This is a genomic window from Dactylosporangium salmoneum (genome assembly GCF_039532525.1).
GTDB lineage: Bacteria > Actinomycetota > Actinomycetes > Mycobacteriales > Micromonosporaceae > Dactylosporangium > Dactylosporangium salmoneum.
Window position 1 is genome coordinate 1 of the sequence record NZ_BAAARV010000123.1, and the last position, 105,305, is coordinate 105,305.

Genomic DNA, 105,305 nt, shown 5'->3' on the forward strand with positions numbered 1-105,305 from the left:
AGGAGCCGGCGGCGCGCGGCCGGCCCGGGTCAGGAGCCGGCGGCGCGCGGCCGGCCCGGGTCAGGAGCCGGCGGCGCGCGGCCGGCCCGGGTCAGGAGCCGGCGGCGCGCGGTACTACAGACTCTCGGGCGCCGGGCTGGCCCGGCCGTCGCCCGGCTGCTGTCGGCGCATGTCGGAGTGGGTGGTGCTGGCCAGCCAGACGGCGCCCACCATGACGAGTACCGCGAGCACCTCGATCGTGAGCCGCGGCCCGGTGGTGGAAATCTGCTCGTGGAACGCGGTGATCCCGATCGCGACGCCCACGGCGGGGTCCATGACGGTGATCGCGGTGAGCGGCATGGCGATCCGCGAGGTCTGGAACGCGTCCTGGTTGAGGACCACGGCGCCGAGACCGACGACGACGAGGGCATAGGTCTGCCAGCGGGTGAAGATCCCGATCGGCTCCCTCGACAGCTGCGCGGTCAACGCCTTGAGCAGCGAGGCGGCGACGCCGTACAGCAGGCCGCTGGCGATGCCCAGCAGCACGGCCCGGGCCGCGCCGGCGGCCCACCAGCCGCCGATCAGGCACGCCGCGAGCACCGGGCCGGCCCAGAGGGCGACGCCCAACCAGCCGTCCGTCGTCGGTTCGTCCACGCCGGCGCGGGGCTGGGCGGCGAGCAGGAACGCGGCCAGGCCGGCCCCGCCGAGCACCACCACGAGATAGTCCCGCGCGTGGCTGCGCCGCCGGTTGAGCGCGACCGACAGCGGTATGGCCAGGAACTGGCCGGTGATCAGCATCGGCTCGACGAGGATGAGCGGCCCGTAGCTCAGGGCCACGGCCTGCAGCCCGGTGCCGAGGCCCTCGGGCAGCCAGGCCAGCAGCCATTTCGGCCGCCGCACCAGGCGCAGCAGCAGCCGCGGATCGAGCGGCTGCGCCTGCTTCTCCTGCTTGGCCTCGCTCTGCTCCAGCGCCGCGCCGACGCCGAACGCGGCCGCCGCGCCCAGCGCCGCCACGACCGCGATCGCGTCGATCTCGCCCGGCGCCGTCACCGGTGACCGACGAGGGCGCCGAGGGCGAGGTCGGCGATGCCGGCGGCGGGGTCCGCGGCGAACAGCGCCAGCCCGGCGTCGCGGGCCCGGCGGCCCCCGTCGCCGCCGACGAGGCCGGCGAGCGCCGGCCCGAGCTGGTCCCGGCCGCGGACCAGCGTGGTCACCCCGGCCTGGGCCATGGTGGCCGCGCTCGCCTTGCCGTGGCCGGGCAGCGGCCGGTAGGTGAGCACGGGCAGCCCGCAGGCCATGGCCTCCAGGGCGGTGAGTCCGCCCCCGTTCTCCACGAGCACGTCGACGGCCCGCAGCAACCCGGGCATGTCGTCCACCCAGCCGAAGACGGGTCCGGTCCGGGCCCGCAGCATCCGGCGCCGCAGCGCCGCGTTGCGGCCGCAGACCGTGACCGGCACCGCGGCGCCCGTGGCGGCGACGTCGGCCGCCGTCGCGGCCACCTCGCCGACCCCCCACGCGCCGGCGACGATCAGCGCGAGCGGGGCGTCCGGCGGCAGCCCGAAGCGCCGGCGGGCCAGCGCCTTCTCCGACGCCGACGCCGGGCCGCACCGGGCGGAGACCAGCCGGCCGGCCACGCGCACGTCGGCCGCCCCGTAGGCGAGCGCCTGGGCGCGGCTGATCTCGTGCGCCGCGTAGTGGACGTCCACGCCGGGGGAGACCCAGATCGGGTGCACCGCGAAGTCGGTCAGGTAGGTGATCACCGGAGCGTCGACGTGGCCGTCGCGGCGCAGGGGGCCGAGCAGCTGGCTGGCGATCGGGTACGTCGACACGATCGCGTGGACGTCGGCGGGCAGCGCACGGCGCAGCCGCGACCGCACGGGACGCAGCAGGGCGCGCGTGATCGGTGCGGCGCCGCGGAACCGGCAGGCGATCGCGAACAGGCCGTCGTAGATCCACGGCAGCCGCAGCAGCATGCCGCGGTACGTGCCGCGCAGCAGCCGCCCGAGCCGGCCCGGGAACACGTCGGTGACGTCCAGGCAGTCGACCTGGAAGTCCCGATCGCGCAGCCGCGCCGCCAGCTCGCGGGTCGTGCCGTCGTGCCCGGCGCCGACGCTGGCCGAGATCACCACGACGCGGCGGCGCGCGTCGGCGCGGACGGGGTCAGACTCGGTGATGGACATGCCGGGCGCTCTACCGCGAAGCGTGGTGTTTCTAACCCGGCGGACGCCCGAACCTGGGGGAAGGGGCAATCCGATGCGGATCGCGGACCGGGTGGCGCTGGTCACCGGCGCCTCGTCGGGCATCGGCCGGGCCGTGGCGCTGCGACTGGCCGGCGCGGGCGCGCGGCTGGTCCTGCACGGCCGGGACCAGCAACGGCTGGCGGACCTGGCCGAGCGCACCGGCGGTGTCGCGGTGACGGGCGACCTGGCCCGGCCGGAGGAGGCGAGCCGGCTGGCCGAGGAGGCGACCCGGCTCTGCGGCGGCGTGGACATCCTCGTCAACAACGCCGGCGTGGGCTGGGCCGGGGCCTTCGCCGGGATGGCGCCCGCCGACATCGAGCGGCTGGTCGCGGTCAACCTGGTCGCGCCGATGCGGCTCACCCGGGCGCTGCTGCCGGCGATGTGCGCCCGGCGCGACGGTTACGTCATGTTCGTGACGTCGATCGCGGGGCGCACGGGCGTGGCCGGCGAGGCGGTGTACGCGGCGACCAAGGCCGGCCTCGACACCTTCGCCGAGAGCCTCCGGCTGGAGACGCGCGGCTCGGGCGTCGGGGTCGGCGTGTTCGTGCCGGGGGTCGTGGAGACCGAGTTCTTCCAGCACCGGGGGCGGCCCTACGAGCGGCGCAGCCCCCGGCCGCTGCCCGTGGACCGGGTCGCGGACCTGCTCGTGCGGACCGTCGCGGCCGGCGGGGCGGAGCGGTACTCGCCCGGCTGGCTGCGGCTGCCGGTCGCGGTCCGCGGTGCGGCCCCCGGGCTGTACCGATGGCTCGCCGGCCGGTTCGGCTGAAACTCCTCGGAAGCTATCCCTTCCGCAGTGCCCGCAGCGACTCCTGCAGCGACGACATTGTCGCCAGCACCGCCGTGGGCTCGTAGCCGCAGTGGGCCATGCAGTTGGCGCACCGCGGGTCGCGGCCCCGGCCGTAGCGCTGCCAGTCCGTGGTCTCCACCAGCTCCCGGTAGGTGCGGGTATACCCGTCGGCCATCAGGTAGCAGGGGCGTTGCCAGCCGAACAGCGAGTACGACGGCACGGCCCACGCCGTGCAGGGGAAGTCGACCTGCCCCTCGAGGAAGTCGAGGAACAGCGGCGAGTGGCTGAGGCGCCAGCGTTGCCGCCGGCCGTCGGCGAACGCCTTGCGGAACAGCTCGCGGGTCTGCTCGACGCCCAGGAAGTGCTCCTGATCCGGCGCCTTCTCGTAGGCGTACGCCGGGGAGATCATCATCTCGTCGACCTTCAGCTCGTCGTTGAGATGGTCGAGGACGTCGATGACGGTCTGCGGCGTGTCGGTGTTGAAGAACGTCGTGTTGGTCGTGACCCGGAAGCCGCGCCGCTGCGCCTCGCGCACGGCGGCCACGGCCTCGTCGAACACGCCCTCCTTGCACACCGAGGCGTCGTGCCGCTCGCGGAGACCGTCGATGTGGACGGTGAACGAGAAGTACCGCGAAGGCCGGAACTTGTCGATCTTCTTCGGCAGCAGGACGGCGTTGGTGCACAGGAACACGTACTTCTTGCGCTTGACGAGCTCAGCGGTGAGGACGTCGATCTGCGGGTGCATGAGCGGCTCGCCGCCGGCGATGGAGACCATCGGCGCGCCGCACTCGTCGATCGCGGCGAGTGCCTGCTCGACGGGCATGCGTCGCTTGAGGACGTCGGCCGGGTGCTCGATCTTGCCGCAGCCGGCGCACTTGAGGTTGCAGGCGAACAGCGGCTCCAGCTCGACCAGCAGGGGAAACTTCTCACGGCGGCGTAGCTTCTGGCCCGCCAGATACCGGCCGATACGCAGGCGTTGGCGCAAAGGGATGCTCATTGCCGTACCTCCTTGGGCAGCGTGAAGCGGACGTCTTCGTGCACGGCGGTGTGCTCGCGGACCGTCCGGGCGCCGAGACCGGACAGCGCGCCGACGACCTCGTCGACGAGCACCGGGGGTGCCGAGGCGCCGGCGGACACGCCGACGGTGCGGGCGCCGGCGAGCCACCGCAGGTCGATGCCGCCCGCGCCGTCGACCAGGTACGCGGGCGTCCCGGCGCGCTCGGCGACCTCGACCAGGCGGAGGGAGTTCGACGAGTTGGCGGAGCCGACGACGATCATCGCGTCACACTCGCGCGCGACCTCGGACACCGCGCTCTGCCGGTTCGTCGTGGCGTAGCAGATGTCGTCGGACGGCGGGGCGACGAGGTCGGGAAACCGGCTTCGCAGCACCGCGACGATGTCGGTGAGGTCGTCGACCGCGAGGGTCGTCTGGACCAGGTACGACACCCGGAGCGGATCGTCGACCTGCACCTGCTCGGCGTCCCGGACGTCCTGGACGAGGCGGATCCGGTCGGGCGCCTCGCCGATGACCCCGTCGGTCTCCTCGTGGCCGGCGTGCCCGATGAGCAGGATGGTGTGGTCGTGGTCGGCGAACCGGCGGGCCTCGCTGTGGACCTTGGTGACGAGCGGGCAGGTGGCGTCGATCGTGGCCAGCTGCCGCGTGTCGGCGGACGACCGTACCGCGGGCGACACGCCGTGCGCCGAGAACACGGTCACCGCTCCGGGCGGGATCTCCTCGACGTCGTCGACGAAGATCGCGCCCCGCCGCGACAGGTCGGCGACCACGTGCGTGTTGTGCACGATCTGCTTGCGGACGTACACCGGCGGCCCGTGCAGCTCGAGGGCGCGCTCCACGACGAGGATGGCGCGCTCCACCCCGGCGCAGAAGGAGCGGGGCGCGGCGAGCACGACCCGGCGGACCGTGGTGGCGGCCGCCCACTCCTCCAGCCCGGCGGCGACGGCCGGCAGCGCCGCCAGCGCCGTGCGCAGCTGCCCGAGGGTGCTCGGCTGGACCAGCGCGCCGGTGTCGGCGACGACCCGCACGCAGGCGAGGGGGCGCTCGGCGTGCCCGGCGAGCAGCCAGGCCGACTCCAGGTCCACGGCCAGCGCGCCGGTGGCGGCCAGGCGTTCGCGCGCCGCGCCGCGGACCAGTCGCTCGGCGCTGACCACCGGGCCGGTCCGGACGGTGAGCCCCTGGCGGCGCAGCGCGTCGGCGAGCATCGCGGCCGCGGGGAGGACGATCGTGGCGGGGCGGGGATCGCCGGCCCCGGGGGCGGCGCGGACCTCGGTGGCCACGACGACGTCGCCGGGCCTGAGCGTCTCGTCGAGCCCGCCGCCGACCCCGGCCACGGCGAGGGCCCCGGCGCCGCCCACGCCGGGCAGGCCGGCGGCGCGCTCGGAACGGCGGCGGCCGGCGCCGGTGTGCAGCACGGTGCCGGCCGGGCCAGGCCCGGCACGGCGCAGCGCCGCCGCCTCCATGCGCATCGGTGCGCAGAGCACCCAGTCGCCAGTTGTGCGCTGCCGGGCCGGTGCACTCATCGATCCTCCTGTGCGGTGTCTCGCAGGATGCGGCCGAGGGCGCTGATCGGGAACACGAGCCGGTACAGGTGGTAGTTGATGTAGAAGTCGCCCGGGAAGCCGGTGCCGGTGTACTGCGGCTCGTCCCACGTGCCGTCGGGGCGCTGGGTGCCGACCAGCCAGGCCAGCGCCCGGCGGGCCGCCGGCGAGTGGTGCTCACCGGCGGCGTGCAGCGCCAGCAGGGCCCAGGCCGTCTGCGACGCGGTCGACGCCCCTCGCCCGCGCAGCGCCGCGTCGCGGTACGAGCGCATGTCCTCGCCCCAGCCGCCGTCGCCGTTCTGGTGGCGCAGCAGCCAGTCCACGGCCCGCCGGACGGCCCGGTGCTGCGGCCGGATCCCGGCGGCGGTCAGGGCGGGCACGACGCAGCCGGTGCCGTACACGTGGTTGGCGCCCCACCGGCCGAACCACGATCCGTCCGGCTCCTGCGCCCGGATCAGCCATCGCACGCCCCGGCGGGTGGCCGCGAAGCCCGTCAGCCCCTGGGCGCACAGCGCCTCCACGATGTGGGCGGTGACGTCGGCGCTGGGCGGGTCGGTGACCTCGCCGAAGTCGCAGAACGGCAGTTCGGCCACGAGCGCGCGGTCGTTGTCGGCGTCGAAGGCGCCCCAGCCACCGTCGCGGGACTGCATGCCGACCAGCCAGCGGGTGGCCCGGTGCACCGACGGATGGTGGCGCAGCGGGGTCCGCCGCAGCGCCAGGATCACCTCGGCGGTGTCGTCGGTGTCCGGGTAGCCATCGTTGTCGAACTCGAACGCCCAGCCGCCCGGCGGGACGTTGCGGCGGCGGACGGCCCAGTCGCCGCTGGTCGTGATCTCCTCCTCGACCAGCCAGTCGCCGGCGCGCACGAGCGCGGGATCGTCGGCCGGCCGCCCGGCGTCGGCCAGCGCCGTGACCGCGAGCGCGGTGTCCCACACCGGCGACTGGCATGCCTCCAGCCGGCGCACCGTCCCGCCCGGCGTCTGCTCGCGCACGGTGAAGCGTTCCAGCCCCTCGAGCCCGGCCCGCAGTACCGGATGCGTCAGCGGATACCCGAGCAGGTGCAGGGCCATGAGCGAGTACACCCACGGCGGCTGGATGCCGCCCCAGGAACCGTCGGCCTCCTGCCGGGCCACGATCCACTCGGCGGCCCGGCGCAGCGCATGGCGGCGCAGCGAGCGGCCGGCGACGCGCTCGTAGCCGCGCGCGGCCCGGTCGAGCTGGTGCAGCCAGCCGGCCCGGCGGGTCAGCGGCGGCGGTGGCGGTGGCCGCCGGCCCGTGCGCAGCTCCGGCAGCGAGAACCCCAGCGACCGGACGGGCCGCGTCGCCCGCACGATCGACAGCGGCACGATGGTCTGCCTGGCCCAGCAGCCGAAGTCGTACACGTTGAACGGCATCCACGCGGGCAGCAGGACGAGCTCGGGCGGGATGGCGGGCAGCAGCCGCCAGGGCCATTCGCCGAACAGCGCCAGCCAGATGCGGGTGAAGACCCGGCTGTGTTCGACGCCGCCGTGCTCACGCACGAAGGCGGCGGCCGCCGCCATGTGCGGTGCGTCGGCCGGGTCGCCGGCCAGCCGCAGCGCCGCGTACGCCTCGATGGTGGTGGACAGGTCGCCCGGGCCGCCGTGGTACGTCGCCCAGGCGCCGTCGTCGAGCTGCCGCGAACGGATCCAGCGGGCGGTCTGCGCGGTCAGCTGCTCGTCGCTGATCCCGAGGAACCGGCGCAGCAGCAGGTCCTCGGCCTCCATCGTCACGTTGGTCTCGAGCTCGCCCTTCCACCAGCCGGCCGGGTCCTGCAGGCCGAGCAGGTGGGTGGTCGCCCGGTCCAGGCCGGCCCGGGCCTGCTCGATGAGCCCGTCGCCGGCCGCCGGCCGCTCCAGTACCCGTGTCATCAGTGCTTGCGCCCCGTCACGAGGCGGGCGAGGTCCACGAGGTCGCCGTGCACGTCCCCGGGCAGCTCGAGCGCGGCGAGCTCGTCGAGGGCGTGCGCCAGATGACGATCGGCCTCGCGCTGGACCCAGTCCCGCGACCCGGCCTCCTCCAGGAGCCGCCTGGCGGTCATGAGCTCGGCCTCCGGCAGCCCGTCGGACGCGTACAGCGCGCGGAAGGCGTCGCCGGCCCGGGTGCCCGAGGCGAGCGCGTGCACGATCGGCACCGACTTCTTGCCGGCCCGCAGGTCGGACCCCACCGGCTTGCCGGTGCGCGCGGGCTCGCCCCAGATGCCGAGCTGGTCGTCGACGAGCTGGAAGCTCATCCCGAGATGGGTGCCGAAGCGGGACAGGCCCTCGGTCAGCGCCGCCGGGGCGCCGCACAGCAGCGCCCCCAGCGCGCAGGCGCACGACATCAGCGCCGCGGTCTTGTCGGCCGTCATGGCGAGGCACTCGTCGAGGCTGACGTCGTCGCGGCGCTCGAACTCCAGGTCGGCGGCCTGCCCGGCGATCAACCGGTGCACGTCCGCGTCCAGCCGCTGGGCCGCGACGGCGCCGCCCGGCCGGTCGTCACCGGCGAGCGCGTCGTGGGCCATGATCATCAGGGCGTCGCCGGCGAGGATCGCGGCGGCGGTACCGAAGACCACCCACGCGGTCGGGCGGTGCCGCCGCGTCGTGTCCTGGTCCATGATGTCGTCGTGCAGCAGTGAGAAGTTGTGGGCGAGCTCGACCGCGGCCGCGGCGTCGACGCCGCGCTCGGGCCGCTGTCCCGCGGCGCGGGCCGACAGCAGGGCCAGGGCCGGGCGGATGCCCTTGCCGACGGCGGCGGTCGGCGCGCCGTCGGCGTCGCAGTAGCCCAGGTGGTAGGCGGTGACGCGCTGGTTGCGTGGATCCAGGCGGCCGATCAGCTCTCGCATCCGGGGCTCGACGAGAACGGACACCTGATCGAGGCAGGCGACGGGTGCGATGGTCAACGGGTGCCCTCCAAATGTCGGTCTGCTGACACGAGGTGGGCGAGCACGACGTCGGCTGCGCGGTGACCGCTGCGCACCGCGCCTTCCATCGTGTCCGGCCATCCCGTGTCGGTCCATGCGCCGGCCAGCACGAGGCCGGGCAGGCGGGTCGCCGCGCCGGGCCGCAGCGCGCGGGTTCCGGGAGCCTGGCGGAAGGTGGCATGCGGCTCGCGGGTGACGAACGCCTCCAGCAGCCGCGCCGAGCGCGCCGCGGGGCAGAGCCGGGCGATCGCGGCGGAGTGGGTGGCGGCCAGCCGCCCGGCCGGGGCCGCGATCTCGTCGTCGGCGGCGGAGACCGAGACCACCAGGTACTGCCCGTCGGACATCGACGCCGGCGTGCGATCGAAGATCCACTGTGCCGGGGAGTCGACCGCCGCGGCGAACGGCAGGCCGATGACGGGCCGGTCGTAGCACAGGTGGACGTTCACGATCGGGGCGCTGCCCAGCCGGTGCCACTCATCCCGGCCGGCCGACGCCGAGTCCGGCACCAGCCGCGCGGCGGCGGCGTGCGGCACGGCCAGCACGACCGCGTCGGCGCTGAGCTCGTCCCGGGCCGCGCGGGCGCCGGCGTCCCCGATGGCGATCCGGAAGCCGGCGGCGTCCGGCCGGATCCGCTCGGCCCTGCTCCCGGTCGCCACGCGCACGCCGAGCCGGTTCAACAGCCGGTGCGCGGGACGGCCGTGCAGGTCGCGCAGCGGTGCGGTCGGACGCCCGATGTCGCCGGCGTCGGCCCGGTCCAGCAGTCCGGTCCGGAACACCCGCGCGGCGAGCGCCAGCGACGCGTGCTCCGCGGGGGTGTTGAGCGCGGCGATGGTGATCAGGTCCCACAACCGGTGCACCGCCCGGGGACCCTGGCCGCGGTCCGCGAGCCACTCGCCGAAGGTGCGCCCGTCGTTGCGCGGGTCGTCCGGATCCACCGTGCGCAGCGCGCCGGCCGCGACGATCGCGCGCAGCCGCTCGCCGGCGCCGAGCAGGGAGTACCCGGCCAGGGCCGGGAGCAGGTGCGCCGGTGCGGGCAGCCAGCGCGTGCGGGCCAGCACGTGCGGCGCCCGCCCGGGGGACAGGACCGGCACGCGGAAGTGCGGTTGCATCTGCGTCAGGGCGGCGCTGCCGAGGCGGTCGAGGAGGGCGCGGTAGCGCTCGTAGCAGCGCAGGAACACGTGCTGCCCGGTGTCCACGACGAGGCCGTCGCGGTCGAAGGAGTACGTCGCCCCGCCGAGCTCGCTGCGCCGCTCGAGCAGTGTCACCCCGATCCCGGCATCGGCGAGCCGGACGGCCGCGGTGATGCCCGCGAGCCCGCCACCGACGACACATACGTCCGTCATACCGTCCGCCTGACGAGCGCTCGGACCGCGACCGCGGCCTTCGCCCGGGCCGGCAGCCGCAGCCGCGTCCGGGCGACGACCAGCGGATCGTGCACGATCCGGGCCAGCAGCCGGTGGTAGATGCCGGCCATGGCGGCGGTGCAGGCGGCGCTGCGTGCGTCCAGCATCGGCAGCAGTTGCAGGCCCCTCTCGTACCACTGCTCGGCCCGCTCGGCCTCGAAGCGCACGAGCGCGGCGAGGCGGTCGGGCGGGTCGGCGAAGCCGTCGCCGTCGAGCTCCAGGGTGCAGCCGAACCGGTCGAGGTCGTCCTTGGGCAGGTACAGCCGGCCGTTCTCGCGGTCCTCCCGCAGGTCGCGCAGGATGTTGGTCAGCTGCAGCGCGATGCCCAGCGCGTCGGCCAGCTCGGTGGCCCGCCCCGGGGTGCCGGTGCCGAACACGCCCAGCGACAGGCGCCCGATGGAGCCGGCCACGCAGCGGCAGTACCACAGGAGGTCGTCGAACGCGGCGTAGGTGGTGCCGCGGACGTCGGCGGCGCAGCCCTCGAGCAGGTCGTCGAAGGCCTCCAGCGGGATGGGCAGCCGCCGCGCCGCGTCGTGCAGGGCCAGCAGCACCGGGTCGCCGGCGGTGGTGCCCGGCCGGCGGTGCAGCGCCGCGCTGACCTGGTCGAGCCGGGCCAGCTTCTCGTCCGGCGGCAGGTCGCCGTCGCCGATGTCGTCGATGCGGCGGGCGGTGGCGTACACCGCGGACAGGGCGCGCCGCTGGTGCTTCGGCAGCAGGCGGATGCCGTAGGAGAAGTTGCGCGCCTCCCGCCGGGTGATCTTCTCGCACCGCCGGTATGCCGCGTCGACGGCCGTGGCCGGGTTCACCCGATGCTCCTGACCATCACGGCCAGCCAGGACGCCGCGATGTCGAGCCGGCGGGGGCGTGGCGGCCCGGGCAGCGGGTCGTATCCGCTGCGCCGCAGCGCCCGCAGCGTCGCGTACCCGCCGGCGAGGTACCCGGCGACGGCGACCCGCGCCCAGCCGCGCAGCGTCGCGACCAGCGGCGACCCGGCGTCCAGCAACGTCTTCGCGCGCCCCGCCTCGAACCGCACGAGGCCGCGCAGCGCGTCGCTCGCCGTGGCCGCGGCCAGGTCGGCCTCGCGCACGCCGAACCGGTCGAGGTCGGCCCCGGGCAGGTAGACCCGGCCGCGCCGGTGGTCCTCGGCGAGGTCCTGGAGATGCTCGACGACCTGCAGCGCGGTGCAGATGCGGTCAGACAGGCCGACCCGGAGCGGGTCGGCCTGGCCGAACACGTGCAGGACGAGCTCGCCGACGGGATTCGCCGACAGCGAGCAGTACCCCACCAGGTCCTCGAAGGTGGCGTACCGGCTGACGGCCTGGTCGACGCGGTTCGCCTCGATCAGGCGCAGCAGTGGCCCGACGGGCAGCTCGCACGCGACCACCGTGGGGGCGAGCTCGCTCAGCACCGGGTGCGTCACCCGCCGCCCGTTGTAGAGCCGGCGAACCTCCGCCTCGAACGCGTCCAGCGTCGCCGTCCGCTCGGCCGCGGTCAGGCCCAGGGCCGGCTCGTCGCCCAGGTCGTCGACGAAGCGGGCGTAGCGGTACAGCGCATACAGGTGCCGGCGGGTGATGCCGGGAAGGATGCGAAGCGCCACCGGGAAGTTCTCGGCAGCGGCACGCGCTCGCAGCGGCCCGCGCGCACTGGGCGGTGCCGCCGGCGCTGTTGTCACATTGCTCATGTCAGGCGCCCACCCCGTTGCCCAGGGTGGCGTGCGACGCCGCGAAAAGGTCCATGCCGGGCATTGCGGCGCGCTACCCGCAATCAGGGCTCGTAACCCCTGCGCCGCGCGGACTACCCCGGCCGCTACGGCAGGTGGTGGCTCATCCGGGCGAAGCGCAGCCCCTGCCGCTCGCACTCGCCGGCGATCGCCGTCAGCGCGCCGAGGGCGCAGCGCCAGGAGCCGGGGGTCGCCGCGTGGTCGCTGTCGTGCAGCAGGAGGGTGGCGCCGCTGCGGATGCCGCCGGTCCTCAGGTGGGAGAGCACGGTCTCGGTGGTGGCGCCGGCCTCCCAGTCGCGGCCCCAGGCGCTCCAGAGCACCGGGCGCAGGCCGAGCCGGACGCCCGCGGAGAGGCTCGCGGCGCAGAGGATGCCGTACGGCGGGCGGAACCAGACCGGCGGCACCCCGCAGGTGCGCAGGATCAGGTCGGCCGTCCGGGCCAGATCGTCGTAGACCCGGCCCGGCGTCATCCGCAGGTGATCGCGGTGGGTCCAGCCGTGCACGCCGATCTCGTGCCCATCCTCGTGGATTCGGCGCAGCAGGCCGGGCGCCTTCGACGCCAGGCTGCCGAGCACGAAGAACGTGGCCGGGATGCGAAGCTCCGCCAGCGAGCCGAGGAAGGCCGGCGTGGACCGGGGATCCGGGCCGTCGTCCAGGGTGAGCGCGACGCTGCCCGGGCGCCCGACGCCGCTGAGTGCCGGCAGACGCCGGCGCACCTGGGGCAGCGCCGTCACCGCGGGGCCGGCGTGCAGCGCCGCGACGGCCGCGCACGCGCCGATCGCCAGAAGTCGTTTCCTCACGCCGGTGCGCCCCCCGCCTTACCCGCCACTGGCCGAGATCGGGCGCCCCTACCCGCTGCCGAAGCGGTGAAACCGGGCTGGCACGCTATGACTATCGTCGATGGAGCGATCGTCTATCGTGGAGGTCGGCCGCGGTACGGCGATGCTCACGTGCGATCCGGTCATAGTTCCGACCGGACGGTATTTATCGCCGGTCAACCGGCGAGAGAGGGGCACTCGATGGCCCGTACGACGTCCGCGCAGCCGGAGTCGAGCCGGCGGCGACAGCGCTGGGCGGACGGGTACGACCCGGAGAACACCCGTAGCTCGCTGATCGCCAGCGCGCTGGAGCTCTTCGAGCGCCGGGGCTTCGACCGCACGTCGGTGCAGGAGATCGCCGAGCGGGCGCGGCTCACCAAGGGCGCCTTCTACCACCACTTCGAGAGCAAGGACGACCTGCTGCGCCACATCCAGGAGGAGTACCTGGACGCCCAGCTCGCCGCGATCCAGCGCATCGAGGCCGGCAGCGACGACCCGAAGGTCCGCATGGCCGAGCTCATCCGGGTCGGCCTGACCAGCGTGGCCGAGTACCGGGCGCACGTGACCATCTTCTACCAGGAGCGGCGGTACCTGACCGGCGCGCTCTTCGCCGAGGTGACCCGCAAGCACGACCTGGTCGAGGCCGCCTTCGCCGCGATAGTGGCCGACGGTGTCACGCGCGGGGCGTTCCGGCCGGACGTCGACGCCCGGATCGCCATGCTCGGCGTGGTCGGCATGTGCGCGTGGGCGTACCAGTGGCTCAACCTCAGTGGCCCGCTGAGCGTGGACGAGGTGGCCCGGCAGTTCGGCGCGATGGTCCTGGAGGGCCTTGAGGCACCGGCCGCCCGCTGACCCGCGAAAGAGCGCACCTCGCAACGGGGTGTGCCCTTTGCCGCATGATGTGGGCGTGGACGAATCGGAGCGGGAATGGCTCGAGGTGCGGGCGTATCTGCAGGAGCATCGGTTCCGGCTCGGGGTGGAGGCGGCCGAAGAGTTCGGCGGGCATCTCAAGGTGTTCGGCACGCCGCTGGTCGCGCGGGCCGAATGGGTGCCCGCCTGGCCCGTGCCGCTGCAGGACGTACAACTGCGGCTCATTGACGGGCGGCGAAGTGTGCCGACGAGCCGGGAGCTCGGGGCGGTGCTTCCCGCGGGCGACGAGAACTACAGCGACGCCTTCGGGCGGCTGGCGGCGCCGCGGGTGTTCCAGAACCGCTCGACATACCGGCTGGTCGACGTCGAGAAGGGCGCCTGTCTGCTCACGTTCTGCGACGGGTCGTACTTCGACAGCCTCGACGCCGGCGAGGCGAGCGGCCACGCGTTCGCGGCCGAGCGGCTCGGGCGGGACGCGGGCGGAATCCGCCGGGCGGTCGGTGACCCGTGCGACCCGCAACGGCGCGGGATGAACCTGGCGGTCAGCGCGCTCACCGTGCGGTACGACCCGGAACACGACTCGGCCGAGTTCTTTCTGCACTGGCGGGACCCGGCCAAGGTCGGGCACGCGGGCGGGCTCTATCAGGTCGTGCCGTCCGGCGTGTTCCAGGCCTCCGGGGACGGGGCGTGGAACCGCGCGGCCGACTTCTCGCTGGTGCGATTCCTGGCCCGGGAGTACGCCGAGGAGCTCGGCGGCCGGGACGAGGAGTACGACAACGCCGAGCAGGGCATCGACTACGACGCGTGGCCGTTCGCGCGGGACTTCGCGGCCGCGCTGGACGGCGGGGGCGCGCGGGCCTGGTGCCTTGGCATCGGGGTCGACCCGCTGACCTTCGCCACCGACCTGCTCGCCGTCGTGGTGTTCGACGCGGCGGTCTTCGACGGGCTCTTCGGGCGGGTCGTCGCCGACAACGACGAGGGGCGGGTGCTGGCCGGGCGGCCGTTCACCGAGGCCGAGGTGCGCCGGTTCGTCGAGGGCGAGCCCATGCAGGCGGCCGGGGCGGCCATCCTCGCCGGCGCCTGGCGGCACAGAGAGGTACTCCTTCCGCACCTACCGTGACGCGGGCCGGTTCGGGTGCAATTTCGGCTTCGGCCTTGACGCATTCCGTTATCGGCATACGATTGGAGCATGGCACGGGCGGCAACTACCTCGGATGCGTTCAACGCGGTGGCCGAGCCCCGGCGGCGGGAGATCCTCGACCTCCTGGCCCAGGGCGAGCGGCCGGTCGGCGACCTCGTGCGGATGCTCGGCCTCGCGCAGCCGCAGGTCTCCAAGCACCTGCGCGTGCTGCGCGAGGTGGACCTCGTGCGGGCGCGCGACGACGGCCGCCAGCGGGTGTACCGGCTGAATCCGGCCCCGCTGAAGGGCATCCACGACTGGGTGGCCGGCTACGAGCGGCTGTGGAACGCGCGCTTCGACCTCATGGACTCGGTGCTGGACGAACTGATGGAAGGGGAGAATGACAATGACGACGACGACTAAGGGGACCGCGAAGGTCACGCTTCCCGAGGACACCCAGATCCTCGTGACCCGGGAGTTCAACGCGCCCAAGGCGCTGGTCTGGCGGGCCTACACCACCCCGGAGCTGGTCAAGCGCTGGTGGGCCGGCGACAGGGGGGACGTCGTCAGCGCCGAGATCGACCTTCGGGTCGGCGGCGCGTGGCGGTACGTCATGATCGGCGGCGGTGGCTTCGAGGTGGCCTTCCGGGGCGAGTACCACGAGATCTCCGCCCCGGACCGGCTGGTCAACACCGAGATCTTCGAGGGGCTGCCGGACCCGGACGACCACCCGAGCCTGGTCACGGTCACGCTGAGCGAGCAGGACGGGCGCACCCACATGCGCATGCTGTGCGAGTACCGTAGCCAGGCCGACCGCGACGCCGTCGTGGAGTCGGGCATGGAGGGCGGCCTGCAGGAGTCGCTCGATCACCTCGAGGAAGTGGCTTGCACACTCGATATGTGACGTGGGACGAGGCCGTCGAGATCTTCCGGCGGCGGGGGCTGGCGGAGGAGACCTACCGCAACCTCTACCAGGAGGAGTACATCCTCCACCCCGGCCCGGCCAGGGTCGACGGCCCATTCCCGCTGAACTTCCACGAGGACGCGCACCCGTGGAACGCCGACACGCCCGAGGCCGCGACGGGGTACATCGTCGACGGCGACCTCGCGATCGAGGGCAACCTCTACGACGAGGACGATGGGGCGGCCGCGCTGGTCGTGCTCGGCACCCTGAAGGCCCGCGACGTCTTCCTGACCTGCGACACGAAGCTCATCGTCCTCGGCGACGTCGAGGTGGGCCTCTTCGCCGGGGAGATGACCGACAAGCTCGTCATGCTGCACGGCGACCTGCGCACCGTGGTGACCGCGCTCGACGCCGAGTTCGAGCCGGACCTCGTCGCCGGCAGGCACTCCGGGCGGTTGATCGCGCCGTCGTACGCCGGCCTCGACGTCGAGGACGCCACCGCCGGCCGCCCACTGTCCGACCTGCTGGTCGACGAGGTCATCTCGGGAGACGGCGTCGACTTCGACGCGCTACGCGAGCGGGTGCCGGCGGGCGAGCCGGTCATCCGCCCCGGGCTCGTCGCCGGCGACGGGCGTCAGAGTCCCTCGTCGGAGTCGTAGCAGGGGGTGGACACGTTGACGTGCAGCGCGTCGGTGCCGTCCTCCGTGACCGTGACCGTGACGCGGTCAGGGGCGACGACGTTCAGCGCGCCGCGGTCGGAGGCGTCGGTGGACGGGGGCTCGACGGCGTACTGCGCCTGCGTGTAGTGCTCGCGCAGCTTCTGCAGCACCGCGGCCTGCTGATCGGCCGTCACCGGGACGTCACCGCCCGTGGATGCGGCGAACGTGTGCGGCGTGTCGCACCGCAGCAGGTTGTCGGCGGCCGGCGCGCCCAGGGTGCCGCCCATGGTGGTGACGGCCTCGTCGCGGTACTTCGCGGCGAGTTTCTGCGCGTCGGCGTGCGTCATCTTCTTGACCGGGCCCGCGCTGGACGGGGCCGCGGGTGGCTCGGCGTCGCCGTGCCCGCAGCCGCTCAGCACGGCGGCGGCCAGGAGCAGGCACAACATCCGCCTCACTACGCCTCCCCAGGGACGTCGGCTGGAACATGATGCGCCGCCGGGTGATCGGCGGCAACAACCATGAGATGACGTGTTGGCTGGTTTTGCGTGTCGGCCGAGGCGGGCCGGCACGGGAATCGCGATGCGGCCGGGGTCAGGAGCGCACCGGGGCGGCGCGGAAGGACAGCGACTTGCTGTCCGCGGGGACGGCCGTCGCCTTGCGCAGGCGCAGCTCGGCCTCGAAGGACTCGTCGTCCAGGCTGCGCTTGGCCGCGGCGGCCATGTCGGCGGCGTTGGCGGTCTGGCGCTCGACCTCCGACGCCTCCTGGTAGGCCTGGAACTTGCGGTCACGGATCACCCACCGCAGGTGCAGCTCCTGGGCGAAGGGGTGCGCCGCCGGGTCCCAGCCGTTGCGGTGCATCAGGGCGTCGGCCAGGTGGGTGGCCGAGATCTCGCCGCGGTCGTGTGCGGCGTTGGCGATGCGGACCAGGTGGCGGCGGCGGATGTCCGGGTCGTCCTCTGTCAGCGGGAAGGCGTTGGCCCGGCGCAGGCGGTGGACGGCCTGCTCGGCCTCCTCGTACGCCCGCCACGCCGCCTCCTGCGTGCGCTGGGCGGCCTCCCACTCGCCGCGCCGGCGGTCGGCCATGACCGTCGCGCGCTCGGCGGCGACGGCGAGCTCCGCGCCGTACCGCTGAAGCTCCTGAATCTCCTTGGCGCTGCGCTCCACCTTGGCCTGCCGCTCGCGGACGGCCTCGGGGTCGCGCACGGCCTTGCGCAGGCGGCTCCACCAGGACGGGCCGCCGGAGCCACGGCGGGAGAACACGGTCAGGACCAGGAACGTGACGATGACGGCGGCCAGCAGGGCCAGCCAGATCGCCAGGGCTTGCTGCATGCCGTCGGAGAAGTTCTGCATGGGAGGGGCACCTCGGGGGGACGAGATCGGTCAGGGTGGGATTCGTCTCACACCAGGAGTGCCGGTGGGGCGCGGCCCGGAGTAGCGCCGACGTCACGGCCCGTGAGCGGGGCGGGGGTCGGGTGGGCGACGACGGCGGTGGGGATCTCCGCGGCCGCCGGCTCGTCCTCCACAGTGGACGCGGGCGCCGAAGTGGCCAGGGATATGGCGATCGGCGGCCGGGGGTCATCCACAGTGGACGGCAGAGCGGGGCTGAAGCCGGCGGCGAGGATCAGGGCGCAGATCGACAGCGCCAGCCGCCTCACCCCACGCCGCAGCATCACCACTCAAACATGCCCGGTCCCGCCGAAGGTCGCAACCTGTGCGATCCGGGGTATCTTCTTTCGCCGTGGATCTGACCGTCATCCTCGGGCCGATGAAGAGCGGCAAGTCGCTCGAGCTCGTGAGCCTGTTGTCGCCGTTGCAGTACACGAACGCGCGGCACCGCGTGTTCCAGAGCGCGCGGCACGTGCGCGACGCCGGGGTGGTCTCGCGCAGCGGGGCGGCGCTGGCCACCGTCAAGGCCACCTCGCTGGCGACGGCGCTGGACGAGGAGCTCGACGTCGTCGGGATCGACGAGGTGCACATGTTCGCGCTGACCGACATGGTCGTCGTGCGGCGGCTGCTGGAGCGCGGCACCCGGGTGGTGGCCGCCGGGATCGACCTCGATCACCGCGGGGAGCTGTTCGCGCCGGTGCGGGCGCTGCTGGAGCTGGGGCCGGCGAGCGTGACCTACCGCCGCGCGGTGTGCGACCGGTGCCGTTCCTTCTCCGCCGTGTACACCCAGGTGCTGGAGCACGGCGTGCCGATGATCAGGGAGCTGGCGCCGTCGACCGCCCTGCCGGACGACGGGACGTACACGTACGAGGCCCGCTGCCGCACCTGCGTCGTGCTGCCGTCGTCCGCCGCCCGTCAGGCCGCCGCGGACTCGAGCGCGAACTGAGGGTTGGCGACCGGGCGGCCGAAGTGGTAGCCCTGCGCGTAGCGGTACCCCAGGCGGTAGAGCTCCCGGGCCTGCTCGGCGGTCTCGACGCCCTCGGCGATCGCGTCCAGGTTGAGCCCGTCGCTCACGTTGATCAGCGCGGTCGCGATCACCGCGTGCCGGCCCGCCATCGTGACGTTGTCGACGAAGGACTTGTCGACCTTCAGGATGTCGACCGGGCACGTCTGCAGCAGGCCCAGCGACGAGTGGCCGGTGCCGAAGTCGTCCAGCGCGATGCGCACGCCGAGGCGGTGCACGGCGTCGAGGGCCTCGATCGCCCGGCCGCCGCCGAAGACGGCCGTCTCGGTGACCTCGATGGCGAGGCGGTCCGCGGGCAGCCCCGTGGCCGCCAGTACCGCCGCGACCACCTCGGCGAAGTCGGGCTCGGCCAGCTGCCGGGCCGAGACGTTCACGCTGACCTTGCCGGGCGCGGCGCTACCGAGGGTGGCCATCCAGGTGGCCGCCTGTGAGCACGCCTCCAGCAGGATCCAGGCACCGAGCTCGACGATCTGCCCGTTGCGCTCGGCGACCGGGATGAAGTCGGCCGGGCTCATGAAGCCCAGCTCCGGGTGGTGCCAGCGGATCAGCGCCTCGACCCCGGCGATCTCGCCGTGCGGCAGGGCCACGATCGGCTGGTACACCAGCTGGAACTGCCCCTGGTCCAGCGCCTCGCGCAGCTGCGCGCCGAGCCGGGCGTGCTCGGAGGCGCGCTGGTCGAACTCGTCGCGGAAGCGCTCGCGGCGCGACTGGCTCTCCTTCGCGGCGTACATGGCCACGTCGGCCCGCCGCAGCAGCTCGAACGGGTCCCGCGTGCCGGCCGCGTCGGCCACCCCGATGCCGGCCTGGACCAGCAGGTGGTGCTCGCCGGCGTAGACCGGCTGCTCGAGGGCGGCGGCCAGCTCGGTCACCAGCGCGTCGGCCGCGTCCTGGCTCGTGTCCGGCATCAGTACGGCGAACTCGTCCCCGCCCAGCCGGGCCACCACGTCGCCGGGGCGCAGCACGCCGGTGAGCCGCCGGCCGACCGCGGCCAGCAGCTGGTCGCCGACGGCGTGCCCGAGCCCGTCGTTGATGCGCTTGAAGTCGTCGAGGTCGATGAAGGCGACCTGCGGGTGGCCGCCGCGGTCCAGCTCGTCGCGGATGAGCTCCTCGAGCAGCCGCCGGTTGGGCAGGCCGGTGAGGTCGTCGAGCATGGCCAGCTCGCTGAGCTGCCAGGACTGCGACTGCACCTTGCGCACCAGCCCGGCCATGCGCACCACGACCAGCAGGAACAGGGCCACGGCGACCACGCCGATGGCGAGCCAGTTCATGTGGTTCACCCCGGCCAGGCCCTGGCCCAGCAGCAGTACCGGGGCGATCAGGGAGCTGATCGCCAGTACCGTCAGGCGCGCCCCGGACAAGGTGGTCTCCGGCGCGTCGACCGGCTCGGTCAGCGCAGCCATCGACCGGTGCAGCGCCGCCGCGCCGACGGCGACATGGAACGACAGCCATCCGAACTGCACAACCCGCGCCGGTACCTCGTCGTAGCTGGACAGCACCGAGAAGCTCAGGTCGGTGGCGAACAGCAGCCCCATGCCGGCGACGAGCAGCCAGTAGCTCTTCGTGCGGGCCGCCCGCCCGGTCAGCAGCCGGGCCAGCAGCACCAGCAGCACGACGTCGGCGAACGGATACGCGAGTGAGAACACGCGGTGCGGCAACGACACGTTCTCGGCGTCGGCGATGGGGCGCATCACGAAGACCCAGAACAGCAGCCCGCCGCCGGAGGCGGTGATGCACGCGTCGATCACGCCGGCCCGGTCCCGCCCCTGCGCGCGCAGCAGCAGCCACATGCCGGCCACCAGTGGCGGGTACGCCCCCAGGTAGAAGGCGTCGGCCGGGGAAGGGAAGGGCACGGTGCCGGTGTGGTGCATGGAGACGCCGTACGAGGCGTCGCCGAGCACCCAGACGCCGAGGCCGGTGGCGAACCAGTACCACATCCGCCTGCTCGGCGGCCGGTTGCGCCGAACGCCGAGGAGCACCATGATCACGGCCCCGAGCCCGACCGACTCGTACGCGCCGTTGGCGAGGGCGGAGTTCTGGGGCAGCAGCGGGTACGCGACGGCCACGAGACCGCCGACGAGTAACCAGACGAGCCAGAGGCGCCTGGTCAGCCACTCTCCCACGGGTGGGTTATCGGCAGCCCCCGTGCCGCTCTTGAGGGCTTTTATACCCCCAGGGGGTTTCTGGTCAGACCAGTATGCTTGTCGGTATGACGAGTCCGACGCCGCGCGGGTACACCGCGACCAAGGACCAGCTGCAGAGCCGCCTGCGCCGCATCGAGGGCCAGGTCCGCGGCGTGGAAAAGATGGTCGAGGACGACCGGTACTGCATCGACGTGCTGACCCAGATCAGCGCGATCCAGGCGGCGCTGGACAAGGTCGCGCTGGGCCTGCTCGACGACCACGCCCGCCACTGCATGCACCACGGCGCCGAAGAGGGCAAGGGCGAGGAGATGGCGACGGAGATGATGGCCGCGGTCGGCCGCCTGCTGCGCCGTGGTTGAGTACGACTTCGTCCGCCAGACGGACGGCTTCACCTGCGGCCCCACGGTGGCGCTGGTGGCCTCGGCGGCGATGGACCCCGCGTACGGCGCGACCGTGACCGACGCTTCCGCCGAGCAGCACCGGATCCACGCCGCGGCCAACCGGCTGTGGCCGCGCAAGCTGGGCACGACGCCGTGGGGCGTGGCCGCGGTGATCTCCGCGCACACGGCGCCGCTGGGCGTGCGCTACGGCTGGCGCCCCTTCCGGGGCGACCTGCGCGCGGCGCTGGCCGCGGTGGAGTGCGACTGGCCGGTGGCGATGCTCATCGGCGAGGGGATTCCGCGGCACTGGGTCCTCATCGTGGGGCACTCGGACGGGGTGCTGCAGTGCTTCAATCCGGCGCGGGGCTCGGTCGCGAGCGTGCCGGTGTCCGACGTGGTGCACCGGCGGCTGGAGCCGCTGGGCTTCCCGCGGGCCTTCGCCCTGGTCCTTCCGACCCGCACCGTTCGGGCCTGAAGTTGTTCGACTGCCTGTAACGTGAGCGTAACACTTCGTTATCGGGGGCGGTCATGGGCATCGAGCTGTCGATCGTTGCGGGGCTGTGTTACGCGTCGTCCAGCGTCAACGCCACGGGCGTGGACCGGCACGCGACGAGTCCTGAGGAGGTAGAGCTCTTCGGGCTCGGCGGCGACGCGCTCGCCGAGGCCGTCGCCGCCTGCCTCGGCCGGGCGCCCGACCGGGTCCAGCTCGACGGGCTGCTGCACGGCACGCACGGCTGGACGCCCGTGGCCACCACGATCCGCGTGGCCAGCGCCTCGGTGACGGGGGTCGGGTCGGAGCCGGTGGCGCGGCCGATCGGCGAGGGCGCCACGATGACCGCCACGACCGCGCATCTGTGGTCGCCGATCGGCGGGATGGTGGCGGCGGAGGCGTTGCGGTACGACATCGAGGCCCCCGACGGCCAGCGGCTCACCTATGAGCACCACTGGGGCGCCGACACCGTCGAGTCGGCCACCGTGCCGCTGGCGGGGGCGGCCCCCGGCGACGAGCTGCTCGCGCTGCGCATGGATCTCGGCGTGCGCGTGGTGTACGACGCGTACCTCAGCGGCGACGTCGCGGTCGTCTTCCGCGACGGCCACGAGGGACACCGGGTGTGGGGGGTCGACATCGGCACGATCATGGCGGCCGGCGCGCTGCCCAACGGGCGGAACTTCGCGGAGAACCTCAGCGTGCGGTACCTCGCCGGGGCCAGGGTCGTGCACGCCGGGCCGGGCGGCACGCTCAGCACCGTCGGCGGGCCGGGCATCCGCGCGGGCGAGGACCTGGCACTGGTCAACGCCTGACAAGCGCTAGGGTCTGCAGGCGTGGCCCATCTGATCTCCGTCAACGCCGGCACACCGGCCCCCACCGAGCACTCGGACGTGCCGTACACCGGCATCGACAAGCGCCCGATCGACGGCCCCGTCTCGATCACCGTGCCCGGCCCGAAGGGGACCGAGCCGACCGGCGTGGCCGGGGACCGGATCTGCGACACCCGCCACCACGGCGGCCCCGACCAGGCCGTGTACGCCTACGCCCGCGAGGACCTCGACAGGTGGGCCGGCGAGCTCGGCCGGGACCTGCCCGGCGGCGTCTTCGGCGAGAACCTGACCACGTCCGGGCTCGACGTCACCGGCGCCCGGATCGGCGAGCGCTGGCTGATCGGCGAGCGGACCGTGCTCGAGGTCTGCGCGCCCCGGATCCCGTGCCGGACGTTCGCCGGCTGGCTGGGGGAGCGCGGCTGGATCAAGCGGTTCACCGAGGTGGCCGTGCCCGGGGCCTACCTGCGCGTGATCGAGCCGGGCGAGGTGTGCGCCGGCGACGGGATCCGCCAGGTGTACGTCCCGGAGCACACGGTCACCATCGGCCTGACGTTCCGCGCGCTCACCACCGAGCCCGGCCTGCTGCCCCGGCTGCTGGAGGCCGGCGAGGCGCTGCCGGCCCACACCCGTGAGAAGGTGCTACACCGTCTGCAGTGAGCGCTTGGACAGGCCCATGAAGTACCCCTCGATGACGGACCGCACCGGGGCGTCGGGCCGGTCGGCGGCGCCCAGGGTGACGAACAGCGGCGTGTAGTGCTCGACCGTCGGGTGGGCGAACGGCATGCCGGGGGCCTGGCTGGCGTAGCGGCTCAGCATGTCGACGTCGCCGCGGGCCAGGGCGTCGGCCGCCCACGCGTCGAAGTCCGCGGACCAGCCGGGCGGGCTCCCCGCGCCGGTCCAGTGCGACCGGGTCAGGAACGGCAGGCCGTGGGTCATGAAGCCGGAGCCGATGACGAGCACGCCCTCCTCGCGCAGCGGGCGCAGCCGGCGGCCGAGCTCCAGCAGGCGGTCCGGGTCGTGGGTGGGCAGGCTCAGCTGCAGCACGGGGACGTCCCCGAGCGGGTACATCACCATCAGCGGCACCCACGCGCCGTGGTCGAGCCCGCGGCTGCGGTGCTCGTGCAGCGGCTCGGAGTCGGGCATCGCGGCGGCGACCCGCTGTGCGAGCGCGGTGGCGTCCGGCGTCTCGTACTGCAGCGTGTAGAACACCGGCTTGAAGCCGCCGAAGTCGTACACCAGGGGCGTCCCCGCCGCCGTGGCCGACACGCTGAGCGGCGCCGACTCCCAGTGCGCGCTCACGATGAGGATGGCCTTCGGCTTGGGCAGGTCCAGCGACCAGTCCAGCAGCTGGCGCATCCAGGCGGCATCCTCCAGCAGGGGCGGGGCGCCGTGGCTGATGTACAGGCTGGGCAGCGGCCCGTCCTCGGGCGTCCAGGCCCGCTGGTCGCGGCTGGCGGGCACCGCGACGGAGAGGTGCTGCTCGAGAAGGGGTAGTGCGCTCATGTCCACCAGGCTAGCGCGTTAGTTGAGCGCTCAACAAGAGGTGGTGACGTGCCCGACAGGAGGGCATAAAACCTGAAACCGATAAGTCGGGCGCTGGCGCGCCGCGACTTATCGGACTTATACCTCGCCGGGAGAAATGTCAGAAAAGTCGTGGCACGAAGTGCCCAACTTTTCGTAAAACGGGCCTTATCGGACGGGCTTTGTCGAACGGGCTTCGTATGGCCGGCCGGCTTCGTGTAGCGAGCTTCGTATGGCCGGCTTCGTGTAGCAGGCTCCGTGCACCGGGCTTCGTATGGCCGGTTTCGTAGGGCCGGTTTTCGTGCAGCGGGCTTCATGCAGCCGGCTTCGTGAAACGGGCTTCCTGAAACGGGTTCGTGAAAGGGGCAAGGGGTGGTGCTCGGAAGTCAGCTGGTGGCGAGGTCCGCGGCGCGGTACAGGGCCTCGGCGACGGCTCGGGTCTCCTCGGCGCCGTAGACGAGCAGGAGCTCGCGGTCCGGGCCGCCGTGCCGGTCGGTGGTGGTCGCGCGCTCCACGACGACGCGCGTGGTGGTGAGCTGGTCGTCGACGGAGATGTCCATGTCGGCCACGCCGATGTCCACCTGACGGACGAAGAGTTCTTCCATGAGCAACAGCGTGGCGCCGGCCGTGGCCCAGCTACGCCGCCCCGCGCGGGTTATTCGGCCTCAGAAGTGGGCGCGGACCGAGGTGGTGACCAGGAGCTTGGCCTCCTGGATATGGGCCTTCTCCTCGGCGGTGACGTTCGGATCGGCGAGGCGGCGGTGGGCGGCCGCCTCCAGCTGGGACAGCGGGTTGTCCCGCGTGCAGCTCAGCAGCGTGGCGAGGAACGGCTCGGCCCGGTCGGCGAAGCGGCCGGGGAGGACCGCGACGGCCGCGATGATCAGCGCGGTCATCGCCACGTCGAGCTCGGGCGGGCCCTCGGTGCTGTTGCGCCAGTCGATGACCACGGGCCCGCCCTCGGTCATCACCACGTTCTCGGGGTGCAGGTCCAGGTGCAGGATGCGGGTGCCGGGGTCGGTGGCCGCGCGGACCCGGACCTTGTGCAGCCGCTCCAGCAGGTCGGCCAGGACGGTGGCGCCGGAGTGCAGGTCGAGCGTGCCCTTGCCGAGCGCCTCCAGCATGGTCGGGCCCTCGAGGCGCTCCATGACCAGATCGGCGCCGTCGGCCTTGTAGACGCGCGGGACCGGGTAGCCGTGGTCGGAGACATACCGCATCATCGCCGCCTCGGCGGTGACGTCGCCGCCGCGCCGGTAGCGCCGCAGAACTCGCCGCTCATCGAGCGCGTAGACATCCGCGTCGCGGCCGCTGGCGAGAAGTGCGGTCATGCCGCGACTCTACGTCCTGAGACCCGATCGTTCAGCCCTTGGGGCGACAGGCATCCACAATCGTCACACGGTTGTCAAGAAGCCGCCGCAGTTGTCAAAGCCAACCGTTCTCGTCGGCCAGGCGGACGGCCTCGGCCCGGGTGCGGGCGCCGGTCTTGCCGATCGCCGCCGACAGGTGGTTGCGCACGGTGCCCTCGGACAGGCCGAGCTGGCCGGCCACGTCGGCCACCGTGCCGCCCTCCCGCGCGGCCCGCAGGACGTCGGCCTCCCGCGGTGTGAGCGGGCTGTCGCCGCTGGCAAGGGTCTCCGCGGCCAGGGTCGGGTCCACCACCCGCAGGCCGGCGGCGATCCGGCGCACGGCGTCGGCCAGCTGGCGGGCCGGGGTGTCCTTGACCACGAAGCCCGAGGCCCCCGCGGCCATCGCCCGGCGCAGGTACCCGGGCCGGCCGAACGTCGTCACCATGAGCACCTTGCACGAGGGCAGGGCCCGGCGCAGCTCGGCGGCGGCCGCGATGCCGTCCTGGCCGGGCATCTCGACGTCGAGCAGCGCCACGTCGGGACGATGCTCCCGGGCGGCCGCGACCACCTCGTCCCCGCGGCCGACCTCGGCCACGACGGTGAGGTCGGGCTCGAGGTCGAGCAGCGCGGCGAGCGCGCCGCGCACGAGCGCCTGATCGTCGGCGATCAGCAGTCGGATGGACACCCCAGCATGGTGTCACGCCGGCCGCGCCCTTCGGAGAGGGCGATCATCAAGACAGGCCGGGAGGCCTGTGAGTGAGATGCATCACTGCGCCAGGTCGGTGATTGTCTGCACGGAGGCGTTGACGACGGCGGCCGCGAAGGCGTAGTCGAGCGTGCCGACGGTGTCGCCCGCCCAGTGGTAGTTCGGGTTGCGGTAGTCGGCGGTGTCGGTGACCAGCAGCGAGCGGCGGCCGGTGGTCCAGTACGGCACGTGGTCGCTGCGCATCGCCACCTCCCGGGCGAAGTCCGGCAGCACCAGGGGCAGGGCCGGCACCGTGACGCGCCTGGCGAACGCCTCCAGCAGCCCCTGGGAGGCCTGGTCGGCGACCAGCGCGATGAAGTCGCCGCGCTCCGGCGGCTCGAGAAGACCGGCCAGCTCCTCGGGGAAGCGCTGCTCCGGCGCGGTGTACCCGATCATCTCGAAGATGATCGACTCGGTGTCGGGCGTGATGTGGGCCATGTGCGCGGTGCTGCCGTCGAAGTTCTCCTCCTCGCCGCCGAAGAGGCAGAACCGGATCGTTCGGGCCGGCAGGTCGGCGTCGCGCAGCGCGCGGGCGGCCTCCAGCACGCCGGCCACGCCGCTCGCGTTGTCGTCGGCGCCGGGGCTGGTCGCGACCGTGTCCCAGTGCGCGCACAGCTCGACGGCGTCGTCGGAGGTGCCGCCCTGGATCTCGGCGACCAGGTTGACCTGGTGCAGCTCGCTGCCGTAGCGCTCGACGCGGACCGCGAGGCCCAGGCCGCCGAGCTGTTCGCTGATGTACGTCAGGGAAGCCGGCACCCCGGGGGTGTCCTCGTACCGCGGCCCGTGCGCGGTCAGCGCCTCGACGTGGGCGCGCAGCCGTTGCGGCGAGATCGTGATCACGGCCACAGGTTAGGGCAATCCTGGAAAGAGGACAGCCCCCGAGGTTCCCGCGCGGATTGCGCGTGGGCCGGTTGGACTAAACCGGAAAGCCTCGGGGGCTGGGTAGCTGTCTCGTATTCGCCGGCCGCCATCCGGGCGAACCGCACGAAGTGCGAGTCCAGAGGACGGCGACTAGCGGACAGTCACCTCACGAGTCCCATTGCTACACAACTTTGGACCACCTCCTTTCCCGTGTACGCCCAACGTAGCCAGCCGCACGGATCATCGGCAACGCCTTTTCGGGAGCAGCCTGGGAGTAGCCGGGCTCGGTGGTGCAGTTGGCTAGGCTCCGTGTCCGACCCGTCCGCGACACACCGTTGGAGGCCCTGATGAGGGACGTCGAGATCAGGGGCGACATGATCCGCCTCGGCCAGTTCCTGAAGCTCGCCGACGTGCTGGAGTCCGGCGGCGAGAGCAAGGAGCTCATCGGCGAGGGCGAGGTCACCGTCAACGGCGAGGTCGACACCCGCCGCGGCCGTCAGCTGCACCGGGGCGACGTCGTCGAGGTGCTCGGGCAGAGCCTGCGGGTCGCCTGAAGATCGGGTACTCAGCAACTTCACAGCCCTGTCTTGGCCTGTGCCCAGGTCGGCGGCCCATGCTCTAGATGTGACCGGCGCCGGAAGCCGGAAGCCTCCCTGGATGGTCCACCGGCGCACGGTCACGCCAACGTCACTCATGACGTCGCCGGGCTGGGGTGGTCAGCTGAGGGCGACGCTGATGCGGTCGAGGTCGGGGCACCACCTGCCGGGGGTGTTCCCGGCCTCGACTGTGTTACGGCCCGCCTGCAGCTGCATCGTGACCGTCACGGTCGCCACGGTGCCCGAGCCCCCGCTGGCCGGGAACGTCACCGACAGCCATTGCCAGCCGACCCCGAGGTAGCACTGCCGCTGCTCCGTCGACAGGTACGCGACCGTCACCTTGTACTCGCCGCGCCTGGCCACGTCGACCCCGGCGAACTGCAGCGCGTGCCCGTTGCCGACGCCGGTCACCACCCGCCCGCCGGACGCGCCGGGGACGTCGCGCACGCTCATCTGGCCGGACCGCCCGTTCCCGGGGGCCTCCGCCTCGATGATCAAGACCCCGGATTTGGTACCGGTGGTGCCCGTCGAGGGCGAAACCGCGCCGCCAGGGGTCGGGGAGTCGCTCGACCGCGACGGCGACGCCGAGGCGCTCGCGGGCCGTGCGCTGCTGGGCTTGGCGCTCGGCGAGGCCGAGCCCGGCGGTGAGGCGGCCGGACTGCCTTGCGCAGGCGTCGCGGACGGCCCGGGGACCACGGGTCCCTCGGCGTACTCGGCGTGGCCATTGTCCCGGCTGGGGAGCGCCCGCAGGGCGAGCGCGACGGCGGCGACGACGAGGAGCACCGCGATGAACACGATCCGTGGCTGCACATGGGTGCCGGCCCGCCGCCGTCCGGTGTAGTCGGCGGGGCCGTCGATCATGCACCGGAACCTACAACCAATCCAGGCCGCTCGAACAATCCCACTCTCTGGGCGTTTCGCTCGGGCTTACCGGATAAATCCAGGCACTCCGTGCCCGGATTTATCCGACTTATCATCATCTATCGGGGCGACTGTCGGCTTTTGTTCTTGGCTTTTTGCCACAGCGAAGCTGGCAGGGAGGCCCGCCAGGGCCGACCGGTCTCTGACGGGAGCAACGGACCCCTGGTTGCACGGACCGGAGCCCTCGGCTTATGGGGTCAGCACGACCTTGCCGCGCACTCTGCCCGCATCGAGCAGGCGGTGTGCGTCGGCCGCCTCGGCCAGCGGCAGCTCCCGGTGCAGCGAGACCCGCAGCAGTCCGCGATCGGCCAGGTCGGCCAGCCAGCGCAGGTCGGCCGCGGACGGCTCCGGCGCCACGTACCGCCCGCCGGCCGCCGCGATGGCCGGGTTGACCGCCGACACGGCCCGCGCGGGGTCCCGCACCTGCCGCAGCGCCGCCGCGGTCGCCTCCCCGCCGAGCATGTCGACGGCCACGTCGACGGGCTCGTCCTGCTCGATCGGCTCGGCGCCGAGCTCCTTCAGGAAGTCGTGATCGGCCGGGTCCGCGGTGCCCAGCACCCGCTCGGCCCCCAGCGCCCGGGCGATCTGCACCGCGAAGTGCCCGGGGCCGCCCGCCGCGCCGTGGATCAGCACGACGTCGCCCTCGCCGGTGCCGGCCGCCCGCAGCGCCTGCAGCGCGGTGACCGCGGCCTGGGGCAGCGCGGCGGCCTCGACGAACGTGAGGCCGGCCGGCTTGAGGGCGGCGGCGCACTCGGCGACCGCCACCCGTTCTGCGTACGCGCCTTCGGCGTGCGCGTACACCTCGTCGCCGACGACGAACCCGGTCACCTCCTCGCCGCGCCCGACCACCACGCCGGCCAGGTCGCGGCCGGGGACGGGATCGACGGTCAGGTCGGTCCGCTCGACCCCCGCCGCGCGCACCTCCACGAGGAGCTGGTCGGCGGCGGGGCGCGGGTCGGGCACGTCCTGCAAGGACAGGGCGCCGGCGTCGTGTCCGGTCAGCGTGATGGCCTTCACGCCTTCCATGTCTAGCGGTTGCGGCCCCCCGTGCAGGCCGATACCGCGAGGTCGGGTGGGTGAGATCCGCTCAGGCGCTCTGCCTTCTCACCAGCGTCGTCGGCAGCACCGGGGTCTCGTCCCACGTCTCGCCCGACATCTGCGCCAGCAGCTGGCGGGCCGCGGCCGCGCCGATCTCCTCGACCGGCTGCTTGATCGTGGTGAGCGGCGGCTGGGTGAACGCGGCCAGCGGCAGGTCGTCGAAGCCGACCAGCGCGACGTCCTCGGGCACCCGGCGGCCCGACTGGCGCAGCGCGTGCAGGGCGCCGACGGCCATGAGGTCGGACGCGCAGAAGACCGCGTCGAGGTTCGGCCGGTGATCCAGAAGCCTGGTCATCGCGTGTACCCCGGCGGGGCGGGTGAAGTCGCCGTAGGCGATCGGCCCGGGGTCCAGGCCGGCCCGCTCGAGGCCCTCCCGGAACCCCGCCAGCCGGTCCACGCCGGCCGACACGTCCGGCGGGCCGGCGATCGTGACGATGCGGCGGCGGCCGGTGCGGGCCAGGTACTCGACGGCCTGGCGGGCGCCGCCGCGGTTGTCGGCGTCGACGTAGGCCAGGGAGCTGCCCTGCAGCGGCCGGCCGATCAGCGTCACGGGGACGCCCAGGGCCGGGAGCGTGACGACGAGGGGGTGGCTGCTGCGGCAGTAGATCAGCAGCACGCCGTCGATGTGGCCACTGCTGAGGTACCGCTGCAGCGAGGCCGGGCGCTCGCCCGCGGCCAGCAGCATCGGCATGTCGCGCTCGGCGAACGCGGCACTGGCGCCGGCCAGCACACGGGAGTAGAAGGGGTCGGCGAAGAGGCGTGCGTTCGGCTCGCACACCACGGCGGCGACCGATCGGGGGCGGCGGTCCACGGCGCGGGCGGCGCGCTGGCGGACGTAACCGAGGCGGTCGACGGCGTCGCGGACCTGCTGGCGGGCGGTCGGCGAGACGCGCGCGGAGCCGTTGAGCACGCGGGAGGCGGTGGCGGAGGATACGCCCGCGAGCGCGGCGACGTGGGCGAGCGTGGGGTGTTCGGCGGTGTCGCGCATGGGGTCGTGCGCGGGGTCCTGCGTTGCTTCTGGAGCGGCGGTAATCGACATCGCGACCTCCTCGGATAGCAAGTCGTCGATTTTGGGAGCGCTTCCATATCGGAGCGTCATACACCGTTTCTGCGGTGTCAACACGAGATTGCCGCAAGGTTTCGCCACCGGGCTTTGGTCTGTAAATTTCAGCGCCCACCTCGACGCGGCGACCTCGGGTCTCTAGCCTGCTGGAGCAGATAGATCCCTCTCGTAACCCCCTACTGGGAGGCAGTCATGCGCGACTGGATCGCCGCCGTCGTCGCCGCGCTCGGGGTCCTGCTGGTCCTCGCCGGCGGTGCACTCATCTTCTGGCAGGCCCTCGGGGAGGCCCGCCCCCTCAAGCCGGCGCTGCCGACGCCGGAGCCCGACTACACCCCCGACTACGCGTCGGACGCGCCCGCCCCGCAGCCGGCCTCAGTGCCCGTGACCAGCAGGTTGTTCGGTGCGGTGAAAAACCCGACTTCGGCCGATCGGCTGATCTTCTGGGGGATCATCTTGTTGGTGCTGTCGGCCATCGCGGCCGGCGCGATCAGCTTCGACCTCGGGGCCAAGGGCGGTAGCTGAACCCCAGCGATTTCGGCTCGGGTGGGAGGACTATCCTGCCTGCGGGGTGACGTGTTGATCGCACGGCGCCTCGCGGAGCTGGCTCGCCCAGCTGGTTCAACAGCCTCAGGAGGCCTTTCGTGACCACCGTCGCACCGAAGCCGATCGTCACCAGGCCTTGGCCGGTGCACAAGCCGGTCAAGGGCTCGGCGTTCGCTCGGCTGCTGCGCACCACGGACGCGAAGCAGATCGGCCTGATGTACCTCGTCACGTCGTTCGTGTTCTTCATGATCGGCGGGTTCATGGCGCTGCTCATGCGGGCCGAGCTGGCCCGGCCGGGCCTGCAGTTCCTCTCGCCTGAGCAGTACAACCAGCTGTTCACCATGCACGGCACGATCATGCTGCTGTTCTTCGCGACGCCGATCGTGTTCGCCTTCGCGAACTACATCACGCCGCTGCAGATCGGCGCGCCCGACGTGTCGTTCCCCCGCCTCAACGCGTTCGCCTACTGGCTGTACGCGTTCGGTGGGTCGGTCACGCTGATCGGCTTCCTCACGCCGGGTGGCGCGGCGGACTTCGGCTGGTTCGCCTACGCCCCGCTCAACAGCATCATCAACTCGCCCGGCGTCGGCGCCGACCTCTGGATCGTGGGCCTGGTCCTCTCCGGCCTCGGCACCATCCTCGGCGCGGTCAACATGATCACCACCGTGCTGACCCTGCGCGCGCCCGGCATGACGATGTTCCGGATGCCGATGTTCACCTGGAACATCCTGGTGACCAGCGTCCTGGTGATCATGGTCTTCCCGATCCTGGCCGCCGCGCTGCTGGCGCTGGAGGCCGACCGCCGCCTGGGTGCGCACGTCTACGACGCCGAGACCGGCGGTGCGATGCTCTGGCAGCACCTGTTCTGGTTCTTCGGCCACCCCGAGGTGTACATCGTGGCGCTGCCGTTCTTCGGCATCATCACCGAGGTCATCCCGGTCTTCAGCCGCAAGCCGGTCTTCGGCTACAAGGGCCTCGTCGGCGCGACGATCTCGATCGGTGCCCTGTCGATGAGCGTGTGGGCGCACCACATGTTCGCCACCGGCCAGGTCCTCATGCCGTTCTTCTCGTTCCTGAGCTTCGTCATCGCCGTGCCGACCGGCATGAAGTTCTTCAACTGGATCGGCACCATGTGGCGGGGCCAGATCACCTTCGAGACACCGATGCTGTTCGCGATCGGCTTCCTGGTGACCTTCCTCTTCGGTGGTCTCTCCGGCGTACTGCTGGCCAGCCCGCCGATCGACTTCCACGTCTCCGACACGTACTTCGTGGTCGCCCACTTCCACTACGTGCTCTTCGGCACGATCGTGTTCGCCGTCTACGCGGGCGTGTACTTCTGGTTCCCGAAGATGACCGGCCGCATGCTCGACGAGCGCCTGGGCAAGATCCACTTCTGGCTCACCACGATCGGCTTCCACACCACGTTCCTGGTCCAGCACTGGCTCGGCACGCAGGGCATGCCCCGCCGGTACGCCGACTACCTGGCCACGGACGGCTTCACCACGCTGAACACGATCTCGACCATCGGCGCGTTCATCACCGGCGTGTCGACGGTGCCCTTCCTGTACAACGTCTGGAAGTCGTACAAGACCGGCCGCGTGGTCGAGGTCAACGACCCGTGGGGCCACGGCATGTCGCTGGAGTGGGCCACGTCCTGCCCGCCCCCGCTGCGCAACTTCGACAGCATGCCGCGCATCCGCTCGGAGCGCCCGGCCTTCGACGCCAAGTTCCCGGCCCACGCCCCCGGCCACTCGCTGGAGGCCCCGCCCCCGGGTGGCGCCCGGCCCCGGACCCACGAGGCCGACGGTGGCGCCTCGTATCAGGACCACGTGATCGAGGACTAACCGCAAAGGCAGCCCTGAACGCCCTCGGAGCCGGCAAGGCTCCGGGGGCGTTCGTCTTTGATCCGGCCGCCCTCAAATCGCGCCAGCGGCCGCTGTGAGCCGCTTCTCACCCCTCCGCGGGGCCGTCGGGCAGCCGGCGCCGGCGCCCGATGTGGGTCCGCCTTCCGCCCTCCCGTCGCTGCGTGTGAGCGGCGGGCACTGGGTCCTGGCGCGGGCGGCTACTAAAGACGCGCCTTGTGGGATGCGGCGGGCAGTGTGCCCCCGGCGCCGGTGGCCGTTTGGCCCGTCTTCCATCGCTGCGTGGGGAGCGGTGGTCCGTGAGCCTGGGTGCCGACGGCTGCTGCGGGCGGCCTTTGTGGGAATGGCGGGCAGTGGCCGCTGTGGGCGCCTTCCAGCTCGCACGTGGGGACGCGCTATCCCTCCCGTGGGGATGCGGCGGGCCCGAGCCTCGACCTCGTCGCTCGCCGTGGAAGCGCCTTCCGCCCCTACGTCGGATCTCTGTGGGAGGGCGGCGGGGCGGCCGCTCCGTTCGTACCCGAACGGGTGACGCGACGGGCGCCGCGGCAGGTCATGAAATTTCCGATAAATCCGGGCACGAGTCACCCGATCGGGGACGGCGGCGCGGGTGACGCTGCGTAGATGCACGACGAATGGAGCGCCACCGCCGGGGTGTGTGCGGGGCGCTCCATTCCGTTGTCGTCAAGAGGTCCGGCCGAAGCCGGGGAGAGAACTACTGAAGGTGACCGGTCAGGCGGGCTGGGTCACGCCGCGCTCACGCGGCGAGGGCAGCCGTCCGGACACGGTGCCGGGCGGGATCGGCACGCCGAGGATGTCGCTCACGCCCACCACGGCGAAGAGGCGCGCGATGAACGGGTTAGGTCGGCGAATGTCGAGCTTGACGCCCATGCTGTGGCAGATGCGCTTGGCAACGACGAGGGTGCCGATGCCGGTGGAGTCGAGGAACGTGACCCCCGCGAGGTCGATGACGAGGAGGTCGATGCTTCCGTCGAGCACTGAGCTCACTGATGTGCGGAGCTCCTGAGCGGTCTCATAGTCGATTTCGCCACTCAGCGTCAGCACTGACTCCCGCTGATCCGAAGGGCGAGTCTCGATCGACAACTTCACGTGACCCTCCTGGTGCTGAGCCGTCCACCATGGACGACCCTTCGAGGTCCCGCAAGCGTAGCGAAGTCTAGCCAATTTCGCCACGCTCCGTGTAGGTGCTCCTTACGTAGTGACGTGAGAAGCCCTCACGTTGGTTTGCGGAACCGCTTGCCGGGATGACGGTACACGTCGGTTGTTACACGGCAAGTCCAGCCACGTGCCATCCGCCGGACGGTCAACTCCCCGCCACGACCGGTTCACCGACCAGGGTCACGCCGGCGTCGCGCAGCTCTACCAGGGCGGATTCGGTTGTGGCGGCCTGGACGCCGGCCGTCAGGTGCAGCAGCACGGTTGTAACAAAGCCCTCACGCACCGCATCGAGGGCGGTGGCGCGCACGCAGTGGTCGGTCGCGATGCCCACCACGTCGACGTCGGTCACGCCCCGCTCGCGCAGCCAGGCGGTCAGGCCCTCGCCGCCGGCCGAGCCCTCGAAGCCGGAGTAGGCGCCGCTGTACGACCCCTTCTCGAACACCGCCTCGACCTTGGACGTGTCCAGCGCCGGGTGGAAGCCCATGCCCTCGGTGCCGACCACGCAGTGCGCGGGCCAGGTGCTGACGTAGTCCGGGTGCTCGGCGAAGTGCGCGCCGGGATCGATGTGGTGATCCTGGGTGGCCACGACGTGGTCCCACGGCCCGGCGGCGAGCGCGCCGGTGATGGCCGCGGCGACCTTGGCCCCACCGGCGACCGCGAGCGACCCGCCCTCGCAGAAGTCGTTCTGCACGTCGACCACGATCAACGCCCGCGTCATGCCGAGCCTCCCGTAACGATCACCGGAACCGCCGGGTCGCCGGCGGAGAGCTTGAGCCCCTCCCAGGGGATGGAGATGAGGCACTGTCGCAGGTGCTCGCGCGACTCGGCAAGCGTCGGCAGGTCGGCCACCCGCTCGCCGCCGCGCAGGAGCGGCCGCTGCAGGGCCCGGTCGTGCGGCTTGGCCTCCGGCGTGCCGAGTGAGACGACGATCTCCTCGGTGGCGGTGCCGGTCGGCTTGTGCCGCCGCACCGCCGTCTTGCGCCCGCCCACCGTGCCCTTGTTCTCCGAGCGCTTCACCACCGGCCGGCCGTCGACCTCGACGAGCTTGTACACCAGGCCGGCCGTCGGCGCCCCCGAGCCCACGACCACCGCGGTGCCGGCCCCGTAGACGTCGACCGGCTCGGCGGCCAGGGCGGCGATCGCGTACTCGTCCAGGTCGCCCGAGACCACGATCTGGGTGTCGGTCGCGCCGAGGGAGTCCAGCAGCGCTCGCGACTCCGAGGCGAGCACCGAGAGGTCGCCGGAGTCGATGCGCACGGCCCGCAGGTCGGCGCCGGCCACCGCGATCGCGTTGCGGATGCCCTGCGCGATGTCGTAGGTGTCGACCAGCAGGGTGGTCTGCTTACCCAGGGTCGCCACCTGGGAGGCGAACGCCGCCTGCTCCGAGTCGTGCAGCAGCGTGAAGGCGTGGGCGGCGGTGCCGGTGGTCGGGATGCCGTAGCGCCGGCCGGCCTCGAGGTTGGACGTGAACGCGAAGCCGGCCAGGTATGCCGCCCGGGCCGCGGCGACCGCGGACTCCTCCTGGGTGCGCCGCGAGCCCATCTCGATCACGGCGCGCCCGCGGGCGGCGGTGACCATCCGGGCCGCGGCGGCCGCGATCGCGCTGTCGTGGTTGAGCACGGACAGGATCAGCGTCTCCAGGACCACGCACTCGGCGAACGTGCCGCTGACGGTCAGGATGGGGGAGCCGGGGAAGAACAGTTCGCCCTCGGCGTAGCCCTCGACCTCGCCGCTGAAGCGGTACTTCGCGAGCCACGCCGCCGTCGCCTCGTCCACGATGCCGCGGGAGGAGAGGAACTCGATCTCCTCCGGGCCGAAGCGGAACGACTCGATGAGGTCGATGAGCCGCCCGGTGCCGGCCACGACGCCGTAGCGGCGCCCGGTCGGCAGGCGGCGCGCGAACACCTCGAAGACGCAGCGCCGGTCAGCCGTGCCGTCGCGAAGGGCGGCGGACAGCATCGTCAGCTCGTAGTGGTCGGTCAGCAGCGCGCTACTCGTCACGGCTCCAACATATTCCACCCGTAATAGGACCCCGGTCACTCCTCCGGCGGCAGTGATCGCAGGGCGGCCGCGAGCTCCGCCCGGCCGGTCACGCCCAGCTTGGCGTACACCCGCATGAGGTGGTTGTCGACCGTACGGGAGGAGAGGTACAGCTGGTCGGCGATCTCCTTCGACGGCACCCCGGCCGCGGCCAGCCGCGCGATCTGCCGCTCCCGGCCGGTGAGCATCGGCTGCGGCACCACCAGGGCCGGCGTCACCGCGTTGGGGCACTCCGCGCGCAGCTCGGCCAGCCGCTGGGCGGCCCGCGGCGTCTGGGGCGAGCGGATGCCGCGCAGCAGCGTGACCGCGCCGGCGGCGGCCTCGGCGGCGTAGAGGTACAGCTCCAGCTCGGCCAGCTCCTCGGCCACCGCGAGCAGCGCGCCGCCGTCCTCCTCGGCCATCGCCCGCACGTGCCAGGCCATGGCCGGGGCGAGCCGGCCCTCCACCGTCGGCGCGACGGCCGCGATCCGCTCGTTCACCTCGGCGGCGAAGCCGAGCCGGCCGAGGTCGTAGAGCGCGAACATCTCGTGCGCGGCGAACCCGTCGCTACGGTTGCGGGCGGCCAGCAGGCGCAGCACCTCGGCCGCGGTGGCGATGTCCCCGGAGGCGACGGCGACCCAGGCCCGGGCCTCCTCCAGCCACGGATAGAGCACCTCCATGGAGCGGTAGTGCGCCTCCTCGGCCAGGGCGAAGGCCGTGGTCGCGGAGGCCGCGTCGCCCTGCAGGGCGGCGATGTGCGCCCGCTCGGCGTGGGCGAGGGCCACGAAGATCCGGCCCGTGGCGAGCATGGCGCTGGCCTGGCTGGCCGCCCGGCCGGCCTCGGACAGGTGCCCGCGCATCCGGGCCGCCTGGGCCCGCACGATCTGCAGGTAGCCGGAGCCGAGCAGGAAGTTGCCGGCGTCGGCCATGCCGGCGAACTCGGTGGCCACGATCGCGTCGACCGCGGCGAGGTCCGCGGCCAGGATCATGGCCGTGCCGCGGGCCAGTTCGATGCCCAGCTGGATGTACGGCACCTCAGCCCGCCACTGCGCGGCGTCTGCGTCGAGCAGGGCCATCGCCTTGACCGTCTGCACCGGCGTGCCCCGCATCGCCTGCAGGTGGCCCATGATGCTGCGGGCCAGGGCGCGCGGCCCGGGCGCGCTGGCCGGGCTGTCCAGCACCGTGCGGGCCAGGGTGAGTGCCTGGCCGTAGTCGCCGCGGTGCAGCCGCATGGTCGACTCGACCGACAGCGTGAGCGAGCGCTCCCGCAGGTCGGCGATCTTGTGCGCCTCGCGGTTCATCTCGTCGGCGGTGGAGGAGTCGCCCAGGCCCCACTGCGAGGTGATGTGCCGGATGGCCAGCCACCGGCTGCGCTGGGCCTCGTCGGTGATCTGGCCCTCGTTCTGGTCCAGGATCAGCGCGCCCTCGTCGGGGCAGGCGGCGAACATCAGGATGGTGGCCAGGGTCTCGGCGGCGTCGAACCCGCCGCCGGCCGCGACGGCGGCCTTGCCCAGCCGCATCGCCAGCGCCATGTCGTAGGTGGCGAAGGCCAGCCGGCAGGCGTTGAGCAGCAGGACCGGGTCGCGGGCGGTGTCGCTGTCCAGCCGCCAGACGGCGACGCGCAGCAGGTCGTCGCGGCGGCGGGCCCCGCTCTCTTCGACCAGCGTGGCCAGGTCGGCCAGTAGGCGCCGGAACCGGGTGACCGGGCAGCGGCGGCGCACGACCTCGCCGTACAGCGGATGCGCCAGCCGGACCGTGGTGCGCCGGTCCTCGACGACCACCCGCACCAGCTGCCGCTCCTCGGCGATCTCGACCGTGGCCAGGTCGGTCGCCTTGACCAGCAGCGGCAGGCCGATCGGCTCGCCGAACGCGACCAGCTCCAGCACCGCACGCTCCTGCGGGGTGAGCTTGCCGATGCGCGCGTCGACGACCTCGGTGAGCGTCGGGGCCAGGTCGACCTTGCCGGTCCAGCGCTGCATGCCGTAGCTCTCGATGATCTCGCCGGCCGAGTGCGCGGCGATCACCAGCTCGCGCAGCAGCAGGGCGTTGCCCTGGGAGAGCTGCTGCAGGCGGTCCACCGAGGCCGAGTCGACCGGGCCGCCGAGCACCTGCTGCAGCAGGTCGGAGGTCTCCTGCTGGGTGAGCGGGCCGAGCTCGATCCGCTCGACCAGGTCGTCCTTCCACAGCGCGGAGATCGGGTCGTGCACCGACTCGCCGGTACGCACCGTGCCGATCACGGTGGCGTTCTCGGAGCGGGCCACGTAGTACACCAGCGCGGCCGACAGCGGGTCGAGCAGGTGAGCGTCGTCGATCGCCACGACGATCGGGCGGCCGGCCGCCTGCCGGTGCAGCGCATCGACGGCCCAGCGCAGCAGCCCCGCCGGGGAGCCGCCGGCCGGCTGGTCGGGCGGGAGCACCTGGGCGAGCCCGCCGAGCGGGAGGCCGGCCGTGGCGGCGTTGGCGGTCGCCGTCCAAACCGCAAGTCTGTCCTGGTCAAGGGCTTGGACGCCCTCGCGCAGCAATCGGCTCTTGCCGATGCCGGGCGGGCCGCCGAGAATCAAACCGCGACCGGTGGCACCGGAGGCGGCCTCGGCTAGGCGGACCAGTTCTGCGTTTCTGCCGACAGAACTCCAGGGGGGCACCGTCGCAGCATATCGATAGGTCGATTACTGCGCGTACCCGCCGAAGCACCAACTTGAGTAGTGCGTTCGGTTCCAGTTGAGTACCAGCAACCCTGCTGTTGTAAGTGTCCGTTCACGTAGCGTTCCGATGCCCCATCCTGCGCGGCCCTGAGCTGCGCGCGGACGGATCTTCCCGGGCGAAGGCACACAACGCCGACGGTGCACAAGGAGGTCGCACATGGGCTTCGGGGTCATGCAGGCGCCGCTGATCGACCTGTCAATCATGTCGATGCCGAGCCAGACGGCTCGCACTAGCGGGAGTCCCGTGTCCATGCCGGTCCGCGGCAGCCGGAGCCACCGGCCGCCGATCGCCCCGTCCCAGCCGTCCCACCGCCGTCACGCCGTCGTCGCGGGCACCTCCGGCGCGGGGAAGACCGCGCTGGTCAATGCGCTGATCCGACGTACCGACGAGGCCCATGCCGACGCGGGGGACGCCTGGCTGGTGTTCCGCCCCGGCGAGCGCCCGGACGCCTGGGCCTTCGTGCCCGGGCACCGCGAGGCGCGGCCGTTCCCGGACCTGAGCTCGGTGAAGGGCCCGATCCGGCCGGCCCGCCGGATCGAGATCACCCATCCCTCGCCCCTGCTCGATCGGCTCGCCTTGATCGACACGCCCGGCGGCGGGTGTGCGGACGCGGCCACCGCCGAGATCGTGCTCGCCGCCGCCGCCGGCGGCCTGGGTCTGGTCTTCGTCATCGACGCCGCCGCCCCGCTCGGCCGGGCCGAGCTGGACCTGCTGGGCGCCGCGGCCGCCCGGGTGGACCGGATCGCCTTCGTGCTCACCCGCATCGACCAGCACGACGAGTGGATCGAGATGCTCGCGACCAACCGCGCGCTGCTCGCCTCGCGGGGCCCGCGGCTGGCCACCGCGCCCTGGTTCCCGATGTCGCTGGAGCCGGACGGCGTCTTCGGCGTCGCCGAACTGCGCCACGAGCTGGAGACCTGGGCCCAGGAGCACGCCTCGGCCGGCGAGCCCGCCGGTGCCCGGTCCGGTGCGGTGACCGCGGCCACCGTGTCCGAGGCCGGCGACGCCTGGGAGGCGCAGCTCGACCGCGAGATCCAGGCCCGCCGGCTGGCCGCCGTGGAGCGCGTCTCGATCGACCTGGCCACCATCCACGTGCGCTGCGTGCAGGAGCTCGGCTCCGGCAAGGGCTGCCCCGAGCTGCCCCGCGTGCTCGACCGGGAGCTGCACGCGTTGTCCCTGCGCAGCAGCCGCCAGCTGCGCGCCGACACCCGCGAGGTGATCGGCGCCGTCTTCGGCGCGCTGCTGGACACCCCGCCCGACGAGGCCGTGCTGGCCCGGGTGGCCACGGCCGCCCGCCGGGTGGTCGACGGCCAGAGCGACGACGACCAGCAGCGCGACCGCGCGCTGCTGGTCACCACCACCTCCGGCGTGGCCGCGCTGACCGGAGCCGGCGCGCTCGACAGCCTCTCCGCGATCGGAGGGGACGGCGACGACGCCGAGCAGGTGGTCTCCCCGGTCGGCATCGGGCTCAACGCCGGGTCCTACGCCATGTGGCAGCCCAAGCACGCGCCGGGTGGGCCGCCGAAGATGCCGGACAAGAAGGACTGCCGGCGCTGGCTCCAGCACGCCCTGCGCGAAGTCGAGGTCGAGCTCGGTCATGAGCTCGGCGCGCGCTACGCGGAGCTGCGCCAAGCGCTGGCCATCGTCGCGGGGGATGCGGTCGACCATGGCGTGCTGCTCGCTTGATGGCACCATGTTGGTATGGCGGCGCCGCAGGTCCTACCGATCGAAGAGACCCACGTCGAGGTTGACGAGGTGCCCCAGACCGACCGTCCGTGGGTGACTGTGGTCTGGAACGATCCCGTCAACCTCATGAGCTACGTGACGTGGGTCCTGCAGAAGCTGTTCGGGTACAACAAGGAAAAGGCCGAACGTCTCATGCTCGACGTGCATCACAAGGGCAAGGCGATCGTCACCAGCGGGGTCCGCGAGCGGATGGAGTACGACGCGTCCCGGCTGCAGGCGCATGGCCTCTGGGCGACGGTGGAGCAATCGTGAACATGTTCGTGCGCGCCGGCAGGGTGTGCGTGGCCCGGTTCGGTCCGGGCGAGGCGGCGGTCCTCAACGAGGTCATGCTCGAGGTGATCACGCTGCTGTCGGAGGGCTTCGACCGCACCGACCCGGTCATCGAGCGGCTGTTTCCCGACGTGTACCGGGACGACGCCGCCCTGTCCGCGGAGCTGCGCCGCTACACCGAGGATGACCTGCGCTCGGCCAAGCTGGAGCAGGCCGCCATGCTGCTCGACGGCCTGCCCGTCGAGGGCGGCGAGGTGGCGCTCGACGAGGAGCAGGCCGAGGCCTGGCTGAGGGCCCTGACCGACGTGCGGCTCACCCTCGGGCTGCGGCTCGGCATCGTCGACGACGACGTCGACATCGAGACGGAGCTCGACGAGGCGATCATGAAGGACCCGACGTCGGCCCGGGTCGGGCAGCTCTCCGTGTACCAGTACCTGACCTATCTCCAGGAGTCGCTCGTCGGCGCCCTCATGGGGTGATGGCGTGAGGGCGGTCACGGGCGGAGCTCGCTCGGGTTTCGGTAGGCTGTCTGTCGTGCTGACCATCGACGCCGTGATCCTCGACGCGATCGTCGCGCACGCGCGGCGGGACCACCCGGACGAGGCGTGCGGGATCGTCGCGGGCCCGGCGGGCTCGGACCGGCCGGACCGGCACGTGCCGATGGAGAACGCCGCCCGGTCCATGACGTTCTACGAGTTCGACTCCAAGGAGCAGCTGCGGCTGTGGCGGGAGATGGACGACGCCGACGAGGAGCCGGTCGTGGTCTACCACTCGCACACCGCGACCGAGGCCTACCCGTCCCGCACGGACGTCTCCTTCGCCGGCGAGCCGAACGCCCACTACCTGCTGGTCTCCACCCGCGATCCCGAGGTGACCGAGGTCCGCTCGTTCCGCATCGTGGACGGGGTCATCACCGAGGAGCCGGTTCAGGTAGTGAATGCAGTCGTGGATCCGAATGCCGTCCAGAAGTACCTCTTCGGGCAGAGCCCGGCGACCGTCGACTACGAGTGTCAGACCGGCAGCTGATAAGCGCCGTCCGTCATCCGTCCGTCCGTCGTTTTCCGAGGTCTTTGAGGAGTAATCATGGCTATCGAGGTTCGCATCCCCACCATCCTGCGCAGCTACACCGGCGGCGCCAAGACCGTCGAGGGCTCCGGCGACACCATCGCCGACCTGCTGGCCGACCTGGACTCGCGCCACGCGGGGCTGAAGGACCGCCTCATCACGGGCGAGGGTGGCCTGCACCGCTTCGTCAACGTGTACATCAACGACGAGGACGTCCGCTTCCTCGGCGCGCTCGACGCGAAGCTCAGCGACGGTGACTCGGTGACGATCCTGCCCGCCGTCGCGGGCGGCGCGTTCGCGTTCGCCGCCGCTCACGCCCTCCGGGGCTGACCGCGTGGCGCGCTACGAGTCCCTGCTCGACGCGTGCGGAAACACGCCGCTGATCGGTCTGCCCCGGCTCTCGCCGAGCGCCGACGTGCGGCTGTGGGCCAAGCTCGAGGATCGCAACCCGACGGGAAGCGTCAAGGACCGCGTGGCGCTGTGGATGGTGAAGGCGGCCGAGGAGTCCGGCCGCCTCCGCCCGGGCGACACGATCATCGAGCCGACCAGCGGCAACACCGGTATCGCGCTGGCGATGGTGGCGAAGCTGCGGGGCTACCGGCTGGTCTGCGTCATGCCGGAGAACGTCTCCGCCGAGCGCACGTCCATCCTGCGCATGTACGGCGCGGAGATCATCTTCTCGCCGGCCGCCGGCGGCTCCAACCGGGCCGTGGCGGTGGCCAAGGAGATCGCGGCCGAGCACCCCGACTGGGTGATGCTGTACCAGTACGGCAACGAGGCCAACGCCCGGGCCCACTACGAGACGACCGGCCCGGAGATCCTGCGCGACCTGCCGGGTATTACGCACTTCGTGGCGGGCCTGGGCACCACGGGCACGCTCATGGGCGTGGGGCGCTACCTGCGCGAGAAGGTCGAGGACATCGAGGTCATCGCCGCCGAGCCGCGCTACGGCGAGCTCGTCTACGGCCTGCGCAACCTCGACGAGGGCTACGTGCCGGAGCTGTACGACGCGACGGTGCTCACCCGGCGCTTCTCGGTCGGCACGCGCGACTCGGTGCTGCGGACCCGGCAGCTGGTCGAGGTCGAGGGGATGTTCGTCGGCTTCTCGACCGGGGCCGTGCTGCACGCGGCCCTGGCGGTGGCGCACCAGGCACTCAAGGCCGGCAAGCGGGCCGACGTGGTGTTCCTGGTGGCGGACGGGGGATGGAAGTACCTCTCGACCGGCGCGTACGGCGGGACCTTGGCCGAGGCGGAGAGCGCCCTCGAGGGCCAGCTCTGGGCCTAGCGGCGGCGCGGAACGGGCGCGCGGCTCGGGGATGTCCGACATGTCGGGCACTCCGTGCCGCGACATGTCGCATTTATACCCCGACGGGCGTCCCGGTGGCCTTGTCCGACATGTCGGGCGCTGGCGCGCCACGACATGTCGGATTTATGCCCTGACGGGCGACTCGCCAGAGAGAATCCCCTGTCGGGGTATAAATCGGATAAGTCGTGGCGCGCCAGCGCCCGACTTATCCGGGCTGATCTTGGCGTGGGAGTCGTCGCGGGTCTGGCACGGCGGCGCTGGCAGGGAGGCCCCCCAGGGGCCGACCGGTTCGCCCAGTCTGGCTCGATGCGGCTTCGCGCTGATCGACCCAGACCAGGCGCTGACGGGAGCGACGGTGCCCTGGTTGCGCGGGCCGGAGTCCCAAAAGGCCTTCAGAGGCCCGTCACGATCCAACCGATCAGCAGGCTCACGGAGGCGACACCCAGCAGCGCGAACGGCAGGCGCCGGCGGTGAACGCTCGCGAACGCCCCGATCGTGCACGCCAGCCCCAGCAGGCCGATGGTGACGACGGTGGGGGCGTACCAGCCGCGGTACTCCGCCACGAGGCCCACGAACGCCCGCAGGGCCACCGCCATGCCCCCGAGGCCCAGCGCGGCCGCCCAGGCGCAGACGGCGGCGATCTGGCGGTTGGCGGGGCGGGGGTCGGCCTCGGTCGGCAATCGGAACGCGTCCGGCAGTTGGCGGCGGAGTTGCTTGACGCGCTGGGAAACGTCGACCGACACGGTGCCTCCTGAAGAACCTGGCTCACTGGGTGCAACGAGCGGGGTAGCTGAGCGTGACGCAACCGTGTCACCTTGGCGACATCTGGCGTCCGATCATTCAGCCTGGGCTGCCAGTCCGGCGTAGGCTGCGCAGCGTGACGGCCCATGCCGTGCCCTACAACGGCCGGCCTGGCGATTGGATCTATCCTCACCTGACCGGTGCGATCCACAGATTCGGACGAAGACGGGAGTCGGCGGGTTGAGGGCAGCACAATGAGGCTTACGGTTCTCGGCTGCGCCGGCAGCTTCCCGGGCCCGGAAGCGCCCTGCTCCGCCTATCTGGTCGAGGCGGACGGCTTCCGTCTGCTGGTCGACTTCGGCCCCGGCTCCATGTCGAGCCTGCAGCGCTACGGCGGGCTGTACTCGATCGACGCCATCCTGCTGTCGCACCTGCACTGCGACCACATGCTCGACGCCTGCTCGTACATCGTGGCCCGGCACTACGGCCCGGCCGGCAAGTATCCGCCGCTGCCCGTCTACGCCCCGGTCGCCGCGCCCGAGCGGATCGCCTCGGCCTACGGCGGGGAGAACGAGCCGCTCTCGCTGGCCGACGTCTACACCTTCTACGCCCTGCAGCCCGGCAGCTTCCCGATCGGGCCCTTCCAGGTCACCGTCGATCGGGTCAACCACCCCATCGAGACGTACGGCGTCCGGATCGAGCACGGCGGCAAGGTCCTCACCTACTCCGCCGACACCGCTCCCTGCGAGGCGCTGATCCGGCTGGCCCAGGGCGCCGACGCGTTTTTGTGTGAGGCAAGTTACCTCGACGGCGTCGACAACCCGCCCGACTTGCATCTCACGGGCAGGGAGGCCGCCGAGCACGCGACCAAGGCGGGCGTGGGACGGCTGCTGCTCACGCACCTGGTGCCGGCGTGGGGGAGCGAGGCATTGACGCTGGAGGCGGCCTCGGGAGCGTTCGCCGGGCCGATCGATGTCGTCCGACCAGGCGCTCGGTACGACATTTAGGAACCCGTTTGCCGTTTGGCCAACATATCGTGGCCGCATGCATGGACACCCCCCTCATGGTCATGGCATGCGGATCGCGATCGTCACCGAATCGTTCCCGCCCGATGTGAACGGTGTGGCCCACTCCGTCGTCCGGGTCGCCGAACATCTCGTCGCGCGTGGCCACGAGCCGCTCGTGATCGCGCCTCAGCCGTCGTCCGGGGCGCGATCGGTCACCGGCTCGTTCCCGTACCAGATCATCCGGGTTCCGTCAGTGGCGACGCCCGGGTACGGGAGCTTCCGGCTTGGCCTGCCCAGCCCTCGGCTGGCCGCCGCGCTGAAGGCCCATCGCACCGACCTCGTCCACCTGGCCAGTCCGTTCGTGCTCGGCGCGCGCGGCATGACCGTGGCCTCGTCGCTCGGGCTGCCCACCGTGGCGGTCTACCAGACGGACGTCCCGTCCTACGCCCGCCTCTACTACAAGTCGAACCTCGGCGAGTCGGCCGCCTGGCGCTGGCTGCGGCGCATCCACAACGCCGCCGACCGGACCCTGGCCCCCTCCACCGCGGCCGCCACGGCGCTGCACAGCCACGGCATCGAGCGCGTCTGGCTCTGGCGCCGGGGCGTCGACGCGGCCCGGTTCGACCCGGGCCACCGCTCGGCCGCCCTGCGCCGCGCGGTCGCCGCCGACGGGCAGGTCATCGTCGGGTACGTCGGCCGCCTCGCCGTCGAGAAGCGGGTCGACCTGCTTGCCTCGGTCAGCCGCATCCCCGGCGTCCGGGTGGTCGTCGTCGGCGACGGGCCGGCCCGCGCGAACCTCGAGCGGGCGATGCCGGAGGCGGTGTTCCTCGGCGAGCGGCGCGGCGCCCAGCTGGCCCGGATCTTCGCCAGCCTCGACCTCTTCGTGCACACCGGCCCGTTCGAGACCTTCGGCCAGACCATCCAGGAGGCCCTCGCCAGCGGCGTGCCGGTGGTCGCCCCCGCCCAGGGCGGCCCGCTCGACCTGGTCGACGACGGCCGGACCGGGCTGCTCGTGCCGCCGTGCGACGCCGCCGCGCTCGTCGACGCGGTCGCCTCGCTGGTCAACGACCGGGAGCGGCGCCAGGCCATGGGCGTCGCGGCCCGGGTCGCCGTCGCCTCGCGCACCTGGGCGGCGGTCGGGGACGAGCTGATCAAGCACTACGTGGACGTGCACTCGGGGGGCGTGGCCACCCGGTCCGTACCGATCCCGGCATGACCTCACGGATCGTGCGGCTGGCGAACTTCGTCATGCCGCGCTCCGGGGGGCTGCGAACGGCGCTCCAAGCCCTCGGCGAGGGGTACCTCGCCGCGGGCCATGAGCCGATCCTCATCGTCCCGGGGTCCGTCTACTCCGACGAGGCGACCGGGCAGGGCCGGGTGATCACGATCCCCGGGACGGTCGTGCCCGGCACCGGCGGGTACCGCGTCCTGCTGGCCCGCCGCCGCCTCATGAAGCTGCTCGAGCGCCTCGAGCCCGACCGGCTGGAGGTGTCCGACCGGTTCACGCTGCGCTGGACCGGCCGCTGGGCCCGCGAGCGCGGCATTCCGGCGGTCATGGTGTCCCACGAGAGCCTCGCCGGGCTGCTCACCTTCGCCGGCCCGCTCGGCAACCCGTGGGCCGACCTGCTCAACTCCCGCAGCTTCCGCTCGTACGACCGGATCGTGTGCACCACCAGCTGGGCCGCCGCCGAGTTCCGCCGCATCGGGGCCGAGAACATCAGCCAGGTGCCGCTCGGGGTCGATCTCGAGCTGTTCAACCCGTCGCGGTACGACGACTCCCTGCGTGCCCGCTACGCCGAGCCCGGCCAGGTCCTGATCGTGCACTGCGGCCGTCTGTCGTCGGAGAAGCGCCCCGAGCGCTCCGTCGAGGCCCTCGTCGCCCTGCGCAAGCGGGGCATCGACGCGGTGCTCGTGATCGTCGGCGACGGCCCGCTCCGCGCCCGGCTGCAGGAGCAGGCGCACGGCCACCCGATCCGCTTCATGGAGTTCGTGGCGGAGCGCACCGCCGTCGCATCGTTGCTCGCCACCGCGGACGTCGTCATCGCACCCGGCCCGATCGAGACCTTCGGGCTGGCCGCGCTGGAGGCGCTCGCCTGCGGCACGCCCGTCGTCGTGGACGCGGCGTCCGCGCTACCCGAGGTGGTCGGCGCCGCCGGCGTCGCCGTCACCAATGACTTCGCGGGAGGTGTACTCCAGGTGCTCACCCGACCGGCAGCCGCGCGTCGCGCCGACGCCCGGGCTCGCGCTGAGCAGTTCTCGTGGCCGGCCGCCGTCGCCGGCTTCCTCGCCGTCCACCACTCGTCGTCGACGGTGGCCGTGCGATGACGGTGTTCACTGCCCTCGGTGACTCGACCACCGCGGGCTACGGGGACAGGGTCAAGGGCGCCTGGCGGGGCTGGGCGCCGATCTTCGCCGCGGCCCTCGGCGTCAAGCTGCACAACCTCGCCACCAGCGGCGCCCGGGCGGCCGACCTCGAGCGCGACCAGCTGCCGAGGGCGCTCTCCGTGGCCCCCGACCTGGCCGCCGTGCTCATCGGCACCAACGACACGCTGCGGGACCCATTCGACTCCGCCCGCTTCGCCGGGCACCTCGAGCGCACCGTCGCCGCCCTGCGCGGCGCCGGCGCCGAGGTGCTCACCATCCGGCTGCCCGACCCGGGCCGGATGTTCGGCCTGCCCGGCTCCCTCGCTCGGCCCCTGGCCCGGCGCATGGCCGAGATCAACGAGGCCGCCGACCTCGTCGCCGCCCGCTACGACACCGTGCACTTCGACGCGGCGGGCGACTCGGACTCGTACGACCGGCGAATGTGGAGCGTCGACCGGCTCCACCCCAGCGAGCGCGGGCACCGGTTCCTCGCCTGCTCGTACTTCGACCTGCTGGACAAGCGAGGCGTGCTCGAGCGCCTCGGGCTCCCCGGCCCGTCGTCGGGCCGCCCCTCGCCCGAGCCCAGCAGCCCGCCGCCGACCCTCGGCGCCCAGGCGTTCTGGATGGCCACCGCGGGCTCCGCGTGGGTGATTCGCCGCTCCACCGACCTCCTCCCGGGCCTGCTCCGCCTCGCCTGGGCGGAGTGGCGCCACGGCTCGCCGGACCTCGACATCCTGGACCTCGAGCTCGGCTCGCCCGTGCGGCCCGACGAGGTACCGGGGAAGGTTGCGTAACCGTCCAATGACTAGGGTGGTCGGTATGGCTCGACCCGATGGACGCACACCCGACCAACTTCGACCTGTATCGATCACTCGCCAGTGGAGCATGCACCCGGAGGGGTCCGTGCTCGTCGAGTTCGGCAACACCCGGGTGCTCTGCACCGCCAGCGTCACCGAGGGCGTGCCCCGCTGGCGCAAGGGCTCCGGCCTGGGCTGGCTCACCGCCGAGTACGCCATGCTCCCGCGCGCCACCACCACCCGCAGCGACCGGGAGAGCGTCAAGGGCAAGATCGGCGGCCGCACCCACGAGATCTCCCGCCTCATCGGCCGCAGCCTTCGCGCCTGCATCGACCTCAAGGCCCTCGGCGAGAACTCCATCGTCCTGGACTGCGACGTCCTGCAGGCTGACGGCGGCACCCGCACCGCCGCCATCACCGGCGCGTACGTGGCCCTCCACGACGCCGTGCAGTGGCTCGCGGGCCAGCGCAAGCTCGCCGGCAAGCCCGCCGACGTCCTGCACCGCTCCGTCTCCGCCGTCAGCGTCGGCATCATCGGCGGCGAGCCCCGCCTCGACCTCTGCTACGAGGAAGACGTCGTCGCCGACGTCGACATGAACGTCGTGTGCACCGGCGCCGGCGACTTCGTCGAGGTCCAGGGCACCGGCGAGCAGAGCGTCTTCGCGCGCGCCGAGCTCGACGCCCTCGTCGACCTCGCCGCCACCGGCTGCGCCGAGCTGGCCGCGCTCCAGCAGAAGGCGATCGCCGGATGAAGCTCCTCCTGGCCACCCGCAACAAGAAGAAGCTCGTCGAGCTGCGCCGCGTCCTGGAGTCCTCCGCCCCGCACGTGGAGCTGCTGGGTCTCGATGACGTGGAGACCTACCCGGAGGCGCCCGAGACCGGGCTTACCTTCGAGGAGAACGCCCTCCTCAAGGCGAGGGAGGCCGTCCAGTACACCGGGCTGCCCAGCGTCGGCGACGACTCGGGCCTGGCCGTGGACGCCCTGAACGGCATGCCGGGCGTCTTCTCGGCCCGCTGGTCGGGCCTGCCCAGCGGCGCCCCCGACCGCGACGGCGCCAACCTGCGCCTGGTCCTCGCCCAGCTCGGCGACGTCCCGGACGAGCACCTGGGCGGCGCCTTCGTCTGCGCCGCCGCCCTGGTGTACCCGGACGGCCGCGAGGAGGTCTTCCGGGGCGAGGTCCGGGGCCACCTGATCCGCGCGCCGCGGGGTGAGGGCGGCTTCGGGTACGACCCCATCTTCGTGCCCGACGGCCACACCGAGACCACCGCCGAGCTCTCGCCCGAGGGCAAGGACGCCATCAGCCACCGCGGCAAGGCCTTCCGGGCCCTGGCGGCGAACCTGTAACCACGCCGCCCGCCCGCCGATCTCTTCTCGGCGGGCGTGGCGGGCGTGTCCCTGCCCGTGCCGCGCGGCTTCTCGCGGCGGCCGCCTCAGGACAGGGGGCCGGCCGTGGCCTCGATCTCCCTTCGCAGGTCCCGTGACCACACCAGGGCGCGGGCGGCCTCCATCACCGGGGCGAGGAACACGTCCGGGCCCGGGGTGCCGGCGAACCGCTCGACCGTCGCCACCGCGAGCCGGCCGGCGGGCGACGGCTGGAGCGGGGCCCGCAGCTGGATGCCCCGGACCGCCGAGATCAGCTCGACCGCCAGGATGCTGCAGAGGTTGTCCAGGACGGTGCGCAGCTTGCGGGTCGCCGCCCACCCCATCGAGACGTGGTCCTCCTGCATGCCCGACGTCGGCAGCGAGTCCACGCTCGCCGGCGACGCCAGCCGGCGGTTCTCGGCGACGATGCCCGCCGCCGTGTACTGCGCGATCATCAGCCCCGAGTTCACGCCCGCGTCCGGCGTCAGGAACGGCGGCAGGTCCCGCGACCGGCTCACGTCGAGCAGCCGGTCGACCCGCCGCTCCGCGATCGCCCCGACCTCGGCCGCCGCGATCGCGAGGTAGTCGGCGGCGAACCCGAGCGGCGCCCCGTGGAAGTTGCCGGTCGACTCCACCCGGCCGTCGGTGAGCACCACCGGGTTGTCGACGATCGAGCGCAGCTCCCGCCCCGCGACCGTCGCCGCGAACTCCAGCGTGTCCCGCGCGGCCCCGGCGACCTGCGGCGCGCACCGCATCGAGTACGCGTCCTGCACCGCATGCACCAGGTCGTCCCGGTGCGAATCCATGATCGGCGACCCCTGCAGCAGCCGGTGGATGTTCGCCGCCGACGCCGCCTGCCCGGGGTGCGGCCGGATCGTGTGCAGCTCCGGCATGAACGGCCGGTCCGAGCCGAGCATCGCCTCGATCGACAGCGCCGCGGTCACGTCCGCCATCGTGAACAGGTGCGCGGCGTCCTCGATGGCCATGAGCAGCATGCCGAGCATGCCGTCGGTGCCGTTGATGAGCGCCAGCCCCTCCTTCGACGACAGCTCGATCGGCGAGACGCCCGCGTCGAGGGCGCTGATCCGCGTGCCGTCCTTGCCCAGCACCCACCCCTCGCCGATCAGCACCAGCGCGCAGTGCGCCAGCGGGGCGAGGTCGCCGGACGCGCCGAGCGACCCGTGCTCGGGCACCCAGGGCGTGATGTCGGCGTTCAACAGCTCGACGAGCGCCTGCGCGACCTCGGGCCGTACCCCGGAGCGCCCCATCGCGAGCGACCGGATGCGCAGCAGCATCATCGCCCGGACGACCTCCCGGGGCATCGGCGCCCCGACGCCCGCGGCGTGGGACCGGATCAGCGCGTGCTGCAGCTCGGCCCTTCGCTCGGGCGCGATGAACGTGTTGGCGAGCGCCCCGAACCCGGTCGACACCCCGTAGACGGGCCGCCCGGCCCGCTCGATGTCATCGACGATCGCGCGGCTCGCGCGCATGGCGTCGAGCGCGTCCTGCGCGAGGGTCACCCGCGCGTTGCCCCGGGCGACCGCGATCAGGTCGCTGGGGCTGATGCCAGAGGCAGTGATGGTGATCAAACCAGCTCCCCATTGAGCACGACGGTACTTGTGAGCGGCACCCCGGGCCGGTAGGCCAGGTGCACGTGTGAGGGGGCGTCGAGCACGACCAGGTCGCCGCGTGCCCCGACGGTGAGATGCCCGACATCGCCGCGGCGCAGCGCCGCCGCCCCGCCGCGGGTGGCGGCGAGCACGGCCTCGGCCGGCGTCATCCCCATCTCGCGCACGGCGAGCGCGATGCAGAACGGCATCGACGTGGTGTACGACGACCCGGGATTGCAGTCGGTGGCCAGCGCGACGGTCGCCCCGGCATCGATCAGCGCCCTCGCCGGCGGGTACGGCGACCGCGTCGAGAACTCCGCCCCTGGCAGCAGCGTCGCCACGGTGGCCGAGTCGGCCAGCGCCGCGATGTCGGCCTCGGACAGGTGCGTGCAGTGGTCCGCCGAGGCCGCGTTGAGCTCGACCGCGAGCTGCACGCCGGGCCCCTGCGTCAGCTGGTTGGCGTGCACGCGCACACCCAGTCCGGCGTCCGCCCCGACGGTCAGGATCGCCCGCGAGTGGTCGGCGTCGAAGGCTCCGCGCTCGCAGAACACGTCGATCCAGCGCGCCCCGGCACCACACGCCGCCGTGAGCATCGGCCCGCAGATCAGGCTGACGTAGTCGTCGGCCCGGTCCGCGTACTCCGCCGGCACCACGTGCGCCCCGAGAAACGTCGTCTCGACCGTGAACTCCCGCGCGATCCGCAGCGACCGGGTCTCGTCCGCCACGCTCAGCCCGTACCCGGACTTGATCTCCATCGTCGTCGTGCCCTGCCGCAGCGCCTCGCCGCGCAGCCGGCCGACGTTGGCGCGCAGCTGCTCGTCCTCCGCCGCGCGAGTGGCCCCGACCGTGGTGCGGATGCCGCCCCCCGTGTACGGCTCCCCGCCCATCCGCGCCGCGAACTCGGCCGACCGGTCGCCCGCGAACACCAGGTGCGAGTGGCTGTCGACGAACCCGGGCAGCACCGCCGCCCCGTCGGCGTCGAGCCGCGCATCGGCCATCGGCGCGTCCTCGGGCCGCCCGATCCACTCGACCCGCCGGTCGTCGATCACGAGGGCGGCGTCGCGCCTTATGCCGAGCGGACCCTTGCCCCAGGCCGGATCCCCGGTGACCAGCTCGCCGATGTTGGTGACCAGCAGCGACCTCATCGCGTCGCCCCGATCCCTGTCTCACGGATGCCTCCGGCCTGCGGCGCCCCGGTTTCCGTCCCGCGGGCATCCTTTGCGTTGGCCTTCTCCGCCCGGGCTGCCTGCCCGTGGGTTGTCCTGGTCTGGCCGGTCGTGGGCATGGCCGCCAGCGCCTTGGTCAGGGCCGCTCCGACGTCGGGCGTGGCCAGGTGCACCCCGTCGCGTACGACCACGCGCCCGTCGATCACCACGTGGCGGACGTCGCCGGCGGTGGCCGCGAACCCGATCGCCGCCGGATCGCAGCCGGCCGTGCGGGGCGAGTCCAGCGCCACGGTGACCAGGTCGGCGCGGGCGCCGACCGCGATCGTGCCGGCGTGCGCCCAGCCCAGCGCGGCGTGCCCGGCGGCGGTGGCCGCGCCGAGCAGCTCGGCGCCGGTGAAGTGGCCGCGGTGCTCGGTGCGGAGGCGCTCGTGCATCTCCATCCCGCGCGCCTCCTCGAACAGGTCGATGACCGCGTGGCTGTCGCTGCCGAGGCTCAGCGGGCTGCCCCCGTCGGCGAGCGCCCGGGCCGGCCCGATGCCGTCGGCGAGGTCCCGCTCGGTGGTCGGGCAGAAGCACACCCCGGTGCCGGTGTCGCCGAGCTCGGCCCGGTCGGCGTCGGTCAGGTGCGTGGCGTGCACGGCCGTCACCCGCCCGCCGAGCAGCCCTCGGTCGGCGAGCAGCTCCGTCGGGGTGCGCCCGTGAACCGCCAGGCAGGCCTCGTTCTCGGCCCGCTGCTCCGACAGGTGCACGTGGGTCGGCATCCCCTCGGTGCGCGCCGCGAACTCGGCGAGCACGCCGGCCGGGACGGCCCGGACGCTGTGCGCCGCCGCGCCGATCCGCGCGTGGGGCCGGGCCCGCAGCCGGTCCACCCGGCTCGACCAGGCGTCGAACGATCCGTCGCCGAACCGCAGCTGCACGCCCTCGAGTGGCCGCCCGTCGACCCCGGCGGTCAGGTACAGCGTGTCGAGCAGCGTGATCCGGATGCCCGCGTCCGCAGCCGCCGCGATCAGCGCCTCGCCCATCGCGTTGGGGTCGGAGTACTTCCCGCCGCCCGGCGCGTGGTGCAGGTAGTGGAACTCCCCGACGCACGTGATCCCGGCGAGCGCCATCTCCACGTACACGGCGTGCGCCAGCGCGTGGTAGGAGTCGGGGTCCAGCGCGCCCGCCACCGCGTACATCTGGTCGCGCCACGTCCAGAACGTCCCCCGCCCCCGTTGTGTGCGCCCCCGCAGGGCCCGGTGGAAGGCGTGGGAGTGCGCGTTGGCCAGGCCGGGCAGGGTGACGCCCGGGAGCCGCACGGCACCGTCGGCTTCGGCCGCCTCCGCGGGCGTCCCCGGCCGCACGGTCACGAACCGGCCGCCGGCCAGCTCGAGCAGCACGTCGTCGGCGACGCCCGTCGGAAGCCAGGCGTGAGCGCAGTGGTACCGCGTCACTGACATAGCCGAGCCAGCAGATCGGTGAGCTTCTCCACCCCGACGACGCAGTCGGCGTCGGAGGCGGACTCCTGCGGGGCGTGCGAGATGCCGGTGGGGTTGCGCACGAAGAGCATCGCGGTGTCGACGTGGCCGGCGAGCACCCCGGCGTCGTGCCCGGCCCCGGTCGGCAGCACCGGCGCGTCCAGAACCGTCGCGGCCAGCCGGCTCACGTCCCCGGCGAACGCCACCTCGCCGGTCGTCGACTCGGCGGCCATGGCCACGTGCGTCCCGTCCAGCCGGGCCCGCTCCTCGGCCCGCTGATGGATCGCCTCCACCAGCTTCTGCAGGGTGTCGGTGTCGGCGGCCCGGGCGTCCAGCCAGGCCGAGGCCCGTGAGGCGATCGCGTTCGTGGCGTTGGGCGCGACGTCCACCCGGCCGACCGTCGCGTGCGCGCCGTGCGCCCGGGCTGCCTCGTCGCTGGCCAGCACCGTGTGCGCCAGGGTCAGCATCGGATCGTGCCGGTCCGACATCCGGGTCGTGCCGGCGTGGTTGCCCTGCCCGGTGAAGTCGAAGCGGTACCGCCCGTGCGGCCAGATCGAGCTGGCCACCCCGACCGGTGCGTCGAGGTGGTCGAGGGCCCGCCCCTGCTCGACGTGCAGCTCGACGAACGCCGCGATGCGGGCCAGTCGCTCGGGATCGGGGCCCAGCCGGTCGGGGTCGAGCCCGGCCCGGCTCATCACGTCGGCGAGCCACGTGCCCTCACGGTCGCGCAGCCGCAGTGCCTTGGCCGGGTCGTAGGCCCCGGTGAGCAGCCGCGATCCCAGGCACGGCACCCCGAACCGGGCGCCCTCCTCCTCGGTGAACACGACCACCGCCAGCGGCCGCGCCGGCGTCACGCCGCGCTCCCGGAGCCGGTCGACGGCGAGCAGCCCCGACACGACGCCCAGCGGGCCGTCGTAGCCCCCGCCGTGCGGCACCGAGTCCAGGTGGCTGCCGGTGACGACGGCACCCTCGCCCTCCGGGTCTCCCCACCAGGCCCACAGGTTGCCGTTGCGGTCGATCTCGACCTCGAGGTCGCGGTCCAGCGCCTCCTCGACGAACCACTCCCGGCAGACCAGGTCGACGTCGGTCCACGAGTGGCGCATGTACCCGCCGTCGTCGCCGGCCCGGCCCACCGGGCTCAGCGACCCCCACAGGGCGGCGAACCGCTCGGCGTTCATCGTGGTCGCCGTTGCGTTGTCGCTCATGACTGCTCCCGCATCGGTACTCGAAGGCCGGTCGCCTCGGCGACCTCGGACGCGTCTTCGTACCCGGCGTCGACGTGCCGCAGCACGCCCATCGCGGGGTCGTTGGTGAGCACTCGTGCCAGCTTCTGCGCGGCGAGCTCGGTGCCGTCGGCGACCGAGACCTGGCCCGCGTGGATCGACCGCCCGATCCCCACCCCGCCGCCGTGGTGGATCGACACCCACGACGCGCCCGAAGCGGTGTTGACCAGGGCGTTGAGCAGCGGCCAGTCGGCGATGGCGTCGGAGCCGTCGCGCATCGCCTCCGTCTCCCGGTAGGGCGAGGCGACGGACCCGGTGTCGAGGTGGTCGCGCCCGATGACGATCGGGGCCTCGATGGTCCCGTCGGCGACCATCTCGTTGAACCGCAGCCCCGCGCGGTCGCGCTCGCCCTGCCCGAGCCAGCAGATCCGGGCCGGCAGGCCCTGGTAGGCGACGCGCTCCTGCGCCATCGTGATCCAGCGCCGCAGGGACTCGTTCTCCGGGAAGAGCTCCAGGATCGCGCGGTCGGTGGCGGCGATGTCGGCCGGGTTGCCGGACAGCGCCGCCCATCGGAAGGGGCCCTTGCCTCGGCAGAAGAGCGGCCTGATGTACGCCGGGACGAAGCCCGGGAACGCGAACGCTCGATCGAAACCGCCGAGTTGTGCCTCACCCCGGATCGAGTTGCCGTAGTCGAACACCTCGGCCCCGCGATCGAGGAACCCGACCATCGCCTCCACGTGCCGGGCCATCGAGTGCCGCGCCCGGTCGGTGAACTCCTCGGGCTTCTTCGCCGCGTAGTCCGCCGCGTCCTCGGGCGCGATCCCGCTCGGCACGTACGACAGCGGGTCGTGCGCCGACGTCTGATCCGTCACGATGTCGGCGGCGACGCCCATCCGCAGCAGCTCGGGCAGCAGCAGCGCGGCGTTGCCCACGACCCCGACCGACAGGGGCCGCCGGGCGATCTGTGCCTCCACCGCGAGCCGCACCCCGGCCTCCAGGGAGTCGGCGATGACGTCGAGGTAGCGGGTGGCGACGCGGCGCTCCAGCCGGCCCCGGTCGACGTCGATGATGAGACAGGCCCCGCCGTTCATCGTGACCGCCAGTGGCTGGGCGCCGCCCATGCCGCCGCAGCCCGCGGTCACCGTCAGCGTGCCGGCCAGCGAGCCGCCGAACCGCTTCTCGGCCACCGCCGCGAAGGTCTCGTAGGTGCCCTGCAGGATGCCCTGCGTGCCGATGTAGATCCACGAGCCGGCGGTCATCTGGCCGTACATCGTCAGGCCCAGCGCCTCCAGCCGGCGGAACTCCGGCCAGTTGGCCCAGTCGCCGACCAGGTTGGAGTTGGCGATGAGGACTCGCGGCGCCCACTCGTGCGTCTGCAGCACGCCGACCGGGCGGCCCGACTGGACCAGCATCGTCTCGTCGGGGCCCAGCGTCGTGAGCGTGCGGACCAGCGCCCGGAACGAGGGCCAGTCCCGGGCGGCCTTGCCCGTGCCGCCGTAGACGACCAGGTCCTGCGGGCGCTCCGCAACCTCGGGGTCGAGGTTGTTCATGAGCATGCGCAGCGCTGCTTCCTGTTGCCAGCCTCGCGCCGTCAACTGGGTGCCCCGAGGGGCACGGACCGCTTCCATGGTTCTCCTCGGCTAGGTGTCGGGTTGGCTAGGGCAGGAATAACTGGCGGTTGGCGGCGGAACGCTCGAAGGCCTCGAGCCGCTCCTGGGTCTCGGCCGGCGCGGTGTCGCACATGGCCTGCAGCAGAATCGTGATCATGGCCATCGGTGCCGTGTGCATGTCGAACACGAGCCGGGAACCGACCGGGGCCGGCAGCACCACGTCCGACTCGGTGGCCGCGGGGCTGACCGGCGAGTCCGTCACGGTGACCACGCGAAGCCCCACGGCCCGCGCCTCGCGCAGCGCGTCGACCGCCTCGCGGGGATATCGGGGCAGCACAAACGCCAGCATCGCAACTGCACCAGCCGCGCGTGCCTGTTCCAGGCGATCCGCGAGCAGGCTGCCCTGCTCGTGCAGGAGGCGAACGTCCGGATGGACCTTGGCCGCGAAGTAGGCGAACGCCCCCGCGAGCGCGCCCGCGGCCCGCATGCCGAGCACCGGCAGCGGCCGGCTCTCCATGAGCATGCGGCCGGCCTCGGTGAGCGGCCCTGTGTCCCGGAGCGTGTCGGACAGGTGCTGCAGGTTGGCGATCTCGTCGGTCAGCGCCTGCTCGAACTGGCTGACCGGCGCAGTCTCCTCGCCGTCGTCCACTGTGGATGAATCGTGCCGGTAGCCGTCGATCGTGAGGCGTAGCTGGTCCCGCAGCGCCGGATAGCCCTCGAAGCCCAGTGCCGTGGCGAACCGGGTCACGGAGGGCTGGCTCACCCCCGCCAGGCTGGCCAGATCGCCGCTGGAGAGGTAGCCCGCCCGCCCGGCGTGCTCGACCAGGATGCGCGCGATGCGGCGCTGGACGGGCGTCAGTCGCTGCCCGTCGAAGAGGTCGAGTATCCGTTGCCGGGGGGATGTGGTCATGGCTCGACTGTAAGTCGGCTTTCATGCTTGCGTCAACCGCATGGAGTCATTCAGAATGATGGCGGGAAGGGAGTACGACATGCGACTCTCAGAACGTGCACCTGAGCTATTTGGCCACCTACCCGATCAAGAGCTGCTACCGCGTCGAGGCAGGCGCCGCAGAGGTAGAGCCCTGGGGTTTGGCCGGCGACCGGCGGTGGCTCGTCGTCGACGAGGACGCGAAACTCATGACGCAGCGGAACTGGCCCTCGATGGGCGGGATCCGGCCGCGGTACACCGGAGAAGGCCTCGTCCTCGAAGCGAACGGGATGCCCAGCCTCGAGGTTCCGTACCCGTCCGGCACGACGACGGACGTCAAGCACTTCCACCAGTGGATCGCCGCGACGTCCGCGGGGGACGCCGCGCATCACTGGATCTCGCAGGTGGTCGGGCAGCCGGTCCGCCTGTTTCACCTGGACGATCCGACCCGCCGGCAGGTGGACCCGGAGTTCGGCGAGCCGGACGACCGCGTCTCGTTCGCCGACGGCTATCCGCTGCTGCTGACGAACGAGGCCTCGCTGCAGGCGGTGAACGACTGGCTCGCCGAGGACGGCGACGAGCCGATCGCGATGACGCGCTTCCGGCCCAACGTGGTCATCTCGGGGGCCCCGGCCTGGGCGGAGGACGACTGGCTCGGCCGGCGGATCGTCATCGGCGACGTCACGTTCCGGGCGCCGAAGCCGTGCGACCGCTGCGTGCTGACCACCATCGACCCAGAGACGGGCGAGAAGGGGCGGCAGCCGTTGCGCGTGCTGGGCAAACACCGGCGATTCCCGGGCGGGCTGTTGTTCGGCATCAACCTCATCCCGGACGGGCGGGGGAAGATCGCGATCGGCGACCAGGTCAGCATCCGCTGACCCGTGGGCGGGGTCCGGCTGATCGGACACCGACCTTAAGGAACTGGTCAGCGAGTGGAGCCGGCCGCGCGGGGCGGTGGGGCGAAAGTGGCATAACACGTCGCGGGAGGCGCGTGGCGGGTCATGATCAAGCCGTGACGCCCTCACGGGTGCGGCCCCATCTCGCCGAGATTCTCGACCGCACGAACCACGTCGTCGTGACGTTCAGCGTGCTCGGGAACCTGCTGCCGGAGCCGGCCGCCGTGGCGCGGCAAATCTCCGGCATGCTGCACGAGTCGGGGCATCGGACGTCGATCCTGATGGGCATCAGCGACAACCCCTTCGACATGTTGGCCGAGGCGTACGGGGTGTCGGAGGAGGCCGGACGCAGGGCCGAGCAGTTGGTGCACGACGCGGAGGTCGACGCCGCGGACTGGGTGCCGGTGACCGCGGGCACGGCAGAGCTGTTCGAGGCGTGCCGGGCGACCGGGCGGACGATCACGGTGTACGCGCCGCACAGCGAGTCGGCCGTCGGGCGGTACCTGCATCGGCTCGGGCTGCGGAGCCTGGTCGGACCGGCGCTGGGGCGAGGGTTCGCGATGCGGAACCCGGCGGTGCGGACCATGGCGCCGGTGTTCGACGCCATCGGCGTGCGGGCCGAGGAGTCCGCCGTGGTGTGTGCCACGTTCGCGGCCATGTCGGCGACGCAGCGGGCCGGCGCTCACGCGATCGGCGTCGAGCGGCTGCGGGAGCCGCGGAAGATGCTGCACGGAGGGGAGGGGCGCAACGCCGTGGTGCGGTCGCTGATGGCGCTCGCCGAGGCCATGACCGAATGCGGGCCAGCCCGAACCGCCGGGGCCGCCTAGCGATCGCGGGGCTAGCAACCGCGGGGCCGCGTAGCAACGGTGTCCAGAGGCGTAGGCAAGCAGGGCGTCCGGAGGCAGCGGCAGGCAGGGCGTCCGGAGACGGAGGCAAGCGGGGCGTCTAGAGGCAGCGGCAGGCAGGGCGTTCGGAGACCGGGGCAGGCAGGCTTCCGGAGACGGGGGCAGGTGGGTGGTGCGCTGGCGCGGCGGGGCGTGAGTGAGTGGTCGGCGGCGTGGAGGTGGTGGCCGTTGGCTCGGGGTGCGGATGGGGACCGGCTCGAGGGGTTGTGTGGGCGCTTACTGACTGGCATCGGACAGCCCGTTCAGAAGGGGGCTGGCGGCGGGTTTGCGCTGGTCAGCGAGGGGCGGGCGGTCTGGGGGATTGAAGAGTGTGGACCGTCACGCGGCGTGGTGGGGGGAACCGGGTGGGGCTCTGGTAGAACAACGCGCGTGTCGTTTTTGCTCTGGGGTGGGCGGGCCATCGGGTACCGGCGGGCGGGGGCCGGGGCCGGGGTCGGGCTGCTGTGCTTCGTGACGGGGTACCTGCTGGCGCCGGGGGAGGCGTTCGAGCACCCGAAGCGGCTCGGGCTGAGCGTTCTGCTCTTCGCCGGCGGGGTGGCGCTGGTGGTCTGGGCGGCGGCGATGGCGCACGTCGGGGTGCAGATCAGCATGTACAACGTGCGGATTCGGCACGGGCTGCTGCCTCTGCCGGCGATCTCGGTGCCGTTGCGCATGGTGCAGGGGCTGCGGGCCGTGGATGTGCGGGCCAGTATCGGGCAGCGGTGGGGATGGACCTGGGTGCCGGGGCGGGGGCGGGCGGTCGTCGTGCGGTCCGGGCCGGCGTTGATGTTCGACTTCGGGGGGCGGCAGTTCACCGTGAGCGTGGATGAGCCCGAGACGGCGGTTGCCGCGCTGCAGCGGATGCGGATTCCGGCGGTCTGAGCCGGCCCGGGAAGACGCGTGCGCTGGGAGGACGCTAGTCCCGGGAGGACACGCGGGTTCCGAGTAGACGCGTGCGCCGGGAGGACGCGAGTCCCGGGAAGAGGCGGGTTCCGAGCAGACGCGTGCGCCGGGAGGACGCGAGTCCCGGGAAGACGCGGGTTCCGAGCAGACGCGTGCGCCGGGAGGACGCGAGTCCCGGGAGACGCGGGTTCCGAGTAGACGCGTGCGCCGAGAAGACGCGTGCGCCAAAGGACGCAGGCGCCGGAGGCGGGAATGGTGAAGCCCGGTGGAGTATCCATCCACCGGGCTTCGGCGTGCCGCCCAATTGCGCACACCGGCGACGTTTGAAGAACGTGGATCAAATTATGACGTCGCGCTCTTCGATTGAGCTATCGGCCCATGGAGAGGACCGAGCGGGAGTTGAACCCGCAACCTCGACGACTGGCGTCCCGTTCGGTTGATCCGGCGTTCGGCGGCGAATGCTCAGACTGGAGCGAGAAGTTGAGTTTGTGTTTCGGTTCCCGCGGCCGCCTCTACCGTTGGGCTACGCCGCCACGTCAATGGCGGCGGGAGGAATCGAACCTCCACGTTGACACCGCGCGCACCTGTCAAACTGAGCCTCAGGTTCAGTCTGCGCTCCTTGCGCACCACCGATCTTAGACCCTAACCAAAGAGGTAGCGAAACACCTTTTCCCCGGTCTCCTGCTCGACCACCTCGACCGCGTTGGCCTCTTCGCGGGCGAACTTGACCGCGGCCTGCAGTTTCTCGACGCGCTCCACGAGCTCGTTGACGCGCTTGGCCGGGAGGGCGCCGGAGAACTTGATCGTCTTCCAGTAGCCGATGACCACGTCCTCGTAGTAGACCTCCACCTGCGCCGGGTGCTTCTCGGTGGCCTCGGCCTTCACGTGGTTGCGCGGGATCTTCTTGGTGCGCGTGGTCTGGGTCGGCTCGGTGGCGTAGGTGTCGGCCGAGGCGTCGTACACCCACGTCTCGGCGGCGTCGAGGACCGGCAGCTTGCGCACGAACGTGAGCACGTCGGCGAGCTGCTTCTCCAGGAACAGCAGGTAGGAGACCGGGACGTCGCGCAGGAGCGGCGTGCCGTCGACGACCACGTCGGCGCGGGCCACGCAGTTCGTCCAGTCCTTCGTGGCGGTCACGTCGAAGAGGCGGGTGAGGATGGTGCCGGTCTGGCGCAGTACCTCTTCGGCCTTCACCTGGACGCGGGTGGACTCGGGCGGCAGCTGCTCGCCCTCCTCGTCCTTCGGGCGGTAGGTGCGCGAGATGCCAGCCAGCAGCGCCGGCTTCTGCAGCACGTGGTGGGCCTCCGTCAGGTCCTGGAACGAGCGGGACTTCACGCCCTTCTCGACCGCGATGATCTGATTCAGCTTCGTCATAATGCGCACGAGTGTACGAGCGCCACCAAGCCCAGGAGAAACGAAAAACCCGCAACCACCAAGCGGCCCGCAACCACCAAGGGGACCGCAACTACCAAGCGGCCCGCAACCACCGACAGGGGGGTGTGGGTGGCGAAGCCCCCACTGGGGAGCGAGCGAAGCGAGCGCGAAAAATCCACAGGCGCCCGGCGAGCCCGTCCAAAGGACGCGCGAGCAGGGTGAGCCCCCGACTGTGGGGCCGGTGAGAGTCGAACTCACACTGGCACGGACCTAAACCGTGTGCCTCTGCCATTGGGCTACGGCCCCCCGTAACCGAAAGACACAATACTCAGGCCAGTCGCGTGATCTCCACAGTGACGCCCAGCTGCTTGCTCGGCGCGCCGTGGTACACGCCGCGCAGGGGCGGGACGTCGTCGTAGTCGCGCCCGCGGGCCACGACGACATGCCGGGGGCCGACCGGGACGCCGTTGGTGGGATCGAAGCCGGTCCACTCGCCGCACCACCATTCGACCCAGGCGTGGCTCTGGCCGGCGACCGTCTCGCCGACCTCGGCCTCGACCTTCGGGTGGAGGTAGCCGGAGACGTACCGCGCGGGAACCCCCTTGGCCCGCAACAGCCCGACGGTCAGGTGCGCGATGTCCTGGCAGACCCCCTGGCGCAGCTCCCACGCCTCCTGGGCGCTGGTCTGCACGCCGGTCGAGCCCGGCACGTACGCCACCTCGGCGCGCACCCAGTGCGACACCGCCTCCGCGGACTCCGCCGGCGAGAGCGCGCCGGCGGCGGCCCAGGCCTGCTCGACGAGCTCCGGGCCGACGGCGGTGAGCCGGTTGAGGACGAGGAACTCGGCGTGCGCGTCGAGCACCTGTTCGGCGCCGAGATCGGCCCAGCCGAGCGAGCGGTGCGGCGCAGGGGGCGGGGAGACCTCGACGAGGCTGCTGGAGACGACCCGCAGCTGCTGGTGGGGGCGGTGCAGGTCGAAGGCGGTGACCTGGGTCGCCCAGTAGTCGTAGTAGCGGTAGGTGGTCGCGCCCGGCGTGACCTCGACCTGGCTGAACAGCGTCGTCTGCCAGGGGAGGGTCATCGGGGTCAGCCGGGCCTCGTTGTAGGAGGCCGAGACGGCGCCCGCGTACTTGTAGCCGGTGACGTGCCGGATCTTCAGGCGCCAGTTCATGAACCACCCCAAGCTACGGTGCCCCAGGTGACGGGCGTGGACTGCGGGAAGTACCGGGCGGTGATGGCCGCGCTCGCCGTCGCGCACGTCTGCTGCAGGCCGCGCAGGTGGTGGGGCAGCTCGGCCAGCAGGGTGGTGGTGTCGGCGTACTCCAGGCGCGTGCGGATCTGCCCGATGGGCCTTCGGGCGGCGTCGGTCACGCCGGCCCGCTCGGTGGTGGGCGCGAGGTCGATCAGGCACTGTTCCGCCGTACCCAAGGCATGCAGCGCGGATCGGGGGAACAGGCGGTCCAGGAGCAGGAACTCGGTGACCCGCTGGGGGTCGAACGTGCCGCCGTGGGTGCGCAGGAACGCCTCGTCGGCGCCGCAGGAGCGCAGCACCGTGCGCCACCCGGTGCCCTCGTCCGGCGTGTTGGTCTGGATCGACAGCAGCCGGGCGGTCATGTCGACCCGCTCCAGGCTGCGCCCGAGCACCAGGAAGCGCCACCCGTCGTCGCGGCTCATCGTGGACTCGGCGAGGCCGGCGAGCACGGCCGCGCGTTCGCGCACGTAGCTGAGGAAGACGGTCGGGCCGAGGCGCTCGGCGGCGACCCGGCGGGAGGCGAGGGTGTGCCAGGTGACGTTGAGGCACTCCCACATCTCGCTGGAGATCGTCTCGCGCACGCCGCGCGCGTTGTCCCGGGCGGCCACGATCGCGCCGGAGATGGCGCTCGGGTCCTCCGCGTCGAACGCGAGCAGCTCCAGCACGTCGCCGGTGGTGATGCGGCGGTCCTGCGGGGCCGGCGCGCCGAGGATCGACATCAGCGAGCGGCAGGCCCCGTCCTCGTCGGCCCACGGGTCCTCCAGCAGCCGGCCGAGGAAGGCGTCGAGGATGCGGGCGGTGTCGTCGGCCCGCTCGATGTAGCGGCCGATCCAGAACAGCGACTCCGCGATGCGACTGAGCATCAGCCCTCCTACTGCTGTCCGGCCATCTGCGCGGCCGCCGGGCCGCTGTCACGGGGGCTGCCACCGGCGTCGCGGGGCTCGGCCGCGACGCGGGGCCTCGGGGCGGGCGCCGGCTCGCCCGGGTGGGCCAGCACCCAGGTGTCCTTCGACCCGCCGCCCTGGCTGGAGTTGACCACCAGCGCGCCCTCGGGCAGTGCCACCCGGGTCAGCCCGCCGGGCAGGAGCCAGATCTCGTTGCCGTCGTTGACCGCAAAGGGCCGCAGGTCGATGTGCCGGGGGGCCACCCGGTCCCCGAGCAGCGTCGGTGACGTGGACAGGGCCACCGGGCGCTGGGCGATCCAGCCGCGCGGGTCCTTCTCCACCGCCGTGCGCAGCGCGGCCAGCGACTCCGGCGAGGCCTGCGGCCCGATGACGATGCCCTTGCCCCCGGCGCCGTCGACCGGCTTCAGCACGAGCTGGTCGAGCCTTCCGAGGACGTCGTACAGCACGTCGGGATCGCGGTCGTCCAGGCGGTACGTCTCGACGTTGTCGATCAGCGGCTCTTCCGACAGGTAGTAGCGGATCAGGTCGGGCACATAGGTGTAGACGAGCTTGTCGTCGGCGACCCCGTTGCCGACCGCGTTGGCCAGCGTCACCTGCCCGGCCCGGGCCGCGTTCACGATCCCCGGGCAGCCGATGACCGAGTCGGGCCGGAAGTGCAGCGGGTCCATGAAGTCGTCGTCGACCCGCCGGTACACGACGTGCACCGGCCGCTCGCCCTGCGTGGTGCGCATCCGCACCCGGTTGCCGCTGCACACGAGGTCGCGGCCCTCGACGAGCTCGACGCCCATGAGGCGGGCGAGCAGGGCGTGTTCGAAGTACGCCGCGTTGTACACGCCGGGCGTGAGCACCACCACGGTCGGGTCCTCGACGCCCTCGGGGGCGGCCGCCCGCAGCGCCGCGAGCAGGCGGGCCGGGTAGTCGTCGACCGGCCGGACCCGCGCGTCGGCGAACAGGGCCGGCATGGTGTGGGTCAGGGCGCGGCGGTTCTCGATGACGTACGACACCCCGGACGGGATGCGCAGGTTGTCCTCGAGGACCCGGAACCGCCCCTCCTCGTCGCGGATCAGGTCGACGCCGCTGATGTGCACGCGCACGCCGTTGGGCGGCTCGATGCCGTGCGCCTGGCGGTGGAAGTGCGCGCTGGTGGTGATGAGCTTGCGGGGCACGACGTCGTCGGCGAAGACGCGCCCGGCGCCGTAGATGTCGGCCAGGAACGCCTCCAGGGCCTTGACCCGCTGCTGGACGGCGGCCGTCAGCAGGTCCCACTCGGAGGCGTCGAGGATGCGGGGGATCAGGTCGAGCGGGAAGGGTCGTTCCTCGCCGGCGTAGGCGAAGGTGACCCCGCGATCGGTGAAGACGCGAGCCAGCTGCTCGGCCCGGAACCGCAGGTCCGCGGGGGCGAGCGGCTGGAGCGCGGCGAACAGCGAGCGATAGGGCGACCGCGGCTGGCCGGGGCGTTCGAACATCTCGTCCCAAGCTTCGAACATGGCCCCGGACATCGAATAGTCATCGAAGATGTCCGCCATGACGAGAGCCTAGGTACGCCTCGTTTCGGCCGGATTACCGTCGTGTTCGGCGACGGACCTCAGTCCAGGCCGAGGTCCTTGCGCAGCTTGGCCACGTGGCCGGTGGCGCGCACGTTGTACATCGCCCGCTCGATGTGCCCCTTCTCGTCGATCACGAAGGTCGAGCGGATCACGCCGAGCACCGTGCGGCCGTAGTTCTGCTTCTCCCCATAGGCGCCGTAGGCCCGCAGCACCGCCCGGTCCGGGTCCGACACCAGCGGGAACGTGATGGCGTCGCGCTCGCGGAACTGGGCCAGCTTGGCGGGGGAGTCCGGCGAGATGCCGACCACCTCGTAGCCGGCCGAGCGCAGCGACGCGATGTTGTCGCGGAAGTCGCACGCCTGCTTGGTGCAGCCCGGCGTCATCGCCGCCGGATAGGCGTAGAGCACGACCTTGCGCCCGCGAAGGTCGGCGAGCGACAGGGACTCGTCCCGGTCCGTCTGCAGCGTGAACTCGGGGGCGGTGTCACCCGGCTCGAGGCGCGTTGTCGTCATGCCTTGGACTCTATCGCGTGGGCCCCGGCGGCATGCGTCGCCATAGCGGTACGTCCATGGGTCCGGCACACACGGTCATCGGGAACTTTTCGCCCGCCACCCGCGACCACCCGAAAATGACCGGCGCGAAATCATGACGTCATGACCCGACGCAGATGGGCCGTCCCCCTGGCGATGCTTCTCGGGGCCCTGGCCGTCCTCGTCCTTCCCGCGGCGTCCGCCAGCGCCCACGCGACCCTCGAGCAGACGGCGCCCGCCGCCGGCACGGTGCTCGATCAGCTGCCCGGCGAGGTGACGCTGACCTTCAGCGAGCCGGTCCGCCTGGTGACCGACAAGATCCGGATCACCGGGCCGGACGGCGAGCGGGCCGACACCGGCAAACCGGCCGTGCGCGACACGGAGCTGGTCATCCCGGTCAAACCGGGCGGCCCCAAGGGCACGTATCTGGTCAGCTACCGGATCATCTCCGCCGACAGCCACCCGGTCAGCGGCGGCTACAGCTTCTCCTACGGCCAGCCCTCGGCCACCCCGAGCGCCGACGACCCGGGCGCCTCGGTGCAGACCGACCCCGTGGTCAAGAACGTCATGTCGGTGGCCCGCTTCCTCGGCTTCGCCGGCCTGGTGCTGCTCGTCGGCCCGGCGCTGGTCCTCTTCGCCCTCTGGCCGCGCCGCCTCTCCGCCCGCGATCCCGGCCGGGTGGCGCAGGCCGGCGCCGGGCTGCTCGCGATCAGCACGCTTCTGGAGTTGTACGTCCAGATCCCCTACACCGCCGGAACGTCCCTCTTCGACGTCACCGGCGACGCCACCCGCGAGGTGCTGGGCACTCCGTTCGGCGCGGCGCACCTGGTGCGGCTCGGCGTGGTCGTCTCCACCGCGCTGCTGCTGCGCCCGCTGATCGCCGGGCGGGCCGGCAAGGTCGACCAGACGCTGCTCGTCATCCTGGGCATCGTCGGCCTGGCCACGTGGCCGATCTCCGGGCACCCGAGCGCCTCGCCGGTGCCGACGCTGACCGTGGTCGCCGACGCGGCCCACCTCGCGGCCATGTCGATCTGGCTGGGCGGCCTGGTCATGCTCTTCGGCTTCCTGCTGCGCCGCGCCAACACCCGGGAGCTGACCGCGATCGTCCCGGTGTGGTCCGGCTGGGCCCTCTTCGCGATCACGGTGCTCGTGCTGGCCGGCACCGCGCAGGCGCTCGTGGAGATCGGCACCATCGACGCGCTCACCGGCACGTTGTACGGCCAGATCGTCATCGCCAAGGTGGCGCTGCTCGCCATCGTGGTGGCGGTCGCCGCCTACTCCCGCCGCCTGACCAGCCGCCGCTTCACCCCGAGCCCGGTCGCGGCCGGCGTCGGCGAGATCCCGGCCGGGTCCGATGTGGACGATCCGTCGGAAGCGGACGTCGAGGACGAAGCGGGCGAAGCTGACGACGAGGTGGAGGAGCCCGAAGAGCCGGCCGAGCGCCCGGCGCCGCTGGCGGAGGCGAGCGATCGCAAGAAGCTGCGGACCGCGGTGCTCGTCGAGGTCGCCATCGCCGTGGTGGTCCTGGCGCTGACCTCGGTGCTCGTGCAGACCAGCCCGGCCCGCGGCGGGACGGAGATCCCATCCGGGCCGTTCGACAGCACCGTCTCCACCAGCCTGCTCAAGCTGCAGGTCGACATCTCGCCGGCCAAGGTCGGGCCCAATTCGATTCACTTGTACGCCACCAAGGCCGACGGTTCGGGCCTGCCGCAGACGGTGGTCGAGTGGAAGGCGACCGCGGCCCTGCCGTCCAAGGGCATCGAGCCGTTGACCGTGCCCCTGCTCGCGGTCTCCGACGACCACTCGATCGGCCAGGTCTCGCTGGTGACGGCCGGGACGTGGGAGTTCAAGTTCACGGTCCGAGTCGACGACCTCAACCAGACCACCGTGACGGTGCAGGTGCCTGTGAAGTCCTAAAAAATCCGGCTCGGTGGTTTTCGGGCGTTACAACCGAATTGCGCCCGATTTGTGGGTAATGTCGGCCCCGTAACGCCGGGGGAAGAGGGGCCGCTGCCATGGTCGTGCGTCTGGTTCGGGCGGGTGTCGGCGCGCTGCTGCTGCTCATCGCGGTGCCGCTGGCCCTCGCCGGTGGCGGACTCCTGCTGGCCATGGAGCATCGCGCCGCCGACGACACGTTCACGGCGCGACTGGAGCCGATCAGCACCGGCGGCTCCGCGGTGGTCGTGCACGACGTCGACGCGCTGCTGCGAGCCGACGCGCCGTTCGCGCGGGGTGGGCAGACCACGCTCAGCCTGTCGGCGCGCGGCTCCAGCGGCCCGCTCTTCATCGGCCTCGGGCCGGACGAGGACGTCGAGCGGTACCTCGCCGGCGTCGAACGGTCCCGCCTGTCCGGCGTCCGGCTGTCCCGCGGGCCGCTCCCGGTCGACCTGAGCCCCGAGCCCGCCCGCCTGGCCCGCGCCAACGCGCCGGCCGCGCCGACGAGCCCGGTCAACCCGGCGAACCCCGCCAACCCGGCCATCACCGGCGACGCCCCGCAGGCCGACGGCGCCGCCCAGGCCGGCAGCCCGCCGGCCGACCCGGGCGCGACCCTGCCGGAGGCCGAGCCGGGCGCGACCCAGCAGACCCCCAAGGCCCAGATCGCGAGCCCCGCCAACACCCGCCCCGCCGACCTGCCGTTCTGGCTGGCCCGCAGCGAGCAGAAGGCCGGCGCCGCCGAGCTGACCTGGTCCCCGTCCGACATGAGGGGCCGCCACCTGGCCCTGGTGATCATGCGCGCCGACGCCACTCCCGGCGTCGACGCCGCCATCACCGCCCGCCTCGCCCCGGCCTGGCTCGGCCCCACCACCGGCGGCCTGCTCATGCTCGGCTCCGCGCTGTTCGTCCTGGCCCTGATCACGCTCGCCTGGCCGCCGGCCCGCCGCCCCGCCCTGGCCGGCCTGCCGGCCCTGCCGACCCAGACCCAGCCCACCTCCGACGCCCGCGACGAGGCCCCGGCAGCCGTGGCGCCCAAGGCGGAGGCGCCCAAGGCGGAGGCGCCCAAGGCGGAGGCGCCCAAGGCGGAGGCGCCCAAGGCGGAGGCGCCCAAGGCGGAGGCGCCGAAGGTCGAAGGGTCCGAGGTCGAGGTGCCCAAGGCCGAGGAGCCGAAGGCCGAGGAAGTAGACGAGGCGGCGCGCCCGAAGCGGCCCAGCGAGACGGTCCTCGCCACCCTGGCCGACGTGCTGGCGGTGGCGGACGCCGAGGCCAAGGAGGCCGAGGCCAAGGAGGCGAAGGTCCGGGTCGCCGAGGTCGTCGAGGCCGAGCCCATCCGGGACGAGATCCTGCTCACCGAGAGCGAGCTGGACCGCCCAGCCCCCAAAGACGTCGAGCTGGATGGCGAGGGCCCCATCGCGCTGCCCCCGCTGCCCGCCCTGCCCCCGATCGAGCTGCACTTCACGTGGGCCCCGATCGCCCTGTCAGACGAGCCCGCCGACGCCGCCGACCCGGCCAAGGATCGCGACCCGGCCCGATCCGGCTCGGCCACCCGCTGACGCCGTGTCGTGCCATCGCTACGCTCCGGCGCGGCGTTTGATAACGACATCGCGCAGTCTGGGTGGTAGCGGACGCCGAGGAGTGAGAAGTCGGCCAGATGAACACTAGGCTGTCCGGTGTGGGTGATCTTTTGGTCTGGATCGACTGTGAGATGACGGGGCTCGATCTGGGGAAGGACGCGCTGATCGAAGTCGCGGCGCTGGTGACCGACCCCGATCTCAACGTGCTCGGCGATGGCGTCGACGTGGTGATCCACGCCGACGACGCCGCGCTGGACGGCATGCTCGAGGTTGTCCGTGAGATGCACGGCAAGTCAGGGCTCACCGAGGCCGTGCGGGCCTCCACGGTCAGCGTGGCCGAGGCCGAGGACCTCATCATGACGTACATCACGCAGTACGTCCCCGACCCCCGCACCGCCCCGCTGTGCGGCAACTCGATCGCGACCGACCGCGGCTTCCTGGCCCGCGACATGCCGCGCCTCGACCACCACCTGCACTACCGGATGATCGACGTCTCCTCGATCAAGGAGCTGTGCCGGCGCTGGTACCCGCGCGTGTACTTCGGCCAGCCCCCGAAGGGTCTCGCCCACCGCGCCCTGGCCGACATCCGGGAGAGCATCCGCGAGCTCGAGTACTACCGCCGCACGCTCTTCGTGCCGCTCCCGGGCCCGGATGTCGAGACCGCGAAGGCCATCGCCGCGGAGTTGAGCCGGGAAGGCGACACGAACGGGTCATAACCCTGTCGACGGATCCGGCTCGGCATGCCCTACTATTAGCGGGCGAGTTCATGGTGGCTGTAGCTCAGTTGGCAGAGCACCGGGTTGTGGTCCCGGGTGTCGTGGGTTCAAATCCCATCAGTCACCCCAATACGAGATCGGCCCCCGTCCGAGGACGGGGGCCGATCTCGTTGTCGCCGCCTGTAGCTCAGGACATCGGCAGCAGCGCCAGGCGGCCGTGGTACTCGCCGCCGATCCGCTCCGTGTCCGAACCCACCAGCAGGCCCTGCGGCGTCGCCAGGAGCGCCCTGGCCCCCACGCCGCGCGGCTCCCGCTTCGGGTTCCACGCGGTCGCCTTGCCCGTTCTCGGGTCGATCGCCGCGATGCCCGGCCGCGCCACCGCGCCCGGCCCGGCCGTCTCCCGGCCCTGCGGGTTGTCCAGCCAGCGCTGGTGCCCGCCCACGTAGATCGCCGCGCCGGTGTCGGCCACCGAGTAGAGCGAGTCCCCGCCGGTCCAGTTGACCCACAGCGGGCGGTGCATGCCGGTGCCGCGCAGGTCGAAACGGGCCGCGGTGTCGCACATGAGGTGGTCGCCCCACTTGCGGCCGGTCGACACGATCGTCGCGTAGGTGCCGGTCGGGTCGAAGTCGATGCCGCGCAGGTACGTCTCGAAGCCGGCCCGGCACGGGCGGGCGTAGGCGTCGGTGTACCAGTCGGCCAGGCGCACCGCCCCGCCCAGCGGCATGTCCACCATGACCACCTGGGCCCGCCACTGGCCGGCCGCCTGCTCGACCGCGCCGACCGCGGCCAGCCGCTGCCCGTTCGGGGTCAGGGCCAGGTCCTCGATCTTCACCCGGGTCAGGTTCGGGCCGGCCAGCTTCAGGTCGAAGGCCGGGTCGACGGCCCCCGTGGTCGCGTCCAGGCGGGCCAGGCCGACCCGGTCGGTCGAGCCGATGCGGCTGAACGAGCCGGCCGCGTAGAGCCACGGGCCCTGCGCGATGAGGCTGCGCGTGTCGCCCCAGTTGATCGCGGCCGTGAAGGCCGGCACGCGCGACCCGTCGGCCAGGTTGAGCTGGGCCAGGCCGCGCTGGCTGGCCCCGCCGATGCGCTGGAACGACCCGCCCGCGTAGACGGTGTTGTTCGCCCCGGTGGCCAGCGTCAGCACCGGGGCGTCGGGCTGGGGCGCGAAGGGCAGGATCTCGCCGGTCGTGGCCCGGTAGGCGAAGAGGTTGTTGCGCTTGTACCGCACCGTGCGCTTGGCATCCGTGACGGTCGTGAAATCGCCCCCGACCACCACCGTGTCGCCGACCACGGCGAAGGCTCGCACCTCCCCGTCGAGCACGTTGGGCGTGTAGTCGACGGGGTTGATGGACACCTGGGCGGGCTGGTTCATGGCGGCGGAGGCGGGGATGGCGACCGCGAAGGCGGCCAATGCTGTGGCGGCAGCGGCGATCAGGCGTCGGCGCATGCAGGCGTCTCCTTGGTTGGGTAACCGTGCCGCCCGACACGGCGGCACATACCCAACCAACTGGAAAACGCTGCGATTGGTGGCGCTAACGCTGCTAAAGCACCTTAATGGCCGAGGAGTCCGATTCTTCCGGATCGTCGGCGTTGACCATAAAGTGGGCGGCCCGCTCCAGGTAGTCCCACAGCACCGCCTCCTGCTCCGGCGGCAGCGCGATCGCGTCCACGGCCCGGCGCATCTGCCGCAGCCAGGCGTCGCGCTCGGCCGAGGCGATCCGGAAGGGGGCGTGGCGCATTCGCAGGCGAGGATGGCCGCGCTGCTCCGAGTAGGTGCTCGGGCCGCCCCAGTACTGGATCAGGAACAGCCGGAACCGCTCGTTGGCCGGGCCGAGGTCCTCCTCCGGGTACAGCGGCCGCAGGATCGGGTCTTCGGCCACGCCGGCGTAGAACTCGTCGACCAGCAGCCGGAACGTCGGCTCGCCGCCGACGAGCTCGTAGAAGTTGGGGGACGTCACGGCATCAACTATGCCGCGCCGCCTGTGATGGGGGCGGAGGCGGGAGGCCCCCGAGCTCCGCGGTGCGCTCGCTCAGGTCGACGGTGCGCTCCGCCGGGTCGGCCATCGGCGGCTCCCGGCGGGCCGAGGGGCCGGGGGAGGGGCGTCGGCGGGGCGGCAGCGGTGCGCGGCCCAGGTCGATCGTGACCTCGCCGAAATCGTCGATGCGGCCGGGGCCGGCCACGGCGTGCTGCTCGGCGGCGATCACGACCTTGTTGGCCGCGACGGCGTCGGCGATGGTCGCCCTGGTCGGCCAGGCGGCGATGACGAGCGCCATGGCGGCCGCCCCGCCGATGGCGAAGTAGCCGACGACGGCGGGCAGCGCGTAGTAGGTGGCCAGCCAGCCGGTGATGAGGGCCGCGGCGCCCTGGCACAGGTGGACGCCGCTCTGCATGACGCCGAACGCGCGGGCCCGGTAGGCCGGCGGCAGGACCTGCACGAACAGCCCGTTGCCGGCCGGCATGGTGATGGCCAGGGAGGCGCCGGCGACGACCGTCATGATCGCCACCACGACCAGGTTGGGGTCCAGCAGGGCCGGCACCAGCGCCAGCGGCGTGACGATGGCCACCGGGCGGATCAGCGCGACCCGCCGCTGGGGGCGCAGCTGCCAGGTCACCAGCGCGCTGCCCGCCACGAAGCCGACCGCCGAGGCGATCATGATGACACCGAAGCCGAACGTGTCGGGCTTGTCGCCGGCCAGGTGGGCGGCCCAGGCCGCGGCGAGGCCCTCGGGGATCACGCCGATGCTGACGCCGCAGAAGACGACCAGGGCGATCGAGCGCATCACCGTCGAGCTGAACACGATCCGGTAGCCGTCCAGGGCCTCGCGCAACAGGCCGGTGTGCTGCTCGGCCTTGAGGCTCGGCGGGTACTCCTTCACCAGCAGCGACACGATCACCGCCGAGACGGCGAACGTGACCCCGTTGAACACCAGGGCGGCCCGCTCGTTCACGGTGACCAGCACCGCGCCGAGGCCGTAGCCGCCGATGAGGGCCAGCTGGGCGGTGGTCCGGTTGAGCGTGATCGCGGTGACGTACTGCTCTCCGTGCAGCAGCCGCGGCATGAGCGCCGAGCGGGAGCTGTCGAACGGCGGCGCGAGCAGCGCGTTGAGGAACAGCAGCGCGATGAGCACGCTGGGGTGCGCGTGCGGGAAGACGGCCAGGACGAGCATGATGCCGGCCCGCAGGATGTCGCAGCCGATCATGGTGCGCCGGTACGGGTGCCGCTCGGCCCACGCCGTGAGCACCGCGCCGAGGCCGAGCCAGGGCAGGTAGCTCACCGCGAAGGCGGCGGCGGTGACGACCGGCGAGCGGGTGTGCCCGTAGATCAGCGCGACGATGGCCGCCCGGGCCACGTTGTCGCCGAGGACCGACTGTGCCTGTGCGGTGAAGACGGCCGCGTACTCGCGATTGGCGAGGGTCTGCCGGATGGTGGCAGTGCGTTGGGCGGACTCGTCGGGACCGGACACCGTCGGAGCCCCCTTCCCTCGGACACGACAGCGGCGCTGAAACGTTCGCGGGCGCGGCCGAACCGGTCATTTCGTCACCAACAGGGGTCAATGGCGGCGGACCGGGACATGTGCAGCGATGCACCTGAACGAACGGACGATAACCGACTGACCACCCGACGCGCGACCCTACCCTCTGGGTTGATCGCGCATAGCCGTGAGATCGGACAATTCCCGCCGTTCGGCGCAGTGCTGGCGGTATGGCTACAGGGCGGCGGGGCGGGCGGGCGCGACCCTCCCGAGCGCCGATCCGCTACATCGAGCCGCCGTCGGGGCCACCGTCGCCGGTGGCCGGGCGGATCATCATGCGCGCCGCGGTGAGCTGGGCCGTGATCCCGTGCCGCTCGAGCGCCTCGCTGAGCCGCCGGCGCAGCTCCCGGCCGACCCGCCACTGCGCCTCGTTCGACGTCTTCACGGTCGTGCGCAGCACCGCGCCGTCGGCGGTGAGCTGCTCGACGCCGAGCACCTTGGGCGGGTCGATGAAGTCGTCGGCGAACTCCGGGTCCTCGGCGAAGGCCTCGGCGGCCTCGCGCAGCACCGTCGTGGCCTGCTCGATGGAGATGAAGCCGACGGGCACGTCGATGTTGACCACCGCCCAGCCCTGGCTCTTGTTGCCGACCCGCACGATCTCGCCGTTGCGCACGTACCAGACCACCCCGTGGGAGTCGCGGATCGTGGTGATGCGCAGCCCGACCGCCTCGACCGTGCCGCTGGTCTCGCCCACGTCGACCACGTCGCCCACGCCGTACTGGTCCTCCAGAAGCATGAACAGGCCGGCGATGAAGTCCTTGACCAGGTTCTGCGCGCCGAAACCGATCGCCAGGCCGGCGATGCCGGCGCTGGCCAGCAGCGGGCCGAGGTTGATCCCGATCTCGCCGAGCACCAGCATCGTGGCGATCGTGAAGACGACCACCGAGGCGATGCTGCGCAGCACCGAGCCCAGCGCCCGGGCCCGCTGGTTGCGCCGGTCGACCGGCAGGGTGAGCGCGTTGGGCAGCTTCTTGCGCAGCGGGCGCAGCATCGAGCCGCCGGTCTCGTTCTCGGCGACCGTGTGCCTGATGAGCCGGTCGACGGCCCGGTGGATGAGCGCCCGGATGATGAACGCCACGACGACGATCATCAGGATCGTCAGCGGCTTGACGAGCACCCAGTAGCTGCTCTCGGCCAGCCAGACGTTCTTCGTCTGGTCGTAGATCAGCTTGCACAGCCCGCTCTCGGCGGCGCAGCTCGGCGAGGGCTCGGGGGTCTTCAGCGGCATGGCGAACGGGCTGATCACTGAGCTCCTCGCGGCAAACGGGGCGAACCGGGGTAAGTCCGCTCAAACGTCCGTGGCTGGGGCGGAAGGTTCACCCACCGGCCGCAAATAGTACGTGCAATCCGAGGATCTATCAGGGACGATTAGCCCACGGACCGCCGCCCGGCCGGTCGGTGACAGACCTCACGTGGCCATTTCCAGGGAGACTTTTCTACCGAACTAGGGGGACGGCGATGCCTGACATACGACCCGCACGAGTATCGGGTGCGCTGGTGCTGAATGCCACCTATGAGCCGCTGTGTGTCGTGTCTGTCAGACGTGCCACCATCCTGGTCCTGACGTCGAAGGCCGTGTGTGTCGCCGACGGTGACGGGATCCTCCACAGTGCGATGGATGAACTGCCGGTCCCGTCCGTGGTCCGGCTGACCCGCTACGTCCGGGTGCCCTACCGCACGCACATAGGCCTCTCCCGCCGCGGAATATTCGCCCGCGACGGCTGGCGGTGCGCCTACTGCCGCGGCCCGGCCGAGACCATCGACCACGTGATGCCACGTAGTCGGGGCGGGCGACACGCCTGGGAGAACGTCGTAGCCGCCTGCGCCCGCTGCAACCACACAAAGGGTGACAAAACGCCAGCCGAACTCGGCTGGCGTTTGCATGCCACCCCCATTGCGCCGAAGGGCGTGGCCTGGCGGGTCCTCGGCCACCGCACCCCGGACCCGCGCTGGGCCGACTGGCTCGACCTCCCGGTCGAAGGCCTGCCCCAGGCCGCCTGAGGTCAGGTCACCCGGCCCAGCTGGGCCGGGTACCGGGCGTAGGTGCCCGACTCCACCACGTCGCGCAGCCGCGTCATGCCCTCGTGGACGTCGACGAAACGGGTGTACAGCGGCGCCAGCCCGATCCGCAGCCGCTCCGGCGTGCGGAAGTCCGGGATGACCCCGGCCGCCTTGAGTGCCTGGCAGATCTGCCAGGCCTCGGGCGCCCGGAAGGCCACGTGGCTCCCGCGGCGGGCCGGGTCGGCCGGGCTGGCCAGCGCCAGTGAGGTGCCGAGCCATTCCTGTTGCAGCCGGATGGCGTACTGCGTGAGCCGCGCCCCCTTCTCCGCCAGCGCGTCGATGCCCGCCTCGGCCGTGATCCGCGCGCCCTCCAGCGCGGCATACCCGCCCAGCACCGGCGGCGTGCCGACCAGGAACCTGTCGATGGAATCGGCCGGCACGTAGCCGGGCGCCATGGCGAACTGGTCGCGCCGGCCGAACCAGCCCCAGATCGGCTGGCCCAGCTCCCGCTGCAGGTCCTCGCGCACGAAGAGGAACGCCGGCGCGCCCGGCCCGGCGTTGAGGTACTTGTACGTGCACCCCACCGCCAGGTCCGCCCCCGCCTCGCGCAGCGGCACCCGGACCGAGCCGGCGGAGTGGCACAGATCCCACAGTGTGAGGGCGCCCACCCGGTGCGCGGCAGTGGTGATCGCCACCATGTCGGCGATCGCGCAGGAGCGGTACGCCACGTGCGACAGGCACACCAGCGCCACGTCGTCGTCCAGCGCGGCCGCCACCCGGTCCGGGTCGACCCCCTCGTCGATGTCGGCCGCGACGACCCGCAGCTCGAGGTCGTACGTGGCGGCCAGGCCCTCCAGCACGTAGCGGTCGGTGGGGAAGTTGTCGTCGTCGGTCACGATCACGCGCCGGCCCGGGCGGGCATCCAGCGCGGCGGCGGCCAGCTTGTACAGGTTGACGCTGGTCGAGTCGGACAGCACGACCTCGCCCGGCGACACGTGCAGTACCGATGCGGCGAGAAGATCCCCGACGGAGCGGGCCAGGTCGATCCAGGTGTCCCAGCCGCGGATCAGGTCGTGACCCCACTCCCGGTCGATCGCCTCACGCAGCCGCTCGCGGGTGGCCAGCGGCAGGCGGCCCAGCGAGTTACCGTCGAAGTACACGAGCTCGGTGTCCGGAATGTAGAAACGCGCCCGATAATGTCCGATCGGATCCTGGGCGTCGAGCGTTTCGGCATACTGGCGCGAGAGGTCCATGTCAGTGACGGTAGGCCCCCGGCAACCGGCTGGTCATGACCGCCCGCTAACGTGAAGCCGGTCTTTTAGTCCCTTTGACGCCTGGGGGCGTTGAGCTTGTCCATCATCGAGACGACGCTGATCTTCGCCGGGATTCCGGCTGCGGTCATCCTGATCATCGCGGGCGCCGTCTACGCGGGAGGTTCCCGCCGTAGCAAGCGCTACCGGCCCGGACGGCCGTTCGAGTTCACGCCCGTCTGGTTCCTCTCCGCGCCCGAGCAGCTGACCAAGGCGGCGCACGCCCGCGAGCTCGTCGGTGCGCGGCGGGCCGAACTGACCGCAGGCGGCGATGCCTCCGCGACCGAATGGTCCGGCGACAAGGCCCAGCCGCATGTCATCGGAGGCGCAAGTGACCGGTGGTAACCCGGCGGCCCACGTGGGCACGCCCGAAGTCCTGAACGGCCCGTTCTCCACGCGCCAGCTCCTGCGCCTGGACGAGGCGCTCCGGCTGGCCGACTCGTCGACCGGCCTGACGTTCAGCATCTACGTCGGCGACCTCGAGGAGCCGGTCCGCTCCTACGCGGAGAAGCTGCACGGTCACCTGGCCGACCCGCCGCACTCCGTGCTCGTCGCGCTGTCCCCCAACCAGCGTCTCCTGGAGATCGTCACTGGCGGCGAGGCCCGCCGGCGGCTGCCGGACCGCGCGGCCAAGCTCGCCGCGCTGTCGATGGCCGCGGCGTTCGGTGGCGGCGACCTCGCCGGCGGCCTGGTCTCCGGCCTGGCCCAGATGGCCGACCACGCCGGTCGCCACTGAGGCACGCACAGCCCGACCCGCTAGACACACAGCGGCGCGCGGCCCCCGAGGGGGACGCGCGCCGCTGACGTTCCTGGCGTCAGGCCGCCGAGGCGTCCTTGGCCCGGGCCCTGAGCGCCCGCACGATGCCGTCGCGGCCCTCGCCGACCAGCCGGCGCAGCGGGGCCGGGGTGTCCGGGGTGGCCAGCCACGCCTCCGTGCGCGCCACCGTCTCCTCGCTCACCTGGTAGGCCGGGTAGCCCATCTCGACGAACTCGGCCGCCGGCTCGCTGTCGCGGCTCTCCCACACCGGCAGCAGCGCGTCGAAGTAGGCGGCCGCGTAGGGCGCGGTGAGCTCGATCTGGGCCGAGTGCTGGAAGCCCTGCAGCAGCGAGCGCTGCAGCCAGTTGGGCAGCCCGTGGTCCTCGACGAGCCGGCGCCAGGTCTCGGCCTTCGACTCGGCGGTGGGCACCAGCGCGCGGGCCAGCGCCGCCTGCCGCTCGCCGCTGGCCGTGCGGTCGCGGTCGAGCTCGGCCTCGATGTCGGCCGGGTCGGCGGCGCCCGCGGCGATCAGCGCGTGCAGGATGCCCCAGCGCAGGTCGGCCTCGATGGCCAGGCCGGCCGGGACGCCCTCGCCGCGCAGCCAGCCGGCCAGCACGGCCAGGTCGGCCTCGGTGCGCGCGGCGGCCGCGAACGAGCGGGCCCACGCCAGCTGGAAGCCGCTGCCGGGCTCGGCCGCCTCCAGCGCCCCGCGGGCCGCGCCGGCCAGCTGGGCCCAGCCCTGCGGCGCCCACTCGGGGTCGGCGTAGAACACCATCGCCGACTGGGCCTGCCGGATGGTGGCGGTGACGAGGTTGATGTCCCTCTCGGCGGGCAGGCCGCCGACCACCAGCCGCACGTAGTCGCGGGCGGCGAGCTCGGCGTCGCGGACCATGTCCCAGGAGGCCGACCACACCAGCGCGCGGGCCAGCGAGTTGTCCAGCCCGTCGATGTGGTCCACGACTGTGGCCATCGAGCGCGGGTCGAGGCGCAGCTTGGCGTACGTCAGGTCGTCGTCGTTGAGGATCAGCACGTCCGCGGCCGGGCGGCCGGCCAGCGCGGCGATCTCGGTCCGCTCGCCGTCGACGTCGGCCTCAACCAGCTCCCGGCGGACCAGGATGCCGCCGACGAGGTCGTAGAGGCCGATGCCGATGCGGTGGGTGCGCAGCGTCGGGTAGGCGGCCGGCGCCTCCTGGCGCACGACGACGCGCTCGTACGTCCCGTCGGCCCCGATCACCGGCTCCGGCCGCAGGGTGTTGACCTGGGCCGTCTCCAGCCACTGGGCGGCGAACTTGCGCAGCTCCTTGCCGCTGGCGATCTCCAGCGCGGTGAGCAGGTCGTCGAAGGTCGCGTTGCCCCACTGGTGCTGCTGGAAGTACGCGCGCAGGCCGCTGCGGAACGGGTCGATGCCGACGTAGGCGACGAGCTGCTTGATCACGCTGGCGCCCTTGGCGTAGGTGATGCCGTCGAAGTTGACCTCGACCGCCTCCACGTCGGGCATCTCGGTGTAGACCGGGTGCGTCGAGGACAGCTGGTCCTGCCGGTAGCCCCAGTTCTTGCGCACCGACAGGAAGGTCGTCCAGGCGTCGGTGAACCGGGTCGCGTGGGTGTTGCACCAGTGGCTGGCCCACTCGGCGAACGACTCGTTGAGCCACAGGTCGTCCCACCAGCGCATGGTGACCAGGTCGCCGAACCACATGTGGGCGAGCTCGTGCAGGATCGTGTTGGCCCGCTGCTCGTACTCGAAGTCGGTGACCGGCGAGCGGAAGATGTAGTGCTGCTCGGCGTGGACCACGCAGCCGAAGTTCTCCATCGCGCCGGCGTTGAACTCCGGGGAGTACACCTGGTCGTACTTCGGCAGCGGGTAACGGATGCCGAACTCTTCGTGGAAGAAGTCGAAGCCCTGCTTGGTGATCAGCAGGATGTCGTCGGCGTCGAGGTACTGCTGCATCGACCGGCGGCAGAACACGCCCAGGCCGATGCCGTCGTGCGTGTCGCGCACCTCGTGGTAGGGCCCAGCGCAGACGGCGGTGATGTAGGTGCTCATCGGCGGCGTGGCCTGGAAGTGCCGGACCAGGCCGTCCTGGCGGTCCAGCGGCATGTTGGAGATGACCTTCCAGTGCGCCGGCGCCGTGACCCGGAAGGTGAACGACGCCTTGAGGTCCGGCTGGTCGAAGCAGGCGAAGGCGCGCTGGGCGTCGGCCGTCTCGAACTGGCTGTAGAGGTACACCTCCTTGTCCACCGGGTCGACGCTGCGGTGCAGGCCCTGGCCGGTCGTGGAGTACGCGAACTCCGCGTCCACGACGAGGACGTTGTCGGCCCGCAGGCCGGCCAGCGGCAGCCCGCCCTCCGTGGACCAGCCGGTGAGGTCGACCGGCTCGCCGTTGAGCGTCGCGCTGTGCACGCGCACCGCGGCGGCCTCGATGAAGGTGTCGGCCCCCGGCTCCTGGCAGGTGAACCGCACTTCGGTCGTCGAGCGGAAGGTGCCCTCGCCCGGATTCCCGGCGCCGTCGGTCAGGTCGAGGCTGATGTCGTACGCCGTGACGCCGAGCAGGCGGGCCCGCTCAACCGCTTCGACCTGGCGTAGGTTGCGTACACCGGCCACGTGTCGTCTCCTGTCGTTTCGCTGTGGCCGTCCCCGTCGACGGCGTCACACCGAGTGTTCCATGTTCCCGGAGGACACTGGGGGAGTGGCTCAGGTCACGGATGCGGGAAGTGGTGCGTGCCATGCGCGTTGCGTAAGGATCGAACTGGATTCCCGACTCTTTCACTAGTGAGGTGGTCATCCTCATGGCCGAAGACCGCGTCATCGCCGATATGTGGTTCGACCCGCGCTGCCCGTGGGCCTGGATCACCTCTCGCTGGCTGCTTGAGGTGGAGCAGGTCCGGCCCGTTCGGGTCCGCTTCCACGTCATGAGCCTGTCCGTTCTCAACGAGGGCCGCGACGACCTGCCGGAGCAATACAAGGAGGGTCTGGCAAAGGGTTGGGGGCCGGTGCGGGTGGCCATCGCCGCCGAGCAGAAGTTCGGCAATGAGGTACTTCGCCCGCTTTACACCGCCCTCGGCACCCGCATTCACCTCGAGAAGCAGGAACTCGGCGACGAGCTGTACCGGGGCGCCCTCGTCGATGCCGGCCTCCCCGCCGACCTGGCTGAGTTCGCCGAGTCCACCGAGTTCGACGCGCAGCTGCGGGAGAGCCACTTCGCCGGGATGAACCCGGTCGGCATGGACGTCGGCACGCCCGTCATCCACGTGCCCGGACCCGACGGCAACGTCATCGCCTTTTTCGGCCCCGTGGTCACCCCGCGGCCGAAGGGTGAGGCGGCCGGCCGGCTCTGGGACGGCACCCTCCTCGTGGCCGGCACGCCCGGCTTCTACGAGATCAAGCGCACCCGCGACGTGGGGCCGGTCTTCGACTGACCGGGACAGGAGTAGCCTGCCTACTCGTGCGGCGGTTCTTCACACCCCGGTGGGTGCTCGGCCACGCCCTGGCGCTCGCCGGGGTGGCCGTTTGCCTGTTCGCCGGGCGCTGGCAGTACGAGCGCGCCACCGCCGGCAACATGCTCAGCTGGGCCTACACCGTGCAGTGGCCGCTCTTCGCGCTCTTCGTGGTCTTCCTCTGGGCGCGCGCGATCCGCGACGCCCGGGGCGCGAGCGCACCCCGGGCGGCGCCGCCCCCGATGCGGCCGCCCGTGCGCACGGCGGCGCCCGTCGTCGACGCCGCCGAGGACCCGGAGCTCGCGCAGTACAACCAGATGCTCGCCTGGCTCGCCGCGAATCCCGATCGCCGTCCGAAGGACTTTCCCGGATGAACCTGAACCCCGCACTGACCCGCTACCGGATCGTGGCCTGGATCGTCGGCGTGCTGCTGATCGTGCTCACGGTCGGCACGGTGCTGAAGTACACCACCGACGACGACACGATCGTGGCGATCGTCGGCCCGGCGCACGGCTTCCTGTACATGATCTACCTGGTGCTCGCGGCCGATCTGGCCCGGCGGGCCCGCTGGAAGCTGCCGTTCACGGTCCTGGTGCTGCTGGCCGGCACGGTGCCGTTCCTGTCGTTCGTCGCCGAGCGGGTCGTGACGCGCCGTGTCCGGGACGCGTTTCCTCTCGTGGCCTCCGGGGCACCCTAACGGGGCAGCCGCCGCCGTGCATGGAGGGAGCCCGATCGTGGGGATGGAAGTTCGGCTCTCGCTCTCGCTGCCCCGCGACCGCACGACGGTACCGCTGACCCGCCGGGTGCTCGACGCGGCGCTGGCGGTCTTCTCGGTCACCAAGGACTGCCGCGACGACATCGGCCTGGCGGTGGGAGAGGCCTGCGCCAACGCGGTGCAGCACGCGGGCATGGGCAGCGACTACGAGGTCACGGTCACCATTCAGGAGGACCGCTGCATCATCGACGTCGTGGACGACGGCACCGGCCTCGACACGGCCGAGATGCCCGAGCCGGAGCCGGACGCGGAGTCCGGGCGCGGCCTGCGGATCATCCACGCGCTCGCCGACATGGTCGAGCTGCACCGCCGCCAGCCCCGCGGGATGGCGCTGCGGATCGTCAAGCTGCTGACACGGAACACTCCCGCGTTTCCCTAGTTCGTGCCGGGTGCGCGACAAAACCGCTCGCGCGGCCGCAGTGTGCCGTTTCCTGGAATTCGCACAGCCGGTGCGTTGCCGGCACGAATGGGTGTCGTTGGCAAAGTTGCCGCGACATTCTCTGGGAGAGGCCGAGATCATGTCTGAGACCCGCTGGACCGTCCAGGAGCGGTCCTGGAAGGAAGAACTGCCCGAGCTGCCCGACGAGGTGAGCGCTCTGCTCGCCCCGCCCGTCGTCGTGTGCGCGTCAGGCCTGGTCCGGGCGGTTGTCCGCCGTACTGCGGGACGTACCGTCCCCCGTGCCACGGCCGGGGTCAGCTGAGCTATAGCGTTTCCGTATGACGGTTGCGCACCCGATCGCCCAGGCCTGGCTCTCCACCGGAGGGACCGGCGCCCAGAACTACGACGAGTTCGCCGACGACGCGGAGATCACCGCGATCATCGCCGCCAACCCCGCCAGCGCGCTGGCCGTGGAGATGCCACACCGGGCGCCCGACAGCGTCGGCCGCCCCTTCCTGGACTGCCTGCCCGACGCCGTCGCGCGCCTGCGGGCGGCGAAGGAGGACGGCCACTACGCACCGGCGGCCGACGTCGTGGTGCTGTACCGGATCACCGCCCCGGACGGCGCCCGCGCCTACGGCCTGTGGTGCATGGTCGACACCGACCAGATCTCGACCAGCGCCGACGAGCCGGGCACGGTCATCCGCAACGAGGACGTCTTCATCGAGAAGGTCCGCGAGCGGGTCGCCCTGGCCGAGGCCACCGAGCACCTCCTGTCGCCCGTCCTGCTGCTGCAGACCGCCCACGGCGACGCGCTGCACGCCGCCCTGGCGCAGGCCGTCACCGACGCGGGCGGGCCGGCCGTCGCCGACGTCGACCCGTCCGGCCGGACCCACGAGATCTGGGCGGTCGGCGCCGGCACCACCCGCGACCGCCTGCTGGCCCTGGCCGGCGGCGGCGAGCTGGTCGTGGCCGACGGCAACCACCGCAGCCTCGCCGCGCAGACCGCGGGCTACCAGCGCTTCCTCGCCGTGGTCACCACGCCCGAGTCGGTGGCGATCCAGCCGTACAACCGGCTCGTCTCCGAGCTGCCCGGCCCGCTCGAGGGCCTCGACCTCCAGCCGCTGACCGGCCCCGTCGGCGTCCCGGTCACCGGCGGCCGGGTGCACCTCTACACCCGCGACGGCGCCTGGTCGGCCGCCCTGCCCCGGATCGAGGGGGCGAGCGTGGTCGACAACCTCGACCACGCCCTGGTCGAGCGCCGCCTCTTCGCCGAGGCGTTCGAGCTGGAGCCCGGCGACAAGCGGATCACCTACGTCGGCGGCGACTACCCGGCCGAGTGGCTGCGCGGCGAGGTCGACGCCGGCCGCGCCGAGCTGGCCGTGCTCATCGCCCCGGTGACGGTCGACGACTTCGTGGCGGTCAACCTGGCCCGGCAGAAGATGCCGCGCAAGAGCACCTGGTTCACCCCGAAGGCCCGGGCCGGCCTCGTCGTGGCCCAGCTCGGCGAGCATTAGACGTTGCGTCGGTCCGCCGCGGGGCGGGATTCGTGCTGATTCACTCGATCGTGATACACACTAGGCCGCTGGACTTCCGGGGCCTGGGGTGTGCACATGCAGATGCGGATCTTCCTCGCGGCGATGATCGCCGCCTTCGGCATCGGCGCCTTCGCCGCCGCCGTCCTCGTCTGGGACCGCCGCCGCATCTGGCGGCTGCAGCCGAGGGCGACCGCCGGCTGGGTGTTCGGCCTGGTCCTGGTCGGCGGCGGCTTGCTGGCGGGTTCCTGTCTGGGGCTGATCCGGCTCTGAAAGACTGCCGGGTATGCGCGTCTACCTTGGTTCGGACCATGCCGGCTACGAACTGAAAGTGCACCTGGTCAGTGCCCTGAGTCTGCAGGGCTACGAGGTCGTGGACGTCGGCCCGGCGAAGTACGACCCGGACGACGACTACCCGGCGTTCTGCTTCCACACCGGTGCCCGGGTGGTCGACGACCCCGGTGCCCTCGGCGTGGTGATCGGCGGTTCGGGCAACGGCGAGCAGATCGCCGCCAACAAGGTCCCCGGCGTCCGGGCCGCCCTCGCCTGGAACGTCGACACGGCCCAGCTCGCCCGCGAGCACAACGACGCCAACATCGTCGCGATCGGCGCCCGCCAGCACACCCTCGACGAGGCCACCACGCTGGTGACGACGTTCCTGTCGACCAAGTTCTCCGGCAACGAGCGCCACGCCCGCCGCATCGCTCAGGTGCTGGTGTACGACAACTCGCGCGTCCTGCCCCCGCTGCCGGCCTGACGCTGCACGTCCTGCGCGCCCGCCGACGAGCCTCGCGGCCCGTCGGCGGGCGCGGCCGCATCCGGCCGTTGGACGGGCCGCGGGCCGGGCGCCGCGCTCAGGAGATGGAGACCCACTTCGCCTCGGACGGGACGCCGGTCTTGCTGACCACGAACAGCATGTAGGGGCCGGGCGGCATCAGGGCGGGCGACGCCGGCAGGGTGAGCTGCACGCCGTTCATGGTGGGCTTGAAGTCGACGATCAGCGACCGCTGCTCGGTGTTGAGCATGTGCGTCGCCGCGCTCGGCCGGATCAGCCGCACCGAGCCCACGTCGTCCGGGTTGCTCGTGATGTAGGTGGCCTGCTGGCCGGGGGTCAGCGCGGCCGGGCCGTCGCCGATGGCCGGGCGGGAGCCGCGGAACAGGTACGCCGGGCTGTAGATCTCGATGCGCTGCTCGAAGGTGCCGGCGATGGTGTTCTTCTTGTCGCGGAACAGCGGGTCCGAGCCCACCGTCAGCACCCGGCCGTCGGGCAGCAGCACCCCGGCGCTGTGATAGTTGCGCCCGACGTTCGGGTCGGCCGCGTACGTCAGCGTGTTGGTGTCCGGGTGGTAGATCCGGGCCGTGTGGTTGTCGCTGCCGCTCTTGCCGCGGTAGTCGGACGAGCCGTTGCTGATCAGGACCGTGTCGTCGGGCAGGTTCACCAGCAGCGGGTAACGGGTCGGCTTCGGCAGCGTCGGGCCGGGCTCGAAGTGCGGCTTGGCCTCGCCCAGCTTGACGATGTCGATCCGGCTCGACGTCCGGTCCGACTCGCCCACGCCGCCGCCGCCGACGACCATGACGGTCTGGTTCTGCACCGGGCCGGCCCAGGCCGAGCCGCTGGTCTCCATCAGGTCGGGCTCGCGCAGGCCGGGCACCGGGGTGAAGTTGTTGTCCGTCAGGTCCCACAGGCCCGGGTCGCGGCCCTTGTCGGCCGGGCCGTAGCCGGCGTTGGACCCGGAGAAGAACAGGATGTTGTCCTTGGCGGTCTGGAACAGCGCGGGGTACGTCGGGAAGTACCGGTTCAGGTCGTCGCGCACGGTCCAGGTCTTCGTCTTCGGGTCGTAGATCTCGTTCTTGGTCCCGTCGACGACCTGGCCGCTGCCGTCCAGGCCCGACACGGCGAGCACCGAGCCGTCGGAGAGGCCGGTCAGCGTCGGGTACCAGCGCTTCTCGTGCATGTCCTGCACGCGCTCGTACTGCTCGGTCATCGGGTTGAACTCGTAGGCCTCCTTGCGGCCCTGGTAGTCCTGCTTGTCCATGGTGATCTTGTCGGCCAGCGCGTAGTAGTTGTGGTGATCGACGCCGGTGAGGCCCTCGATCTCGTACTGCGCGTTGTGGTCCACCACGTAGGCCGCACCGTCGGCGGCGGCGTCCACCCAGACCTGTGCCTGACCCGCGGTGATCACGACCTTGGGCTCCTCGCCCTGGTGGTGCGGCGGGTAGACGACCTTGGTCGCGGGCGGCACGGTGACGTCGTCGTCGGTGACGTACTTGTGCCCGTCCACGCCGTCGAGGATCGTGCCCTTGGGGAACGTGCGCCCCGCCTCCGGCGACTCGTTCTTGAACGTCATCGTGCCGCCGGCCTTCTTGACTTCCTTTTCGAGCAGCTCGTAGCGCAGCGTGCCGCCGGCCACCAGCAGCTTGCCGTCGGGCAGGTAGGCGTGCCCGGCGCAGAAGAGGTCGGTCGGCGTCGGCACCAGCGTGGTGTGCCCGCTCACCGGGTCGAAGACCAGCGTCTTGAACGTGCCGGCGTTGAACTGCTCCCGGTCGTTGCCGGAGCCGGCGATGAGCAGGATCCGCCCCGACGGCAGCAGGGCCGCGTGGATCGCGTTGACCCGCTGGCCCTTCGGCAGCTCGACGATCTGCCAGAAACCGTTGGCCGCCTTGTACTCCGCGCTGTTGATCTTCCGATCGTGCAGCCAGTCGACGGTCCCGTTGTAGAGCGGTGGGATGTTTGCCGCGCCCATCACGGCGGCGGCGACGACGGGCAGAACGATCTTGCGGCGGAACCAGCGCGGCATGAGCAAGGGGGGCCTCTTCCCGACTGCGACAGCAGGCGCTAGTCACCGTAGGCCGATGGCTCGGCGGCCACCAATCAGTCATACGGCCCCCTCGCGGAGGGTGTCGGGATCGATACCGACCGTTCAGCCGGTGGGCGAGCGGCGCCCCGGCCGGGCGAGCTCCTCGCGCGGCACCCAGCCCCGCCGGATGATCTGCAGGTCCCGCTCGGCCGCCGCCACGTCGTCGTCGCTCGGGCGGGCCGCGTCCCGGGCCCGCATCGCCGCCGACACGCTCACCTGCGACGCGCCGCCGCCCACCAGGCCGCGCAGCCCGCGCTCCGACACCACCTCGTCGTGGTGGTGGTGATGGTGGTGGTGCAGGTCGTGGTGGTCGTCGTGGCGCTCGTCGTCGTGTGGCGCCTCGGCGGGGGCGACGGCGGCCGGCTCGGGGGCCGCCGGCTCAGGGTCGTGCACGGCCGCGGTCATGGCGAACGTGCCCGACATCTCCGCCAGGTGATGCGGCGAAGGGCGCGGCGCCGGCTTGACGGTCTCGGCCGGAGGCGCCGGCGACGCTGCGGCCGGCTCCTCGGGCTCTTCCGGGGCGGGCGGGGGAGGGGTCACCGGCTGATGTTGCCGCATGCGACGGCGGCGGCGCTGGATCCCTCCCATGTGCCTGACAGTACCGTCTCCGGCGCCGCCCGCCGAGGCATCAGAAGATTTCGATCGAGTTCGGCTTGGTGGGCCAGCCGAACGCGGCGCTCGCGGCGGTCACCGCGCTGGGCCGGTGCTCCCGGACCCGGCCCGCGAGGTGTAGCGCGCCGAGCGAGGTGCCGCCCAGGTAGACGGCGGCCACGTCGGCGATGTCCAGGCTCAGGTCGGGCTCGCCGTCGGACGGCGCGCAGGAGACCACGGCGCCGCCCGCGCCGACCCGAAGCCGCCAGCGCCCGGCGTTGTCCTCCATCAGCGCGTCGGTCACCTCGAGCACGACGTCGACCGGGGCGGCGTACTTGCGGGCGGTGAGGGCCCGCGGGAGGTCGGTGATGCGCACCCAGAGCCCGTCGCCGACCTTGCCGCCGAGCTGGCGGGGCTCGTCGACCATGTAGAACAGCGGCTCCTCGACGCTGGAGCAGCCCTGCACGAGGGTGCGGGACAGGTCGACGCGCAGCAGGAAGCGGTAGAGCTCGGCGTAGGCGGCCGTGGTGGTGGCGGCCACCTCGATGACGTTGACCTCCTGCTTGGGGCCGTTGTCGTCCCAGCCGGGCTTGATCCGGTAGCGGGCGTAGCCCTCGACCACGCCGTCCGGGTTCTCCCACAGCACCGCGCGGGCCGCCGTGCCACCCTCGCGGCGGTACTCCATGTCGCTCGTCAGGTGCTTCCACCAGGTCGCGTCGCGGCTCGACCAGCCGGGGCGGGTCGGGAGCACCTGGGAGTACACCTGGGAAAGCTCCTCGATCACGTCCGAGGGCACGGCGGAGCGCAGGGTGCCCGGCGCGGGCGGCACGCGCAGCGACAGCTCCCGCCGGTCGGCCCGGATGGTGACGTTCTGGGCGGCCAGGCCGTAGCCGAAGCGCTGGTAGATGCGCCCCTCGGAGGCCCACAGCGCGGCGATGGCCTCCGGCGCCGAGCGCAGCTGCTCGGTAATCATGCGGCTCAGCAGGCCCCTGCGGGTGTGCACCGGCGACACGACGACGCCTGTGACATGCGCCACGGGCACGACCGCGCCCGGCACCGCCATGTCGCGGGTGAACGCTGCCACCACCCCGACGACCTGCCCGCGGTGCTCCACGAGATGGTTGCGGTCCAGCTCGGAGATGGTGTGGTACGTGTCGTTCGGGTCCGGGGTGTGGGTGAGGCCGAACGCCTCCCGCCGGACCCGGCCAAGGGCGTCGCGGTCCGCCTCGGTCGCCGTGCGCAGCACATAGTCGCTCATCAGGTCGTGTCTACCTCGTGACCTCTACTGAGCGCGACCGATTTGCGCGCTCGTTACTCTCGGATTTGTAGGGGGCTTAGGCGGTTGCGTACGTTCGCTTGCTGGGGGGAGTCGTGTCATGACGCAGGGTGCGTTGTTGGACCTCGTGTGTGGTCCGGCGAGCCCTTTGCCCGAGACGTTTCAGCGGTACCGGCTGGTGGCCCACCTGGGCTCCGGCGGCCAGGCGGACGTCTACCGGGCCGTGCGCGTCTGTGGCGGGGTGACCTCGGCGCCGATGACGGTCAAGGTCTTCCGCGTCGACCCGCAGCGCCCGGTCGCCGACGAGCTGCGCTCCTGGGACAAGGGTGACGCCGCGCTCATGGATCTCAACAACCGCGGCGTGCAGGGCATCTGCCGGCGCGCCGACGGCTTCTACGGCCCGCCGCCGTACCGCCCCGGCGAGCGCCCGGCGCCGGGCGACGCCGTGCCCTACCAGGTCTACGACTACCTGCACGGCGTCAACCTGCGCGAATACGTGGCCCAGCGGGCGGGCGCGGCGCCTGGTGCCCGTCGGCTCGGGGCCGTCTCGGCGCTGAGGACCCTCGCCGTGGTACTGCAGAACCTCCACGAACCGCAGCAGGGCGGCGCCACGCCGGTGCTGCACATGGACGTGAAGCCGTCGAACGTGATGGTCCTCGCCACCGGCGAGGTGCGCCTGATCGACTTCACCGGGGCCCGGTACTTCCGCGAGGAGGAGATCACCCAGATCGCCTACACCCCGGAGTCGGGCGGCCCGGAGGCGTTCGGCGGGGTCAAGTACGTCGGCCCGGCCTACGACGTGCACGGCTTCGGCGCGGTGGCCTACTTCATGGTCACCGGCGCCTACCCGCGCGTCGACGGCCGCAGCGACCAGGGCGGCCCGCCGGACGCCTCCCCGCCGCCGTGGAACGTGCTGCGCCGCCACCCGCTGCTCGAGCGCGTCCCGGCCCTGCGCGACCACCTGCACGCCCCGCTGGCCGACAGCCCGGGCGACCGCCCGCCGACCCGCGACCTGCAGCGCTGGGTGAGCGACCTGGCCGACCTGGTGCGCCGCTCCGGCCTGCCCGACGTCGGCTGCGACTGGCGCGAGTCCGAGGCCACCGAGACCGGCCGCGCGGTCGGCCGCGCCCGCCCGTCGATCAGCGGCACCGAGACCGACGCCTACCAGCGCATCGAGCGCCTGGAGCGGGAGCTCGTGCAGCTGCGCTCCGGCGGCGGGACCGCTTTCTACCAGCCCGCCCCGCCGGTCTCCGTCTCCGCGCCCCCGGTCTCGGGCGTCCCCGTCTCCCCGGGCGGCGTGGCGGTCAACGCCGAGGGCGTCCCACAGATGCGCGGCCGAGCCAAGGTCATCCCGCGCCCGGCCCCCGAGCCGACCGGCATGATGCCCGTGGAGCCGGACGAGAGCCGCCTGGCCCGCTACACCCCACCCCGGGGGGAGCGCGCCCGTCAGCTCAAGATCGGGTGGGAGTACACCGGCACCGGCGCGGTCATCGCCTTCATCTGCTGGGGCCTGTGGGCACTGGACAGCGAGGGCAGCCTGACCGGCCCGTTCATCGCCTTCCTGGTCGTCCTGGCGGTCGCCGTGGGCGTCTTCGCCCTGACCCGCCTCCTCGGCCGCCTGCTGCTCGAGCAGCGCCTGGGCCGCCCGCGCCGCTCGGCCCGCGGCGCACACGCCCTGACCGGCCTCTTCCTGGCCGCCGCGGGCATCGCCTACCTGCGCGAGGTCAGCTATTTCGTGAGCGTCTACCAGTGGGTGAAGGACCTCATCGGGTGAGATTCTGGCGCCGCCGACGACCCTTCGCCGGTCACCTCGAGGGCCTGGTCAACTTCCGCGACCTGGGCGGCCTGCCGGCCTCGGGCGGCACGGTCCGCCCGGGGGTGCTCTTCCGCAGCGACTCCCTCGCCTACGCCACCCCCGCCGACGTCGCTTCCCTTGTCCACGACCTGCGCCTGACCACGGTGATCGACCTGCGCGGCGAGTACGAGGTCTCCCAGTTGGGCCGCGGCCCCCTCTCCGACTCCCGGGTGGAGTACTACTCGGCCCCGATCGCCGACGTGAGCGGCGCCGACGACCTGGTCGGCCACTACGTCGCGATCCTGGCCGAGAAGGGTTCGGTGCTCGCCGGCACGGTCCGGCACCTGGCCTGCGCCGGCACCCTGCCCGCGGTGTTCCACTGCGAGGCGGGCTGCGACCGCACCGGCGTCCTGGCCGCCGTGGTCCTCGGCCTGCTCGGGGTGCCGGAGGAGGCGATCGCCGCCGACTACGCGGCCACCGCGGCGGCGATGCCGACCATCCACGAGCGGGTGGCCGTGGTGGTGGACCGGCTGGGCCTGCCGCCGCGCCCGGCCTCCGTCGCGGTCTGGGAGCCGGAGGCGGCGCTGATGACCCGCACCTTGGACGAGGTCCGCTCGCGCTGGGGCGACATGGAGGGCTGGGCCCACGAGCACGGCCTGACCGGCGACGACCTGACGTCCCTGCGCGCCAACCTGGTCGTCGCTGTTTAGCCGTTGTTTGCCTTGCTCGCTCCGCTCGCTCGACGGCGACCTCACTCGTCGCGGTACTCGATCCGGGGTGGGCGGCGCTGGGCGGGGATGTCGGTCACCTTCGGCATGATGATGGTGGCGCCCACGTCCTCCAAGGGCTGCCCCGCCTCCCGGGCCGCCAGGCGTTCGCGCAGCAGTGCCGTCGGGATCTCCATCGTGATGTCGCCCGCGTGGTCCGGGGTGCCGGCCTGCTTCGGCACCGGGTGGTCCTTGGCCCGGCCCTCCCGCTCCAGGCTCTCCGCCCGCTCCTGGTCCCGCACCAGCCGCGCGTCCAGCCGCCACAGCACCAGCGGCGTGAGGCAGACCACCAGGGCGGCGCAGGGCCACAAGAGCGAGGCCGGGGCGGCGTACTCGCGCACGAAGGCGACCACGATCGTCGCGACCAGCAGGATCAGCCAGCCCAGGTGGTTACGGAACGTGCGCAGGCCGTCGCGCGAGGAGCTGGCGCCCTTCGGGGTCACCACGAAGCGGGCCGGGCGGCGGAACAGCGTGCTCAGCAGTTGGACGGCGTAGATGGGGGCGGCGATGATCGACATCAGCATGCCCTTGATGCCGCGGGAGTCCGGCGGTTCGTAGGGGCTGACGTTGTACTGCCGGTTGTTGATGTACAGCCAGAGCGAGAACGCCGTGGCGTCCGTGTACAGCGCGAACCACAGCTGGGGTGAGATGGTCATGCCGCTGACGCCCAGGCCCAGGAACAGGATCGCGTTGACGATGCCCAGGAGCCAGCCGATCGCCATCGACGGGTAGAAGGTCGTGATCAGCGTGTAGTGCAGCATCCCGCCCGGCGAGAGGCGCCAGAAGCGGCGCCAGTAGGTGCGGGTCAGGATCTCGAAGGTGCCACGCGACCAGCGCCGCTGCTGGCTGAAGTAGTCGTTCCAGCTCGACGGGCCCTCGCCGGCGGACAGGACGTCCGGGGTGTACACGGACTTCCAGCGGCGGCCGGTCTCCGGGTTGCGGGTCGTGTGCAGCATCAGGCCGGTGGCCATGTCCTCGGTGATCGAGTCGCTGAGGCCGCCGATGCTGCGCAGCGCCGAGATGCGGATCGCGTTGTTGGTGCCGACCAGCATCGAGGTGCCGTAGCGGTTGGCCGCGCGCTGGATCACGCTGTGGAACGGGAACTGCTGGGACTCCGCGGCGCGGGTGACGAAGGCCTCGCCGTTCTTGTAGCACTGCGGGCCGATGGCGTAGGCGACGTCGGGGTCGCGGAAGTACCCCACGATGCGCTCGGCGAAGTTGGCCAGCGGCACGTGGTCGGGGTCGACGGCGAGCATCACGTCGTAGTCGTCGCCGTGCGCGGCGATCCACGAGTTGTAGTTGCCGTGCTTGGTCTTCGCCCGGAAGGGGCCCTTCGGGCGGTTGTACCGGGCGATGCCCTTGCGCGTGAAGTGCCGGATGCCCAGCTCCTCGCACACGGCCTTGACCTCGTCGTCGTCGCCCTCGTCCAGCAGCCAGATGTCGAACACGCCGCGGTGGCGGATGCGCTTGGCCGCGCGCAGCGTGTCGCGGACCACCGCGATCGGCTCCTTGCTGGGCACGATCGTGGTGAGGAAGGCCAGGCGCAGGCTCGAGTCGGGGGTGACCGGGATCGGGTCGCGGGCGGTCATCGAGGCCAGCGACAGCGAGAGCACGTTGATCAGGCGGAGCAGCTCGACGATGGCGATGCTGCAGATGACGAACACGTTCGCGACGCCGGCCGCCTTGGCGACCGGGCCGGGGTTGGTCTGGGCGAAGTGCGCCGGCTGGAGCAGCCAGAGGCAGAAGATGACCTCGAAGCAGATGTTGAACAACGCGATGAAGATCGAGCCGGCGACCCGGGGGCGGCCGTTGATCGTGCGCTGCGCGCGGTAACGGACCCGGTACGGCACCCCCGTCGGCGGAGGGTTCAGCGGGCCGGCGAGCCTGCTGAAGCTCTCCAGCCGCGCCCACGACCGCCCGAATACGGGGATCTCGAATGGCTCCGTCACGGGATCCTCTCGGTGTGTTGCCCGTGGCCCGGTCCCCGGTCCCTGACCGCCACAGAGCATAGGTCACGTTCCGCCGGGATGCCCCTCCGCGAATCGGCTCACCCGAGTGGGTGATCCGGCGGGGTACCCTCCCGTGGTGGCGAACACGGTTGGTCGGGGGGCGGTGCTGCTCGTCCTCGCGCTGTCGGGGTTGGCCGGGTGCGGCAAGGACGACCCGCCCGAGCCGTCGGCCGCGCCGAGCTACCGCAACTGCTCGCCGGCGACGGCGGCGGCCGAGCCCGCGGCGAAGGGCAACCCTCTCGCCGGCCGCACGCTCTTCGTCGACCCCAACGGCCCCGCGGCAGAGCAGGTCGAGCGCTGGAGCGGCGGCCAGGACCGCGCCGCCGACGCCACCACCCTGCGCCGCATCGCCGACCGGCCGGCCGCCCTGTGGGTCAGCGACGGCCAGAGCTCCGTGGGCGCGCGGGTCGACACCGTGCTGACCTGCGCGGCCGCCCAGAAGCAGCTGCCGGTGCTGGTGGCGTACAACATCCCCCACCGCGACTGCGGCAAGTACTCCTCCGGCGGTGCCGCCTCGCCCGATGCGTACAAGGCGTGGATCCGCGCCTTCGCGGCCGGCGTCAAGGGCCGCCCGGTCGCCGTGATCCTCGAGCCGGACGCCGTCGCGCACGCCGTCGAGGGTTGTGAGACTTCGCAGCGGTACGAGTTGCTCTCCGACGCCGTCGCGGTGCTCAAAGGCACGGGCTCGGCCGCCGTCTACCTCGACGCCGGGAACCCGCGCTGGATCACCGACGTGCACCAGCTGGCCGACGCCCTGAAGCAGGCCGGGATCGGCAAGGCCGACGGGTTCGCCCTCAACGTCGCGAACTTCTACAAGACGGCGGAGAACGTGTCGTACGGCAAACAGGTCTCCGACGCCCTCCCGAACAAGCCGCACTTCGTCATCGACACCAGCCGCAACGGCGCCGGGCCGGTGGAGGGCGCGGACGTCGACGGGGGCCCGCACTGGTGCAACCCGCCCGGCCGGCTCCTCGGCAACGCCCCGACCACGACGAACACCGGCGACTCCCGCGTCGACGCCCTGCTGTGGGTCAAGCGCCCGGGCGAGTCGGACGGCGCCTGCCGGCCGGGGGAGCCCCCGGCCGGCCAGTGGTGGCCCGAGTACGCCCTGGACCTGGCCCAGCGCTCGAACTGATCACAGGTCGTAGGTCGACAGCATCGCGGCCGCCTCGCGGGCCAGGACCGTGTCGACCGCCAGCAGCGGGTCGCTGCGCACGTCCAGCACGGTGATCAGGGAGACGGCCACGCTGCGCGGTTCCGGCAGCCGCAGCGCCGCCGCCTCCCCGCCGGTGGCCAGCCGGGCGCCGACCCGCTCGATCACCCGGCCGGCCGCGATCCCGTTGCGCCGCTCGAGGTGGGCGAGCAGGCCGCCCTCCGGGTCCAGGGTGGTCAGGTCGGTCAGGCTGGCCGGCACGAACACCGTGCGCAGCCCGAACGGCGGCGCGTCGCGCGGCGCCAGGACGTACCGCCCGGACAGCAGCGGCACCCCGGGCGCCCTTCCCAGCGCGGCGGCGATGCGCGCCGGGGCCGAGACCAGGCGCACCCCTTGCAGCGCCGCGTCCTCCCCGGTGAGCAGCAGGTGCTTGACCCGGTCCGGCAGCTGGGCGAACCGGATCGCCGGTCGGCCGAGCACGACGCGGCCCTTGCCCTGCACGCCCCGGATCCAGCCCCGCAGGCTCAGCTGGCGCAGGGCCCGCACGACGGTCGCCCGGGAGGTGCCGAACTCGCGCGTGAGCTCGGCCTCGGTCGGGAGGTAATCCCCGATCTCGTACTGCTTGGCGTCGATGCGGCGCTGGAGGACGGTGAAAATCTCGGTGTACTTCGAGATCGGCACGGCAGCCACGAAACCCTTCGAGTCCGGCTGCGAACCGTATTCACCACCCTACGGTCAGCGCCACCGCACTGGGAAGACGCCGAGCTTCGCCTCGTGCTGCGGATCGCCGGCCTCGACGTGGCCGGTGGGCTTCGTGCAACGGACCTCGACGTCGCCGGTGGCGGTCGGGCTGATCTTCGTGGCAGGGCAGTTCGCGATCTCCATGCCCGGGAACCCTAGTCGAACATGTGTGCGAACACAGTACGGATCAAGGAATTGACCTGGGAAAACGCCCGAAAGCTGCCCGGCCGTGCCCGATCATCCGGTTTCGCGCAGGAAGCCCTTGACCGCGGCCGCGAACGGTCGCGGGGCCAGGCTGTGGATGCGGTGCCCGACGGCGATGGTGGCGAGCCGGGCACCCGGGACGGCCGCCGCGAGCTCCTCCAGCCGGACCGGCGGGATGTGGCTCTTCGGCCCGCCCGACAGCACCAGCGTCGGCGCCGCGATCCGGCCCAGCCCCGCCCACCAGCCCGGGTCCGGCTCCCGCAGCTGCTCGATCGCGGAGGTCAGCGCGACGCGGTCGAAGCGCCGCCGCCGCAGCCCCATGGTCAGCGCGGACAGCGCCAGTTTGGCTCGCGAGAACCCACCGGCCGGCCCGTCGCGCGGCGGCACCGGCGGGTCCTCCAGCACCAGCCGGGCCACCCGCCCGGGCTCACGCTGCGCGATCACGGACGCCACGTGCCCGCCGAGCGAGTGCCCGACGAGCACGACCGGTCCGAGCGCGAGCTCGTCGAGCAGTTCGAGCACGTCGTCCGCGTGATTTCCCAAGGTGTACGCCGAACAGCGCGGACTCTCGCCGTGGCCGCGCAGGTCGGGTGCGACAACGCGGTAGCCCTCGGCCTCGCGGGTGAACGCGTCCCAGGTGCCCCGCCCGCTCCCGCCGCCGTGCAGCAGCACCATCGGCGCCCCGGCGCCGGAGTCGTTGCGGGCGAGCCTCATGTGCCGAGCTGGTCGGCCGTGTCGTGCTTCACCGAGACGAGCTCACGCATCGGGACCGCGTGGCGGCTGCAGCTCTCGATGTCCTTGCCCTCCTTGGAGAACAGCGGCGGCCAGGTGTGGATGCCGTTGTCGAGCGGGCAGGCGGCCACCTCGTCGCGCCAGCCGGTCCAGCGCCAGCTCAGGTAGAACTGGTCGAGCGCGCCGCCCAGCATGGCGTAGAGCCAGTCGGTGTAGCCGAGAGTGAGGTCCTCCCAGCGCAAGGTGTCGGGCGCGAAGTAGTGGATGGTGGGCCGGCCGTCCTCGGCCTCGCCCTGGCGCCACACGAACTCGCCGCCCATCACGTCCTGCGCGACGAGCAGCCCGGCCGGCTCGAAGACCTCGTTGACCGCGTGGATGTCGGCGAGCCGCCGGCGCGGGTTGCCCGAGCCGAAGACCCGCAGCCAGCCGCCGTCGACGACGAGGCCGCCGGTGCCGTACACCAGAGCGCCGAGCCAGGACGCGGTGCCGACCTGCAGCCGGTGCAGGCACGACGCCGCCCGGTCGGGGTCGGTCGGCAGGATCTCGATCGCATACGGCGAGCCGGTGACCGAGGCCTCGATCTCGGCCCAGGCGGACCGGTCGTCGGAGATCAGCTCCGCCAGCGAGCGCACCCGCCAACTGTACGGCCGGCGACCCGCCGGACACGAACGGCGGAAAAGGCCGCTGAATGATTGTCATTCACGTTTCTCAGACTGTCGGTCGGCGGATACTGAGAGTCACTATGCGGAACATGACTCGTCGCTGGTTGATCACTGGCTGCTCCACCGGCCTGGGACGCGCACTGGCCGAGGCGGTAGCCGCCTCCGGACAGCAGGTTCTGGCCACGGCCCGCAACCCGGAGACCCTCGAGGACCTCCGGGACCGGTACCCCAGCACCCTTGCCACCTGCATGCTGGACGTGTGCGACCCCGATGACTGTCACAACGCGGTACACGCCGCGCTGGCCCGCTACGGCGGCGTGGACGTGCTGGTGAACAACGCCGGCACCGGCCACTTCGGCGCCGTCGAGGAGGTCACGGAGGCCGAGCTGCAGGCCCAGCTGGCCGTCAACCTGATCGCCCCTTGGCGCCTGACCCGCATGGTCCTTCCCCTGATGCGCGCCCAGGGCTTCGGCGACATCGTCATGGTCTCCTCGACCGCGGGCCGCATGGCCTGCCCCGGCCTGGGCGCCTACTCGGCCGCCAAGTACGCCCTGGAGGGCATGGTCGAGACCCTGTCCCTGGAGCTGTCGGGCAGCGGCGTACACGCCATGGCCGTGGAGCCCGGCATGTTCCAGACGGAGTGGGGCACCTCCCTGACGGAGTCCACCGACCACATCCCGGCCTACGCCGGCGTGGTCTCCCCGATGCTGGCCGGCGTGCGCGCCCTGAAGTCCCTGCCGGTGGCCAACCCGCCGGAGCTGTTCGCCGCGGAGCTGATGCGCCTGATCGACTCCGACGAGCGCCCGATCCGCATGCCGATCGGCACGGACGCGTGGACCACCCTGCTGGACGCCGCCCAGCGCGACTACACGGCCCTGCTGAACGCCCGCCAGGTCCCCGTCCCGGTCCCCGCCCCCGTGTAAGCAGGGGCATCCGGGCCTCCACCACGTGGAGCAGGGCGTCCGTGGGGAGGTGTGGCAGAAGCGATTCGAGGCGGCGCCGAACCGGCCGGGTGCAGCGTCTACTTCTTCAGCATTTCCGGCATCCGGGTGCAGTTGAGCGACACGACGTCGGCCGAGTCGGCGTTCGCCCGGCTCCAGGACTTCACGGCCATCGAGGGGCTGTCGTACTCGCCGCTGGTCGGCAGCCCTTCCTTCCGGTTCACGCCGGTTCACGCCGGCGTGAGCCGGCCAGGGTGAATTCGGAGGCGGGGAAGCATCAGCGGATCGAGCGGTTCGGCCCTGCGGGTAACGGCACGTATCGTTCAAAGGGACAAACCGTCGCGAAGTCCGACCGGCTAGGGCAATGCCGGCGCGATGGGTGCCTGTTCGGGCCGGTCGGGCTCCGGGCGTACAACTGCCACTGCATGCCGGCGGGAAACTGGACGCCGTCGGGGGAGGCGCCGCGGGTCTTGAGGGGGTTCGGGTGGAGCGAAGCTCCCCCCGGCAGCGAGCGGAGCGAGCAAGGTAAACAAAAGAGCGGGCGAGGAGAATCGAACTCCCACCGTCAGTTTGGAAGACTGAAGCTCTGCCATTGAGCTACGCCCGCACGCACCCAGAGGCCCAGGTGCCGCTCTAGCGTACCCAATGACCCCACCCTCCGCCCGTCCCGGGTGCCCACGGCGTGCGACACCGGCATACCGAGCGGCGCGCCGCCCGGCCGAGCGCATACACTTGCCGACGCACACCACCGGGGTGTAGCGCAGTTTGGTAGCGCACTCGCTTTGGGAGCGAGGGGCCGTGGGTTCAAATCCCGCCACCCCGACCGGGCACGTCAAAGCGCAAGCCGCCAGTCCACAAGCCGTAGCAATGAGGGAGAAAGTTCTGTGAAGAGCACCGTCGAGACCCTGGGCCCGACGCGCGTGCGGCTCGAAATCGAGGTGCCGTTCGCTGAGCTCGAGCCGAGCCTGAAGAAGGCGTACCGCGAGATCGGCTCGCAGGTCAACATCCCCGGGTTCCGTCGTGGCAAGGTGCCCCAGGCGGTCATCGACCAGCGGGTGGGGCGCGGGGCGGTGCTCAACGAGGCCGTTCAGGAGGTCATCCCGACGCAGATCCTCGCCGCCGTGCGGGAGCACGAGGTGAAGACGCTCGGGCGGCCCGAGGTGGAGATCACCGAGTTCGCGGACGGGCAGCCGCTGAAGTTCAAGGCCGAGGTGGACGTGCGGCCGGAGATCTCGCTGCCGGAGCTGAGCGACATCCAGGTGACCGTCGACGCGCTGGTGGTGTCGGACGAGGACGTGGAGGAGCAGCTCAAGGGGCTGCGGGACCGGTTCGCGACGCTGAAGACGGTGGAGCGCTCGGCGCTGGTCGGCGACTTCGTGCAGATCGACCTGACCGCGACCGTCGACGGCGAGGAAGTGCCGGGCGGCAGCGCGACCAACGTGTCGCACGAGGTCGGCAGCGGCCAGCTGGTGCCGGGCCTGGACGACGTGCTGGTGGGCATGAGCGCCGACGACTCGACGACCTTCACGACCCAGCTGGTCGGCGGGGAGTTCGAGGGGCGCGACGCCGAGGTGGCCGTCACGGTCAAGTCGGTGAAGGACAAGCAGCTGCCGGAGCTGGACGACGAGTTCGCGCAGCTGGCCAGCGAGTTCGACACCCTCGACGAGCTGAAGGACGACCTGCGCACCCGGCTCACCCGGGTGAAGCGGATGGAGCAGCTGTACTCCGCGCGTGACCTGGCCCTGAAGGCGGTCATCGACGCGACCGACGTGCCCGCGCCCGAGGGCGTGGTGAAGGACGAGGTCGAGTCGCGCAAGGAGTCGATGAACGACCAGCTCCAGCGGATCGGGGCGTCGTTCGAGGACTACCTGCAGACCGAGGGCAAGACCGAGGAGGAGATGGACGCCGAGCTCAACGAGGCGGCCGTCGAGGGCGTGAAGGTCCAGCTGGTGCTCGACACCCTGGCCGACGCCGAGAACATCCAGGTCACCGACGACGAGTTCGGGCACGAGATCGTGCACCGCGCACAGCGGGCCGGCATGGGGCCGCAGCAGTACTACGACCAGCTGGTCCAGGCCGGCGTGGCCGGCGCCGTCTTCGGCGACGTGCGCCGCGGCAAGGCGCTCGGGCTGGTGCTGGAGCGGGTGAAGATCGTGGACAGCGAGGGCACGGCGCTGAGTCTGGACGACCTGCGCGGCTCGGTCGAGGACCACGAGGGCCACGACCACGGCGACCACGAGGGTCACGATCACGCCGACCACGAGGGTCACAACCACTAACGTTGTAGGCCGGGGCAAAAGCCCCGGCCTTCACCACGGTGCGCTCATAGCGAAATGCGGTCCGCACGGGAAGCTGTCGCTCCCCGCACCGGTTAGGGTCGGCAAGTACAAGACTCTTGCGAAGGGCTGCCATGACCGACCTGCATATTCCAGCGTCGCCAGTCAGTCCCGCGCCCCACGGGCGCGGTCGGGGCGCGGACACGAGCCTGACGCTCGACGACTCGGTGTTCAACCGGCTGCTCAAGGAGCGGATCATCTTCCTGGGCAGCGAGGTCAACGACCAGGTTGCCAACCGGATCTGTGCCCAGATGCTGTTGCTCGCCGCAGAGGACGAGGAGCGGGACATCTGGCTTTACATCAACTCGCCCGGTGGCTCCGTCTACTCGGGCATGGCGATCTACGACATCATGCAGTTCGTCTCGAATGACGTGGCGACTGTCGCGATGGGCATGGCCGCCTCGATGGGCCAGCTGCTGCTGTGCGCCGGCGCGCCCGGCAAGCGCATGGCCCTGCCGCACGCGCGGATCATGATGCACCAGCCGTCCGGCGGCATCGGGGGCACGGCTGCCGACATCGCCATCCAGGCCGAGCAGATGCTCTACACCAAGCGCATGTTCCAGGAGCGGGTGTCGTTCCACACGGGGCAGTCGCTCGAGCAGATCGAGGCCGACTCCGACCGTGACCGCTGGTTCACCGCCAATGAGGCGCGGGACTACGGCTTCATCGACAAGGTGATCACCGGGGCCCAGCAGGCTCCGGAAGGCGCCGGAACTCTGGCCTGAGGAGCGAAGCCATGACCGACCTGAGCCTGCCGCCGGCGCTGCGTGAGGTGCACAACCGTTACATCCTGCCGTCGTACGTCGAGCGGACGTCGTACGGCATCAAGGAGACCAACCCGTACAACAAGCTGTTCGAGGACCGGATCATCTTCCTCGGCGTGCAGATCGACGACGCGTCGGCCAACGACGTGATGGCGCAGCTGCTGACGCTGGAGAGCACCGAGCCGGACCGCGACATCACGCTGTACATCAACTCGCCGGGCGGCTCGTTCACGGCCATGACGGCGATCTACGACACCATGCTGTACGTCCGGCCCGACATCCTCACGGTGTGCCTGGGCCAGGCGGCCAGCGCGGCCGCGGTGCTGCTCGCCGCCGGCACGCCCGGCAAGCGCCTCGCGCTGCCCAACTCGCGCATCATCATCCACCAGCCGGCCACCGAGGGCGGCTACGGTCAGGGCTCGGACATCGAGATCCAGGCCCGGGAGATCATGCGGATGCGGACCCAGCTCGAGGAGATGGTGTCCCGGCACACCGGCCAGCCGGTCGAGAAGGTCCGCAAGGACATCGACCGCGACAAGATCCTGACGGCGGACGAGGCCAAGGAGTACGGCCTGGTCGACAACGTGCTGGTCAGCCGCAAGAAGTCCAGCCTGGTCGCGTCGGGCAACTGACGCCGCTGGAAGCACACCCTCATCGGCTCGCCCAACCCCCGGGTTCGGCGAGCCGATGAGGTTACCGACGGGTCACCTCAGAATGCGCGTGGGAAACCCGTCGTCGGGCAGGTGGTCGAAAAGACACCCCCGCGTAGGGGGTCGGAATACGGGCGACCACCAGGTAACGTCGAGGCAGTAGCCAGCGAGGGCGTTCTTTGCACCGCGCGGCGAGAGAGATGCGATCCGGACGTTGGGTCCGGCCGAAGGCAGGGAGATCGTAGGTGGCACGGATCGGCGACGGCGGCGACCTACTGAAGTGCTCCTTCTGCGGCAAGTCGCAGAAGCAGGTGAAAAAGCTGATCGCCGGCCCTGGCGTCTACATCTGCGACGAGTGCATTGATCTCTGCAACGAGATCATCGAGGAAGAGCTGGCGGAGTCGGGCGACGTCAAGTTCGACGAGCTGCCCAAGCCGATGGAGATCTGCGCCTTCCTCGACCAGTACGTCGTCGGGCAGGACCAGGCCAAGAAGGCCCTCGCGGTGGCGGTCTACAACCACTACAAGCGGGTCCAGGCCGAGTCCGGCAGCAACTCGGGCGGCGACGGCGTCGAGCTGGCCAAGTCCAACATCCTGCTGATCGGGCCGACCGGCTGCGGCAAGACGCACCTGGCCCAGACGCTCGCGCGGATGCTCAACGTCCCGTTCGCGATCGCCGACGCCACGGCGCTGACCGAGGCCGGCTACGTCGGCGAGGACGTCGAGAACATCCTGCTGAAGCTGATCCAGGCGGCCGACTACGACATCCGCCGGGCCGAGACCGGGATCGTCTACATCGACGAGGTCGACAAGATCGCCCGCAAGTCGGAGAACCCGTCGATCACCCGGGACGTCTCCGGCGAGGGCGTCCAGCAGGCGTTGCTGAAGATCATCGAGGGCACGGTGGCCAACGTGCCGCCGCAGGGCGGGCGCAAGCACCCGCACCAGGAGTTCATCCAGATCGACACGTCCAACGTGCTCTTCATCTGCGGTGGCGCCTTCGCCGGCCTCGACCGGATCGTCCAGCAGCGGGTCGGCAAGGGCGGCACCGGCTTCGGGGCCAACCTCCGCTCGATCACCGACCGGACCGCCGACGACGCCTTCAGCGACGTGATGCCGGAGGACATGCTCAAGTTCGGCCTGATCCCCGAGTTCATCGGCCGCCTGCCGGTGATCACGAGCGTCAAGAGCCTGGACCGTGACGCGCTGGTCAAGATCCTGACCGAGCCGCGCAACGCGCTCGTCCGGCAGTACCAGCGGCTGTTCGAGCTGGACGGGGTCGAGCTCGAGTTCGCGCCCGAGGCCCTGGAGTCCATCGCCGACCAGGCCATCCTCCGCGGCACCGGCGCCCGCGGCCTGCGGGCCATCATGGAAGAGGTTCTGCTCTCCGTGATGTACGAGGTGCCGAGCAACCCCAACATCGCCCGCGTGCTGATCACCCGCGAGGTCGTGCTGGAGAAGGTCATCCCGACGATCGTGCCGCGGGACCTGGCCGCCCACCGCGTCGGCCGGCGCCGCGCGGACCGCGAGGAAAAGTCCGCCTGACCCACCGTCGTTCAGCGTGACCTGGGACCCAGCGTCCCGGGTCACGCTGCGTTTCGGGCCAAGAGCCACCGTCGTGCAGCGTGACCTGGGACCCAGCGTCCCGGGTCACGCTGCGTTTCGGGCCAAGAGCCACCGTCGTTCAGCGTGACCTGGGACCCAGCGTCCCGGGTCACGCTGCGTTTCGGGCCAAGAGCGCGGCCGTGACAACGGAAAAACGCGTGGCGCGGCAGATTGGCAACGGATACCGTTGCCGCCGTGCTGTTCCTCGTGTGTGCCGCGGCGTCCGCCCTCGTCTGGGGCGCGGGTGACTTCGCCGGCGGCAAGGCGAGCCAGCGCGCCAACTCGTTCGTCGTGGCGCTCGTCGCCGAGACCGCCGGCATCCCGCTCGTCGTCGGCTGGCTGCTGGCGACCGGCACCGGCTGGCCGAGCGCGGCCGACCTCGCCTGGGGCGCGGCGTCGGGGCTCGTCGGCAACGCCGGGCTGGTGATCTTCTACCGGGCGCTCGCCAGCGGCGCGATGTCGATCGTGGCGCCGTTGACGGCGACGACGACTGCCGCCGTACCGTTGCTGCTCGGGCTCTTCCTCGATCGCCTCCCGTCGGCGCTCGCGCTCGTCGGGGCCGTCGTGGCGGTGGCCGCGATCACGCTCGTCAGCGCGGGGCCGCGCAACGGGGCCACGGCGTCCCGGGCGCTGCTCGGGCTCGCCCTGCTGTCCGGGGTGTTGTTCGGGGGGTACTTCACGATCGTCGCCCAGACCTCCGAGGCATCCGGCCTGTGGCCGTTGCTGGCCGGCCGCGTGGCGGGGGTCAGCGGCCTATTGGTGGCCATGCGGGCCCTTCGGGTGCCCGCGCGTGCTTCTGCGCGCACGTTGGCTCTGGGGGGTACCGCGGGAGCCTTCGACGTCGCCGCCAACGCGCTCTATTTGTTCGCGGTGCGCGGCGGGGTGCTCAGCGTCGCGGCGCCGCTCGCTTCGCTCTATCCCGTATCGACGGTACTGCTGGCGATGGCCGTCGACCGCGAGCGGATGCGGCCGCTGCAGATCACGGGGCTCGGCCTGGCCGCGGTGGCTCTGGTGCTGACCGCCGGCTGATGTTGTGGGCTACGGGGCGTCGGCCCGGGTGGGTCTCGCGCTGGTGGGTCTCGCGCTGGCTGCGGTGGGTCTCGCGCTGGCCGCGGTGGGCCTCGTGCTGGCCGCCGGGTGACCGTAGGCTGGCGGCATGCGTGTAGCGGTGTGTCAGCTCAACGCCCGGGACGATCGGGCGGAGAACCTGCGGGTGGCCCGGTCGCTGCTGCAGCGGGCTGCCGACGGGGGCGCCGACCTGGCGGTCCTGCCCGAGTACGTGGACTACCTCGGCCGCGCCGCCTCCGCGCCCAAGCCGGAGCCCATCGACGGGGAGTTCGCGTCGTTCTTCGCCGACGCCGCGCGCGAGCTCGGGATGTGGGTGCACGCCGGGTCCTTCCACGAGATCGGGCCGGACCCGGAGCACACGTACAACACCACGCTCGTCTTCGACCGGTCCGGCCACCTGGCCGCGACGTATCGAAAGATCCATCTCTACGACGTCGAGATCCCCGGCCGCGTCTCCTACCAGGAGTCGGCCACGGTGGCCCCCGGCGCATCGACGCAGCTCGTCGACCTCGAGCGGATCAGGCTGGGTCTGTCCATCTGCTATGACCTGAGGTTCCCGGAGTTGTACCGCGCATTGGCCATCGACGGCGCGACCGTGCTCGTCGTGCCGGCGGCGTTCATGCTCCACACCGGCCGGGACCACTGGGAGGTGCTCCTGCGCGCGCGGGCCATCGAGAACCAGTGCTACGTGCTCGCCGCCGGGCAGATCGGCAACCATGACCCGGAGCGCACCTGCTTCGGGCGCAGCATGGTCGTCGACCCGTGGGGGACGGTCGTGGCGCAGGCGCCGGACGTCGTCGGCGTGACGTTCGCGGACCTCGACCTCGAGCGGCTCGGGGAGATCCGCCAGACACTCCCGAGTCTTGCCAACCGGCGGATTTGACGCGGCCACCGCAAGGTCCGTATGGTTCTCCAGGTCCGAGGGACTGGGCGGAAACAACCAGTTCGTCGGGTTAGTACTGAAACGGGCGGTGCGACCGTATTTGGCGATCGCGAAGCCGACCGGGTAAGGTACTCCAGCCAATCCCGAGCAAGTCTCGGCGCCGGTAATACGGCGCGGGTGATGCGCGCGGGAGAAACGGCTCGGAAGGTCAGTAAGCGGGAAACGCGAGCTTGACAGACCGGAACGGGCTGGTAAGGTAGTAAGGCCGGTGGCGAGCCGGGCAGGCAAGCGAGCGAAACACTCGAGTGCCGGCCGGTGCGACCGGATCTCCCGAAACAAGATCACCGGAAACGGTGGCCTTGTTATGCTCGGGAAAACCGCTGGAAGTAAAGAGATCCAACAAGGGTCTTGACAACGGAAAGCGACCTGGTAAGATAGAGTGGTTGCCCCGGACGAGGCGAGCGAATGCGAATCTCGACGGTGTGTGTTGGTTGTTTGAGAACTCAACAGGGTGCTTGTTAAGCCAGTGCCAAATGATTATTACCCCGTGGCACGGGTCCTTTTGGATCGGTGTCTGGGATTCCTTTGGTGACAACATGTTTGTTGCCGGGTGATTTGCTCACCAACCTTTAGGTTTTGTTGGAGAGTTTGATCCTGGCTCAGGACGAACGCTGGCGGCGTGCTTAACACATGCAAGTC

Annotated in this window: 106 protein-coding genes, 4 tRNA genes, 1 rRNA gene and 1 pseudogene; 56 read left to right on the plus strand and 56 right to left on the minus strand. The window is 72.0% G+C overall.

Annotated elements, in window-relative coordinates; all coding sequences use genetic code 11:
- Window positions 1-114 precede the first annotated feature (114 nt).
- The gene (locus ABD352_RS51530; protein ID WP_344620010.1) at window positions 115-1,029 is read right to left on the minus strand and encodes a DMT family transporter; all 915 of its coding nucleotides are present in this window, start codon (window positions 1,027-1,029) and stop codon (window positions 115-117) included.
- Window positions 1,026-2,159, minus strand: coding sequence for an MGDG synthase family glycosyltransferase (locus ABD352_RS51535; protein ID WP_344620011.1), 1,134 nt, complete (start codon window positions 2,157-2,159; stop codon window positions 1,026-1,028). The genes ABD352_RS51530 and ABD352_RS51535 overlap by 4 nt, the downstream gene beginning before the upstream one ends.
- A 73-nt stretch (window positions 2,160-2,232) precedes the next feature.
- On the opposite strand from ABD352_RS51535, the gene ABD352_RS51540 reads away from it, so the two are divergent.
- The gene (locus tag ABD352_RS51540; protein WP_344620012.1) at window positions 2,233-2,985 is read left to right on the plus strand and encodes an SDR family NAD(P)-dependent oxidoreductase; all 753 of its coding nucleotides are present in this window, start codon (window positions 2,233-2,235) and stop codon (window positions 2,983-2,985) included.
- 13 nt (window positions 2,986-2,998) lie between these two features.
- On the opposite strand, the gene hpnH is transcribed toward ABD352_RS51540, so the two are convergent.
- From hpnH to ABD352_RS51580, 9 genes and pseudogenes are all read right to left on the minus strand, one after another.
- The gene (hpnH, locus tag ABD352_RS51545) at window positions 2,999-4,003 is read right to left on the minus strand and encodes an adenosyl-hopene transferase HpnH (protein ID WP_344620013.1); all 1,005 of its coding nucleotides are present in this window, start codon (window positions 4,001-4,003) and stop codon (window positions 2,999-3,001) included.
- Window positions 4,000-4,953 (minus strand): 4-hydroxy-3-methylbut-2-enyl diphosphate reductase, encoded by a 954-nt coding sequence (locus ABD352_RS57960; RefSeq protein ID WP_425553970.1) that lies wholly within the window; start codon window positions 4,951-4,953, stop codon window positions 4,000-4,002. Before ABD352_RS57960 ends, hpnH begins: the two co-directional genes overlap by 4 nt.
- 84 nt (window positions 4,954-5,037) lie before the next feature.
- Window positions 5,038-5,544: pseudogene (locus ABD352_RS57965) on the minus strand (phosphorylase family protein); the annotation flags it as partial.
- A complete protein-coding gene (shc, locus tag ABD352_RS51555) occupies window positions 5,541-7,451 on the minus strand; it encodes a squalene--hopene cyclase (protein WP_344620015.1) in 1,911 nt (636 codons plus the stop codon). The gene shc and the pseudogene ABD352_RS57965, both read right to left, overlap by 4 nt.
- Window positions 7,451-8,461, minus strand: a complete 1,011-nt coding sequence (locus ABD352_RS51560; protein ID WP_344620016.1) for a polyprenyl synthetase family protein — start codon at window positions 8,459-8,461, stop codon at window positions 7,451-7,453. Before ABD352_RS51560 ends, shc begins: the two co-directional genes overlap by 1 nt.
- On the minus strand, window positions 8,458-9,825 hold the full coding sequence (hpnE, locus tag ABD352_RS51565; RefSeq protein ID WP_344620017.1) for a hydroxysqualene dehydroxylase HpnE: 1,368 nt from the start codon (window positions 9,823-9,825) through the stop codon (window positions 8,458-8,460). Before hpnE ends, ABD352_RS51560 begins: the two co-directional genes overlap by 4 nt.
- On the minus strand, window positions 9,822-10,691 hold the full coding sequence (gene hpnD, locus ABD352_RS51570) for a presqualene diphosphate synthase HpnD (RefSeq protein WP_344620018.1): 870 nt from the start codon (window positions 10,689-10,691) through the stop codon (window positions 9,822-9,824). Before hpnD ends, hpnE begins: the two co-directional genes overlap by 4 nt.
- Window positions 10,688-11,566: a squalene synthase HpnC gene (gene hpnC / locus ABD352_RS51575; protein WP_344620019.1), complete on the minus strand. Its 879-nt coding sequence runs from the start codon at window positions 11,564-11,566 to the stop codon at window positions 10,688-10,690. The genes hpnD and hpnC overlap by 4 nt, the downstream gene beginning before the upstream one ends.
- 125 nt (window positions 11,567-11,691) lie before the next feature.
- On the minus strand, window positions 11,692-12,405 hold the full coding sequence (locus ABD352_RS51580; protein WP_344620020.1) for a polysaccharide deacetylase family protein: 714 nt from the start codon (window positions 12,403-12,405) through the stop codon (window positions 11,692-11,694).
- Between the two features lie 219 nt (window positions 12,406-12,624).
- On the opposite strand from ABD352_RS51580, the gene ABD352_RS51585 reads away from it, so the two are divergent.
- From ABD352_RS51585 to ABD352_RS51605, 5 genes are all read left to right on the plus strand, one after another.
- Window positions 12,625-13,275, plus strand: coding sequence for a TetR-type transcription factor C-terminal domain-containing protein (locus ABD352_RS51585; RefSeq protein ID WP_344620021.1), 651 nt, complete (start codon window positions 12,625-12,627; stop codon window positions 13,273-13,275).
- A 55-nt stretch (window positions 13,276-13,330) separates the two neighbouring features.
- A complete protein-coding gene (locus ABD352_RS51590) occupies window positions 13,331-14,413 on the plus strand; it encodes an XRE family transcriptional regulator (protein WP_344620022.1) in 1,083 nt (360 codons plus the stop codon).
- Window positions 14,414-14,482: 69 nt separating this feature from the next.
- The gene (locus tag ABD352_RS51595; RefSeq protein ID WP_344620023.1) at window positions 14,483-14,836 is read left to right on the plus strand and encodes an ArsR/SmtB family transcription factor; all 354 of its coding nucleotides are present in this window, start codon (window positions 14,483-14,485) and stop codon (window positions 14,834-14,836) included.
- The gene (locus ABD352_RS51600; protein ID WP_344620024.1) at window positions 14,820-15,317 is read left to right on the plus strand and encodes an SRPBCC family protein; all 498 of its coding nucleotides are present in this window, start codon (window positions 14,820-14,822) and stop codon (window positions 15,315-15,317) included. The genes ABD352_RS51595 and ABD352_RS51600 overlap by 17 nt, the downstream gene beginning before the upstream one ends.
- Window positions 15,314-15,976 (plus strand): hypothetical protein, encoded by a 663-nt coding sequence (locus tag ABD352_RS51605; protein WP_344620025.1) that lies wholly within the window; start codon window positions 15,314-15,316, stop codon window positions 15,974-15,976. Before ABD352_RS51600 ends, ABD352_RS51605 begins: the two co-directional genes overlap by 4 nt.
- Here ABD352_RS51605 and ABD352_RS51610 read toward each other — a convergent pair.
- From ABD352_RS51610 to ABD352_RS51620, 3 genes are all read right to left on the minus strand, one after another.
- Window positions 15,952-16,431, minus strand: coding sequence for a hypothetical protein (locus ABD352_RS51610; RefSeq protein WP_344620026.1), 480 nt, complete (start codon window positions 16,429-16,431; stop codon window positions 15,952-15,954). The two genes, ABD352_RS51605 and ABD352_RS51610, sit on opposite strands and share 25 nt — an antisense overlap.
- 136 nt (window positions 16,432-16,567) lie before the next feature.
- Complete coding sequence (locus ABD352_RS51615; protein ID WP_344620027.1) at window positions 16,568-17,326, minus strand: hypothetical protein; 759 nt, start codon at window positions 17,324-17,326, stop codon at window positions 16,568-16,570.
- Between the two features lie 47 nt (window positions 17,327-17,373).
- Window positions 17,374-17,649 carry a hypothetical protein gene (locus tag ABD352_RS51620; RefSeq protein WP_344620028.1) on the minus strand — a complete coding sequence of 92 codons (276 nt, stop codon included), beginning with the start codon at window positions 17,647-17,649 and terminating at the stop codon, window positions 17,374-17,376.
- Window positions 17,650-17,714: 65 nt separating this feature from the next.
- Here ABD352_RS51620 and ABD352_RS51625 point away from each other — a divergent pair, with 65 nt between their 5' ends.
- Window positions 17,715-18,308 (plus strand): thymidine kinase, encoded by a 594-nt coding sequence (locus tag ABD352_RS51625; protein ID WP_344620029.1) that lies wholly within the window; start codon window positions 17,715-17,717, stop codon window positions 18,306-18,308.
- On the opposite strand, the gene ABD352_RS51630 is transcribed toward ABD352_RS51625, so the two are convergent.
- A complete protein-coding gene (locus ABD352_RS51630; RefSeq protein ID WP_344620030.1) occupies window positions 18,278-20,506 on the minus strand; it encodes a putative bifunctional diguanylate cyclase/phosphodiesterase in 2,229 nt (742 codons plus the stop codon). The genes ABD352_RS51625 and ABD352_RS51630 overlap by 31 nt on opposite strands.
- Window positions 20,507-20,592: 86 nt before the next feature.
- Here ABD352_RS51630 and ABD352_RS51635 point away from each other — a divergent pair, with 86 nt between their 5' ends.
- Genes ABD352_RS51635 through ABD352_RS51650 form a run of 4 tightly spaced genes read left to right on the plus strand, consistent with a single transcriptional unit; the run spans window position 20,593 to window position 22,884 of the window.
- Window positions 20,593-20,886, plus strand: a complete 294-nt coding sequence (locus ABD352_RS51635; protein WP_344620031.1) for a metal-sensitive transcriptional regulator — start codon at window positions 20,593-20,595, stop codon at window positions 20,884-20,886.
- On the plus strand, window positions 20,879-21,382 hold the full coding sequence (locus tag ABD352_RS51640) for a hypothetical protein (protein WP_344620032.1): 504 nt from the start codon (window positions 20,879-20,881) through the stop codon (window positions 21,380-21,382). Before ABD352_RS51635 ends, ABD352_RS51640 begins: the two co-directional genes overlap by 8 nt.
- Before the next feature lie 53 nt (window positions 21,383-21,435).
- Window positions 21,436-22,209, plus strand: coding sequence for a hypothetical protein (locus ABD352_RS51645; protein ID WP_344620033.1), 774 nt, complete (start codon window positions 21,436-21,438; stop codon window positions 22,207-22,209).
- Between the two features lie 21 nt (window positions 22,210-22,230).
- The gene (locus ABD352_RS51650) at window positions 22,231-22,884 is read left to right on the plus strand and encodes an MOSC domain-containing protein (RefSeq protein WP_344620034.1); all 654 of its coding nucleotides are present in this window, start codon (window positions 22,231-22,233) and stop codon (window positions 22,882-22,884) included.
- Here the strand turns inward: ABD352_RS51650 and ABD352_RS51655 are convergent.
- The 5 genes from ABD352_RS51655 to ABD352_RS51675 form a co-directional block, all read right to left on the minus strand.
- Window positions 22,867-23,730: a dioxygenase family protein gene (locus ABD352_RS51655; RefSeq protein ID WP_344620035.1), complete on the minus strand. Its 864-nt coding sequence runs from the start codon at window positions 23,728-23,730 to the stop codon at window positions 22,867-22,869. The two genes, ABD352_RS51650 and ABD352_RS51655, sit on opposite strands and share 18 nt — an antisense overlap.
- Window positions 23,731-24,134: 404 nt before the next feature.
- Window positions 24,135-24,353 carry a hypothetical protein gene (locus tag ABD352_RS51660; protein ID WP_344620036.1) on the minus strand — a complete coding sequence of 73 codons (219 nt, stop codon included), beginning with the start codon at window positions 24,351-24,353 and terminating at the stop codon, window positions 24,135-24,137.
- A gap of 60 nt (window positions 24,354-24,413) precedes the next feature.
- Window positions 24,414-25,073 carry a phosphotransferase gene (locus ABD352_RS51665; protein WP_344620037.1) on the minus strand — a complete coding sequence of 220 codons (660 nt, stop codon included), beginning with the start codon at window positions 25,071-25,073 and terminating at the stop codon, window positions 24,414-24,416.
- A gap of 94 nt (window positions 25,074-25,167) precedes the next feature.
- On the minus strand, window positions 25,168-25,776 hold the full coding sequence (locus ABD352_RS51670; RefSeq protein ID WP_344620038.1) for a response regulator transcription factor: 609 nt from the start codon (window positions 25,774-25,776) through the stop codon (window positions 25,168-25,170).
- An 81-nt stretch (window positions 25,777-25,857) separates the two neighbouring features.
- Window positions 25,858-26,676 carry a M20/M25/M40 family metallo-hydrolase gene (locus ABD352_RS51675; protein WP_344620039.1) on the minus strand — a complete coding sequence of 273 codons (819 nt, stop codon included), beginning with the start codon at window positions 26,674-26,676 and terminating at the stop codon, window positions 25,858-25,860.
- 368 nt (window positions 26,677-27,044) lie between these two features.
- On the opposite strand from ABD352_RS51675, the gene ABD352_RS51680 reads away from it, so the two are divergent.
- On the plus strand, window positions 27,045-27,251 hold the full coding sequence (locus tag ABD352_RS51680) for an RNA-binding S4 domain-containing protein (protein WP_344620040.1): 207 nt from the start codon (window positions 27,045-27,047) through the stop codon (window positions 27,249-27,251).
- A 162-nt stretch (window positions 27,252-27,413) separates the two neighbouring features.
- Here ABD352_RS51680 and ABD352_RS51685 read toward each other — a convergent pair whose 3' ends face one another.
- From ABD352_RS51685 to ABD352_RS51695, 3 genes are all read right to left on the minus strand, one after another.
- Window positions 27,414-28,154 (minus strand): carbohydrate-binding protein, encoded by a 741-nt coding sequence (locus tag ABD352_RS51685; RefSeq protein ID WP_344620041.1) that lies wholly within the window; start codon window positions 28,152-28,154, stop codon window positions 27,414-27,416.
- Between the two features lie 249 nt (window positions 28,155-28,403).
- Complete coding sequence (locus ABD352_RS51690) at window positions 28,404-29,240, minus strand: NADP-dependent oxidoreductase (RefSeq protein WP_344620042.1); 837 nt, start codon at window positions 29,238-29,240, stop codon at window positions 28,404-28,406.
- Window positions 29,241-29,301: 61 nt separating this feature from the next.
- On the minus strand, window positions 29,302-30,351 hold the full coding sequence (locus ABD352_RS51695; protein WP_344620043.1) for a LacI family DNA-binding transcriptional regulator: 1,050 nt from the start codon (window positions 30,349-30,351) through the stop codon (window positions 29,302-29,304).
- Between the two features lie 216 nt (window positions 30,352-30,567).
- On the opposite strand from ABD352_RS51695, the gene ABD352_RS51700 reads away from it, so the two are divergent.
- Together ABD352_RS51700 and ctaD are read left to right on the plus strand one after the other, a co-directional pair.
- On the plus strand, window positions 30,568-30,897 hold the full coding sequence (locus ABD352_RS51700; RefSeq protein ID WP_344620044.1) for a hypothetical protein: 330 nt from the start codon (window positions 30,568-30,570) through the stop codon (window positions 30,895-30,897).
- Window positions 30,898-31,016: 119 nt separating this feature from the next.
- Window positions 31,017-32,762, plus strand: coding sequence for an aa3-type cytochrome oxidase subunit I (ctaD, locus tag ABD352_RS51705; RefSeq protein ID WP_344620045.1), 1,746 nt, complete (start codon window positions 31,017-31,019; stop codon window positions 32,760-32,762).
- Between the two features lie 747 nt (window positions 32,763-33,509).
- On the opposite strand, the gene ABD352_RS51710 is transcribed toward ctaD, so the two are convergent.
- The 4 genes from ABD352_RS51710 to ABD352_RS51725 all read right to left on the minus strand — a co-directional run bounded on the left by ABD352_RS51710 (window position 33,510) and on the right by ABD352_RS51725 (window position 38,617).
- Entirely contained in the window at window positions 33,510-33,887 is a 378-nt protein-coding gene (locus ABD352_RS51710) for an STAS domain-containing protein (protein ID WP_344620046.1), read from the minus strand.
- A 214-nt stretch (window positions 33,888-34,101) separates the two neighbouring features.
- Window positions 34,102-34,674: an isochorismatase family protein gene (locus ABD352_RS51715; protein ID WP_344620047.1), complete on the minus strand. Its 573-nt coding sequence runs from the start codon at window positions 34,672-34,674 to the stop codon at window positions 34,102-34,104.
- Window positions 34,671-35,957: a nicotinate phosphoribosyltransferase gene (locus ABD352_RS51720; RefSeq protein ID WP_344620048.1), complete on the minus strand. Its 1,287-nt coding sequence runs from the start codon at window positions 35,955-35,957 to the stop codon at window positions 34,671-34,673. Before ABD352_RS51720 ends, ABD352_RS51715 begins: the two co-directional genes overlap by 4 nt.
- Before the next feature lie 35 nt (window positions 35,958-35,992).
- Window positions 35,993-38,617, minus strand: coding sequence for a LuxR C-terminal-related transcriptional regulator (locus ABD352_RS51725; RefSeq protein ID WP_344620049.1), 2,625 nt, complete (start codon window positions 38,615-38,617; stop codon window positions 35,993-35,995).
- Window positions 38,618-38,834: 217 nt separating this feature from the next.
- Between ABD352_RS51725 and ABD352_RS51730 the strand changes: the two genes are divergently transcribed.
- The 6 genes from ABD352_RS51730 to ABD352_RS51755 are packed head-to-tail and all read left to right on the plus strand — an operon-like array spanning window position 38,835 to window position 43,044.
- The gene (locus tag ABD352_RS51730) at window positions 38,835-40,364 is read left to right on the plus strand and encodes a P-loop NTPase family protein (RefSeq protein WP_344620050.1); all 1,530 of its coding nucleotides are present in this window, start codon (window positions 38,835-38,837) and stop codon (window positions 40,362-40,364) included.
- 15 nt (window positions 40,365-40,379) lie between these two features.
- Window positions 40,380-40,676 (plus strand): ATP-dependent Clp protease adapter ClpS, encoded by a 297-nt coding sequence (gene clpS, locus ABD352_RS51735; RefSeq protein ID WP_344620051.1) that lies wholly within the window; start codon window positions 40,380-40,382, stop codon window positions 40,674-40,676.
- 2 nt (window positions 40,677-40,678) lie between these two features.
- Window positions 40,679-41,173: a DUF2017 domain-containing protein gene (locus tag ABD352_RS51740; RefSeq protein WP_425553971.1), complete on the plus strand. Its 495-nt coding sequence runs from the start codon at window positions 40,679-40,681 to the stop codon at window positions 41,171-41,173.
- A 55-nt stretch (window positions 41,174-41,228) separates the two neighbouring features.
- Window positions 41,229-41,720: a M67 family metallopeptidase gene (locus tag ABD352_RS51745; protein ID WP_344620052.1), complete on the plus strand. Its 492-nt coding sequence runs from the start codon at window positions 41,229-41,231 to the stop codon at window positions 41,718-41,720.
- 57 nt (window positions 41,721-41,777) lie between these two features.
- Window positions 41,778-42,089, plus strand: a complete 312-nt coding sequence (locus ABD352_RS51750; protein WP_344620053.1) for a MoaD family protein — start codon at window positions 41,778-41,780, stop codon at window positions 42,087-42,089.
- Window positions 42,090-42,093: 4 nt separating this feature from the next.
- Window positions 42,094-43,044, plus strand: coding sequence for a PLP-dependent cysteine synthase family protein (locus ABD352_RS51755; protein WP_344620054.1), 951 nt, complete (start codon window positions 42,094-42,096; stop codon window positions 43,042-43,044).
- Window positions 43,045-43,457: 413 nt separating this feature from the next.
- On the opposite strand, the gene ABD352_RS51760 is transcribed toward ABD352_RS51755, so the two are convergent.
- On the minus strand, window positions 43,458-43,808 hold the full coding sequence (locus ABD352_RS51760; protein WP_344620055.1) for a hypothetical protein: 351 nt from the start codon (window positions 43,806-43,808) through the stop codon (window positions 43,458-43,460).
- 252 nt (window positions 43,809-44,060) lie between these two features.
- Here ABD352_RS51760 and ABD352_RS51765 point away from each other — a divergent pair, with 252 nt between their 5' ends.
- The 6 genes from ABD352_RS51765 to rdgB all read left to right on the plus strand — a co-directional run bounded on the left by ABD352_RS51765 (window position 44,061) and on the right by rdgB (window position 49,318).
- The gene (locus ABD352_RS51765; RefSeq protein WP_344620056.1) at window positions 44,061-44,813 is read left to right on the plus strand and encodes an MBL fold metallo-hydrolase; all 753 of its coding nucleotides are present in this window, start codon (window positions 44,061-44,063) and stop codon (window positions 44,811-44,813) included.
- A 67-nt stretch (window positions 44,814-44,880) separates the two neighbouring features.
- The gene (locus ABD352_RS51770; protein ID WP_344620057.1) at window positions 44,881-46,029 is read left to right on the plus strand and encodes a glycosyltransferase family 4 protein; all 1,149 of its coding nucleotides are present in this window, start codon (window positions 44,881-44,883) and stop codon (window positions 46,027-46,029) included.
- Complete coding sequence (locus ABD352_RS51775) at window positions 46,026-47,138, plus strand: glycosyltransferase (RefSeq protein ID WP_344620058.1); 1,113 nt, start codon at window positions 46,026-46,028, stop codon at window positions 47,136-47,138. The genes ABD352_RS51770 and ABD352_RS51775 overlap by 4 nt, the downstream gene beginning before the upstream one ends.
- Window positions 47,135-47,971, plus strand: a complete 837-nt coding sequence (locus tag ABD352_RS51780) for an SGNH/GDSL hydrolase family protein (protein WP_344620059.1) — start codon at window positions 47,135-47,137, stop codon at window positions 47,969-47,971. The genes ABD352_RS51775 and ABD352_RS51780 overlap by 4 nt, the downstream gene beginning before the upstream one ends.
- Window positions 47,972-47,996: 25 nt before the next feature.
- Complete coding sequence (gene rph, locus ABD352_RS51785) at window positions 47,997-48,725, plus strand: ribonuclease PH (protein WP_344620060.1); 729 nt, start codon at window positions 47,997-47,999, stop codon at window positions 48,723-48,725.
- The gene (gene rdgB, locus ABD352_RS51790) at window positions 48,722-49,318 is read left to right on the plus strand and encodes an RdgB/HAM1 family non-canonical purine NTP pyrophosphatase (protein ID WP_344620061.1); all 597 of its coding nucleotides are present in this window, start codon (window positions 48,722-48,724) and stop codon (window positions 49,316-49,318) included. The genes rph and rdgB overlap by 4 nt, the downstream gene beginning before the upstream one ends.
- An 86-nt stretch (window positions 49,319-49,404) precedes the next feature.
- Here rdgB and hutH read toward each other — a convergent pair whose 3' ends face one another.
- From hutH to ABD352_RS51820, 6 genes are read right to left on the minus strand one after another with little or no spacing between them, the layout of a single operon-like run.
- A complete protein-coding gene (gene hutH / locus ABD352_RS51795) occupies window positions 49,405-50,925 on the minus strand; it encodes a histidine ammonia-lyase (protein WP_344620062.1) in 1,521 nt (506 codons plus the stop codon).
- The gene (gene hutI, locus ABD352_RS51800) at window positions 50,922-52,091 is read right to left on the minus strand and encodes an imidazolonepropionase (protein WP_344620063.1); all 1,170 of its coding nucleotides are present in this window, start codon (window positions 52,089-52,091) and stop codon (window positions 50,922-50,924) included. Before hutI ends, hutH begins: the two co-directional genes overlap by 4 nt.
- Window positions 52,088-53,545 (minus strand): formimidoylglutamate deiminase, encoded by a 1,458-nt coding sequence (locus ABD352_RS51805; RefSeq protein ID WP_425553969.1) that lies wholly within the window; start codon window positions 53,543-53,545, stop codon window positions 52,088-52,090. The genes hutI and ABD352_RS51805 overlap by 4 nt, the downstream gene beginning before the upstream one ends.
- Complete coding sequence (locus ABD352_RS51810; protein ID WP_344620065.1) at window positions 53,542-54,774, minus strand: allantoate amidohydrolase; 1,233 nt, start codon at window positions 54,772-54,774, stop codon at window positions 53,542-53,544. The genes ABD352_RS51805 and ABD352_RS51810 overlap by 4 nt, the downstream gene beginning before the upstream one ends.
- Window positions 54,771-56,420 (minus strand): urocanate hydratase, encoded by a 1,650-nt coding sequence (gene hutU / locus ABD352_RS51815; protein ID WP_344620066.1) that lies wholly within the window; start codon window positions 56,418-56,420, stop codon window positions 54,771-54,773. Before hutU ends, ABD352_RS51810 begins: the two co-directional genes overlap by 4 nt.
- Window positions 56,421-56,448: 28 nt before the next feature.
- Window positions 56,449-57,312 carry a MurR/RpiR family transcriptional regulator gene (locus ABD352_RS51820; protein WP_344620067.1) on the minus strand — a complete coding sequence of 288 codons (864 nt, stop codon included), beginning with the start codon at window positions 57,310-57,312 and terminating at the stop codon, window positions 56,449-56,451.
- Between the two features lie 95 nt (window positions 57,313-57,407).
- Here ABD352_RS51820 and ABD352_RS51825 point away from each other — a divergent pair, with 95 nt between their 5' ends.
- From ABD352_RS51825 to ABD352_RS51835, 3 genes are all read left to right on the plus strand, one after another.
- On the plus strand, window positions 57,408-58,208 hold the full coding sequence (locus tag ABD352_RS51825) for an MOSC domain-containing protein (protein WP_344620068.1): 801 nt from the start codon (window positions 57,408-57,410) through the stop codon (window positions 58,206-58,208).
- A gap of 134 nt (window positions 58,209-58,342) precedes the next feature.
- Window positions 58,343-59,053, plus strand: a complete 711-nt coding sequence (locus ABD352_RS51830; protein ID WP_344620069.1) for a hypothetical protein — start codon at window positions 58,343-58,345, stop codon at window positions 59,051-59,053.
- Between the two features lie 447 nt (window positions 59,054-59,500).
- A complete protein-coding gene (locus tag ABD352_RS51835; RefSeq protein ID WP_344620070.1) occupies window positions 59,501-59,992 on the plus strand; it encodes a hypothetical protein in 492 nt (163 codons plus the stop codon).
- A 663-nt stretch (window positions 59,993-60,655) separates the two neighbouring features.
- Here the strand turns inward: ABD352_RS51835 and ABD352_RS51840 are convergent.
- The 6 genes from ABD352_RS51840 to bcp all read right to left on the minus strand — a co-directional run bounded on the left by ABD352_RS51840 (window position 60,656) and on the right by bcp (window position 65,603).
- Entirely contained in the window at window positions 60,656-61,387 is a 732-nt protein-coding gene (locus ABD352_RS51840) for a DUF7873 family protein (protein WP_344620071.1), read from the minus strand.
- A 233-nt stretch (window positions 61,388-61,620) separates the two neighbouring features.
- Window positions 61,621-61,693 (minus strand) — tRNA-Leu (locus ABD352_RS51845).
- Window positions 61,694-61,715: 22 nt separating this feature from the next.
- Complete coding sequence (locus ABD352_RS51850) at window positions 61,716-62,558, minus strand: transglutaminase family protein (protein WP_344620072.1); 843 nt, start codon at window positions 62,556-62,558, stop codon at window positions 61,716-61,718.
- On the minus strand, window positions 62,555-63,502 hold the full coding sequence (locus ABD352_RS51855) for an alpha-E domain-containing protein (RefSeq protein WP_344620073.1): 948 nt from the start codon (window positions 63,500-63,502) through the stop codon (window positions 62,555-62,557). The genes ABD352_RS51850 and ABD352_RS51855 overlap by 4 nt, the downstream gene beginning before the upstream one ends.
- A gap of 8 nt (window positions 63,503-63,510) precedes the next feature.
- The gene (locus ABD352_RS51860) at window positions 63,511-65,070 is read right to left on the minus strand and encodes a circularly permuted type 2 ATP-grasp protein (RefSeq protein ID WP_344620074.1); all 1,560 of its coding nucleotides are present in this window, start codon (window positions 65,068-65,070) and stop codon (window positions 63,511-63,513) included.
- 59 nt (window positions 65,071-65,129) lie between these two features.
- Window positions 65,130-65,603 (minus strand): thioredoxin-dependent thiol peroxidase, encoded by a 474-nt coding sequence (gene bcp, locus ABD352_RS51865; RefSeq protein WP_344620075.1) that lies wholly within the window; start codon window positions 65,601-65,603, stop codon window positions 65,130-65,132.
- 141 nt (window positions 65,604-65,744) lie between these two features.
- Between bcp and ABD352_RS51870 the strand changes: the two genes are divergently transcribed.
- From ABD352_RS51870 to ABD352_RS51885, 4 genes are all read left to right on the plus strand, one after another.
- Complete coding sequence (locus ABD352_RS51870) at window positions 65,745-67,538, plus strand: copper resistance CopC/CopD family protein (protein WP_344620076.1); 1,794 nt, start codon at window positions 65,745-65,747, stop codon at window positions 67,536-67,538.
- A 98-nt stretch (window positions 67,539-67,636) separates the two neighbouring features.
- Window positions 67,637-69,109: a hypothetical protein gene (locus tag ABD352_RS51875; protein WP_344620077.1), complete on the plus strand. Its 1,473-nt coding sequence runs from the start codon at window positions 67,637-67,639 to the stop codon at window positions 69,107-69,109.
- A 98-nt stretch (window positions 69,110-69,207) separates the two neighbouring features.
- Entirely contained in the window at window positions 69,208-69,846 is a 639-nt protein-coding gene (orn, locus tag ABD352_RS51880; protein ID WP_344620078.1) for an oligoribonuclease, read from the plus strand.
- A gap of 53 nt (window positions 69,847-69,899) precedes the next feature.
- Window positions 69,900-69,975: transfer RNA gene (locus ABD352_RS51885), tRNA-His, on the plus strand.
- A 58-nt stretch (window positions 69,976-70,033) separates the two neighbouring features.
- Here the strand turns inward: ABD352_RS51885 and ABD352_RS51890 are convergent.
- From ABD352_RS51890 to ABD352_RS51905, 4 genes are all read right to left on the minus strand, one after another.
- Window positions 70,034-71,293 carry a PKD domain containing protein gene (locus ABD352_RS51890; protein ID WP_344620079.1) on the minus strand — a complete coding sequence of 420 codons (1,260 nt, stop codon included), beginning with the start codon at window positions 71,291-71,293 and terminating at the stop codon, window positions 70,034-70,036.
- A gap of 94 nt (window positions 71,294-71,387) precedes the next feature.
- The gene (locus ABD352_RS51895; protein ID WP_344620080.1) at window positions 71,388-71,804 is read right to left on the minus strand and encodes a globin; all 417 of its coding nucleotides are present in this window, start codon (window positions 71,802-71,804) and stop codon (window positions 71,388-71,390) included.
- Between the two features lie 4 nt (window positions 71,805-71,808).
- Window positions 71,809-73,311 carry an MFS transporter gene (locus ABD352_RS51900; RefSeq protein ID WP_344620081.1) on the minus strand — a complete coding sequence of 501 codons (1,503 nt, stop codon included), beginning with the start codon at window positions 73,309-73,311 and terminating at the stop codon, window positions 71,809-71,811.
- 292 nt (window positions 73,312-73,603) lie between these two features.
- Window positions 73,604-74,608 (minus strand): mechanosensitive ion channel family protein, encoded by a 1,005-nt coding sequence (locus ABD352_RS51905; protein ID WP_344620113.1) that lies wholly within the window; start codon window positions 74,606-74,608, stop codon window positions 73,604-73,606.
- 230 nt (window positions 74,609-74,838) lie between these two features.
- On the opposite strand from ABD352_RS51905, the gene ABD352_RS51910 reads away from it, so the two are divergent.
- Complete coding sequence (locus ABD352_RS51910; RefSeq protein ID WP_344620082.1) at window positions 74,839-75,381, plus strand: HNH endonuclease; 543 nt, start codon at window positions 74,839-74,841, stop codon at window positions 75,379-75,381.
- Window positions 75,382-75,383: 2 nt separating this feature from the next.
- Here the strand turns inward: ABD352_RS51910 and kynU are convergent, their stop codons facing one another.
- On the minus strand, window positions 75,384-76,634 hold the full coding sequence (gene kynU / locus ABD352_RS51915) for a kynureninase (RefSeq protein ID WP_344620083.1): 1,251 nt from the start codon (window positions 76,632-76,634) through the stop codon (window positions 75,384-75,386).
- Window positions 76,635-76,730: 96 nt separating this feature from the next.
- Here kynU and ctaJ point away from each other — a divergent pair, with 96 nt between their 5' ends.
- Together ctaJ and ABD352_RS51925 are read left to right on the plus strand one after the other, a co-directional pair.
- Window positions 76,731-77,036 (plus strand): aa3-type cytochrome oxidase subunit CtaJ, encoded by a 306-nt coding sequence (ctaJ, locus tag ABD352_RS51920; RefSeq protein WP_344620084.1) that lies wholly within the window; start codon window positions 76,731-76,733, stop codon window positions 77,034-77,036.
- Complete coding sequence (locus tag ABD352_RS51925) at window positions 77,005-77,427, plus strand: DUF5130 family protein (protein WP_344620085.1); 423 nt, start codon at window positions 77,005-77,007, stop codon at window positions 77,425-77,427. The genes ctaJ and ABD352_RS51925 overlap by 32 nt, the downstream gene beginning before the upstream one ends.
- A 79-nt stretch (window positions 77,428-77,506) precedes the next feature.
- Here the strand turns inward: ABD352_RS51925 and pepN are convergent, their stop codons facing one another.
- Window positions 77,507-80,050 (minus strand): aminopeptidase N, encoded by a 2,544-nt coding sequence (pepN, locus tag ABD352_RS51930; RefSeq protein WP_344620086.1) that lies wholly within the window; start codon window positions 80,048-80,050, stop codon window positions 77,507-77,509.
- Window positions 80,051-80,235: 185 nt separating this feature from the next.
- On the opposite strand from pepN, the gene ABD352_RS51935 reads away from it, so the two are divergent.
- The 8 genes from ABD352_RS51935 to ABD352_RS51970 all read left to right on the plus strand — a co-directional run bounded on the left by ABD352_RS51935 (window position 80,236) and on the right by ABD352_RS51970 (window position 84,329).
- Window positions 80,236-80,865, plus strand: a complete 630-nt coding sequence (locus ABD352_RS51935; RefSeq protein ID WP_344620087.1) for a mycothiol-dependent nitroreductase Rv2466c family protein — start codon at window positions 80,236-80,238, stop codon at window positions 80,863-80,865.
- A gap of 26 nt (window positions 80,866-80,891) precedes the next feature.
- Window positions 80,892-81,257: a hypothetical protein gene (locus ABD352_RS51940; RefSeq protein WP_344620088.1), complete on the plus strand. Its 366-nt coding sequence runs from the start codon at window positions 80,892-80,894 to the stop codon at window positions 81,255-81,257.
- Between the two features lie 2 nt (window positions 81,258-81,259).
- Window positions 81,260-81,580, plus strand: coding sequence for a DUF3817 domain-containing protein (locus tag ABD352_RS51945; RefSeq protein ID WP_344620114.1), 321 nt, complete (start codon window positions 81,260-81,262; stop codon window positions 81,578-81,580).
- Window positions 81,581-81,623: 43 nt separating this feature from the next.
- Window positions 81,624-82,037 carry an ATP-binding protein gene (locus tag ABD352_RS51950; RefSeq protein ID WP_344620115.1) on the plus strand — a complete coding sequence of 138 codons (414 nt, stop codon included), beginning with the start codon at window positions 81,624-81,626 and terminating at the stop codon, window positions 82,035-82,037.
- Window positions 82,038-82,176: 139 nt separating this feature from the next.
- Complete coding sequence (locus tag ABD352_RS51955; protein WP_344620089.1) at window positions 82,177-82,359, plus strand: hypothetical protein; 183 nt, start codon at window positions 82,177-82,179, stop codon at window positions 82,357-82,359.
- 16 nt (window positions 82,360-82,375) lie between these two features.
- Window positions 82,376-83,554, plus strand: a complete 1,179-nt coding sequence (locus ABD352_RS51960) for a DUF1015 family protein (protein ID WP_344620090.1) — start codon at window positions 82,376-82,378, stop codon at window positions 83,552-83,554.
- Between the two features lie 96 nt (window positions 83,555-83,650).
- Window positions 83,651-83,845: a hypothetical protein gene (locus ABD352_RS51965; RefSeq protein ID WP_344620091.1), complete on the plus strand. Its 195-nt coding sequence runs from the start codon at window positions 83,651-83,653 to the stop codon at window positions 83,843-83,845.
- Between the two features lie 13 nt (window positions 83,846-83,858).
- The gene (locus tag ABD352_RS51970) at window positions 83,859-84,329 is read left to right on the plus strand and encodes a ribose-5-phosphate isomerase (RefSeq protein ID WP_344620092.1); all 471 of its coding nucleotides are present in this window, start codon (window positions 83,859-83,861) and stop codon (window positions 84,327-84,329) included.
- A 97-nt stretch (window positions 84,330-84,426) separates the two neighbouring features.
- Here ABD352_RS51970 and glxA read toward each other — a convergent pair whose 3' ends face one another.
- The 3 genes from glxA to ABD352_RS51985 form a co-directional block, all read right to left on the minus strand.
- Complete coding sequence (glxA, locus tag ABD352_RS51975) at window positions 84,427-86,370, minus strand: radical copper oxidase GlxA (RefSeq protein ID WP_344620093.1); 1,944 nt, start codon at window positions 86,368-86,370, stop codon at window positions 84,427-84,429.
- A gap of 123 nt (window positions 86,371-86,493) precedes the next feature.
- Window positions 86,494-86,970: a hypothetical protein gene (locus ABD352_RS51980; RefSeq protein ID WP_344620094.1), complete on the minus strand. Its 477-nt coding sequence runs from the start codon at window positions 86,968-86,970 to the stop codon at window positions 86,494-86,496.
- An 88-nt stretch (window positions 86,971-87,058) separates the two neighbouring features.
- Window positions 87,059-88,279, minus strand: coding sequence for a GNAT family N-acetyltransferase (locus tag ABD352_RS51985; protein ID WP_344620095.1), 1,221 nt, complete (start codon window positions 88,277-88,279; stop codon window positions 87,059-87,061).
- A gap of 118 nt (window positions 88,280-88,397) precedes the next feature.
- On the opposite strand from ABD352_RS51985, the gene ABD352_RS51990 reads away from it, so the two are divergent.
- Window positions 88,398-90,071 (plus strand): serine/threonine protein kinase, encoded by a 1,674-nt coding sequence (locus ABD352_RS51990; protein WP_344620096.1) that lies wholly within the window; start codon window positions 88,398-88,400, stop codon window positions 90,069-90,071.
- A complete protein-coding gene (locus ABD352_RS51995; RefSeq protein ID WP_344620097.1) occupies window positions 90,068-90,802 on the plus strand; it encodes a tyrosine-protein phosphatase in 735 nt (244 codons plus the stop codon). The genes ABD352_RS51990 and ABD352_RS51995 overlap by 4 nt, the downstream gene beginning before the upstream one ends.
- Window positions 90,803-90,843: 41 nt before the next feature.
- Here the strand turns inward: ABD352_RS51995 and ABD352_RS52000 are convergent, their stop codons facing one another.
- The gene (locus tag ABD352_RS52000) at window positions 90,844-92,808 is read right to left on the minus strand and encodes a glycosyltransferase family 2 protein (protein WP_344620098.1); all 1,965 of its coding nucleotides are present in this window, start codon (window positions 92,806-92,808) and stop codon (window positions 90,844-90,846) included.
- A 136-nt stretch (window positions 92,809-92,944) separates the two neighbouring features.
- On the opposite strand from ABD352_RS52000, the gene ABD352_RS52005 reads away from it, so the two are divergent.
- Window positions 92,945-94,003, plus strand: coding sequence for a glycoside hydrolase family 6 protein (locus ABD352_RS52005; RefSeq protein ID WP_344620099.1), 1,059 nt, complete (start codon window positions 92,945-92,947; stop codon window positions 94,001-94,003).
- Here the strand turns inward: ABD352_RS52005 and ABD352_RS52010 are convergent, their stop codons facing one another.
- The 4 genes from ABD352_RS52010 to ABD352_RS52025 form a co-directional block, all read right to left on the minus strand.
- Window positions 94,004-94,702, minus strand: a complete 699-nt coding sequence (locus tag ABD352_RS52010) for a GntR family transcriptional regulator (protein ID WP_344620100.1) — start codon at window positions 94,700-94,702, stop codon at window positions 94,004-94,006.
- A gap of 54 nt (window positions 94,703-94,756) precedes the next feature.
- The gene (locus ABD352_RS52015) at window positions 94,757-94,906 is read right to left on the minus strand and encodes a hypothetical protein (RefSeq protein ID WP_344620101.1); all 150 of its coding nucleotides are present in this window, start codon (window positions 94,904-94,906) and stop codon (window positions 94,757-94,759) included.
- A 93-nt stretch (window positions 94,907-94,999) separates the two neighbouring features.
- Window positions 95,000-95,680 carry an alpha/beta fold hydrolase gene (locus tag ABD352_RS52020; RefSeq protein ID WP_344620102.1) on the minus strand — a complete coding sequence of 227 codons (681 nt, stop codon included), beginning with the start codon at window positions 95,678-95,680 and terminating at the stop codon, window positions 95,000-95,002.
- Window positions 95,677-96,330, minus strand: a complete 654-nt coding sequence (locus ABD352_RS52025; protein WP_344620103.1) for a DUF2625 family protein — start codon at window positions 96,328-96,330, stop codon at window positions 95,677-95,679. Before ABD352_RS52025 ends, ABD352_RS52020 begins: the two co-directional genes overlap by 4 nt.
- Window positions 96,331-96,449: 119 nt before the next feature.
- Here ABD352_RS52025 and ABD352_RS52030 point away from each other — a divergent pair, with 119 nt between their 5' ends.
- Window positions 96,450-97,283, plus strand: a complete 834-nt coding sequence (locus ABD352_RS52030) for an SDR family oxidoreductase (protein WP_344620104.1) — start codon at window positions 96,450-96,452, stop codon at window positions 97,281-97,283.
- Between the two features lie 98 nt (window positions 97,284-97,381).
- On the opposite strand, the gene ABD352_RS52035 is transcribed toward ABD352_RS52030, so the two are convergent.
- Together ABD352_RS52035 and ABD352_RS52040 are read right to left on the minus strand one after the other, a co-directional pair.
- Window positions 97,382-97,525 (minus strand): hypothetical protein, encoded by a 144-nt coding sequence (locus ABD352_RS52035; protein WP_344620105.1) that lies wholly within the window; start codon window positions 97,523-97,525, stop codon window positions 97,382-97,384.
- 312 nt (window positions 97,526-97,837) lie between these two features.
- Window positions 97,838-97,908 (minus strand) — tRNA-Gly (locus ABD352_RS52040).
- Between the two features lie 142 nt (window positions 97,909-98,050).
- On the opposite strand from ABD352_RS52040, the gene ABD352_RS52045 reads away from it, so the two are divergent.
- The 8 genes from ABD352_RS52045 to ABD352_RS52080 form a co-directional block, all read left to right on the plus strand.
- Window positions 98,051-98,124: transfer RNA gene (locus ABD352_RS52045), tRNA-Pro, on the plus strand.
- A 61-nt stretch (window positions 98,125-98,185) separates the two neighbouring features.
- Entirely contained in the window at window positions 98,186-99,580 is a 1,395-nt protein-coding gene (gene tig / locus ABD352_RS52050) for a trigger factor (protein WP_344620106.1), read from the plus strand.
- Window positions 99,581-99,711: 131 nt separating this feature from the next.
- Window positions 99,712-100,362, plus strand: coding sequence for an ATP-dependent Clp protease proteolytic subunit (locus ABD352_RS52055; protein WP_344620107.1), 651 nt, complete (start codon window positions 99,712-99,714; stop codon window positions 100,360-100,362).
- A gap of 11 nt (window positions 100,363-100,373) precedes the next feature.
- Window positions 100,374-101,033 (plus strand): ATP-dependent Clp protease proteolytic subunit, encoded by a 660-nt coding sequence (locus ABD352_RS52060; protein WP_344620108.1) that lies wholly within the window; start codon window positions 100,374-100,376, stop codon window positions 101,031-101,033.
- 263 nt (window positions 101,034-101,296) lie between these two features.
- Complete coding sequence (clpX, locus tag ABD352_RS52065) at window positions 101,297-102,595, plus strand: ATP-dependent Clp protease ATP-binding subunit ClpX (RefSeq protein WP_344620109.1); 1,299 nt, start codon at window positions 101,297-101,299, stop codon at window positions 102,593-102,595.
- A gap of 255 nt (window positions 102,596-102,850) precedes the next feature.
- Entirely contained in the window at window positions 102,851-103,684 is an 834-nt protein-coding gene (locus ABD352_RS52070) for an EamA family transporter (RefSeq protein ID WP_344620110.1), read from the plus strand.
- Between the two features lie 127 nt (window positions 103,685-103,811).
- On the plus strand, window positions 103,812-104,606 hold the full coding sequence (locus ABD352_RS52075; RefSeq protein ID WP_344620111.1) for a carbon-nitrogen hydrolase family protein: 795 nt from the start codon (window positions 103,812-103,814) through the stop codon (window positions 104,604-104,606).
- Between the two features lie 636 nt (window positions 104,607-105,242).
- Window positions 105,243-105,305: ribosomal RNA gene (locus ABD352_RS52080) — 16S ribosomal RNA — on the plus strand; the annotation flags it as partial.

Coding starts and splice junctions, on each gene's coding strand:
- ABD352_RS51535 (WP_344620011.1), bottom strand. CDS start 2,159: ATGTCCATCACCGAGTCTGACCCCGTCCGCGCCGACGCGCGCCGCCGC.
- ABD352_RS51540 (WP_344620012.1), top strand. CDS start 2,233: ATGCGGATCGCGGACCGGGTGGCGCTGGTCACCGGCGCCTCGTCGGGC.
- hpnH (WP_344620013.1), bottom strand. CDS start 4,003: ATGAGCATCCCTTTGCGCCAACGCCTGCGTATCGGCCGGTATCTGGCG.
- shc (WP_344620015.1), bottom strand. CDS start 7,451: ATGACACGGGTACTGGAGCGGCCGGCGGCCGGCGACGGGCTCATCGAG.
- hpnE (WP_344620017.1), bottom strand. CDS start 9,825: ATGACGGACGTATGTGTCGTCGGTGGCGGGCTCGCGGGCATCACCGCG.
- hpnC (WP_344620019.1), bottom strand. CDS start 11,566: ATGAGCAATGTGACAACAGCGCCGGCGGCACCGCCCAGTGCGCGCGGG.
- ABD352_RS51585 (WP_344620021.1), top strand. CDS start 12,625: ATGGCCCGTACGACGTCCGCGCAGCCGGAGTCGAGCCGGCGGCGACAG.
- ABD352_RS51595 (WP_344620023.1), top strand. CDS start 14,483: ATGGCACGGGCGGCAACTACCTCGGATGCGTTCAACGCGGTGGCCGAG.
- ABD352_RS51600 (WP_344620024.1), top strand. CDS start 14,820: ATGACGACGACGACTAAGGGGACCGCGAAGGTCACGCTTCCCGAGGAC.
- ABD352_RS51615 (WP_344620027.1), bottom strand. CDS start 17,326: ATGCAGAACTTCTCCGACGGCATGCAGCAAGCCCTGGCGATCTGGCTG.
- ABD352_RS51635 (WP_344620031.1), top strand. CDS start 20,593: ATGACGAGTCCGACGCCGCGCGGGTACACCGCGACCAAGGACCAGCTG.
- ABD352_RS51645 (WP_344620033.1), top strand. CDS start 21,436: ATGGGCATCGAGCTGTCGATCGTTGCGGGGCTGTGTTACGCGTCGTCC.
- ABD352_RS51655 (WP_344620035.1), bottom strand. CDS start 23,730: ATGAGCGCACTACCCCTTCTCGAGCAGCACCTCTCCGTCGCGGTGCCC.
- ABD352_RS51660 (WP_344620036.1), bottom strand. CDS start 24,353: ATGGAAGAACTCTTCGTCCGTCAGGTGGACATCGGCGTGGCCGACATG.
- ABD352_RS51665 (WP_344620037.1), bottom strand. CDS start 25,073: ATGACCGCACTTCTCGCCAGCGGCCGCGACGCGGATGTCTACGCGCTC.
- ABD352_RS51680 (WP_344620040.1), top strand. CDS start 27,045: ATGAGGGACGTCGAGATCAGGGGCGACATGATCCGCCTCGGCCAGTTC.
- ABD352_RS51685 (WP_344620041.1), bottom strand. CDS start 28,154: ATGATCGACGGCCCCGCCGACTACACCGGACGGCGGCGGGCCGGCACC.
- ABD352_RS51690 (WP_344620042.1), bottom strand. CDS start 29,240: ATGGAAGGCGTGAAGGCCATCACGCTGACCGGACACGACGCCGGCGCC.
- ABD352_RS51695 (WP_344620043.1), bottom strand. CDS start 30,351: ATGTCGATTACCGCCGCTCCAGAAGCAACGCAGGACCCCGCGCACGAC.
- ABD352_RS51700 (WP_344620044.1), top strand. CDS start 30,568: ATGCGCGACTGGATCGCCGCCGTCGTCGCCGCGCTCGGGGTCCTGCTG.
- ABD352_RS51715 (WP_344620047.1), bottom strand. CDS start 34,674: ATGACGCGGGCGTTGATCGTGGTCGACGTGCAGAACGACTTCTGCGAG.
- ABD352_RS51730 (WP_344620050.1), top strand. CDS start 38,835: ATGGGCTTCGGGGTCATGCAGGCGCCGCTGATCGACCTGTCAATCATG.
- clpS (WP_344620051.1), top strand. CDS start 40,380: ATGGCGGCGCCGCAGGTCCTACCGATCGAAGAGACCCACGTCGAGGTT.
- ABD352_RS51740 (WP_425553971.1), top strand. CDS start 40,679: ATGTTCGTGCGCGCCGGCAGGGTGTGCGTGGCCCGGTTCGGTCCGGGC.
- ABD352_RS51750 (WP_344620053.1), top strand. CDS start 41,778: ATGGCTATCGAGGTTCGCATCCCCACCATCCTGCGCAGCTACACCGGC.
- ABD352_RS51765 (WP_344620056.1), top strand. CDS start 44,061: ATGAGGCTTACGGTTCTCGGCTGCGCCGGCAGCTTCCCGGGCCCGGAA.
- ABD352_RS51770 (WP_344620057.1), top strand. CDS start 44,881: ATGCGGATCGCGATCGTCACCGAATCGTTCCCGCCCGATGTGAACGGT.
- ABD352_RS51775 (WP_344620058.1), top strand. CDS start 46,026: ATGACCTCACGGATCGTGCGGCTGGCGAACTTCGTCATGCCGCGCTCC.
- ABD352_RS51780 (WP_344620059.1), top strand. CDS start 47,135: ATGACGGTGTTCACTGCCCTCGGTGACTCGACCACCGCGGGCTACGGG.
- rph (WP_344620060.1), top strand. CDS start 47,997: ATGGCTCGACCCGATGGACGCACACCCGACCAACTTCGACCTGTATCG.
- rdgB (WP_344620061.1), top strand. CDS start 48,722: ATGAAGCTCCTCCTGGCCACCCGCAACAAGAAGAAGCTCGTCGAGCTG.
- hutI (WP_344620063.1), bottom strand. CDS start 52,091: ATGAGGTCGCTGCTGGTCACCAACATCGGCGAGCTGGTCACCGGGGAT.
- ABD352_RS51810 (WP_344620065.1), bottom strand. CDS start 54,774: ATGAGCGACAACGCAACGGCGACCACGATGAACGCCGAGCGGTTCGCC.
- hutU (WP_344620066.1), bottom strand. CDS start 56,420: ATGGAAGCGGTCCGTGCCCCTCGGGGCACCCAGTTGACGGCGCGAGGC.
- ABD352_RS51820 (WP_344620067.1), bottom strand. CDS start 57,312: ATGACCACATCCCCCCGGCAACGGATACTCGACCTCTTCGACGGGCAG.
- ABD352_RS51840 (WP_344620071.1), bottom strand. CDS start 61,387: ATGACGAAGCTGAATCAGATCATCGCGGTCGAGAAGGGCGTGAAGTCC.
- ABD352_RS51850 (WP_344620072.1), bottom strand. CDS start 62,558: ATGAACTGGCGCCTGAAGATCCGGCACGTCACCGGCTACAAGTACGCG.
- ABD352_RS51855 (WP_344620073.1), bottom strand. CDS start 63,502: ATGCTCAGTCGCATCGCGGAGTCGCTGTTCTGGATCGGCCGCTACATC.
- ABD352_RS51860 (WP_344620074.1), bottom strand. CDS start 65,070: ATGGCGGACATCTTCGATGACTATTCGATGTCCGGGGCCATGTTCGAA.
- bcp (WP_344620075.1), bottom strand. CDS start 65,603: ATGACGACAACGCGCCTCGAGCCGGGTGACACCGCCCCCGAGTTCACG.
- ABD352_RS51870 (WP_344620076.1), top strand. CDS start 65,745: ATGACCCGACGCAGATGGGCCGTCCCCCTGGCGATGCTTCTCGGGGCC.
- ABD352_RS51875 (WP_344620077.1), top strand. CDS start 67,637: ATGGTCGTGCGTCTGGTTCGGGCGGGTGTCGGCGCGCTGCTGCTGCTC.
- orn (WP_344620078.1), top strand. CDS start 69,208: ATGAACACTAGGCTGTCCGGTGTGGGTGATCTTTTGGTCTGGATCGAC.
- ABD352_RS51890 (WP_344620079.1), bottom strand. CDS start 71,293: ATGCGCCGACGCCTGATCGCCGCTGCCGCCACAGCATTGGCCGCCTTC.
- ABD352_RS51905 (WP_344620113.1), bottom strand. CDS start 74,608: ATGCCGCTGAAGACCCCCGAGCCCTCGCCGAGCTGCGCCGCCGAGAGC.
- ABD352_RS51910 (WP_344620082.1), top strand. CDS start 74,839: ATGCCTGACATACGACCCGCACGAGTATCGGGTGCGCTGGTGCTGAAT.
- kynU (WP_344620083.1), bottom strand. CDS start 76,634: ATGGACCTCTCGCGCCAGTATGCCGAAACGCTCGACGCCCAGGATCCG.
- ABD352_RS51925 (WP_344620085.1), top strand. CDS start 77,005: ATGTCATCGGAGGCGCAAGTGACCGGTGGTAACCCGGCGGCCCACGTG.
- ABD352_RS51935 (WP_344620087.1), top strand. CDS start 80,236: ATGGCCGAAGACCGCGTCATCGCCGATATGTGGTTCGACCCGCGCTGC.
- ABD352_RS51950 (WP_344620115.1), top strand. CDS start 81,624: ATGGAAGTTCGGCTCTCGCTCTCGCTGCCCCGCGACCGCACGACGGTA.
- ABD352_RS51955 (WP_344620089.1), top strand. CDS start 82,177: ATGTCTGAGACCCGCTGGACCGTCCAGGAGCGGTCCTGGAAGGAAGAA.
- ABD352_RS51960 (WP_344620090.1), top strand. CDS start 82,376: ATGACGGTTGCGCACCCGATCGCCCAGGCCTGGCTCTCCACCGGAGGG.
- ABD352_RS51965 (WP_344620091.1), top strand. CDS start 83,651: ATGCAGATGCGGATCTTCCTCGCGGCGATGATCGCCGCCTTCGGCATC.
- ABD352_RS51970 (WP_344620092.1), top strand. CDS start 83,859: ATGCGCGTCTACCTTGGTTCGGACCATGCCGGCTACGAACTGAAAGTG.
- glxA (WP_344620093.1), bottom strand. CDS start 86,370: ATGCCGCGCTGGTTCCGCCGCAAGATCGTTCTGCCCGTCGTCGCCGCC.
- ABD352_RS51985 (WP_344620095.1), bottom strand. CDS start 88,279: ATGAGCGACTATGTGCTGCGCACGGCGACCGAGGCGGACCGCGACGCC.
- ABD352_RS51990 (WP_344620096.1), top strand. CDS start 88,398: ATGACGCAGGGTGCGTTGTTGGACCTCGTGTGTGGTCCGGCGAGCCCT.
- ABD352_RS52015 (WP_344620101.1), bottom strand. CDS start 94,906: ATGGAGATCGCGAACTGCCCTGCCACGAAGATCAGCCCGACCGCCACC.
- ABD352_RS52020 (WP_344620102.1), bottom strand. CDS start 95,680: ATGAGGCTCGCCCGCAACGACTCCGGCGCCGGGGCGCCGATGGTGCTG.
- ABD352_RS52030 (WP_344620104.1), top strand. CDS start 96,450: ATGACTCGTCGCTGGTTGATCACTGGCTGCTCCACCGGCCTGGGACGC.
- ABD352_RS52055 (WP_344620107.1), top strand. CDS start 99,712: ATGACCGACCTGCATATTCCAGCGTCGCCAGTCAGTCCCGCGCCCCAC.
- ABD352_RS52060 (WP_344620108.1), top strand. CDS start 100,374: ATGACCGACCTGAGCCTGCCGCCGGCGCTGCGTGAGGTGCACAACCGT.
- ABD352_RS52075 (WP_344620111.1), top strand. CDS start 103,812: ATGCGTGTAGCGGTGTGTCAGCTCAACGCCCGGGACGATCGGGCGGAG.